Source organism: Burkholderia sp. MSMB1835 (assembly GCF_001526365.1).
GTDB lineage: Bacteria > Pseudomonadota > Gammaproteobacteria > Burkholderiales > Burkholderiaceae > Burkholderia.
The window spans coordinates 112,651-227,993 of record NZ_LOYP01000001.1 but is presented as its reverse complement, the minus strand read 5'-3'; the positions used below and the strand labels follow the sequence as shown (position 1 = coordinate 227,993).

Annotated in this window: 96 protein-coding genes, 1 tRNA gene and 3 riboswitches (2 of these 100 only partly in view); of the genes, 38 read left to right on the top strand and 59 right to left on the bottom strand. The window is 68.1% G+C overall.

All coding sequences use genetic code 11. From position 1 onward, the window contains the following. The 3 genes from WS96_RS01010 to WS96_RS01000 form a co-directional block, all read right to left on the bottom strand. Positions 1-71: the start of a cation diffusion facilitator family transporter gene (locus tag WS96_RS01010; protein WP_034209560.1), read on the bottom strand. Its footprint begins 1,087 nt before the window's first position; the window shows 71 of its 1,158 coding nt (coding positions 1-71); the start codon lies at positions 69-71; the stop codon falls past the left edge of the window. A gap of 245 nt (positions 72-316) precedes the next feature. Beyond that, positions 317-610 (bottom strand): H-NS histone family protein, encoded by a 294-nt coding sequence (locus WS96_RS01005; RefSeq protein WP_034209561.1) that lies wholly within the window; start codon positions 608-610, stop codon positions 317-319. Positions 611-970: 360 nt separating this feature from the next. Continuing rightward, positions 971-1,630, bottom strand: coding sequence for a HugZ family pyridoxamine 5'-phosphate oxidase (locus WS96_RS01000; RefSeq protein ID WP_059829977.1), 660 nt, complete (start codon positions 1,628-1,630; stop codon positions 971-973). Between the two features lie 251 nt (positions 1,631-1,881). Here WS96_RS01000 and WS96_RS00990 point away from each other — a divergent pair, with 251 nt between their 5' ends. After that, positions 1,882-3,099: an MFS transporter gene (locus WS96_RS00990; protein WP_059830039.1), complete on the top strand. Its 1,218-nt coding sequence runs from the start codon at positions 1,882-1,884 to the stop codon at positions 3,097-3,099. 89 nt (positions 3,100-3,188) lie between these two features. On the opposite strand, the gene WS96_RS00985 is transcribed toward WS96_RS00990, so the two are convergent. Next, positions 3,189-4,331, bottom strand: coding sequence for a branched-chain amino acid ABC transporter substrate-binding protein (locus tag WS96_RS00985; RefSeq protein WP_034209563.1), 1,143 nt, complete (start codon positions 4,329-4,331; stop codon positions 3,189-3,191). A gap of 438 nt (positions 4,332-4,769) precedes the next feature. Next, positions 4,770-5,852, bottom strand: coding sequence for an NAD(P)H-dependent flavin oxidoreductase (locus WS96_RS00980; RefSeq protein ID WP_059829973.1), 1,083 nt, complete (start codon positions 5,850-5,852; stop codon positions 4,770-4,772). A 224-nt stretch (positions 5,853-6,076) separates the two neighbouring features. On the opposite strand from WS96_RS00980, the gene WS96_RS00975 reads away from it, so the two are divergent. Continuing rightward, the gene (locus WS96_RS00975; RefSeq protein WP_059829971.1) at positions 6,077-6,769 is read left to right on the top strand and encodes a dienelactone hydrolase family protein; all 693 of its coding nucleotides are present in this window, start codon (positions 6,077-6,079) and stop codon (positions 6,767-6,769) included. 79 nt (positions 6,770-6,848) lie between these two features. After that, a complete protein-coding gene (locus WS96_RS00970) occupies positions 6,849-8,327 on the top strand; it encodes an amidase (protein WP_059780474.1) in 1,479 nt (492 codons plus the stop codon). Positions 8,328-8,439: 112 nt separating this feature from the next. Here the strand turns inward: WS96_RS00970 and metF are convergent, their stop codons facing one another. The 24 genes from metF to flhD form a co-directional block, all read right to left on the bottom strand. Further along, positions 8,440-9,270, bottom strand: a complete 831-nt coding sequence (gene metF / locus WS96_RS00965) for a methylenetetrahydrofolate reductase [NAD(P)H] (RefSeq protein ID WP_059790362.1) — start codon at positions 9,268-9,270, stop codon at positions 8,440-8,442. A 30-nt stretch (positions 9,271-9,300) separates the two neighbouring features. Continuing rightward, entirely contained in the window at positions 9,301-9,654 is a 354-nt protein-coding gene (locus WS96_RS00960; RefSeq protein WP_006477367.1) for a phage holin family protein, read from the bottom strand. Positions 9,655-9,747: 93 nt separating this feature from the next. Then, positions 9,748-11,166, bottom strand: a complete 1,419-nt coding sequence (gene ahcY, locus WS96_RS00955) for an adenosylhomocysteinase (protein WP_034209567.1) — start codon at positions 11,164-11,166, stop codon at positions 9,748-9,750. A gap of 32 nt (positions 11,167-11,198) precedes the next feature. Continuing rightward, a riboswitch (S-adenosyl-L-homocysteine riboswitch) is annotated at positions 11,199-11,317 on the bottom strand. Positions 11,318-11,414: 97 nt separating this feature from the next. Beyond that, the gene (locus WS96_RS00950) at positions 11,415-12,149 is read right to left on the bottom strand and encodes an RNA polymerase sigma factor FliA (RefSeq protein WP_006484033.1); all 735 of its coding nucleotides are present in this window, start codon (positions 12,147-12,149) and stop codon (positions 11,415-11,417) included. A gap of 22 nt (positions 12,150-12,171) precedes the next feature. Next, positions 12,172-12,990 (bottom strand): nucleotide-binding protein, encoded by an 819-nt coding sequence (locus tag WS96_RS00945; protein ID WP_059829969.1) that lies wholly within the window; start codon positions 12,988-12,990, stop codon positions 12,172-12,174. Further along, a complete protein-coding gene (gene flhF / locus WS96_RS00940; protein ID WP_059829967.1) occupies positions 12,983-14,824 on the bottom strand; it encodes a flagellar biosynthesis protein FlhF in 1,842 nt (613 codons plus the stop codon). Before flhF ends, WS96_RS00945 begins: the two co-directional genes overlap by 8 nt. Beyond that, positions 14,821-16,923: a flagellar biosynthesis protein FlhA gene (gene flhA, locus WS96_RS00935; RefSeq protein WP_059829965.1), complete on the bottom strand. Its 2,103-nt coding sequence runs from the start codon at positions 16,921-16,923 to the stop codon at positions 14,821-14,823. The genes flhF and flhA overlap by 4 nt, the downstream gene beginning before the upstream one ends. After that, entirely contained in the window at positions 16,920-18,119 is a 1,200-nt protein-coding gene (flhB, locus tag WS96_RS00930; RefSeq protein WP_059829963.1) for a flagellar biosynthesis protein FlhB, read from the bottom strand. Before flhB ends, flhA begins: the two co-directional genes overlap by 4 nt. Positions 18,120-18,593: 474 nt before the next feature. Then, the gene (locus WS96_RS00925; protein WP_059829961.1) at positions 18,594-19,100 is read right to left on the bottom strand and encodes a VOC family protein; all 507 of its coding nucleotides are present in this window, start codon (positions 19,098-19,100) and stop codon (positions 18,594-18,596) included. A 163-nt stretch (positions 19,101-19,263) separates the two neighbouring features. Continuing rightward, entirely contained in the window at positions 19,264-20,499 is a 1,236-nt protein-coding gene (locus WS96_RS00920; RefSeq protein WP_059829959.1) for a DUF3443 family protein, read from the bottom strand. Positions 20,500-20,515: 16 nt separating this feature from the next. Then, positions 20,516-21,019: a DUF2844 domain-containing protein gene (locus WS96_RS00915; protein WP_059829957.1), complete on the bottom strand. Its 504-nt coding sequence runs from the start codon at positions 21,017-21,019 to the stop codon at positions 20,516-20,518. A 258-nt stretch (positions 21,020-21,277) separates the two neighbouring features. Continuing rightward, complete coding sequence (cheZ, locus tag WS96_RS00910) at positions 21,278-22,009, bottom strand: protein phosphatase CheZ (protein ID WP_034209574.1); 732 nt, start codon at positions 22,007-22,009, stop codon at positions 21,278-21,280. 1 nt (position 22,010) lies between these two features. Further along, positions 22,011-22,406 (bottom strand): chemotaxis response regulator CheY, encoded by a 396-nt coding sequence (cheY, locus tag WS96_RS00905; RefSeq protein WP_006754880.1) that lies wholly within the window; start codon positions 22,404-22,406, stop codon positions 22,011-22,013. 67 nt (positions 22,407-22,473) lie between these two features. After that, a complete protein-coding gene (locus WS96_RS00900; RefSeq protein WP_034209575.1) occupies positions 22,474-23,565 on the bottom strand; it encodes a protein-glutamate methylesterase/protein-glutamine glutaminase in 1,092 nt (363 codons plus the stop codon). Beyond that, the gene (gene cheD, locus WS96_RS00895; RefSeq protein WP_059829955.1) at positions 23,562-24,335 is read right to left on the bottom strand and encodes a chemoreceptor glutamine deamidase CheD; all 774 of its coding nucleotides are present in this window, start codon (positions 24,333-24,335) and stop codon (positions 23,562-23,564) included. Before cheD ends, WS96_RS00900 begins: the two co-directional genes overlap by 4 nt. Continuing rightward, positions 24,332-25,318, bottom strand: a complete 987-nt coding sequence (locus tag WS96_RS00890; RefSeq protein ID WP_059829953.1) for a CheR family methyltransferase — start codon at positions 25,316-25,318, stop codon at positions 24,332-24,334. Before WS96_RS00890 ends, cheD begins: the two co-directional genes overlap by 4 nt. Before the next feature lie 3 nt (positions 25,319-25,321). Continuing rightward, entirely contained in the window at positions 25,322-27,280 is a 1,959-nt protein-coding gene (locus WS96_RS00885; RefSeq protein ID WP_059829951.1) for a methyl-accepting chemotaxis protein, read from the bottom strand. A 37-nt stretch (positions 27,281-27,317) separates the two neighbouring features. Then, the gene (gene cheW / locus WS96_RS00880; protein WP_059503277.1) at positions 27,318-27,833 is read right to left on the bottom strand and encodes a chemotaxis protein CheW; all 516 of its coding nucleotides are present in this window, start codon (positions 27,831-27,833) and stop codon (positions 27,318-27,320) included. Positions 27,834-27,880: 47 nt separating this feature from the next. Then, positions 27,881-30,151, bottom strand: coding sequence for a chemotaxis protein CheA (gene cheA, locus WS96_RS00875; RefSeq protein ID WP_059829949.1), 2,271 nt, complete (start codon positions 30,149-30,151; stop codon positions 27,881-27,883). A gap of 33 nt (positions 30,152-30,184) precedes the next feature. Then, complete coding sequence (locus WS96_RS00870; RefSeq protein ID WP_034209581.1) at positions 30,185-30,562, bottom strand: response regulator; 378 nt, start codon at positions 30,560-30,562, stop codon at positions 30,185-30,187. Positions 30,563-30,578: 16 nt separating this feature from the next. Further along, a complete protein-coding gene (gene motB / locus WS96_RS00865) occupies positions 30,579-31,598 on the bottom strand; it encodes a flagellar motor protein MotB (RefSeq protein ID WP_059503271.1) in 1,020 nt (339 codons plus the stop codon). A gap of 13 nt (positions 31,599-31,611) precedes the next feature. Beyond that, on the bottom strand, positions 31,612-32,472 hold the full coding sequence (gene motA, locus WS96_RS00860; RefSeq protein ID WP_034209583.1) for a flagellar motor stator protein MotA: 861 nt from the start codon (positions 32,470-32,472) through the stop codon (positions 31,612-31,614). 193 nt (positions 32,473-32,665) lie between these two features. Further along, a complete protein-coding gene (gene flhC / locus WS96_RS00855; protein ID WP_034209584.1) occupies positions 32,666-33,220 on the bottom strand; it encodes a flagellar transcriptional regulator FlhC in 555 nt (184 codons plus the stop codon). 92 nt (positions 33,221-33,312) lie between these two features. Then, entirely contained in the window at positions 33,313-33,633 is a 321-nt protein-coding gene (flhD, locus tag WS96_RS00850; RefSeq protein ID WP_034209585.1) for a flagellar transcriptional regulator FlhD, read from the bottom strand. A 664-nt stretch (positions 33,634-34,297) separates the two neighbouring features. On the opposite strand from flhD, the gene WS96_RS00845 reads away from it, so the two are divergent. Further along, the gene (locus WS96_RS00845; RefSeq protein WP_059780386.1) at positions 34,298-35,359 is read left to right on the top strand and encodes a glycosyltransferase family 4 protein; all 1,062 of its coding nucleotides are present in this window, start codon (positions 34,298-34,300) and stop codon (positions 35,357-35,359) included. A gap of 104 nt (positions 35,360-35,463) precedes the next feature. Here the strand turns inward: WS96_RS00845 and WS96_RS00840 are convergent, their stop codons facing one another. Further along, on the bottom strand, positions 35,464-35,760 hold the full coding sequence (locus WS96_RS00840; protein ID WP_034183894.1) for an H-NS histone family protein: 297 nt from the start codon (positions 35,758-35,760) through the stop codon (positions 35,464-35,466). A 299-nt stretch (positions 35,761-36,059) separates the two neighbouring features. Between WS96_RS00840 and aqpZ the strand changes: the two genes are divergently transcribed. Continuing rightward, on the top strand, positions 36,060-36,800 hold the full coding sequence (aqpZ, locus tag WS96_RS00835) for an aquaporin Z (RefSeq protein WP_059829948.1): 741 nt from the start codon (positions 36,060-36,062) through the stop codon (positions 36,798-36,800). 131 nt (positions 36,801-36,931) lie between these two features. On the opposite strand, the gene WS96_RS00830 is transcribed toward aqpZ, so the two are convergent. Together WS96_RS00830 and WS96_RS00825 are read right to left on the bottom strand one after the other, a co-directional pair. After that, positions 36,932-37,756, bottom strand: coding sequence for a Cof-type HAD-IIB family hydrolase (locus tag WS96_RS00830; RefSeq protein ID WP_034209588.1), 825 nt, complete (start codon positions 37,754-37,756; stop codon positions 36,932-36,934). 246 nt (positions 37,757-38,002) lie between these two features. Beyond that, on the bottom strand, positions 38,003-38,884 hold the full coding sequence (locus WS96_RS00825; protein WP_059829946.1) for a BadF/BadG/BcrA/BcrD ATPase family protein: 882 nt from the start codon (positions 38,882-38,884) through the stop codon (positions 38,003-38,005). 142 nt (positions 38,885-39,026) lie between these two features. Between WS96_RS00825 and WS96_RS00820 the strand changes: the two genes are divergently transcribed. After that, positions 39,027-39,629, top strand: a complete 603-nt coding sequence (locus WS96_RS00820; protein WP_059829944.1) for a DNA-3-methyladenine glycosylase I — start codon at positions 39,027-39,029, stop codon at positions 39,627-39,629. 105 nt (positions 39,630-39,734) lie between these two features. Here the strand turns inward: WS96_RS00820 and WS96_RS00815 are convergent, their stop codons facing one another. Further along, entirely contained in the window at positions 39,735-40,970 is a 1,236-nt protein-coding gene (locus WS96_RS00815) for a PepSY-associated TM helix domain-containing protein (RefSeq protein ID WP_059829942.1), read from the bottom strand. 229 nt (positions 40,971-41,199) lie between these two features. On the opposite strand from WS96_RS00815, the gene WS96_RS00810 reads away from it, so the two are divergent. Further along, positions 41,200-43,323 carry a TonB-dependent siderophore receptor gene (locus tag WS96_RS00810; protein ID WP_059829940.1) on the top strand — a complete coding sequence of 708 codons (2,124 nt, stop codon included), beginning with the start codon at positions 41,200-41,202 and terminating at the stop codon, positions 43,321-43,323. A 167-nt stretch (positions 43,324-43,490) separates the two neighbouring features. On the opposite strand, the gene rpsU is transcribed toward WS96_RS00810, so the two are convergent. After that, positions 43,491-43,703 carry a 30S ribosomal protein S21 gene (gene rpsU / locus WS96_RS00805; protein WP_006401410.1) on the bottom strand — a complete coding sequence of 71 codons (213 nt, stop codon included), beginning with the start codon at positions 43,701-43,703 and terminating at the stop codon, positions 43,491-43,493. Positions 43,704-44,234: 531 nt separating this feature from the next. Here rpsU and WS96_RS00800 point away from each other — a divergent pair. The 11 genes from WS96_RS00800 (at position 44,235) to WS96_RS00745 (ending at position 56,416) form a co-directional block, all read left to right on the top strand. Then, complete coding sequence (locus WS96_RS00800) at positions 44,235-45,389, top strand: flagellin (RefSeq protein WP_034209592.1); 1,155 nt, start codon at positions 44,235-44,237, stop codon at positions 45,387-45,389. A gap of 132 nt (positions 45,390-45,521) precedes the next feature. Continuing rightward, positions 45,522-47,030, top strand: coding sequence for a flagellar filament capping protein FliD (gene fliD / locus WS96_RS00795; protein ID WP_059829938.1), 1,509 nt, complete (start codon positions 45,522-45,524; stop codon positions 47,028-47,030). Positions 47,031-47,055: 25 nt separating this feature from the next. Continuing rightward, positions 47,056-47,355 (top strand): flagellar protein FliT, encoded by a 300-nt coding sequence (locus WS96_RS00790; RefSeq protein ID WP_034209594.1) that lies wholly within the window; start codon positions 47,056-47,058, stop codon positions 47,353-47,355. Between the two features lie 255 nt (positions 47,356-47,610). After that, positions 47,611-49,965, top strand: coding sequence for an O-linked N-acetylglucosamine transferase family protein (locus WS96_RS00785; protein WP_059829936.1), 2,355 nt, complete (start codon positions 47,611-47,613; stop codon positions 49,963-49,965). Between the two features lie 181 nt (positions 49,966-50,146). Next, on the top strand, positions 50,147-51,277 hold the full coding sequence (locus WS96_RS00780) for a DegT/DnrJ/EryC1/StrS family aminotransferase (RefSeq protein ID WP_059829935.1): 1,131 nt from the start codon (positions 50,147-50,149) through the stop codon (positions 51,275-51,277). Then, entirely contained in the window at positions 51,267-51,977 is a 711-nt protein-coding gene (locus WS96_RS00775; protein ID WP_059829933.1) for a WbqC family protein, read from the top strand. Before WS96_RS00780 ends, WS96_RS00775 begins: the two co-directional genes overlap by 11 nt. Beyond that, complete coding sequence (locus WS96_RS00770) at positions 51,974-52,609, top strand: class I SAM-dependent methyltransferase (RefSeq protein WP_059829931.1); 636 nt, start codon at positions 51,974-51,976, stop codon at positions 52,607-52,609. The genes WS96_RS00775 and WS96_RS00770 overlap by 4 nt, the downstream gene beginning before the upstream one ends. Next, the gene (locus tag WS96_RS00765; RefSeq protein WP_034209598.1) at positions 52,609-53,268 is read left to right on the top strand and encodes an acetyltransferase; all 660 of its coding nucleotides are present in this window, start codon (positions 52,609-52,611) and stop codon (positions 53,266-53,268) included. The genes WS96_RS00770 and WS96_RS00765 overlap by 1 nt, the downstream gene beginning before the upstream one ends. A gap of 8 nt (positions 53,269-53,276) precedes the next feature. Then, complete coding sequence (locus WS96_RS00760; RefSeq protein ID WP_059829929.1) at positions 53,277-54,254, top strand: hypothetical protein; 978 nt, start codon at positions 53,277-53,279, stop codon at positions 54,252-54,254. Then, complete coding sequence (locus tag WS96_RS00755; RefSeq protein WP_034209600.1) at positions 54,245-54,949, top strand: phytanoyl-CoA dioxygenase family protein; 705 nt, start codon at positions 54,245-54,247, stop codon at positions 54,947-54,949. Before WS96_RS00760 ends, WS96_RS00755 begins: the two co-directional genes overlap by 10 nt. Positions 54,950-56,014: 1,065 nt before the next feature. After that, entirely contained in the window at positions 56,015-56,416 is a 402-nt protein-coding gene (locus tag WS96_RS00745; protein WP_059829927.1) for a hypothetical protein, read from the top strand. Positions 56,417-56,626: 210 nt separating this feature from the next. On the opposite strand, the gene WS96_RS00740 is transcribed toward WS96_RS00745, so the two are convergent. The 4 genes from WS96_RS00740 to WS96_RS00725 form a co-directional block, all read right to left on the bottom strand. Beyond that, positions 56,627-58,570: a tetratricopeptide repeat protein gene (locus tag WS96_RS00740; protein ID WP_059830038.1), complete on the bottom strand. Its 1,944-nt coding sequence runs from the start codon at positions 58,568-58,570 to the stop codon at positions 56,627-56,629. 262 nt (positions 58,571-58,832) lie between these two features. Further along, the gene (locus WS96_RS00735; protein ID WP_059829925.1) at positions 58,833-59,573 is read right to left on the bottom strand and encodes an acetyltransferase; all 741 of its coding nucleotides are present in this window, start codon (positions 59,571-59,573) and stop codon (positions 58,833-58,835) included. Positions 59,574-59,838: 265 nt separating this feature from the next. Next, positions 59,839-61,452 carry a TIGR04222 domain-containing membrane protein gene (locus tag WS96_RS00730; RefSeq protein ID WP_059829924.1) on the bottom strand — a complete coding sequence of 538 codons (1,614 nt, stop codon included), beginning with the start codon at positions 61,450-61,452 and terminating at the stop codon, positions 59,839-59,841. Between the two features lie 200 nt (positions 61,453-61,652). After that, a tRNA-Arg gene (locus WS96_RS00725) sits at positions 61,653-61,728 on the bottom strand. Positions 61,729-61,979: 251 nt separating this feature from the next. Between WS96_RS00725 and WS96_RS00720 the strand changes: the two genes are divergently transcribed. Further along, positions 61,980-62,867: a c-type cytochrome gene (locus WS96_RS00720; RefSeq protein WP_059829922.1), complete on the top strand. Its 888-nt coding sequence runs from the start codon at positions 61,980-61,982 to the stop codon at positions 62,865-62,867. 106 nt (positions 62,868-62,973) lie between these two features. Here the strand turns inward: WS96_RS00720 and WS96_RS00715 are convergent, their stop codons facing one another. Beyond that, positions 62,974-65,061, bottom strand: coding sequence for a UvrD-helicase domain-containing protein (locus tag WS96_RS00715; protein WP_034209606.1), 2,088 nt, complete (start codon positions 65,059-65,061; stop codon positions 62,974-62,976). Between the two features lie 666 nt (positions 65,062-65,727). Between WS96_RS00715 and WS96_RS00710 the strand changes: the two genes are divergently transcribed. The 7 genes from WS96_RS00710 to WS96_RS00680 all read left to right on the top strand — a co-directional run bounded on the left by WS96_RS00710 (position 65,728) and on the right by WS96_RS00680 (position 75,327). Next, positions 65,728-66,780: an oxidoreductase gene (locus WS96_RS00710; protein ID WP_059829920.1), complete on the top strand. Its 1,053-nt coding sequence runs from the start codon at positions 65,728-65,730 to the stop codon at positions 66,778-66,780. Between the two features lie 396 nt (positions 66,781-67,176). Further along, entirely contained in the window at positions 67,177-67,539 is a 363-nt protein-coding gene (locus WS96_RS00705) for a hypothetical protein (protein ID WP_034209609.1), read from the top strand. Positions 67,540-67,652: 113 nt separating this feature from the next. Then, positions 67,653-67,754: riboswitch (glycine riboswitch) on the top strand. 34 nt (positions 67,755-67,788) lie between these two features. Continuing rightward, a riboswitch (glycine riboswitch) is annotated at positions 67,789-67,922 on the top strand. Between the two features lie 83 nt (positions 67,923-68,005). After that, positions 68,006-69,124, top strand: a complete 1,119-nt coding sequence (gene gcvT, locus WS96_RS00700) for a glycine cleavage system aminomethyltransferase GcvT (protein WP_059829918.1) — start codon at positions 68,006-68,008, stop codon at positions 69,122-69,124. Positions 69,125-69,248: 124 nt separating this feature from the next. Beyond that, on the top strand, positions 69,249-69,629 hold the full coding sequence (gene gcvH / locus WS96_RS00695; protein ID WP_059829916.1) for a glycine cleavage system protein GcvH: 381 nt from the start codon (positions 69,249-69,251) through the stop codon (positions 69,627-69,629). Positions 69,630-69,687: 58 nt separating this feature from the next. Then, positions 69,688-72,615, top strand: a complete 2,928-nt coding sequence (gcvP, locus tag WS96_RS00690) for an aminomethyl-transferring glycine dehydrogenase (RefSeq protein WP_059829914.1) — start codon at positions 69,688-69,690, stop codon at positions 72,613-72,615. 150 nt (positions 72,616-72,765) lie between these two features. Further along, positions 72,766-73,908, top strand: coding sequence for an alginate lyase family protein (locus WS96_RS00685; protein WP_034209613.1), 1,143 nt, complete (start codon positions 72,766-72,768; stop codon positions 73,906-73,908). A gap of 30 nt (positions 73,909-73,938) precedes the next feature. Beyond that, positions 73,939-75,327 carry an L-serine ammonia-lyase gene (locus tag WS96_RS00680; protein ID WP_059829912.1) on the top strand — a complete coding sequence of 463 codons (1,389 nt, stop codon included), beginning with the start codon at positions 73,939-73,941 and terminating at the stop codon, positions 75,325-75,327. Between the two features lie 66 nt (positions 75,328-75,393). Here the strand turns inward: WS96_RS00680 and WS96_RS00675 are convergent, their stop codons facing one another. Together WS96_RS00675 and vapB are read right to left on the bottom strand one after the other, a co-directional pair. Then, complete coding sequence (locus tag WS96_RS00675; RefSeq protein ID WP_034209615.1) at positions 75,394-75,795, bottom strand: type II toxin-antitoxin system VapC family toxin; 402 nt, start codon at positions 75,793-75,795, stop codon at positions 75,394-75,396. Further along, positions 75,795-76,031 carry a type II toxin-antitoxin system VapB family antitoxin gene (gene vapB / locus WS96_RS00670; protein WP_034209858.1) on the bottom strand — a complete coding sequence of 79 codons (237 nt, stop codon included), beginning with the start codon at positions 76,029-76,031 and terminating at the stop codon, positions 75,795-75,797. Before vapB ends, WS96_RS00675 begins: the two co-directional genes overlap by 1 nt. A gap of 341 nt (positions 76,032-76,372) precedes the next feature. Between vapB and WS96_RS00665 the strand changes: the two genes are divergently transcribed. After that, positions 76,373-78,076 (top strand): thiamine pyrophosphate-binding protein, encoded by a 1,704-nt coding sequence (locus tag WS96_RS00665; protein ID WP_059829910.1) that lies wholly within the window; start codon positions 76,373-76,375, stop codon positions 78,074-78,076. Next, a complete protein-coding gene (locus WS96_RS00660; RefSeq protein WP_059829908.1) occupies positions 78,073-79,167 on the top strand; it encodes a hypothetical protein in 1,095 nt (364 codons plus the stop codon). Before WS96_RS00665 ends, WS96_RS00660 begins: the two co-directional genes overlap by 4 nt. A 112-nt stretch (positions 79,168-79,279) precedes the next feature. On the opposite strand, the gene WS96_RS00655 is transcribed toward WS96_RS00660, so the two are convergent. From WS96_RS00655 to exaC, 3 genes are all read right to left on the bottom strand, one after another. After that, positions 79,280-80,296: a helix-turn-helix domain-containing protein gene (locus WS96_RS00655; protein ID WP_027783194.1), complete on the bottom strand. Its 1,017-nt coding sequence runs from the start codon at positions 80,294-80,296 to the stop codon at positions 79,280-79,282. Between the two features lie 217 nt (positions 80,297-80,513). Further along, positions 80,514-81,062, bottom strand: coding sequence for a hypothetical protein (locus WS96_RS00650; RefSeq protein WP_059829906.1), 549 nt, complete (start codon positions 81,060-81,062; stop codon positions 80,514-80,516). 174 nt (positions 81,063-81,236) lie between these two features. Then, positions 81,237-82,763, bottom strand: coding sequence for an acetaldehyde dehydrogenase ExaC (exaC, locus tag WS96_RS00645; RefSeq protein WP_059503208.1), 1,527 nt, complete (start codon positions 82,761-82,763; stop codon positions 81,237-81,239). A 319-nt stretch (positions 82,764-83,082) separates the two neighbouring features. Here exaC and WS96_RS00640 point away from each other — a divergent pair, with 319 nt between their 5' ends. After that, positions 83,083-83,511: a pyridoxamine 5'-phosphate oxidase family protein gene (locus WS96_RS00640; RefSeq protein WP_059829904.1), complete on the top strand. Its 429-nt coding sequence runs from the start codon at positions 83,083-83,085 to the stop codon at positions 83,509-83,511. A 232-nt stretch (positions 83,512-83,743) separates the two neighbouring features. Here the strand turns inward: WS96_RS00640 and WS96_RS00635 are convergent, their stop codons facing one another. Next, positions 83,744-85,396: an MFS transporter gene (locus WS96_RS00635; protein WP_059829902.1), complete on the bottom strand. Its 1,653-nt coding sequence runs from the start codon at positions 85,394-85,396 to the stop codon at positions 83,744-83,746. A 163-nt stretch (positions 85,397-85,559) separates the two neighbouring features. Between WS96_RS00635 and WS96_RS00630 the strand changes: the two genes are divergently transcribed. After that, a complete protein-coding gene (locus WS96_RS00630; RefSeq protein ID WP_059829900.1) occupies positions 85,560-86,444 on the top strand; it encodes a LysR family transcriptional regulator in 885 nt (294 codons plus the stop codon). Here WS96_RS00630 and eutC read toward each other — a convergent pair. From eutC to WS96_RS00610, 4 genes are all read right to left on the bottom strand, one after another. Further along, positions 86,437-87,234: an ethanolamine ammonia-lyase subunit EutC gene (gene eutC, locus WS96_RS00625; RefSeq protein WP_059829898.1), complete on the bottom strand. Its 798-nt coding sequence runs from the start codon at positions 87,232-87,234 to the stop codon at positions 86,437-86,439. The genes WS96_RS00630 and eutC overlap by 8 nt on opposite strands. After that, positions 87,231-88,628 (bottom strand): ethanolamine ammonia-lyase subunit EutB, encoded by a 1,398-nt coding sequence (locus WS96_RS00620; protein WP_059829896.1) that lies wholly within the window; start codon positions 88,626-88,628, stop codon positions 87,231-87,233. Before WS96_RS00620 ends, eutC begins: the two co-directional genes overlap by 4 nt. Before the next feature lie 110 nt (positions 88,629-88,738). Next, on the bottom strand, positions 88,739-90,151 hold the full coding sequence (gene eat, locus WS96_RS00615) for an ethanolamine permease (protein ID WP_059827128.1): 1,413 nt from the start codon (positions 90,149-90,151) through the stop codon (positions 88,739-88,741). A 187-nt stretch (positions 90,152-90,338) separates the two neighbouring features. Further along, positions 90,339-91,802 (bottom strand): mechanosensitive ion channel, encoded by a 1,464-nt coding sequence (locus tag WS96_RS00610; RefSeq protein WP_059829895.1) that lies wholly within the window; start codon positions 91,800-91,802, stop codon positions 90,339-90,341. Positions 91,803-92,078: 276 nt separating this feature from the next. Between WS96_RS00610 and WS96_RS00605 the strand changes: the two genes are divergently transcribed. Continuing rightward, positions 92,079-92,960, top strand: a complete 882-nt coding sequence (locus WS96_RS00605; protein ID WP_059830036.1) for an AraC family transcriptional regulator — start codon at positions 92,079-92,081, stop codon at positions 92,958-92,960. Between the two features lie 90 nt (positions 92,961-93,050). On the opposite strand, the gene WS96_RS31585 is transcribed toward WS96_RS00605, so the two are convergent. Both WS96_RS31585 and WS96_RS00600 read right to left on the bottom strand, forming a co-directional pair. Further along, a complete protein-coding gene (locus WS96_RS31585; RefSeq protein WP_082720141.1) occupies positions 93,051-93,425 on the bottom strand; it encodes a zinc ribbon domain-containing protein in 375 nt (124 codons plus the stop codon). Between the two features lie 10 nt (positions 93,426-93,435). Next, positions 93,436-95,721 carry a heavy metal translocating P-type ATPase gene (locus WS96_RS00600; RefSeq protein ID WP_257127906.1) on the bottom strand — a complete coding sequence of 762 codons (2,286 nt, stop codon included), beginning with the start codon at positions 95,719-95,721 and terminating at the stop codon, positions 93,436-93,438. Between WS96_RS00600 and WS96_RS34285 the strand changes: the two genes are divergently transcribed. The 3 genes from WS96_RS34285 to WS96_RS00590 all read left to right on the top strand — a co-directional run bounded on the left by WS96_RS34285 (position 95,722) and on the right by WS96_RS00590 (position 97,106). Further along, positions 95,722-95,982: a hypothetical protein gene (locus WS96_RS34285; protein ID WP_257127905.1), complete on the top strand. Its 261-nt coding sequence runs from the start codon at positions 95,722-95,724 to the stop codon at positions 95,980-95,982. 51 nt (positions 95,983-96,033) lie between these two features. Beyond that, positions 96,034-96,465, top strand: a complete 432-nt coding sequence (gene cadR, locus WS96_RS00595) for a Cd(II)/Pb(II)-responsive transcriptional regulator (protein WP_027783182.1) — start codon at positions 96,034-96,036, stop codon at positions 96,463-96,465. Between the two features lie 68 nt (positions 96,466-96,533). After that, entirely contained in the window at positions 96,534-97,106 is a 573-nt protein-coding gene (locus WS96_RS00590) for a PadR family transcriptional regulator (RefSeq protein WP_059829891.1), read from the top strand. Between the two features lie 45 nt (positions 97,107-97,151). On the opposite strand, the gene WS96_RS00585 is transcribed toward WS96_RS00590, so the two are convergent. The 4 genes from WS96_RS00585 to WS96_RS00570 form a co-directional block, all read right to left on the bottom strand. After that, positions 97,152-98,582: an FAD-binding oxidoreductase gene (locus WS96_RS00585; RefSeq protein ID WP_059829889.1), complete on the bottom strand. Its 1,431-nt coding sequence runs from the start codon at positions 98,580-98,582 to the stop codon at positions 97,152-97,154. Between the two features lie 15 nt (positions 98,583-98,597). Then, entirely contained in the window at positions 98,598-99,386 is a 789-nt protein-coding gene (locus tag WS96_RS00580) for an ABC transporter substrate-binding protein (protein WP_034209634.1), read from the bottom strand. Between the two features lie 74 nt (positions 99,387-99,460). Beyond that, on the bottom strand, positions 99,461-100,615 hold the full coding sequence (locus WS96_RS00575; protein WP_059829887.1) for a pyridoxal phosphate-dependent aminotransferase: 1,155 nt from the start codon (positions 100,613-100,615) through the stop codon (positions 99,461-99,463). Between the two features lie 208 nt (positions 100,616-100,823). Further along, positions 100,824-101,492 carry a TetR/AcrR family transcriptional regulator gene (locus WS96_RS00570; protein ID WP_059829885.1) on the bottom strand — a complete coding sequence of 223 codons (669 nt, stop codon included), beginning with the start codon at positions 101,490-101,492 and terminating at the stop codon, positions 100,824-100,826. A gap of 120 nt (positions 101,493-101,612) precedes the next feature. On the opposite strand from WS96_RS00570, the gene WS96_RS00565 reads away from it, so the two are divergent. The 3 genes from WS96_RS00565 to WS96_RS00555 all read left to right on the top strand — a co-directional run bounded on the left by WS96_RS00565 (position 101,613) and on the right by WS96_RS00555 (position 105,508). Then, complete coding sequence (locus tag WS96_RS00565; RefSeq protein ID WP_059829883.1) at positions 101,613-103,265, top strand: acyl-CoA dehydrogenase family protein; 1,653 nt, start codon at positions 101,613-101,615, stop codon at positions 103,263-103,265. 51 nt (positions 103,266-103,316) lie between these two features. Next, positions 103,317-104,825 (top strand): class I adenylate-forming enzyme family protein, encoded by a 1,509-nt coding sequence (locus tag WS96_RS00560; protein WP_059829881.1) that lies wholly within the window; start codon positions 103,317-103,319, stop codon positions 104,823-104,825. A 272-nt stretch (positions 104,826-105,097) separates the two neighbouring features. Next, positions 105,098-105,508: a hypothetical protein gene (locus WS96_RS00555; protein ID WP_059830035.1), complete on the top strand. Its 411-nt coding sequence runs from the start codon at positions 105,098-105,100 to the stop codon at positions 105,506-105,508. A gap of 195 nt (positions 105,509-105,703) precedes the next feature. On the opposite strand, the gene WS96_RS00550 is transcribed toward WS96_RS00555, so the two are convergent. The 4 genes from WS96_RS00550 to hemE all read right to left on the bottom strand — a co-directional run bounded on the left by WS96_RS00550 (position 105,704) and on the right by hemE (position 115,052). Then, positions 105,704-106,843, bottom strand: a complete 1,140-nt coding sequence (locus tag WS96_RS00550; protein WP_034209639.1) for a branched-chain amino acid ABC transporter substrate-binding protein — start codon at positions 106,841-106,843, stop codon at positions 105,704-105,706. A gap of 84 nt (positions 106,844-106,927) precedes the next feature. Continuing rightward, positions 106,928-110,860 carry a trifunctional transcriptional regulator/proline dehydrogenase/L-glutamate gamma-semialdehyde dehydrogenase gene (gene putA, locus WS96_RS00545; RefSeq protein WP_059829879.1) on the bottom strand — a complete coding sequence of 1,311 codons (3,933 nt, stop codon included), beginning with the start codon at positions 110,858-110,860 and terminating at the stop codon, positions 106,928-106,930. 384 nt (positions 110,861-111,244) lie between these two features. Beyond that, a complete protein-coding gene (locus WS96_RS00540; RefSeq protein WP_059829878.1) occupies positions 111,245-113,506 on the bottom strand; it encodes a primosomal protein N' in 2,262 nt (753 codons plus the stop codon). A 451-nt stretch (positions 113,507-113,957) separates the two neighbouring features. Continuing rightward, the gene (gene hemE, locus WS96_RS00535) at positions 113,958-115,052 is read right to left on the bottom strand and encodes a uroporphyrinogen decarboxylase (protein ID WP_306454021.1); all 1,095 of its coding nucleotides are present in this window, start codon (positions 115,050-115,052) and stop codon (positions 113,958-113,960) included. Positions 115,053-115,202: 150 nt separating this feature from the next. Here hemE and WS96_RS00530 point away from each other — a divergent pair, with 150 nt between their 5' ends. Continuing rightward, a protein-coding gene (locus tag WS96_RS00530) for a transporter substrate-binding domain-containing protein (RefSeq protein WP_059829874.1) crosses the window boundary here: on the top strand, positions 115,203-115,343 show its 5' portion. Its footprint extends 660 nt past the window's final position; only the first 141 of its 801 coding nucleotides appear in the window; the start codon lies at positions 115,203-115,205; the stop codon falls past the right edge of the window.

The window sequence follows — 115,343 nt, the reverse complement described above, 5'->3', positions numbered from 1 at the left end:
CTGACGAGCGTGCTCTTGCGCGCGACTGCGTGCTTATCCGCGCTCTGCGCGTCGCCGGAAAACGTGGACATGAAATATGAGATATCGGTGTGCGAGTCGTAATTCTATCAAAGGCGCCCCGCGAGCCCAGCCAATACCCACAAATTTCTCATTTAAATCAACCGCTTATACGAACGTGTCGCATTTTCATTCACGCGACACATGCTTACGTTTTCATGACGGCGCAGCGGGGCGCTGCCGGCGTCCGGAAACAAAAAAGCCGCGCTCCTCGACGGACACGCGGCTCTCTTGAAGAGCGGGCAACCTAAACGAACGTTTAAATCGCAAACTGATCGCGGTTCTTGCCGGCGATCCAGCGCGGCGGCTTGCCACGCCCCGACCACGTCGCGCCCGTTTCCGGATCGCGGTATTTGGCCGCCACGCCTGCGCGCGGACGACCGACCTTGCCGGCCTTCGCGCGGCTGAGACCGAGTTCGGCGAGCGAAAAGCCGTAGTCGGCAATTTTCTGCTTCACGTCATTCAGCACTTCAGCGTATTCACGCGACTTCGCTTCTTCGATTTGCTTCTCCAGCTTCTCCCGCTGGGCCAGCAGGTCCTTGTAAGAAGACATAGTTTCCCTTTCTATCTATCTGACCAATGGCGCCGGTCTGCAGCCAGCTCACCATTCATGAAATATATGTGCCTCGGATTTTCGAAGGCAGAGATTAGCACAAAAAAGATTTGATAGAAGCGAGATTCATGAAAATCCCGAGGCCAATTTGAATTCGCGCATGTCATTTTGACCGGCCGCGGCCTTTTCTCAAATTTTTACGCTCCTGCATAGAGATTAGGACATTAGCGATCGACTATTCGGTCTATCAACATACGCAATTACCCTGCATTCAAGAAAATCAAAGCTTTCATCGGACGACAGTTTTGCAAAAACCACATGACGCAGTTTGCTAAACGGACAAATCCCTGACCCGTGACGTCACGTCACATCCTTTGCGCAGGCGATCAGCCGCTCGTGCAGCGCACCGGTATCGGCCGAAGGCGACTCGAACGGCGTGCGCACGCGGCGCCCGTCGCATCGCCAGTCCGCGCCATGGCGATCGACGCCGAGCAGGTCGAGCCCGTCGCGGTGTGCGTCGCTCGCCTCGTAGGCACGCCACAGCGCCTGTTCGTCATCGAATGCGAGCGGCGGCAGCGCATCGAGAGGCGTGCCGTCGACCCAGCCCATCCGCCCGAACCCGCCGATATAGCGCAGCCGCTCGATCTCGAGCGCCCAGAACGCGAAATCGCCGAGCGCGAGATAGCGCGCGGCGTCCGGCTCGTAGCGCAGGTAACGCGCGGTGACGTGCGGATCGTCGCCGAGCGGCACGAACCGGCCCAGCAGCGTCGCGCGCTCGGCATTCAGGACCTCGCCGCCGCTCGCATCGACGACGAGGAAACCCGCACGCGGATCGGCGGCGAGATTGCGCGTGTGCTCGGCCAGGCCGCTCACCAGGATCACGGGCCGATGGCTTGCATCGGGTGCAAACGGCACGACCGTCGGGTACGGGAAGCCCTGCGGTTCGCGCGCATGGGTGGCGAGCGTGCCGAGCGCGCAGCGGTGCAGCAGATGCAAGGCGAAGGCGGGATCGATGTTCAAGGGGGAACTCCTGCGGTCGAAAGGCGGCGCGGCGGGCATCGCATCGATGTTACCCCGCGCTCGCCGTACGCTGCGCATCGGCCGAACGGCCAAAGAACGGCCGATGCGACACCGGGCCGCCGCAGGATGGCCCGATCGCCTGGGCATCGACCGAACGGCCATCGCCCGGCAAGAACGTAAGCGGTTCGATAGAATCGGACAGATCCGACGGGCGCCGTGTGCGCCCGCGCATTTTCCTGGCGAGCCTTCCCGTGTCCGAATCCTCCTCTCCCGAATCGTCGTCCCCGTTCGCCGCGCCGCCCGACGCGCATCGCGTGCTGCCGCTGCCGGCCCGCCAGCGAGCGCGCACGGCGTCGATGGCGCTATTCTTCGTCGCCGGCATGATGTACGCGTCGTGGGGCGTGCACGTGCCGACCGTGCGCGACAAGTTCGCGCTGAGCCCCGGGCTGCTGTCGATCGCGCTGTTCGCGGTCGCCGGCGGATCGATCGCCGCGATGCTGACCATCGCGCGCTGGATCGCGCGCGTCGGCTCGCGCACCGCGTGCCTCGCCGGCGGGCTGGTGATGTCCGCATGCGCGGCGCTGATCCTCGTCGTGCCCGACTACTGGATGCTGCTTCCGGTGCTCGCGCTGTTCGGCTTCTCGATGGCGACGCTCGACGTCGCGATGAACGCCGAGGCCAGCGCGGTCGAAATCGCGCTCGGCAAGCCGATCATGTCGTCGCTGCACGGGATGTTCAGCATCGGCGGGATGGCCGGCGCGGCGGCCGGCGGCGCGCTGCTGTCGGCCGGCATGGCGCCGGTCGCGCATCTCGCGCTCGCGGCGGCGGTGAGCGCCGCGGTGCTCGTGGCCGCGAGCCCGGCCGTGCTGCCGCACGTGCCGCATCACGAACAAGCGCACGGCGGCGGCAACCGCTGGCGCTCGCCCGCGCTGTGGATGCTCGGCGGCATCGCGCTGATCGCGCTGATCGCCGAAGGCGCGATGTACGACTGGGCGACGGTCTACATGCGCGACGTCGTCGCGGCGAGCCCCGCGCTCGCGAGCGCCGCGTACGCGGCATTCTCGGGCGGAATGGCCATCGCGCGCTTCGCGGGCGACGCCGTGCGCGCCCGCTTCGGCGCGCCGCAGCTCGTGTTCGCGAGTGCGTCGCTCGCGTGCGCGGGGATGATCGGCGCGCTGCTGCTGCCGAATCCGGTCGCGGTGCTGACGGGTTTCACGCTGATGGGTCTCGGGCTGGCCAACATGATGCCCGTGCTGTTCGCGGCCGCCGCGCGCGTGAAAGGCATCCACGCGGCCGAAGGGCTCGCGCACGTGGCCGGGCTCGCGTATTTCGGGCTGCTGTTCGGTCCGGTCGTGATCGGCGCGGTCGCGCAGGCCGCGAACCTGACGATCGGCCTGTCGGTCGTCGCACTGTGCGCGGCGCTCGTCGCGCTCGTCGCGCCAAGGGTGCTCGCGCACCTGAAGATCTGACGGCGCGGCGGCGCACGCCGGCCCAAAAAGAAAGCGCGCATGCGTGGCCGCATGCGCGCTTTCACCCCTGCTGTTGACCGCCGGTCGCGTTACATCTTCACTTCGTCGAGCAGCGACTTCTTGCCGCTCTTGTAGTTGTACAGCGAGATCACGCCGTGCTGCAGGTCGCCCTTCGAGTCGAAGGTCGTCGTGCCGATCACGCCCGTGTACTTCGTCGCCGGCATCGCCGCGAGGATCTTCGCCGGGTCCGTCGAGTCCGCGCGCTTCATCGCGTCGGCGATGATGTACACGGCGTCATACGTGAACGGTGCGTAGATCTGGATCGGCTGGCCGAAGCGCTTCTCGTACTTCGCCTTGAACGCGGCACCGCCCGGCATCTTCTCGAGCGACGCACCGGCCTCCGAGCACACGACGTTGTCGGTCGCGTCGCCGGCCAGGTCGGCCAGCTTCTCCGTGCACACGCCGTCGCCCGCGAAGATCTTCGCGCGCAGGCCGAGCTGCTTCGCCTGTTTCGCGAACGGGCCGCCGGTGGCGTCCATGCCGCCGTACATGATCGCGTCCGGGTTCTCGCCCTTGATCTTGGTCAGAATCGCGCGGAAGTCGACCGCCTTGTCGTTCGTCGCGTCGTGCGACATCACCTTCAGGCCGAGCGCCTTCGCCTTCTTCTCGAACTCGTTCGCGAGACCCTGGCCGTACGCGGTCGAATCGTCGACCACCGCCACGCTCTTGATCCCCTTCGAGTGCGCGTAGTTCGCCAGCGCCGGGCCCTGCTGCGCATCGGTCGCGACCACGCGGTAGGTGGTCTTGAAGCCTTGCTGCGTGTACGCCGGGTTGGTCGCCGACGGCGAGATCTGCACGATGCCCGCATCGCTGTAGATCTTCGAGGCCGGGATCGACGTGCCCGAGTTCAGGTGGCCGACCACCGCGACGACCTTGTCGTCGACGAGCTTCTGCGCAACCTGCGTCGCCTGCCGCGGGTCGGCGGCGTCATCCTGCGGATCGAGTTGCAGCGTGATCTTCTGGCCGCCGATCGTGAGACCCTTCGCGTTGATTTCCTCGACGGCGAGACGCGCGCCGTTTTCGTTGTCCTTGCCCAGGTGTGCAATGCCGCCCGTCAACGGCGCGACGTGGCCGATCTTGACGACTTGATCGGCGGACGCGTTGCTTGCAGCTGCAGCGCACAGCATCGCCGCTGCGGTGATCGGCAACAGCTTTTGCATCTTGATATTCATGTAAGTCTCCAGTTCGGTCCCAAAAAACGCCATCGCCCGGTGCCCCGCTGCCATCCCCGTGTTTGCCATCACTGGACGATTCGCCGGTTGCATCGTTCATGCACTTGGCCTCAAGCACGTGAAAACCGCCGCTTTTAGCGGCCGCCCGCCCGTACTTGCGCGCAAGTGTAGGTGATCAAATTAATTTGTGGGACTTTTTTGGGGTAGTGGTAACACTACCGATATGCGTGCTTTGGAAGGATGACTCGAATAACGCTGCAAGCCCCGACGGATAAGGGTTTCCGCTAAGTCGGGAGCGACTTTCGAAAGGTCGTTTCAACCTATTCGCGAGGGCATTTCGATTCGGTATTTTGTGCCCTGGATCGTTGAATGAAACGCGCGTGACACCACGCGCGTTTCGTCGTCCGGTATCGATCGTTCTGGCGGATGAAGCAGCGGTCAGGCGGCCGCTGCACGCCATTCGGCGTCGAGCGCGGCGACCAGTTGCGACGTCGTCAGCGCATCGCCGCGCCGCCGCGCGAGCGGCGCGCCCTGTCCGGCCCACAGCGACAGGTAGTCGCCGTCGTTCGCGCGCGCGGCGGCCTGGCGCAGCGGCTGGGTCAGCGCGTTCTGTATCGGATACGGTGCGGCGTCCGCCACGTGCTCGCCGAGCCGCGCCATCAACGCGTTGCGCAGCCCGCGTGCATGACGGCCGGTGATCGCGCGCGTGACCTGCGTCGACGTATCGGCGCTCGCGAGCAGCCGCGCCTTCCAGTCCGCCGCGATCGCGCTTTCCGCGCACGTGAGGAACGCGGTGCCAAGTTGCGCGCCCTGCGCGCCGAGCGCGAGCACGGCCGCGATGCCGCGGCCGTCCATGATCCCGCCCGCGGCGAGCACGGGCAGGCCCGTCGCGTCGACGAGCTGCGGCACGAGCGCGAGCGTGCCGATCAGCGCATCGTCGGCGGAACCGATGAAGGTGCCGCGATGGCCGCCCGCCTCGGCGCCTTGCGCGGAGATCGCGTCGGCGCCGGCCGCCTGCCACGCGAGCCCTTCGGCCACGTGCGTCGCGGTGCCGATCACATACGTGCCGGCGGCTTTCAGGCGTGCGACGTCGGCCGCGTCGAGCACGCCGAACGTGAAGCTCGCGACCGGCACGCGCAGCGCAACGAGCGCATCGAGCTGCGCGCGGAAATCGGGCGCGTAGCGCGCGGGCGCCGTGCCCGGCGGCAAGCCGAGCGTGGCGTTCAACGGATCGATTGCGGCCAGCGCGCGCGCGACGGTCGCCGCGTCGGGCGCAGCTTCATCGGGCAGCACGAACAGGTTGATCGCGAACGGGCGATCGGTCGCCCCGCGGATCGCGGCGACTTCGGCTTCGATACGTTCGGGCGCGAGCGCGCCGGCGCCGAGGCTGCCGAGCGCACCGGCATTCGACGCGGCCGCGACCATCGCGGTCGTGGTCGCGCCGACCATCGGCGCCTGCACGAGCGGCAGGCGCAGGCCGAAGCGTTCGGAAAAGGGCGTGGAAAACGAGCGGACAGACATGGCGAATCCTTCGAAGACGATGCGCGAAAGCGCTTTGTAAAGGCCGACACATCGACTGTATCGAAGCGGGCCGGCGCCGAAAAATGAATAATCGAGATCGAAACGATCGCTGCGCGAGAAGCGGCCGCGCGCGCTGCAGCACCGGACGATCGGTGGCACACTAGGCCGCCCTCTATTCATTCCCCGGGGCGCCTCGCGCACCCCGTACGCCAGGAGTTCAAAACGTGACTGCCCAATGGATCGACATCCCGACCGGTAACGACAGCTTCGGCGGCTATCTTGCACTGCCCAAGCGCGGCAAGGGCCCTGCCGTCATCATCATCCAGGAAATCTTCGGCGTGAACGCGCACATCCGTTCGGTCGCCGACCAGTACGCGGCCGACGGCTTCGTCGCGCTCGCGCCGGACGTGTTCTGGCGCACGCAGCCGCGCGTCGAGCTGACCTACGACGGCGCGGATCGCGACAAGGGCATCGAGCTGATGAAGAAGACCGACGTGGGTCTCGCGGTCGCGGACATCGGCGCGGCGGCCGACGCGTTGCGCGCACGCCCCGAAGTGGGCGGCAAGCTCGCCGCGATCGGCTACTGCTTCGGCGGCCAGCTCGCGTACCGCGCGGCGGCGACCGGCAAGCTCGACGCGGCGGTGTCCTATTACGGCGGCGGCATCCACAACGCGCTCGATCTCGCCGGTCAGATCAAGCAGCCGATCCTGTTCCATTACGCGGAAAACGACCACGGCATTCCGCTCACCGCCGTCGACCAGGTGAAGGCCGCGTTCGCCGGCCACGGCGATGCGTCGTTCCACGTGTACCCGGGCGCCGAGCACGGCTTCAACTGCACGGACCGCGCCTCGTACAACCAGCGCGCGGCGGCGCTCGCGCACGGCCGCACGTTGACCTTCCTCGCCGAGCACCTCTAAAAAGGCACGGCCGCGGGCCCGCCACGCCGGGCCCGCGTTATGCTCGCACCATCGCCACGCGTGTCAACGGGGGGCCGCGATGCACTCGGACTATCTCGCGCACGATGCAATCGGCCTCGCCGCGCTCGTGCGCGAACGCCGCGCAAGCCCGCGCGAGCTGCTCGACGCCGCGATCGGCCAGGCCGAAGCGGTCAACGGCGCGATCAACGCGATCGTGCTGCAGGACTACGAAGCCGCGCGCCAGCGTGCGGCGGCCGCGCCCGAGCCGGGCGCCGACGCGCCGTTCGCGGGCGTCCCGTATCTCGTCAAGGATCTCGGCGCGGCGGTCGCCGGGCTGCCGCTGTCGATGGGCAGCCGGCACTACCGTTACTTCGTGCCGGCCGACGATTCGCCGGTGATCGCGCGCAGCCGCGCGGCGGGCCTCAACGTATTCGGCAAAACCAACACGTCCGAGATCGGCCAGATGCCGTACACGGAACCGGAACTGTTCGGTGCGTGCCGCAACCCGTGGAACCTCGATCACACGCCCGGCGGTTCGAGCGGCGGCGCGGCGGCGGCCGTCGCGGCCGGCATCGTGCCGCTCGCGCATGCGTCCGACGGCGGCGGCTCGATCCGCATTCCGGCGTCGTGCTGCGGGCTGTTCGGCCTGAAGCCGAGCCGCAACCCGGTGCTCGTCGACCTGCCGTCGAACGGCGAACTCGTCGTCCAGCACGCGGTATCGCGCAGCGTGCGCGACAGTGCGCTGCTGCTCGACGTGACGACCGGCCAGACACTGCCGCCCGGCGCGCCCGGCACCTTCCTCGGCGCGCTCGATACGCCGCCCGGCCCGCTGCGGATCGGCCTCGTCGTCGATCCGATGCTCGCGCCGGCGCTCGCCGACGACACGCGCGCGGCGCTCGACGATGCGGCCGCGCTGCTCGAATCGCTCGGCCATCACGTCGAGCCGGCGACGCTGCCAATCGACTACGCGCGCGCGGCCGAAACCTTCCTGACGCTGTGGGCGACGATCGCCGAGGACATGGTGCTCGGCGCGCGCGAACTGACCGGCCGCACGCCGCGGCGCGGCGAGTTCGAGGCCGCGACCTGGGCGATGGCGGTGGTCGGCCGCCGCCTCGCGCGCACGCGGTTGCCCGACGTGCTCGAATGGCAGCGCCAGCTCACCGTGCAGGTCGCCGGCCTCGTGTCGCGCTACGACGCGATCCTGTGCGCGTCGCTCGCCGGGCCGCCGGTGAAAATCGGCGAATTGCAGCCGACGCCGTTCGAATCCGCGCAGATGAAGCTGCTCGCCGCGCTGCCGGTGAAACCGCTGCTGAAGGAAATGCTCGCGAAGTCGTCGGAGAAGGCGTTCGCGTGGGCCGGCTGCACCGAGCTGTTCAACCTGACCGGCCAGCCGGCGATGTCGGTGCCGCTGTACTGGAATGCGCGCGGGCTGCCGATCGGCGTGCAGTTCGCCGCGCGCCATGCCGACGACGCGTTGCTGCTCCGGCTCGCGCGGCAGCTCGAACAGGCGCGGCCGTGGTTCGACCGCCGCCCGCCGCTGATGCAGGCGCAGCGCTGACGCGCGCACGTTTGCGCCACGCGCCACGCGCCACGCGTCGCCCGTCACGATAAAAAAAGCCCCGCCGGCACGAACCGGCGGGGCCGTTGCGCATGCAACCGCGTGACGGCGCTTATACCGCGAGCCGTTCGCAGATCGTCCGCGTCGCGGCCGCCGCATTCAGCGTGTAGAAGTGCAGCCCCGGCACGCCCGCGTCGATCAGGCGCTGACACAGGCTCGTGACGACGTCCGCGCCGAACGCACGGATCGACTCGCGATCGTCGCCGAAGCTCTCGAGCCGGCGCGCGACCCAGCGCGGCACTTCGGCGCCGCACATCTCGGAGAAGCGCATCAGCTGCGAGAAGTTCGTGATCGGCATGATGCCCGGCACGATCGGCACGTCCACGCCCAGCTTGCGCGCATCGTCGACGAAGCGGAAATACGCGTCCGCGTTGAAGAAATACTGCGTGATCGCGGAATTCGCGCCGGCTTTCACCTTGCGCGCGAAGTTCTCGAGATCGGCCTTCGGCGACCGCGATTGCGGGTGGTACTCCGGGTAGCCGGCGACCTCGATGTGGAACCAGTCGCCATGCTCGGCGCGGATGAAGCTGACGAGCTCGGACGCATAGCGCAGCTCGCCGACCGCGCCCATCCCCGACGGCAGGTCGCCGCGCAGCGCGACGATGTGCCGGATGCCGTGCGAGCGGTACTGGTCGAGAATCGCGCGCAGGCTGTCGCGCGACGAGCCGATGCACGACAGGTGCGGCGCGGCCTCGAGGCCGTCCTTCTGCATGTCGAGCACGGTATCGAGCGTGCCCTGCTGCGTCGATCCGCCGGCGCCGAACGTCACGGAGACGAATTTCGGCTTCAGCGGCAGCAGCTGCGCGCGCGTGGCGCGCAGCTTCTCGACGCCGTCCGCCGTCTTCGGCGGGAAGAATTCAAACGAGAGTTCGATCGGTTTCATGATTCGATGGGGTTGGGCCCGTGCCCGCCCTCAGCCGATGTCGCGCTGGCCGAAGATCAGGGCGGACAGCAGCCACGACACGATGCTGTACAGGATCGAACCGAAGAACGCGGACCAGAACCCCGACACCTCGAAGCCCTTCAGCAGCGACGACGCGAACCAGAAGCACAGCGCGTTCACGACGAGGATGAAAACCCCGAGCGTGACGATCGTGACGGGCAGCGTCAGCAGGATCAGCACCGGCCGGATCACCGTGTTGATCAGCCCGAGCACGACCGCGATGATCAGCGCGGTGCCGAAGCTCTTGATGTGGATCGACGGCACGAGGTACGTGATGATCAGCAACGCGAGCGCGTTGATGACCCAGGTGAGGATGACGCTCATGGAGGGCTCCGGTTCGGTTGTCGATCGGTACGATCGGTGAGCGCCGCCGCGCCGTGCGCCCGCAACGGGCGCGCACGGCGCGGCGGCAGCGCATCAATAGCGGTAGTGGTTCGGCTTGAACGGGCCGTCCTTCTGCACGCCGATGTACGCGGCCTGCTCGTCCGACAGCACCGACAGGTTCGCGCCGATGCGCGCCAGGTGCAGGCGCGCGACCTTTTCATCGAGATGCTTCGGCAGCACGTACACCTTGTTCTCGTACTGCTCGCCGCGCGTGAACAGTTCGATCTGCGCGAGCGTCTGGTTCGCGAACGAGTTCGACATCACGAACGACGGGTGACCGGTCGCGCAGCCGAGGTTCACAAGGCGGCCTTCGGCCAGCAGGATCACGCGCTTGCCGTCCGGGAAGATGATGTGGTCGACCTGCGGCTTGATGTTTTCCCACTGGTACTGGCGCGTCGACGCGACGTCGATTTCCGAGTCGAAGTGGCCGATGTTGCAGACGATCGCGTTGTGACGCATCGCCTTCATGTGATCGTGGTTGATCACGTGGTAGTTGCCGGTCGCCGTCACGAAGATGTCGGCCTTGTCCGCCGCGTATTCCATCGTCACGACGCGGTAGCCTTCCATCGCCGCCTGCAGCGCGCAGATCGGATCGATTTCGGTGACCCACACGGTCGCGCCCAGGCCGCGCAGCGATTGCGCGCAACCCTTGCCCACGTCGCCGTAGCCCGCGACGACCGCGACCTTGCCCGCGATCATCACGTCGGTCGCGCGCTTGATGCCGTCGACGAGCGACTCGCGGCAGCCGTACAGGTTGTCGAACTTCGACTTCGTGACCGAATCGTTCACGTTGAACGCCGGGAACGGCAGGCGGCCGTCCTTTTCCATCTGGTACAGGCGATGCACGCCGGTCGTCGTTTCTTCGGTCACGCCCTTGATGTGCGCGAGGCGCTTCGAGTACCAGTTCGCGTCGACGTCGAGGTGCGCCGCGATCGACTTGTACAGCGCGACCTCTTCCTCGTTGGTCGGCTTCGCGATCACCGAACGGTCCTTCTCGGCCTTCGAGCCGAGGATCAGCAGCAGCGTGGCATCGCCGCCGTCGTCCAGGATCATGTTCGCGAATTCGCCGTTCGGCCATTCGAAGATGCGGTGCGAGAACTCCCAGTATTCGTCGAGCGATTCGCCCTTGAACGCGAACACCGGCGTGCCGGCTTCGACGATCGCGGCCGCCGCGTGATCCTGCGTCGAGAAGATGTTGCACGACGCCCAGCGCACGTCGGCGCCGAGCGCCTTCAGCGTCTCGATCAGCACGCCCGTCTGGATCGTCATGTGCAGCGAGCCGGCAATGCGCGCGCCCTTCAGCGGCTGCTGCGCCTTGTATTCGTCGCGGATCTGCACGAGGCCCGGCATTTCGGTCTCGGCGATGTTCAGTTCCTTGCGGCCCCAGCCGGCCAGCGCCATGTCGGCGACGACGTAATCGTGGGAAGCCTTGGAATCGATAATGGCGTTCATCACGCCCTCCTTTCTAAAAAGTTTCTAGATTGGTGACGTGAGCGCCGTTCAGGAAGCGGGGCCGGCGCGGAAAAATCGCTGCACGGCTGCTTGGTGAAGCCTTCCGAGCCTGGCGGACGCTGGATGGTCCGTCGCAACGCTCCTCGGAAAACGGAGGGGATTGTAGCAAATCGGCGCGCGAAATGCGCAAGCGCCGAGCAACCGCGGCACGGGCGCGCGGCGTCGGCGCGCGCGGCCGTTCCAAAGGGTCAGGACTCGGCGCCGACCCACGCCTGTTCGCGCAGCCGCGCACGCAGGCGCGCGACGGCCTGGCTGTGCAACTGGCACACGCGCGATTCGCTCACCTCGAGCACCGCACCGATCTCGCGCAGATTCAGACCCCGTTCGTAGTACAGCGACATCAGCAGCTTCTCGCGCTCCGGGAGCCGCTCGATCGCCTCGACGAGCGCCTCGCGCAGGTGCTCGTCGAGCAGCGCCGACAGCGGATCGGCGTGATCGACGCGATAGCGGTCGAGAAACGGCTCGTCGTCGGCCGCGCGGTCGAAATCCTCGTAGTAGATGAGCTGGCTGCCGTGCAGGTCCTGCAGCATCCCCTGGTATTCGTCGAGCGGCATGTTCAGGTGCTGCGCGATCTCGGTCTCGCTCGCCGAGCGGCCGAGGTGCTGCTCGACCTGGTGCACCGCGTGCTCGACCTCGCGCGACGTCTTGCGCAGGCTGCGCGGCAGCCAGTCGTTGCTGCGCAGCTCGTCGAGCATCGCGCCGCGGATGCGCTGCGTCGCGTAGGTCTCGAACTGCGCGCCCTGGTCTTCCTTGTAGCGGCCGGCCGCGTCCATCAGGCCGATCATGCCGGCCTGGATCAGATCGTCGAGATCGACGCTCGCCGGCATCTTCGCGACGAGCTGCAGCCCGAGGCGGCGCACGAGCGGCGCGTATTGCGCGAGCACGTCGGCCTGGGACATCTTTCCTTGAGCGTTGTACATCATGGCTCCCTCCTTCGGGTGGCGCTCACGCGGCGTGTGCCGCGCCCGCCTCGTACGACGGCTTGCCGCCGGCGTGGACCGCGCGGCCCGCGCCCGAACGCGGGCGCATCGGCCAGTACAACAGGTCGGCGGCAATCTGCCGGTAGTCGCGCGCGGCCGCCGACGACGGGAACGCGTCGACCACCGCATGCATCAGTTCGCGGGCGTGCTCGACGAGCGGATCGGCGCTCACGCAGCCCGCGTCGGCGATCGATACGGTCAGGTAGCGGCTCGCGACGCCCGCGAGGTTGTCGAAGGCCGTCTTCGCGTCCGCGTGGCTACCGACCTGATTGGTCAGCACGCGGAACTGCGCGAACGCGTGCGCGAAATGCAGCCGCTTCATGCACGCATACGCCTCGGTGATCGCCTGCGCGGCGACCCGCGTGACGACCAGCACGTCGTGGGCTTCGCGCGCGAGCGCCGAGAACGACCCGTCGGCGCCGAGCTGCGCGTCGACGAGGACGATGTCGGCCGGGCCGTCGATGAAGTCGCTCAGTTGCGCGTCGCCGTAGCCGGCGCGCGCGAGCCGCGCGGCGCCGCACAGGCCGAAGCCGGCCGCCACCCGCGTGCGTTCGCCGTCGCGCAGCCACGCGCCGGCGAGCGTCGCGCTGGCCGAATGCACGTCGGCGCGCTCGTCGACGACGAGCACGTCCTTGCCGAGCGACGCGAGCGCCGCCGCGAGGTTCACCACGGTGGACGTGCAGCCGACGCCCGCCGGGCCGCCCGTCACCGCGACGATGCGCGACGCGCGCCCGGCCAGCAGGCGCCGCAGCCCTTCTGCCTGGTCGATGATCCGTTTATCCAAATCGCACCTCGTGCAGCTCGGCGGTGGAACGTGCGGTCAGTGCGGAAAGCAGCGTCGGCATGTCCTCGTCTTGCGGCACGAAGGGCGAGCCGTCGCGCGGCACACAGAACGCGCTCTTCAGCAGGAATCGGGTCGATGCGACGTACAGGTTCTCCGGCACCTTCTGGCCGGTCGACACGTAGTGGACCGGCAGCTTGTAGCGGATCACCGTGTCGAGCACGCCGCCGAGGTGGGTCGCCTCGTCGAGCTTCGTGAGAATGCAGCCGGCCAGGTCCGGATGCTCGCCCGCGCTGCGGTACGCCTGCACGACTTCGTTCAGCGTGTCGCCGTGGCTCGTCGCGTTCAGCAGCAGCAGGCGCTGCACCGGCGCGTTCGCGCCGTGCAGCATCGCGATCTGGTCGGACACCGCGCGGTCGCGCTGGCTCATGCCGATCGTGTCGATCAGCACGATGTGCTTGTTGCGCAACTCGGACAGCGCGAGCGCGAGGTCGCCCGCATCCTTCACCGCGTGAACCGGCACGCCGAGAATCTTGCCGAAGATGCGCAGTTGCTCGTGGCCGCCGATCCGGTAGCTGTCGGTGGTCAGCAGCGCGACCTTGCTCGCGCCGAAGCGCATCACGCAGCGCGCCGCCAGCTTCGCGGTGGTGGTCGTCTTGCCGACGCCCGTCGGTCCCATCAGCGCGAACACGCCGCCGCGCTCCATCAGCGCGTCCTCGCTGTCGAGCACCGGCAGGTTCGACGCGAGCACCGACTGCGCCCAGTCGGCGGCCTGCTCGAAAGTCTGCGCGCCGTCGCCGGACGGCAGGTTGTCGACCAGCATCCGCACGAGCTGCGCGGAGAAGCCGGCCGCGAACAGGTGCTTCGTCAGCGCGCCGTGAACGGCGCTGCGACGCTGGCGGTCGTGCCACATCAGGCTGTCGAACTGCTCCGCCATCATCCCGCGCAACTCGCCGAGCTCGTGCATCACGGTGTCGTTGACGATCCGCTCGATGCGCGACTTCACCGCGTCGGCCACCGCGGCGGCCGTGTCCGCGGACAGGCGCGCGCGCTCCGTCGCCTTGCCGGCGTACGCGACGCCCGTGTCGGGGGCGCGCTTCGTGGCGGCCGGCGATCCGGCGGCCGGCGACCCGGCGGCCGGCGACCCGGCGGCCGGCGCTCCGGCGGCCGGCATCCGGCGTTCCGCGTCGCGCACGATGTCGCGCGCCCAGTCGTGCGGCGTCGCGCCGGCCGCGGCTTGCGGCGCGGGCGCGCTTGCCCGCGGCTCGGCCGGCGCCTGCGCGCGGGCCATCAGCGCGTCGCGCTGCTGCGTCAGGCGCTTCGCGTGCTCGACCAGCCACGGCGCGGGTTCGGAAGTGGCGGCCGGCGCTCCGGCGGCCGGCGTACCGGCAGCGGGCGTACCGGCAGCGGGCGCACCGGCAGTCGCCGCCGCGATCGAAGACGCTGCCGCCGGCTCGCCCGCATCGATCGACGAAGCGTGCACGTCGGCCTCCTGCGCGTCGGCGCTCGCGCCGAACACGGACGAGAACACGTCCGGCAGCCCGCCTGCGCCCGCCGCATACGGATTGACGGCCGGGCGCGGCGCGATGCCCGGGCGCGACACGATGCCCGGCACCGCGGCGGCCGGCACGGATTCCGGCTGGCGCGACGTCGCGAGACGCGGACGCGCGGCCGGCGGCGCCACCGCGGCGAGATCCGAATCGGCGAGTGCAACGATTTCGACACTGCCGTCATCGAGCGTGCGGTTCGACAGCACGACCGCGTCGGCGCCGAGCGCCTCGCGCACGAGACGAAGTGCGTCGCGGCTCGTTGCGCCGGTGAATTTGCGAATGTTCAAGCGGAACCCCCGATGACGTTAACGACTTTGATCGTGCGCGTGTCCGGCACTTCGGCATACGACAGCACTTTCAATTGCGGCAGGCTGCGGCGCAGGAAACGCGCGAGCATCGCGCGCAGCGCGTGCTGCACGAGCAGCACGGGCGGCAGCCCGAGATTCTGTTGACGCAGCATCGCCTGCTGCGTGCCGGTCAGAAGGTTGTGCGCGAGGCCGGGTTCGAGGCCCGGGTTCGCGCCGGTGGCGAGCGCCTGCGACAGCACGCGCTCCAGATTCGCGTCGAGGCCCATCACCTGCATTTCGCCGACGCCCGGATACCACTGCTGCGTGATCGCGCGGCCGAGCGAGAGCCGCACCGCGGCCGTGATCTCGTACGCGTCGCCGCGGCCCGCATGCTCGGACACGGCCTCGAGAATCGTGCGCATGTCGCGGATCGGCACGCCTTCCTCGAGCAGGTTCTGCAGCACCTTCTGCAGCGTCGTGAGCGAGATCGTCTTCGGCACGAGATCCTCGACGAGCGACGGTGCGTCCTTGCCGGTGCGCTCGACGAGCGCCTGCACTTCCTGGCGGCCGAGCAGCTCGGCCGCGTGCTGGACGACGAGATGGTTCAGATGCGTCGCGACGACCGTGCTCGCGTCGACCACCGTGTAGCCGTACACCTGCGCCTGCTCGCGCAGCGCGACGTCGATCCATACGGCCGGCAGCCCGAACGCGGGATCCTGCGTGACGGCGCCCGGCAGCGCGGCCGTCACCTGGCCCGGGTTGATCGCGAGCCACTGGCCCGGGAACACTTCGCCGACGCCGATCTCGACGCCCTTCAGCGCGATCCGGTACGCGTTCGGCCGCAGTTCGAGGTTGTCGCGGATATGGATCACCGGCGGCAGGAAGCCGATTTCCTGCGCGAATTTCTTGCGGATGCTCTTGATGCGCTTGAGCAGCTCGCCGTCGCTGTTCTTGTCGACGAGCGGAATCAGCCGGTAGCCGACTTCGAGGCCGAGCGGGTCGATCAGCTGCACGTCGTCCCAGGTCGCTTCGTGGCTGTCGGCCGGCAGCACGGCGGGCGGCGCGATGTCGGTCACGTCGCCGGCCGCCTTGCGGGCCGCCGCGCGCCTCGTCTGCGTGCGCGCCAGCCAGATCGCGCCGCCGCCGAGCGAGAGGAACGCGAAGTGCGGCATCCCGGGGATCAGCCCCATCAGCGCAATGATCGCGCCGGTGATGTTCAGCACGCGCGGGTTCGTGAACAACTGGCCGGTGATCTGCGTGCCGATGTCCTCGTCGGTCGCGACGCGCGACACGATCACGCCGGCCGCGGTCGAGATCACGAGCGACGGGATCTGCGCGACGAGGCCGTCGCCGATCGTCAGCAGCGTGTAGTTGGTGCCGGCCGCGGCGAACGACATGTCGTGCTGGACCATCCCGACGATCAGCCCGCCGATCACGTTGATCGCCATGATGATCAGACCGGCGATCGCGTCGCCGCGCACGAACTTCGACGCGCCGTCCATCGACCCGTAGAACTCGGCTTCCTGCGATACCGCGAGGCGCCGCTTGCGCGCCTGTTCCTCGTTGATGAGGCCCGCGTTCAGGTCGGCGTCGATCGCCATCTGCTTGCCGGGCATCGCGTCGAGCGTGAAGCGCGCGGACACTTCGGCGATCCGCCCCGCGCCCTTCGTGATCACCATGAAGTTGATGATCATCAGGATCACGAACACGACGATGCCGACCGCGAAGTTGCCGCCGACGAGGAAGTGGCCGAACGCCTCGATCACCTGGCCGGCCGCGTCCGGCCCGGTGTGCCCTTCGAGCAGCACCACGCGCGTCGACGCGACGTTCAGCGACAGGCGCAGGAGCGTCGAGAACAGCAGCACGCTCGGGAACGCCGCGAAGTCGAGCGGCTTCATCGTGTACATGCTGACGAGCAGCACCATCACGGACAGCGCGATGTTGAACGTGAACAGCAGATCCAGCAGCAGCGGCGGCAGCGGCAGGATCATCATCCCCAGGATCATGCAGATGAGGATCGGGCCCGCGAGCGCGCGCAGGTTCGTGCCCGCGAACGGGTTCGGGCGCTTCGCGAACAGGCCGGTGGTCGGGGTGCTCATGCTGCGTTCCCTTGCTTGCCGAGCGTGTCTTCGGCTTCGTCGCGCTCGTCGTCGGCGGACACCGACGCGCCCTTGTCGAGTTCGGCCGGCACGTCGAGATCGACCGGCACCGCCGGGAACGCGCCGCCTTCCGAACGGAAGCGCTTGAGCTGGTACACCCACGCGAGCACTTCGGCGACCGCCGAGTACAGCGAACCGGGGATCTCGCGCTCGAGTTCGACGTTGTGATACAGCGCACGCGCGAGCGGCGGCGCTTCGAGCAGCGGCACGTTGTGTTCGGCCGCGAGCTCGCGGATGCGCGCGGCGACGAGATTCACGCCCTTCGCGACGACCTTCGGCGCGCGCATCTCGCCGTCCGTGTATTGCAGCGCGACCGCGAAGTGCGTCGGGTTCGTGACGACCACGTCGGCCTTCGGCACGGCCGCCATCATCCGGCGGCGCGCGATCGCGCGCTGCTGCTGGCGGATCCGCCCCTTCACGTGCGGATCGCCTTCGTTCTCGCGATGCTCGCGCTTCACTTCTTCCTTCGTCATGCGCAACTTCTTGTTGTACTGCCAGAGTTGGTAAGGCACGTCGAGCCCGGCGACCACCAGCATTCCGGCGACCGTCGTGCCGCAGCACACGGCGACCAGATGCAGCGCATCGGGCAGCGCGGCGCCGAGCGGCTGCGTCGCGAGCCCGAGCAGTTCGTCCTTGCTGCGCCAGATCGCGATGCCGCCGATCCCGCCGACGACCAGCGTCTTCGCGATCGACATCCCGAGCTGGATCGGCCCCTGGATCGAGAAGATCCGGCCGAGGCCCGAGATCGGGTTCAGGCGGTCGAACTTCAGCTCGAACGTCTTTTGCGAAATCAGCCAGCCGCCGAGCGCCATCGGCGCGAGCAGCGCGGCGAAGCCGGTGAGCGCGAGCAGCGGCAGCAGCGCGGCGAAGCCTTCGAGGCTCGCGCTGCCGGCCGCCGACAGCATCCGGTTGGTGTCGAACGCGGTCGCGCGATCGAACGTGAACGCGCCGCGCAGCATCGCCTGCAGATGGCCGCCCGACGGGCCCGCGAGCAGCCATGCGCCGTAGAACCCCGCCGCGAGCAGCGCGAACGAAGCCAGTTCGCGCGAACGCGCGACCTGCCCCTCCTCGCGCGCCTTCTCGCGGCGCCTGGGAGTGGCGGCTTCGGTCTTGTCGAGATCGCTCTCGTCTGCCACGGGGCCTCCGGTCGGGTACGGCGGAATGCCGCTTTCCAGTGACACCGATTATTCATGGAGGCGTCAAACGCCGATCGGTCGAGCAAAGCCGGGAAAGGGGGGTATTTCGGGGAATCGGGCGAGCCGCCGCAAACGCTGTCGGATCGGGGGCGCAACGATGCGACGCGCAGCGGAAAACGGTCCGGCGGGCGTATGGCGAAGCGGCGGCCGCAAGCGGAGCGGCTGCGGCGTAATGCGAGGGGGAACGGTGAAACGACGAGCGGGAAAGACGGGGGAAACGGGGCCGGACGAAATGGGGCCGGGGCCGGGGCCGGGGCCGGGGCCGGGGCCGGGGCCGGGGCCGGGGCCGGGGCCGGGGCCGGGGTCTCGGGTCTCGGGTCTCGGGCGCCGTGCCTCGGGCGCCGGCTCTCGGGCGTCGGGCCTCACGACAGGCCGGCGGCCGCCGGCCCGAACGACCTGCAAGACCTCGGCGACCTAAGCGGATTCGCCTGCCGCCGCCCGCTGCAGCGCATCGAGATCGAGCTTCTTCATCGTCATCACCTGCGCCATCACGCGCTCGGCGCGGGCCGGGTCGCCCGTCATCAGTTCGGCCATCTGCACGGGCACGACCTGCCACGACACGCCGAAGCGGTCGCGCAGCCAGCCGCATTGCTGCGCGCGCTCGTCGCCGCCTTCGGACAGGCGCGTCCAGTAATGGTCGATCTCGGCCTGGTCGCGGCAGTTGACGACGAACGACACGGCCGGCGTCATCTGGAACACCGGGCCGCCGTTCAACGCGACGAACGCCTGCCCGTCGAGCTCGAACGCCACGGTCATCACCGCGCCCTCGGCGTTGCCGGACGCGTGCGCGCCGGCCTTGCCGTAGCGCGCGACGTGCACGATGCGCGCGTTGTCGAACACCGATACGTAGAAACCGGCCGCCGCCTCGGCGTCGCGGTCGAACCACAGGAACGGCGTGATGCGCTGGATACGCGAGTTCATGGCGTTGTCTCCTCGATGTCGTGCCGGCACCGGTGCCGGTCTTACATCGTAGGCGCTATGCCGGCGCCTGGCAGCGATCCGGTTCGTAGCGCCCGCCCGGCACACCGGAATAAAAAAGGGGGCGATCGCTCGCCCCCTCGTTCCTGCGTCCGGCCGTGCCGCATCAGAACGCGACGAACGGCTGCGCGCCGCCGCTCGCGGTCTTGTCCATCCCGAAGTAGATCGTCTTGCCGTAGAAGTGCGGCATGCCGATGTCGAGCCAGTTGGACGAGCCGAACGGGCCCGCGATGTCGTTGAACGCGAACGTCGACGGGTTCGAGAACAGCGAATCCGCGTTCGCGACCGTCATCGACACGGTGCCCGACGCGCCGTTCTGGCCGCTCAGCGTGGCCGAGTAGGCGGTCGTGGCCGACGGGCAGTAGAACTCCGTATTCCTCGAACAGACCGTTTGCGCCGAATCGTTGAAGAAATACGCGTTCGAGCCCGTATCGAAGAACGCGGTCACGTTGCGCCCCTGGAACGTCGCGCTGACGTCGCCGGTCGTGGTCGACGTCATCACCGTCTTGCCGCTCAGGTTCGGCAGGCCGAACGTCAGCGTGCCGGTCGCGCTCGCCTGCCCGCTGGGCGAGATGTCGGGCATCTGCACGCTCACGCCGTCGTTGTTCGCGAACCGATGCACCGGGTTGGCCACCTGCTGCGCGAGCGGCACGAGCGCGACCGTGCAGCTCGCGTTGTCGCCGTTCGGGCACGCGTAGTAGTTGTTGCTCGTCGACGTCGACGTCGCGCAGGTCGTGCCGCAGTCGTACGGCGCCGGCCCGATGCCGAGGATCCCGTTCGCGCCGAGCGCGCCGGTCGAGTTGGCCGACGCGCCGCCGTTCGTGCACGAGCTCGGCACGTTCGTCGTGCCGAGGTCGCCGATGATCTGCACGGGCAGCGCGCTCGCTTGCTCGGCGCCGATCGACAGGTCGACGGTGCGCACCGACCCCCACGTGTAGCTCGACACGAACTTGCCGCATTCGGCGACCGGCGCGCCGCCGCTCGTCACCTGCGGCAGGCTGTCGTGCACGCCCGCCACCGCGCTGCCGACGAGCCGCAGCCCGTAGGACGCGGTATCGACGAGCACGTTGTTGACGATCTGGCAGTTCGACGTGCCCGGCACGCAGACCTTCACGCTGATGGTCGGGATGTTGATCACGTTCGCGGCGCCCGCGCCGACCGTGATGACGGCCGTGTTGCCGCTGTTGCCGTCGGACCCGCCCGAACCGTTGCCGCCGGTGTTGCCGTTGTTGGCCGAACCGCCGCCGCCATCGCCGCCGCCGCATGCCGCCACGAGCACGGCCGTCGCGGCCAGGAGGCCCAGCACGCCGAGCCAGCGCTTGAATGTACGAGGAATGCTCAAGATCGCTCTCCCGCTGTCACTGGATATCGGTGCCGGCCACGCCGGCCGGCAGCGCCGACGGCAGCCATGCCTGGCCGGAGAAGGCGCCCATGTGGCCGCCCGTCCGGATCACGAGGCCGCTCGTCTCGACGGCCACCGGCGCGCGCCAGCCGCGCGCCCGGTGCGCCGCCTCGACGCCGGCGGTGTACTGCGGGAAATAGCTGCCGAGCAGCGACGCGAGATCCGGCATCGTCGGCCCTCGCCACGCGAGGCCGAACACGCTGCCGGCGGCCGACGTGTATTCGTGAATGACGGTGCCCGATCCGAGCGTGATCTCGCGGACGGTATAGGCGGCCGTGCTCGTCTGCACGCCGTCCGCCGAGCGCATCGCGCGCTGCAGCGCACGCACGGTGGCGGCCCGATCGTCCGCCGGCGGCGACATCGGCGCGCCGCCCAGTTCCGCGTGTGCGTGGACGGCCCACAGCACACCCATTGCAGCCGTCGCATGCGCGACGGTCCAGCCCAAGCGTTTCAGCTTCACGTTCCCCCCCACGGGACTGGCTTCGTTGCCGACGGCGCCGCCATCGGCCCACGCCGCCTGCCAACTTATGAATCTTACGGATGACGCTACGTTGCTGCTGACGCGTAGTATGCCTGCGGAGTGTGGCCAAGTGTCAATTCGACGCAGGATCACGCCGCGCCGCGCAGGGGCGGCGCGCACGGAAAAACGAGGCGGGGACGGGGAATGCACGCATCGGGCGGCCCGCGGAACGGGGCGCGCGGATGCGCGGCGGCAGGATCAGAAGCCGAGGCTCGCGAGCAGGTCGTCGACCTGCCCCTGGTCCTGGACGACGTCGGATTTGCCTTCCGGCGCGATCTGCGGGCCGTTCAGCAGCGATTCGGGGCTGCCGGTCGCGCTCATCTGCTCGGCCGCGAGCGCGGCCGCGGTGGCCGCGAACTGCTCGCGCCGCTCCGGCGCGATGTTCTCGACGAGCACGGTGAGGAGCTGCTGCTCGATCAGGTAGACCATGTCCATGATCTTCTTGATCACCTGCCCGGTCAGATCCTGGAAATCCTGCGCGAGCATGATCTCGAGCAGTTGCGCGCGGGTCGCCGACGTCGACTCGGGCAACGTGCGCAGGAACGCGCGCGTATCGTCCATCAGCTCGCGCACTTCCGCGTGCTCGATCGGCGCGGCGTACCACTGCGCCCAGCGTGCGTCAAGCGCCTCGGCCTCGTTCTGCACGCGCTCCTGCATCGGCTTCGCGATCTCGATCGCATTCAGCACGCGCACCGCGGCCTGCTCGGTCATCGTCGCGACGTAGCGCAGCCGGTCGCGCGCATCGGGCACGGCTTCCGCCGCACGCTCGACGTGCTTGTCGAGCCCGAGCTCGCGCATCGAATCGCGCAGCGTGCGCGTGACCTGGCCGATGCGCGCGAGAATGCGGTCGCTCGGGAAGTCGGCGCCTTCTGGATGGCTGTCGGCGCTGAACCCCGCGCCGGCGAGCGCCGCATGGATCGGCTCGTTCACGTCAGCTCCCGGCTTTCGCCATCTTGTCGATGATCTTGTTCAGCTTCTCGTCGAGCGTCGCGGCCGTGAACGGTTTCACGACGTAGCCGCTCGCGCCGGCCTGCGCGGCCGCGATGATGTTCTCCTTCTTCGACTCGGCCGTGACCATCAGCACCGGCAGGTGCGTGAGCGTCGCGTCGGCGCGGATTTCCTTCAGCATCGCGAGGCCGTCGAGGTTCGGCATGTTCCAGTCGGAGATCACGAAGTCGAAGCCGCCGCCGCGCAGCCGCGCGAGGCCGGCCGCGCCGTCCTCGGCTTCGTCGACGTTCGTGTAGCCCAGTTCCTTGAGCAGGTTGCGGACGATCCGGCGCATCGTCGGGAAATCGTCCACCACCAGGATTTTCATGCTCTTGTCCATCGTCGTTCCTTTCCAGATTCGTTTCCGTCGGGACGCGTATCGTGGCACGCGCCCCGTGACATTCCCTTCACACGCGCTGCACGCGGTCGCCCATCGTGGCCAGGCGCGCCATCACGCGGCGGCTCATGTCGGCGAGCGGCGCGACCTCGTCCGCGCCGCCGAGCGCGATCGCCTCGCGCGGCATCCCGAACACGATGCAGCTCGCTTCGTCCTGCGCGAACGTGTGAGCGCCCGCGCGTTTCATTTCCAGCAGGCCGGCCGCGCCGTCGCGGCCCATCCCGGTGAGGATCACGCCGATCGCGTTCTTGCCCGCGTGCGTCGCCGCCGAGCGGAACAGCACGTCGACCGACGGGCGGTGCCGGTTCACCGGCGGCTCGTCCGACAGCTGCGCAATATAGTTCGCGCCGCTTCGCGCGAGCAACAGGTGCGCGTGGCCCGGCGCGATGTAGGCATGGCCGGGCAGCACGCGCTCGCCGTGCTCGGCTTCCTTCACCGCGATCCGGCACAGGCCGTTCAGCCGCTGCGCGAACGACTTCGTGAAGCCCGGCGGCATGTGCTGCGCGATCAGCACGGCCGGTGCGTCGGGCGGCAGCGGCGTCAGCACTTCGCGGATCGCCTCGGTGCCGCCCGTCGACGCGCCGATGATGATCAGCTTCTCGGTACTGACGAGCGGGTTGTTGATCATCGGCGCGGCCGCGGCGCTGTCCGCCGTGCGGGCGGCGGCCTGCGGCTGCGGCGCCTGGCGCACGCGCGCGCGCGACGCCGCGCGGATCTTGTCGGCGAGCTTTTCCGCGTAGTCGAGCATCCCGTCGCGAATCCCGACGCGCGGCTTCGTGACGAAATCCACCGCGCCGAGTTCGAGCGCGCGCAGCGTGATTTCCGAGCCGCGCTCGGTCAGCGACGACACCATCACGACCGGCATCGGCCGCAGGCGCATCAGCTTCTCGAGGAAGTCGAGCCCGTCCATGCGCGGCATTTCGACGTCGAGCGTGAGCACGTCCGGGTTGTGCTGCTTGATGAGCTCGCGCGCGACGAGCGGATCGGGCGCGGTCGCGCACACCGTCATGTCGGGCTGGCTGTTGATGATCTCGGTCATCAGGCTGCGGATCAGCGCCGAATCGTCGACGCACAACACTTTGATCTTCTGCACTGCGGTCATGCCTCCTGCTTTCTTGATAGGGTCGCCGCGTACGGGGCGCCCGGGCTCCCGGCATGCGGGTTCGCCGTCCGCGCGCCGCCGCCGCTGCCGGCCGGTGCGGCGCCGCGCGCGCCGAACAGCTCGATGCGCGGGCGCGCCGGTTGCGGCGGCGCAGGCCGCTTCGCGGCGAACAGCTCGACGTGCGCGCGCGTACGCGCGGCGCGGGCGCGATCGGCCTCGCGCGCGAGCGCGGCTTCGCGCTCGGTCACGCCCGGCACCTGCAGCCGCAGCTTCTTCACCATCGCGCGCCCGCTGTGCGGCATGAACGCGACCTTGCGCGGATGCACGCCCTGCAGGTCTTCCGCGGTGATGCGGATGCGCTCGAGCGCGAGGTAGCGGCGCACGAAATCCGCGTTGCGATCGCCGATGTTGATCGTCGTCATCCCGGCCAGCACGGCCGCGCCGCCGAACACCTTCGCCTCGATGCGCTCGCGGCGCCCGCCGGCCTTGATCAGCTCGTTGATCAGCACTTCCATCGCATACGCGCCGTAGCGCATCGATTCCGACGCGGCCGCGCCCGGATCGGCGCCGTCGTCCGGCAGCATGAAGTGGTTCATCCCGCCGATGCCCGCGTACGGGTCGTGCAGGCACGCGGCGACGCACGAGCCGAGCACGGTCATCAGCACCATGTCCTCGGCCGTCGTGTAGAACTCGTTCGGCAACAGCTTCACGCCGGGGCGCTCGAAGTGATTGTCGAAGTAGCGATTGGTCGCGATCGGCAGTGCGCTCATCCGCGCTCTCCATAGGCGAGCGCACCGCCCGCGGCCCGCGCGCGCGACGGCATCGCGCTCGCCGCGCTCGCCGGCGCGCCGCGCGGCCGTGCGCCCTGCGCGGCGTCGCGCGTCAGTTCGTACACCGTCTGCCCGCGCAGCCGGAACGCCTGCGTCACGTACGTGAAGTTCTCCGAATGGCCGGCGAACAGCAGCCCGCCCGGCTTCACGAGCGGCTCGAAGCGCGACAGCACCTGCCCCTGCGTCGGCTTGTCGAAATAGATCATCACGTTGCGGCAGAAGATCGCGTCGAACGGCTTCGCGATCCCGTAGTCCGCATCGGTCAGGTTCAACTGTTCGAAGCGGATCATCGCGCGCAGCTCGGGGCGCACCTTCACGCGGCCGGCCTGCGCGCCCGTGCCCTTCAGGAAGAAGCGCTTCAGCCGCTCCGGCGACAGGTGCTTGACCTGGTCGTACGTGTAGATGCCGGCTTCGGCCTTCGCGAGCACCTGCGTGTCGAGATCGGTCGCGAGGATCGACGCGCTGCGCGCAGCCGTTTCGCCGAGCGCCTCGATCAGCGTGATCGCGATCGAGTACGGCTCCTCGCCGGTCGACGCCGCCGAGCACCAGACCGATACCGGCGCCGGCCGCGATTTCACGAACTCGGACAGGATCGGGAAATGGTGCGACTCGCGGAAAAACGCGGTCAGGTTGGTCGTCAGCGCGTTGGTGAACGCTTCCCACTCGAGCGGATCGTCTTCCTGCTCGAGCAGGTCGAGGTAGTCGCGAAACGTGTCGAGGCCGCGCGCGCGCAGCCGTCGCGCGAGACGGCTGTAGGCCATGTCGCGCTTGTGCTCCGACAGCGAGATGCCCGCGCGTTGGTGGATCAGCGCGCGGATCCGGGCGAAATCCGCACCGGTGAACGCGAAGTCGCGCCCCGGCTCGCCCGCGCGAGGCGAGGCATCCGGTGCATCGGGTCGAAACGGCGCGCGCGCGTGCGACATGGTTTAGAAGGTCTCCCAGTCGTCGTCGGACGCGCCGGCGGCCGCCAGCGCCGGCTTCTCGCCGTTCAGCGCCGGGCGCACGAGCGCGGGTTTCGCGGCCGGCTTGTCCGCCGGTGCGGCCGTCTTCGCGAGACGCGGGCCGTAGCCGCCCGCTGCGGCGGCGCCACGGGAAGCCGCTGCGTCCTTCTGCGTACGCGCGGCGGCATCGGCCTCGCGCTTCGGTTCGGGGGCGGCGCCTGCAGCCGCCGCGCGCGACGCCGGCGCGGCGCGGCGTGCCGCCGGTTGGGCCGCCGCCTGCGGCGCCGGCAGCGCGGCGACCGGTGCGTGGTCGCGCGAATCCGACGGCAGCGCGGCCGGTTGGTGCGCGAGCGGCCGCGCGACGCTGCGCGCCGGCGCGAGCGCGATGCCGCCCGCGACGCGCCAGCCCGACACGATCGCCTTCATCTGGCGCGTCTGCTCCTCGAGCGACGCGGCCGCGGCGGCCGCCTGCTCGACGAGCGCCGCGTTCTGCTGCGTGACCGCATCCATCTGGCCGACCGCGCGGTTGACCTGCTCGATGCCGGTCGACTGCTCGTCGGACGCGGCGCTGATCTCGCCCATGATGTCGGTCACGCGGCGCACGGCCTGCACGATCTCGTCCATCGTCGAACCGGCGCGTGCGACGAGCGCCGAGCCGCTGTCGACCTTCTCGGCCGAATCGCCGATCAACTGCTTGATTTCCTTCGCGGCGCTCGCGCTGCGCTGCGCGAGCGAGCGCACCTCGCCCGCGACCACCGCGAAGCCGCGGCCCTGCTCGCCCGCGCGCGCGGCTTCGACCGCCGCGTTCAGCGCGAGGATGTTGGTCTGGAACGCGATGCCTTCGATCGTGCCGATGATGTCGACGACCTTGCCCGAGCTCGCCGCGATGTCCTGCATCGTCGACACGACCTGGCCGACCACGTCGCCGCCCTGCATCGCGATGTCCGACGCATTCACCGCGAGCTGGCTGGCCTGCCGCGCGTTTTCCGCGTTCTGCCGCACGGTGCCCGTCAGTTGCTCCATGCTCGACGCGGTTTCCTGCAGCGATGCGGCCTGCTCCTCGGTGCGCTGCGACAGGTCGATGTTGCCGGTCGCGATCTCGCGCGCGCCGACGTCGATCGACTCGGTGCCGCGATGCACGGCCTGCACCATCGTCGTGACGGCGTCCTGCATCCGCTTGATGCCGCCGAACAGGCGGCCGATCTCGTTGGTGCTGAACACGCTCACCGGCTGCGTGAGATCGCCGCCGGCGATGCGCTCGAAGTGCGCGATCGCGTCTTCCAGCGGCTTGACGATCAGCCCGCGCAGCGCGAAGCGGATCGCGATCACGACGACGAACGCGATCGCGATGCCGGCCGCGATCAGCGCGATCATCATCGAGATCTGCGACTGCGTCTCGGCCTGACGTTCTTCCGCGCGCTTCTGCAGCGCCGCGATCACGGCCGCCGCCGTCTGGTCGAACGCGACGAACATCGGGCTGATCTTCGTGTCGGCGATCGCGTGATACGCCGCCATGTCGCCCGCGCGCGCCGCGGCGAATTCGGGCTCGACGCCTTCCTTCACGATCGTCGTATACCGTGCGGTGAGCTCGTCGACGAGCGCCTGCTCGATACCGGGCTTCGGCGTCGACTGGAACGCCTGCCAGTTCTGGTTCGACTTCGCATACAGCGCCTGCGCGCGCTCGAGCACCTTCGCGGCCTCGGCCGCATTGCCGGCTTCGGTCAGCGTACGGAAGCGGTCGAGCGCCACGCGCGAGCGCAGCAGGTGCGCGGCCGTGTCGTCGAGCGTGTGGATCGCCGGCAGGTCGACGTGCGCGATCTCGTCGAGCGAGCGGCTCGCGTGATTCAGCGCGTAGAGGCCGAGCCCGCCGACCGCGGCGGTCAGGCACACGAGGATGAGTCCGACCGCCGTGAGCGTCGTGCGGATCGACCAGTTATGCAACATTGCAGATTCTCCCGAAATTGCTGCGCGCGCGGCGCGCTTACCCGCCGAGCGTCTCGATCAACGCCATTTCCCGGCTCGACATCAGCTTCTCGATGTCCATCAGGATCAGCATCCGGCCGTCGACCGTGCCGAGGCCCGTCAGGTACTCGGTCGTCAGCGTCGCGCCGAACTCCGGCGCCGGCATGATCTGGTCGGTCTGCAGCGTCAGCACGTCCGACACGCCGTCGACCACCATCCCGACCACGCGGTTCGACACGTTCAGGATGATCACGACGGTCTGGTGGTCGTACTCGACCCGGCCGAGGTGGAACTTGATCCGCATGTCGACGATCGGCACGATGATCCCGCGCAGGTTGATCACGCCCTTGATGAACTCGGGCGCGTTCGCGATGCGCGTGACGCTGTCGTAGCCGCGGATTTCCTGCACTTTCAGGATGTCGATCCCGTATTCCTCGTCACCGAGCGTGAACACGAGGAATTCCTGGCCCGTCGCGTCGCCGTGTTCCGCGTCGCGGCGGCTCGTTACCGCGTTCGCCGCGGCCGGATTGATCATTTGGACTTCAGCAGACACGTTTGCCCCCAATCGGTTGATGGCGAGAATCAGAACATCGCGAGCTCGGCGCCGGCACGGGCGCCGTGCGTCGCACGGGTTTCGCGGTTCAGCGCCGCGACGTCGACGATCAGTGCGACGCTGCCGTCGCCGAGGATGGTCGCCGCCGAGATGCCGTGCACCTTGCGGTAGTTGGTTTCGAGGTTCTTCACGACCACCTGCTGCTGGCCGACCAGCTCGTCGATCAGCATCGCGAAGCGACGCCCCTCGGTTTCCATGATCGTGACGATCCCCTGCGTCGGGTCGGTGCGCGCGTCGTCGACCGAGAACACCTCGTGCAGCGCGACCAGCGGCAGGTATTCGCCGCGCACGCGCACCACGCGCTCGCCGTTGCCGACCGTGTAGATGTCGTCGTTCGACGGCTGCAGCGACTCCATCACGAAGTTCAGCGGCAGGATGAAGATCTCGCTGCCGACCTTCACCGACATCCCGTCGAGAATCGCGAGCGTGAGCGGCAGCACGATCCGCGTGGTCGTGCCGCGGCCGGCCTGCGACGAGATCTCGACGTGGCCGCCCATCGACTGGATGTTGCGCTTCACCACGTCCATCCCGACGCCGCGGCCCGACACGTCGGTCACCGTCTCGGCGGTCGAGAAGCCCGGCGCGAAGATCAGTTGCCACACTTCGTCGTCGCTGATGTTCTCGGAGATCTGCATGCCCTGCTTCGCGGCCTTCGCGAGGATCCGCTCGCGGTTCAGGCCCGCGCCGTCGTCGCTCACCTCGATCACGATGTTGCCGCCGTGATGCGCGGCCGACAGCACGAGCTGGCCGACCGCGTCCTTGCCGGCGGCGACGCGCCTGTCGACGGTTTCGATGCCGTGGTCGAGGCTGTTGCGCACCAGGTGCGTGAGCGGATCGATGATCCGTTCGATCAGGCTCTTGTCGAGCTCGGTCGCCTGGCCGAACGTGACCAGTTCGACCTGCTTGCCGAGCTTGCCGGCGAGGTCGCGCACGAGCCGCGGGAAGCGGCTGAACACGTAGTCCATCGGCATCATGCGGATCGACATCACCGCTTCCTGCAGGTCGCGCGCGTTGCGCTCGAGCTGCGCCATCCCGTTGAACAGGCGGTCGTGCAGCGCCGGATCGAACGCGCTCGCCGTCTCGGCCAGCATCGCCTGCGTGATCACCAGTTCGCCGACGAGGTTGATCAGTTGGTCGACCTTCTCGACGCCGACGCGAATCGAGCTGCCTTCGGCGCCGGCCGCGGCCGCGGCGGCCGGGCGGGCGCGCTTGTCGTCGTGATGCGCGGCGGCCGGCGCCGCGTGGTCGGCCGGTTGCGGTTGAGCGTGCTGTTGCGGCTGCGGTTGCGCTGCGACCGCGGGCGGCTCGGCCGGCGCCGGCGCCGGCGCCGGCGCGGCCGGCTGCGGTGCGGCAGCCTGCGGCGCGAATACCTCGACGCGCGCGGGCTGCGCGGCGGGGGCCGCTTCGACCGCTTCGGCGGCGTCCTGCGCGGCTGCCGGTGCCGGCTGCGCGGCCGGCGCCGTGCCGTGCGCGACGCGGATCTGGCTTTCGTCGATCACGAAACAGCACACCGCGACGATATCGTCGGACGGCACGTCCGATTCGACCCACAGCGACAGGTCGGCGCCCGCTTCCTCGCGACCGACGATCCGGCCGAGGTTGCCGAGTTCTTCGGTGAGCAGCGCCTGGTCCTTCGCGTCGACGCCGACCAGCGTGATCTTCAGGTGCGGGCCGCCGGCGCCGGCGTCGGCCGCCGGATGCGCGGCCGCGACGGCCTGCTCGACCACATGGTCGGGCGCGCAGTCGCCGCCGACGGCGGGCGCGGCGGCGGGTGCGGCCGCCGGCGCCACGGCTGCGGCAACCGGGGCAGCCGGCGCGGGCTCGGCTGCGGCAGCGGGCGCACCCGCTCCGCTTTCGGCCTGCAGCCGCTCGAGCTTCGCGCAGATCGTCGCGGCGGCCGCCGCGTCCGGTTCGGCGCTCGCGCGGTAGTCGACGAGCTGGTCGGACAGCACGTCCTTGGTCTCGAGGAACGCGTCGACCATGTCCTTGGTCAGCGTCAGCTCATGGTTGCGTGCGCGGTCGAGCAGCGATTCGAGGATGTGCGTCGTATCGGTCAGCGCGGAAAAGCCGAACGTCGCCGCGCCGCCCTTGATCGAATGCGCGGCGCGGAAGATCGCCGCCAGATCCTCGGGATCGGGCGAATCGACGTCGAGATTCAGCAGCAGCTGCTCCATCTGCGCGAGCAGCTCGTCCGCTTCGTCGAAAAAGGTCTGGTAGAACTGAGTGATGTCGAGAGTCATGCCCGGTCACCGGTTGAATTCGTCGCGTTCATGTCAGGAGGCAGCCGGCTCGGACAGCGTGGCGACCAGGTCGACCAGCACGCCCGGGTCGATCGGCTTTTCGATCCAGCCGGTCGCACCCGCGTCGCGTGCGGCGTCCTTGAACGCGTCGCTGCCCTCGGTCGTCAGCACGAGGATCGGCGTGTCCGCGTACGCGCTCAGCTTGCGCAGCGCGGCGATCACCTCGAGCCCGCTCTTGCGCGGCATGTTCTGGTCGGTCAGGACCAGGTCGTACGGCGCCGTCGCCGCCATGTCGAAGCCGGCTTCGCCGTCCGGCGCCACCGTCACGTCGTAGCCGGCCTGCGCAAGCGTGGCCTGCAGCAGCGCACGCATGGTCGCGGAGTCGTCGATGGCGAGAATGGTTCGGATCATGTCTGTCTCGGAAACGTCAGGGTTTCGGCGCCACGGCGACGGCGCTCGCCACGACCGGACGCACCGCCGGCGCCGGGCCGCCGAGCTGCTGCGCGAGCAGCTTCGAACCGGCCGCGTCGGCGGACAGCGTCGTCGTCGTCGCGTCGTCGCGCATCAGCGCTTCTTCGGATTTGCGATTCAGCACGATCACGCTGATCCGGCGGTTTTCCGGATCGAGCGGATCGGCCTTGTTCAGGTTCTGCGTCGACGCGAGGCCCAGCACGCGCAGCACTTTCGCCTCGTCCATGCCGCCGGAGATCAGCTCGCGGCGCGACGCGTTCGCGCGATCGGCCGACAGCTCCCAGTTGCTGTAGCCGCCCTCGCCGCCCGCGTACGGCACGGCGTCGGTATGACCCTGGACGATGATCCGGTTCGGCACGTCGTTCAGCGTCTTGCCGATCTCGCGCAGGATGTCGCGCATGTACGGCTCGACGTGGTCGCTCGACATCGCGAACATCGGCCGCTTCTGCGTATCGACGATCTCGATGCGCAGCCCCATCAGCGTCGAATCGATGCGGATCTGCTGCTTGAACTGGCGCAGCGTCGGGTTGGCCTCGATCGCGGCCATCAGCTTGATCTGCAGGTCGTGCAGGCGCGCCTGCTCGAGCCGTTCGAGCGCGCCCTGCGCCTGTGCTTGCGCATGCTCGTCGACCGGCTTCGCGACGCGCTCGGCGAGCGACGTCGTGCCGTCGGTGCGGCGCAGCGTGCCGGCGTCGACGCTCGACAGGTCGCGGCCGCCGCCGTTGATGATGCTCGCGTCCTGCGAGCTGCGGTCGCCGCTGCCGAGAATCGCGGCCTTCAGCGGCATGTTGAAGTATTCGGCGATCCCCTTCAGCTGCACCGGCGTGACCGAACTCAGCAGCCACATCAGCAGGAAGAACGCCATCATCGCGGTCATGAAGTCCGCGTACGCGAGCTTCCATGCGCCGCCGTGGTGGCCCTTCTTCGCCGGGGCCACCCGCTTGACGACGATCGCGCGATCCTTGCTCTTGCTCATCGGTCGCTCCGCGTCACTTCGCCTTCACGCGGCGCACATGTTCTTCGAGCTCGGAGAACGACGGACGCTCGGTGGAGAACAGCACCTTGCGGCCGAACTCCACCGCGATCGCCGGCGCATAGCCGTTCAGCGTCGCGAGGATCGTCACCTTGATGCACTGGAACATCTTGGTCGACTCGGCGACGCGCTGCTCCGCGAGGCTCGCGAGCGGCCCGATCAGCCCGTACGACAGCAGGATCCCGAGGAACGTGCCGACCAGCGCCTGCGCGATCATCGCGCCCAGCACCGCGGGCGGCTTGTCGGCCGACGCCATCGTGTGCACGACGCCCATCACGGCCGCGACGATGCCGAACGCCGGCATCGCGTCGCCGACGCGCATCAGCGCGTGCGCCGGGCCTTCGCCTTCCGCGTGGTGCGTCTCGATCTCCTCGTCCATCAGGCTTTCGATCTCGAACGCGTTCATGTTGCCGCCCACCATCAGGCGCAGGTAGTCGGTCAGGAATTCGACGATGTGGTGATCGGCGAGGATCTTCGGGTATTGCGTGAAGATCGGGCTCTTTTGCGGATCGTCGATGTCGGCCTCGAGCGTCAGCGTGCCTTCCTTGCGTGCCTTCGCGAGCAGCACGTAAAGAAGCGCCATCAGCTCCATGTAGACGTCCTTCGTGTATTTCGAGCCCTTGAAGAGCGTCGGCAGCACGCGCAGCGTGGCCTTGATGGTCTTGCCGCCGTTGCCGAGGATGAACGCACCGACGCCGGCGCCCACGATCATCAGGATCTCGACCGGCTGGATCAAGGCGCCCAGATGCCCGCCTGCCAGCGCATAACCGCCGAAGACGGACAACAGCGTCACGAGTGTTCCCACGATAATCAGCACTGCCTGTCCCTCATGAAAGACCGGCGGGGAGACCGCCGTTAAACAGGTTTACGGCAGTCGGCAGGAAAACTTTCGCGGCCGCCCGGCGGCGGCCCGACGGTGTTTACCAGAGCAATGCGCGGACGATTCGTGCGGCCCGCGGGCGTCGCCCGTGCGCCGCTCGCACCCCGTCCCGCCTTGCCCGGCCTGGCGCTCAGGCCGCGGCGGCGGCCAGTTCGGCGCGCGCGGCGGCGGCCTTGCGGGTCTTGCCGGCCCGCGACGGCGGCTGGCACAGGCCGCACACGAAACCTTGATGCGGATCATGCGCATGCGCGACGAAGTGGCCGCCGCAGCGCGTGCACGGGGTCATCTGCAGCATCCCCGAATCGAAGAAGCGCACCAGCGTCCATGCCCGCGTGAGGCTCAGCGCGGCCTCGTCGCCGGACAGGTTCACGTGCTCGAGATAGAGCCGGTACGCCTTCACGATCGACTGGATCGGCTCGCAGCGGCCGTGGTCCTGCATGAACCGGTAGATGTTGTAGAACAGCGACGAGTGGATGTTCGGCTGCCACGTCATGAACCAGTCGGTCGAAAACGGCAGCATCCCCTTCGGCGGCGACACGCCCTTCAGTTCCTTGTACAGCTTGATCAGACGGTCCCGCGACAGGCTCGTCTCCGCCTCCAGCAGCTGCAGCCGGGCGCCCAGTTCGATCAGTTCGATGGCGAGGGTGATTTCCTTCACCTCGATCACGACGCTTTTGCTTGCCATGGTGATAACCGTCCGCTTGACGTTGTGCGAATGAATGGCCGATACGCTGCCGGCCGGCGCGGCACGCCGGGACAGACGCTAGGCGGGATGGATCAGCGGACGCCTTCGACCTGCTGCCCGGCCATCAGGATGGCCGAGTGGGCGTGCGTGACGACGTCGCTGCGGCCCTTGTCGGCGAGCGACGACAGCAGCGCGTGATCATCGAAGCGGAAGCGGCACAGCATCTGGTTCGACGCGGCCAGCTTCACGGTCTGGGCGAGCGTGAGGTTGGCGAGCACGTCGGCGAGTTCCTGGGAAATGCCCATGCGGAACATGCCCATCGCCTTGTCTTCCCGCAGCAGGCGCTGCGCGAGGAGGAGGTACGACAGGTTGACCTCTTTGATCTCACTGAGCATTTCGCTGGTGGCGCTCATGATTCCCCCGTTAAAAAACTTTGCTTTGGCCGTTCATGTTATGAAAACGTTTGCTCGATCAGTGCGCACCGGGCGCTCAGTCGGCTCGTTTATAGTCTTACAGGGCGAATTTTGGCCAAACGGGATTTATGCCGGTATCAGCGAAGTGGCGTATGCCATGCAGGATTTGTCTGTAAACCGTGTAGGAATTTTTCCGACAAGGCGAATTGAAAGGGGCAGTCGGAAAAACGGGTTGCAACGCGGATTCGGTTGCGTGTGGCCCGATGGCCGCCGCGCACATGGCGCAAGGCTTGCCGGCAGGGCTGCCGACAATCGGATCGGTAAAAATTATAGTGCTTTTTCACGATAGCGCAACAATAGTTATGGCTGTCGCGATTCCCGATTCCGCGCCCTTTTTCTCGGGGTTTTCGCGTATTTCATCGTGTAACAAGCCTTAAGTGTTTGAAAAAACACTCGAACCCCGCAGGGCGATATCGATAATGAACTCCAATGGGCGGCGGCGCGAGCCGTGCCGGCCCGCCCCGCAGCTTGCCGACCGGCGCCCCGCGCACCCCGCCCACGGCCCGGCCACGTACCGCGAACCGCGTGCGTCGGCAAGTTCCGCCACCTTGTACGGATCCGCATCGGCGCCGTCGCGCCGTCGGATCGACACAGGAGAACACCCATGCGAATTGCCCAGATCGCGCCGCTTTACGAAGCCGTCCCGCCGAAACTCTACGGCGGCACCGAGCGCGTCGTGTCCTACCTCACCGAGGCGCTCGTCGAACTCGGCCACGACGTGACGCTGTTCGCCAGCGGCGACTCCGTCACGTCGGCCCGCCTCGAGGCGGCGTGGCCGCGCGCGCTGCGGCTCGACCCGTCGGTCCGCGATTCGATGGCGCCCCATATGCGGCTCCTCGAGCAGGTCGCCCGGGTCGCGCACGAATTCGACGTGCTGCACTTCCACCTCGACTATCTGCCGTTCCCGCTGATGTCGCGCCTCGACACGCCGTACGTGACGACGCTGCACGGCCGCCTCGACCTGCCGGAGCTGCAGCCGGTGTTCGACGCGTTTCCGGATTCGCCGGTCGTGTCGATCTCGAACAACCAGCGCAAGCCGCTGCCGCAGGCCGCGTGGGCCGGCACCGTGTACCACGGGCTGCCCGACACGCTGCTCACCCCGCAGGACGTGAAGCCCGAATATCTCGCGTTCCTCGGCCGGATCTGCCCCGAAAAGCGTGTCGACACCGCGATCCGGATCGCCGCGCAAAGCGGGCTGCCGCTGAAGATTGCCGCGAAGGTCGACAAGGCCGACGCGGACTACTTCAAGGAAGTGATCGAGCCGCTGCTCGACCAGGCGCATGTCGAATTCATCGGCGAGATCAACGAAGCGCAAAAGCCGGCGTTCCTGTCCGGCGCGAAGGCGCTGCTGTTCCCGATCGACTGGCCGGAGCCGTTCGGCCTGGTGATGATCGAGGCGATGGCCTGCGGCACGCCGGTCGTCGCGTTCAACCGCGGCTCGGTGCCGGAAGTAATCGAGGACGGCGTGACCGGCTTCATCGTCGAAGACGTGCAGGGCGCGGTCGGCGCGCTGCACCGGATCGACAGCCTGTCGCGCAGCGCGATCCGCGCGCGTTTCGACACGCGTTTCAGCGCGAAGGCCATGGCGCAGCGTTACGTCGAAACTTACGAATCGCTTTGCGCGGCAACCAAGCAACCGGCATTGCGCCGGGTCGCGGGCGCCTGACACGGAAATCCGCGCGGAAAATATTCCGGAAAATCCGCGCCGAAATCGGCGCGCAAAACAAAAGAGCCGCATCGTCGATGCGGCTCTTTCTATTCGGCTTGCGCTCACTCGATCAGGAAACGATCGCGGTTTTTGCCGGCGATCCAATTCGGCGGCTTGCCGCGCCCGCTCCAGGTTGCACCCGACTTCGGATCGCGGTATTTCGGCGGCAGCGGCGCCTTCTTCGGCGGACGCCCGCGCCGCGCCCGCTCCGCGAAGCCCAGGTCCTGGGCCGTCAGGCCATACTCGGCAATCATTCGCTGGACATCGGCAATCACCGCTGCCACTTCCTGGCGGCGCACGTCGTCCGCCTGGGCCTGCAGATCGGCGATCTGCGCCTTGAGTTTCGCGTATTGAGACATTTTTCGACTCCCCTTTTCGATGATGCGGCCCCGGCGAATCCGGCCGGGACACCAACATCCGTTACGTCGTCCGCACTGCCGCCCTGCCCTTCGAAATTAATGCTGCCATCTTTAACCGAATCGCCTATATCGAGAATGCGGACTTATTCTAATAAAAGGCATTCGTCAGCCATTCAAATTTAACAATCGTTTACCCTCCTGCGCCCGATTCATTTCCTATAATCCAGACCAATTCCGGACGACGGAATAAATTCGTTGCGTCGTCCGGGGTCTTCAACCCACTTGAACGAGGTCCTTAGATGAATCTTTCTCAGCGTCTCGCTGCAGAGGTATTCGGCACGTTCTGGCTGGTGCTCGGCGGGTGCGGAAGCGCCGTGCTGGCTGCCGCCTTTCCGGGCCTCGGCATCGGCTTTGCCGGCGTCGCACTCGCCTTCGGCCTGACCGTACTGACGATGGCATTCGCAATCGGCCACATCTCGGGGTGCCACCTGAATCCGGCGGTGAGCGTCGGCCTGACGGTCGCCGGCCGCTTCCCGGCACGCGATCTCGTGCCGTACATCGTCGCGCAGGTCGTCGGCGCCACGCTCGGCGCGTTCGTGCTGTACCTGATCGCAACCGGCAAGCCGGGTTTCGACGTCGTCGGCAGCGGCTTTGCGACGAACGGCTTCGGCGATCGCTCGCCCGGCCACTACTCGCTCGCCGCATCGTTCATCTGCGAAGTCGTAATGACGGGCTTCTTCCTGTTCGTGATCCTCGGCGCGACCGACAAGCGCGCGCCGGCCGGCTTCGCGCCGATCGCGATCGGGCTGTGCCTGACGCTGATTCACCTGATCTCGATCCCGGTCACCAATACGTCGGTGAACCCGGCGCGCTCGACCGGCCCGGCGCTGTTCGTGGGCGGCGACGCGATCGGCCAGCTCTGGCTGTTCTGGGTCGCGCCGCTGATCGGCGCGGCACTCGCAGGGATCATCTACCCGCTGGTCGCCGGGCGTGACGACGCCATCGACCTGCTGCCCGCATCAGCTCGCACAAGCGAATAAAACGTTACGGGGTCAAGCGAGCAGAGCAGCGAGCCTCACGCTGTCGAAGAACATCGAGGCAGGCAATTTCGACGGGCGCCCCTGGCGCCCGTTTTTCATTGCTGCACGGAAAACGCCGCCGGCGCGGGCGCTCAGGACGCGACGACGTCGTCTTCGAGCGAGAACAGCGTGCGCAGGTGGCGGGCGACGCCCGCGTCGAAGTTGTTGCCGATCCGCGGGATGTGCGGCAGCCGCGCCACCAGGTCGGGGTTCGCGTTGTTCATCATGAATGCGTGACCGGCGGTTTCGAGCAGGTCGATGTCGTTCATGTTGTCGCCGAACGCGATGCAGTGGCCGGCGTCGATGCCGAGCCGCGCGAGCACCGTGCGCAGCGCGCGCCCCTTCGACACGTTCGCGGTCATGACTTCGAGGCAGTCGGGCAGCGAGTACGTGACGTACAGCGTATCGCCGAACTGCACGCGCATCTGCTCGGCGACGACCGCCAGATCGGCCGGTTCGCCGATATACAGCACCTTCGCGATCGCCGCGCCGTCGTGCGCGGCCATGTCGATCACTTCGTACCGGAAGCCCGAATCCTGGTGGAATTCGAGCAAGTGCGGCGCTTCGCGGTCGATCAGCCAGCCGTCGTTGGTGAACAGGTTGACGATCACGCGGCCGTGCGCGCCGACGACTTCCGGCTGCACCAGGCTGCGCACGACCGCTGCGTCGATGTCCTGCGCGTGGATCGTCGTGTCGTCCGGCGCATGCACGCGCGCGCCGTTCGACGTGATCAGGTACGGCCGGATGCCGAGGACATCGCGAATGCCGGCGACGTCCGCATAATGGCGCCCCGTGGCGATCACGAACTGCACGCCGTCGCGGTCGAGCCGACGAACGGTGTCGATCGTGTACGGGTCGAGCTGGTGGTCGCTGTTCAGCAGCGTACCGTCGAGATCGGTGGCGATGACTTTGTACATGGGACGGGAGAGTGGCGCTCGCGGCACGGAGGAAGCGTCATTTTAACGTCGTGCCCGACAGCGCGCCGGACGGTTGCCGGGCCCGCGCCGCCTGACGCGCTGCTGCGGCGCGGCATCTGCCGCACGCGCCGCTCGCCTTAACCGCCCGCCGCGGCCTTGGCTGATCTGGCTGATCTGGCTGATCTGGCTGATCTGGCTTACCTGGCTTACCTGGCTTACCTGGCTTACCTAACCTACCTAGCCCACCTAGCCGCCCTCCGCCGTCCGCAACGCCTGCAGCGCGAGCCGCAGCGCACCATGCGCCGAATCGTCGAGCGGCGCGCGCAGCCGTGCGGCGTGCCGCGCCGGCACGGCCGGCGCGAGCGCGTCCGCCAGCCCACCGCACAGCGCGACCGGCAGCGCCTGCTGCGGATCGAGCGCGTCGATCATCTTGCCGATCTCGTCGCCGGCTTGCGCGATCAGCGCGCTTGCGACCGGATGCGCGCGGTGCGCGAACACGATCGGCGCAAGACGCGCGTAGGCCGTCTGGTTCGCGTCGCACGACCACTCGACGAGCGCGTCGCGGTTCTGCGCGCCCGTTTCCGCAAGGAGTGCCGCGGCGAACGCGTCGCGCGGCACGCGGCCGTCGAGCGCCTGTTGCGCATAGGCGAGCGCGCGCACGCCGAGCCACGCGCCGCTCGCCTCGTCCCCGGACGGAAAGCCGAAGCCGCCCGCGATCCGGCACGCGCCGGTCGCATCGAGCGCCGCCGCGATGCTGCCGGTGCCAAGCGCGACGATGAGCCCCGGCGCGCCGCCGTGCGCGCCGACGACGGTCGTGTACGCATCGCTCTCGATCGCGAGCGCGCCGAGCGGCGCCTTGGCGCGGAACGCGGCGAGCCACGCCGCGTTGTTGACGCCGGCGAGCCCGCAGCCGAGCGCGCACTGCGACCACTCGAACACGAGACCGGCCTGCGAGAACGCGTCCGCGCAGGCCGCGCCGATCGACGCCCAGGCGCGCTCGATACCGAGGCCGAGCCCCGACGGACCGCCGCGCCCCTGCGCCAGCTCGCGCCCGTGCCGGTCCGCCAGCACCGCGCGCGTGCCCGTGCCGCCGCCGTCGATGCCGATCGCAAAAAGTAATGCCGCCATGCCTTCATCCCGCTGATTCGAACAGGCGCCAAGCTTAACCGGATCGGCGCCGCGCGCCCATCTGCCGTTCGGCCGGCTATCCCGCCAAAAGGGCTTCCGCTATGCTGGCGCGATCGAATCGACACTGAAAACGAGGCAGACGATGTCGCAGCGGTGCAACTGGGTGAAGACGGAAGCGGACGCTCACTATCACGATACCGAGTGGGGCGTGCCGTCGCACGACGATCGCCACCTGTTCGAAATGCTGATCCTGGAAGGCGCGCAGGCCGGGCTGTCGTGGTCGACGATCCTGAACAAGCGCGCGGGCTATCGCGAAGCATTCGCCGATTTCGACGTCGACGCCGTCGCGCGCTTCACGCCCAGGCGCATCGAGAAGTTGCTGGAGAACCCGGGCATCGTGCGCAACCGCGCGAAGGTCGAAGCGGCGGTGACCAACGCGCGCGCGGTGCAGCGCATCCGGGAAGAGCACGGGTCGCTCGCCGCGTTCCTGTGGTCGTTCGTCGGCGACACGCCGGTTCAGAATGCGTGGCAGTCTTACCGCGACGCGCCCGCGTCCACCGAACAGTCCGACGCGCTCAGCAAGGCGCTGAAGGCGTACGGCTGCAAGTTCGTGGGCTCGACGATCTGCTATGCGCTGATGCAGGCGACCGGCATGGTCAACGATCACGAAGCCGGCTGTCCTTGCCACGCACGATGCGCGGCGCTCGGCGGCAAGCAGCCGGCACGCCGGCGCAAGGCGGGCTGACGGCCCAGGGGCAAACTCGCTACGGACGCCGCGCCGCTGCCCTGCGGCGGGGGCACCGTCCGCTTGCCGCTTGTTACTTGACGCTTGTTACTTGCCGTTCAGCCTTTACCGCGCCGCGCGCGACGACGCCGATACGACCGCCCGCGCGCTCCGCGCAGCTCGCACGCGTGCGCTGCGCTTCTTCACCCAGATGCAGATGCCCGTCACGCTCAGCATCGCGATCACGATGCCGAGCACGCTCACGGCGACACGTCCGGCGACACCGGCAATCCGCCCCGAGTGCAGCGGAAACTGCGCCTGCATGAACAGGTCGCCGGCCGAACCGCGGCCCGGTATCTGCGCGGCGACGGGCTTGCCGGTCACCGCGTTCCAGTACAGCCACGCGTTGCCGAGCCCGACGTCGCCATGGTCGTTGCCGGGCGTGAAGAACCCGACCGCATAGGCGTTCATCGCCGGGGCGAACAGCAGCGCACCCGGCGGCGCGGCGATTCCCGCGTCGCGGCCGGCCGAGCGCGCGATCTCGACGATCCGCTCGCGCGGCAATACCGGGCTGCCCGGCGGGGCCGGCGGGAAATGTTCGGGATTCGTGTACGGCGTTTCGGCGAGCGGCGACACCAGCGAGACCAGCGGGCGCACGACGGGCACGGCAAGGTTCATCGAAATCGACGTGACCGCGACGACGAGCAGCAGCCCCCACACCCACACGCCACCCGAGCGGTGCAGGTCGAACACGAGCGGATAGCCGCCGCGCCGCACGCGGAACGCGAACGACTTGCGCCAGCTTTTCAGGTTCGGAAACGCGAGCACGAGCGCGATCAGGCTGTCGATCGCCCACACGATGCCGACGACGCCCATCACCCAGAACCCGAAATTGATCCCGCCGTACACGGGCAGGAACAGCGAGTAGTGCAGCCGGTAGATGAACGGCATCAGGTCGAGCCGCGCGAGCGACGGCGCGCCCCATTCGCGGCGGCCCTGCACCGTGCCGGTCGCGGGATCGACGGCGATCTGGCTGAAACCGAGTGCGTACGGCTGGCCGGTCGCCGGATCGGTACGCGGCATCACGCCCGCCTGCAGTGTGTGCCCCGGTTCGATCGCGAGCGGCAGATAGGTCACCTGCACGCGCGGATCGGCGGCTTCGATGCGCGCCGCGAGCTCGAGCGGCGCAAGCGGCGCCGCGCCGCTGCGCGCGGTATAGAAATCCGGGTTCAGCGCCGCGTCGAGTTCGTGGTCCCACGCGATCAGCGCGCCGGTGAGCCCCGCGACGAACAGGAACAGCGCGATGGAGAGCCCGAACCAGCGGTGCAGGCGCACGAGAAACGGTCGCAGGAACGCGTTCATCGCGTGCGCGGCGAAAGGAAGGCGGGCCGGCACGAGCGGCGGCCCCGATTCGACGAAATGCAGTTCATTTGATGTAGGGCGCCGCGCAACGGTCATCCGGTCGGGCCCGGCGAGGCCGGATGCCCTTGTACGCGGCATGGAATTGTTGCGCGGTTGGCGGGTTTTGATACGATGCGCGACATTTTAACGCAATGCGAATGATTCTTACTCGCATTTTTACTCGCTCGCCATGACCGTCTGCCTCGCCCGCCCGCCTGTCCGTCCACGCCGCGTGGCCGCCGCCCTCGCCTGCCTTGCCGCGTCGCTCGCGCACGCGGACGATTCGCCCGGCGACGCCGCGGTACTGCCCGCCCTCAACATCACGGCCGCGCATGATTCGCCGCAACACTTGACCGACACGATCTCGACGGGTGCGCTCGGCACCCGCCGCCAGCTCGACACACCGTTCTCGACGACCATCGTCACGTCGGAAGAGCTTGAGGCCCGCCAGCCGTACAAGCTCGGCGACGTGTTCGCGAACGACGCGTCGGTGTCGGACAACAGCGGCGCCTACAGCGCCTGGGCCAGCTACATGACGGTGCGCGGCATGCAGCTCGACTGGCAGAACGGCTACAAGATCGACGGACTGCCGTTCGTCACGTACGGCATCACGATGCCGTACGAGCAGCTCGATCGCGTCGAACTGCTGAAGGGGCTCGGCGGCTTCCTGTATGGCTTCGTGACGCCGGGCGGCGTCGTCAACTACGTGACGAAGCAGCCGGGCGCCGAACCGGTGCGCAGCGTCGACATCGGTTACCGGAGCACCAACGTGTGGACCGAGCATGTCGATCTCGGCCAGCGCTTCGGGCCCGACCACATGTTCGGCGCGCGGCTGAATGCGACCCACGAGGAAGGCAAGACCTACAACGACGGCAACATCCGCCGCGACAGCGTGTCGCTCGCGCTGCAGGCGAACCTGACGCGCGACCTGTCCGTGTCGTTCGGCGCGCTGTACCAGGACCGCCGCACGACGGGCCAGACGCCGTCGATCTTCACCGGCAGCTATCCGGGCGGCGCGCTGCCCGCGACGATCAGCGGCGGATCGACGAACCTGGGCGGCAAGGACCAGTACCTGAACACGAACCTGCAGCTCTATACGACCGGGCTGCAATACCAGCTCGCGCCCGACTGGCAGCTCGACGTCACGTACAGCTACAGCAAGGCGACGCGCCGGCGTAACGAAAGCACGCTCTACCTGCAGGACGCGGCCGGCAACTACACCGACAGCCGCTACGTCGGCATGGAGGATCACCGCTTCAGCCAGTGGCGCGCGATGGTCGAGGGCAAGGTACGCACGGGCCCGTTCAGCCACCAGATCGTGCTCGGCGCGTCGTGGCAGAAGCAGGCGAACGACTATTCGGCGAACAGCGTGTTCGTGCCGCTCGGCGCCGGCAACCTCTATGCGCCGAATCCGTACCGCTACGAGAGTCCGCACGGTTTCATCCAGTACCGCACGAGCGAGATCGTGCAGAAATCGCTGTTCGCGAGCGACACCGTGCAGTTGACCGAGCGCTGGTCGGTGCTGGCCGGCGTGCGCTACATGAACTACGCGCAGCGCGCGTTCCAGGCGAGCGGCGCCGAGGACCCCAGCTATCGCCAGAACGGCGTAGTGACGCCGACCTTCGCGGTGATGTTCAAGCTCGCGCCGACGACCACCGCGTACGCGAGCTACGCCGAGTCGCTCGAGCCCGGCAGCCGCGTGAACGACGTCTACGCGAACGCGGGCCAGGTGCTCAAGCCGTTGCGCAGCAAGCAGTACGAGCTGGGGATCAAGAGCGAGCACGCGCGCTGGAGCGCGACGGCCGCGCTGTTCCGCATCGAGCGCAGCGCCGAATACGCGAACGCCGCGAACGTCTACGTGCAGGATGGCGAATCGATCATTCAGGGGATCGAGGTCGGCGCGCGCGCGAAATTCGGCGCGCACTGGAACGCGGGCGTCGACGCGATGCTGCTCGACGCGTGGTACGCGAACGGGATCGGCAACAATGGCAACCGCGTGGCCGGCGCGCCGCGCTTCGTGCTCGCCGGCGACCTCGGCTATGCGGTGCCGGGCGTGCCGGGGCTGACGCTCGGCGTCGACGCGAAATTCACCGGCGCGACGCCGCTGCGCGCGGCCGGCGGCCTCGACGCACCGGGCTTTCTCGTCGTCAACGCGGGCGCGCGTTACCTGACGCGGGTCGGACGGCACGACGTGACGCTGCGCGCATCGATCGACAACGTGTTGAACCGCCGTTACTGGGAATACCAGTACGCGGACTACGTGAAGCCGGGCGACCCGCGCACGGTGAGCCTGAGCGCGAAGATCGATTTCTGAACGCCGCGGCCGGCGGCCGCAACCCGCTGGCCGCAGGGTCTCGCCAGCCGGCGGGAACACCCGCGCCGCAATGGCATCGGGATTTTTCCCGGCCCGCAAAAGCAAAACGGCGGAGCGGCCTCTTTCGAGGCACACTCCGCCGTTTTGCGGCGAACCGGCAGACGCTCTTAGTGGAGCTTCTTCGGCAGCATCTGGCTGCGCAGACGCTTGTGCAGGCGCTTGACGGCTGCTGCCTTCTTGCGCTTGCGGACTGCGGTCGGCTTTTCGTAAGACTGGCGCTCACGCAGTTCAGCGATCAGGCCATTTTTTTCGATAGCGCGACGAAAGCGGCGAATCGCCACTTCGAACGGCTCGTTTTCTTTCAGAAGAATCGTCGTCATGTCGTTCCTAAATTGCTTAAACGGTCAAAAACGTAGCGGCCAAGCGCCACGCACCGGCCATCCGAGCGTCCCCACAACAGGCGAAACGAGCGGAAATACGGCCTCGGAGGCCGGAAAAGAGAGGCGGAAAGCACCGCGAGTACGCTTCACAACCGCGTGCAGCGCCGCGTTTGACTGCCAGCAGACATGCCGAAACCGGCAAAGGCGTGACAGAAAATCTCAATTCAGCCCGCCATCATAGCAGGGAATCACAGACAAAACCACCCTTTTGTCGGTCGTGTGTGCACAGCGTCGCGACTGAGTGCCGGAGCCGCATCGGGCCGGTTTCTGCCCCCCATTTAATCCGGCGCCGTGCCGAGCGGGTCCGAAATGACAAAGAAGGATAAAAAATCGGGCCGAATCTCCACGTGCCCCTCAAGTTTTGTTTTGGTACGCCGAAATCCTGCTCTGAGGCGGCCAGCAATGAACGAGTGCTTCCGCCGACGCCAAAACGGCTTTCCAGGGCTTTCGGCTTACACAGGAGATTTTTCCATGCTCGGAATTAACAGCAACATCAACTCGCTGGTTGCACAGCAGAACCTCAACGGCTCGCAAAACGCCCTGTCCCAGGCCATCACGCGCCTGTCGTCGGGCAAGCGCATCAACAGCGCAGCGGACGACGCAGCAGGCCTCGCGATCTCGACCCGGATGCAGACCCAGATCAACGGTCTGAACCAGGGCGTGTCGAACGCCAACGACGGCGTGTCGATGATTCAAACGGCTTCGAGCGCACTGTCGTCGCTGACGAACAGCCTGCAGCGTATCCGCCAGCTGGCCGTCCAGGCGTCGACGGGCACGATGTCCACGACCGACCAGGCAGCTCTGCAGCAGGAAGTTGCGCAGCAGATCCAGGAAGTGAACCGTATCGCGTCGCAAACGACGTACAACGGCACGAACATTCTCGACGGCTCGGCAGGCATCGTGTCGTTCCAGGTCGGCGCGAACGTCGGCCAGACGATTTCGCTGGACCTGAGCCAAAGCATGTCGGCTGCGAAGATCGGCGGCGGTCTGGTGCAGAAGGGCCAGACGGTGGGTACGGTGACGGGTCTGTCGCTCACGAGCGCCGGCGCATACACCGCTTCGGGCGCGACGATTACCGCGATCAACGTGATTTCGGACGGCCAGGGCGGCTACTCGTTTACGGACCAGAACGGCCAAGGCATCACGTCGGGCGCCGCAACGGCCGTCTTCGGTTCGAACGCAACGGCCGGCACGGGCACGGCAGTCGGCGCACTGTCGCTGCAATCGGGCGCAACGGGTGCGGGCACCACGGCTGCACAACTGACGGCAATCAACAACGCCATCGCCCAGATCAACGCCGTCAACACGCCGAAGACCGTGTCGAACCTCGACATCAGCACGGTCAGCGGTGCGAACGTCGCGATGGTGTCGATCGACAACGCGCTGCAGACGGTGAACAACGTGCAGGCGGCACTGGGCGCGGCACAAAACCGTTTCACGGCAATCGCCACGGCGCAACAGGCGGAATCGACCGACCTGTCGTCGGCACAATCGCAGATCACCGACGCGAACTTCGCGCAGGAAACCGCGAACATGTCGAAGAACCAGGTGCTGCAGCAAGCAGGCATCTCGGTGCTCGCACAGGCGAACTCGCTGCCGCAGCAGGTCCTGAAGCTCCTGCAGTAATCGCGTAGCAACTCACGGCCGGGCCCCGCGTAACGCGCGGCCCGGCCGCAGGCACTTGGCGCGCGGGGCGTTGCTCCGCCGCCAGGTCTTCATCCAGAACTTCCCGGATCACCCGCCGCACGGAGCAACACGATGTCGACGATCAATCCCGCCGTCACCGCCGCCAACAACTCGGCCAACAGCGCGCTGCAGCAAGCCGCCCAATCGATCATCAGCGGTTCGACCGGCAACTCGTCGATGGACGTCAACTCGCTCGTGACGGCACTCGTCAATGCGAAGACCGCCGGCCAGGCCGCCGCGCTCAACGCGCAGCAAAGCAGCGACAACACCCAGATTTCCGCGTACGGCGCGCTGTCGGCCGCGCTGAGCGCACTGCAGGCCAGCCTCACGACGCTGTCGAACGGCTCGCTGCAGAACACCTTCACCGCGACCGCGAGCGGCACCGGCCTCACCGCGACCGCGGGCGCCGGCGCAGTGGCCGGCAGCTATTCGGTCGGCGTCACGCAGATCGCGACGTCGCAGTCGCTGTCGTCGGCCGCGTTCGGCGCGTCGACCGCGCTGGGCACCGGCACGATGACGCTGTCACTCGGCAGCCAGTCGTTCACCGTCGACGTGAACAACACCAACAACACGCTGTCCGGCATCGCTGCCGCGATCAACTCCGCGACCGGCAACCCGGGCATCGTCGCGTCGGTCGTCAACGGCAGCGACGGCGCGCACCTCGTGCTCAGCTCGACGCCGACCGGCGCGGCGAGCACGATCGGCATCGCACTCAGCAACGTCGCGGGCGACAACGGCCTGTCCAGCCTCGGCGTCACGTCGACGGCCAGCACGACGGGCGGCCAGTCGACGATCACGTCCGCGAACGGTAGCGCCGCGTGGAAGCAGAGCACGGCCGCGCAGGACGCCGCGTTCACGATCAACGGGATCGCCGGCACGAGCGCGAGCAACACCGTGACGAGCGCGATCACCGGCGTCACGCTGAACCTGACCAGCGCCGCCGTCAGCGCCACGCAGCCGCAAACGTTGACGGTCGCGACCGACACGAAATCCCAGGCCGCCGCGATCAACAACTTCGCGACGCTCTACAACACGCTCGTCACGACGATGGGCTCGCTGTCGAGCTTCACGTCGGGCGCGTCGTCGCAAGGCCCGCTGCTCGGCGACTCGACGCTCAACACGATCAAGAATGCGCTCGCGTCGATCGTCGCGAGCGGCGTGAACAGCAACGGCTCGACGGTCAACCTCGCGTCGATCGGCGTCACGCTGCAGGCCGACGGCACGCTGAAGGTCGACAGCACCGCGCTCAACGGCGCGCTGCAGAACAATCCGACGGGCGTCGCGTCGCTGTTCAACTCGACGAACGGGATCGGCGAGCAGTTGACGACGAACATCACGAACTACACGAAAACGAACGGGCTGATCGCCGCGCGTACTACCGCGCTCAGCAACGATCTGAAGAACGTCGCTCAGCAGCAGACGACGCTGTCGAACTACGCGGCACAGCTGACCACCCAGTACCAGGCGCAGTTCACCGCGCTCAACACGCTGATGGCGACGATGAACACCAACTCGCAATACCTGACCCAGCTGTTCGGCGGCGCGAACAGCGGCGGCGCGCTGGCGACCAACAAGAGCTGACCGCTAGCCGGACAGGGGAGCCCCGATGGAACAGACCGAACTGATCGCCCGGATCGACGCGCTGACCGACTCGATCGAACACGCGGCCACGATGGCCGACTGGGCCGAGGCCGTGCGCCTCGCCGATGCGCGCTGGCAGCTCGTCGCGCTGCTCTCGACCGATCAGCCGCCCGTCGGCATCGCCGCGATCCGCCGCATGCAGGTCAGCAACGACCGCATCTTCGCCGACGCGCAACGCGCGCAGCAGGAGCTGACCGACGAATACCAGGCGGCGATGAGCCGCGTGCAGGCCGTCGGCCAGTACCAGAGCATCGCGAGCCGTTAAGACGCGCCGCGCGGCGTGCTCGACACGCGCGCGCCGCCCACCCGACAACAAGAACTACACGCTGATGTGAGGGCGTGCTCGTTCGCCTCCCCGCCCGCCTCGTGCGGGCGTTTTTTTGGGTGCCGTCAGGCCGTCACGCCTGCGTCTACGCGACCCAATCGGCGGAATTGGCCGCGCTTTTGACACCATCTCGCCGGTTCGGTGCGGCCACTCGTTACAGATAATGGCAAACACCGAACAACCGCGCCCCTTGCCATGCTCCCACTCGACTCATCCGACCGCGCCACACTCAGCCCGGAGCAGCAGTTCGAGCAAGATATCGCGCTCGTCATGCAGAACGCCATCAAGCACCATCACGACGGCGCATTGAGCGATGCGGAAGCCTTGTATGGCGCGATCCTCGACGCCATGCCGGAACATGCAGACGCGAACCACAACCTCGCAGTACTGCTGGTCGACACCGATCGGCCCGCCGACGCAATTCCGCACTTCGAAATCGCACTGGGAGCGAACCCGGGCAACGGCCAATGCTGGGTCAGCTACATCAACGCGTTGTTCCGGGCAAACCAGACGCCGGCGGCATGGGTCGCCGTCGAAATGGCACAGCAGCGCGGCGTGCACGGCCCCGCCCTGGACGGCCTGATCTCGCAAATGGCCACGCCCACCGTGACGTTCCCGACGGCAGCCGCCGCAGGTCCGGCCGCTCCGGCCAGCATCACGCTGACCATTTCGTCAACGCGGCAACTCGACGAAAGCAAGAAGGAGAACGTGCCCGCGGAGCATGTGCGCAAGGCACCGCTGTCCAGCCTGCGCAAGCACGCCGCCCTCTTCGACAAGCGGCGCTCGGCGGAGGCGCTCGCGCTTGCACGGCGGCTCGTCGCGGACTATCCCGATGACGGCGCGTGCTGGCGCACGCTGGCGGTCTCGCTGTACAAGGAACGGCAATACGTGGAGATGGCGGACGTCGCCTATCGCGCACTCGAAACCCTGCCCGGCGACCTCCTGTTACGCACGCTGCTCGCCGACACGCTGCGCCTCATGACGCGGCACCAGGAAGCGGAAGTCCAGTGCCGCGCGATCATTGCGGCGCAGCCGACGCACATGGAGGCGCACCGCATTCTCGGCATCGCGCTGCACGGGCTGCGACGCCAGCAGGAAGCCGTCGCGGCATGTCGACGCGCCGTGGAACTGGCGCCGCACATGGCACCACCAAACGGCGCACTCGGCTTCGTGCTGCTCGATCAGGGCGCTGCGCGGGAGGCGGTCCCCTGGCTGCGACGCACCATCGAAATCGATCCGAACGACAGCGTGTCGCACAGTTCGCTGCTGTTCAGCCTGATTCACGACGACGCCAACACGCCCGAAATGCTGCTCGACGCGCATCGCGCGTTCGGCAAGCAGCATGAAAGACATGCGTTGCCGAAAAAATACGCCAATTCCCGCGACCCCGAACGCCCGTTGCGGATCGGCTTCGTGTCCGGCGACTTGCTGAACCATGCGGTCGCGCACTATCTGCTGCCCGTCGTCGAACACCTGAGCCGCGACCCGAACCTGTCGCTGCACTTCTACTACAACTTCGTGATCGACGATCACGTCACGGCGAAACTGCGCGCGTACTCCACCACGTGGCGAACCGTAACAGCGCTGAGCGATGCCGCGCTCGCGGAACAGATCCGCGACGATCGTATCGATATCGTAATCGATCTCTCCGGTCACACTGGTCGCAACCGCCTGGTTGCGCTTGCGCGCAAACCCGCACCGTTGCAGGCATCGTGGATCGGCTACCCGGGCACGACGGGCATGCGCACGATCGACTACTACCTGAGCGACGGCGTCGTCACGCCGGCCGGCGAACTGGACGAACAGTTCGTCGAGAAGATCGTGCGCATGCCCGCACTGGCGCCATACGCGCCACCCGCGAACTGCCCGCCCGTCAACGGCTTGCCAGCGCTCCACAATGGCTACGTCACCTTCGGCAGCTTCAACCGGCTCAACAAGTTGCGCCAAGACGTGGTTGCACTGTGGGCCGCAGTGCTGCGCGCGAAGCCTGACGCGCGGATGGTGATCGGCGCGATCGAGCAGGATCTCGATCGCGAGATGATCGCCGGTTGGTTCGCAGCCGAAGGCATCGATCCGGCACGCCTGACCTTCCAGTCGCGCGCGACCATCGCCGTCTATCTGCAGCAGCATCACCATGTCGACATCTGCCTTGACACGTTCCCGTATGCCGGCTCGACGACGACGCTCAACGCGCTGTGGATGGGGGTACCGACCGTGACGATCGCCGGACGATCGATCCCGACCCGAGGCTCATCGAGCTGGCTCAAGCGGGTCGATCTCGATGCCTTCGTCGCATACGACAAAGACGAATTCGTCCGCAAGGCCGTCGCGCTGGCCGGCGACCTCGACACGCTGCAGGCGCTGCGCAGCAGCCTCCGCGATCGCTGCCTTGCATCGGCGCCGTTTCATCCGGACGTCGTCGCGCAGGGGCTGTCGGTCGCGTTGCGAATGATGTGGCGGCGATGGTGCGCGGGCGAAGCACCGGTCTCGTTCGATGCCGTCCTGCCCGACCAGCCACTATCGGCGCACATCGAACAAGCGACCGGCTGAACGGCCTGACAGCCCACGATGCTCGACCGGCCGGCCCGGGGCGGACCATGGCATTCCCGTGAATTGGCTCGCAAACCGCCCCCTGCTCGGTCGATCGCCCGGGCAACACGCGCGCTAGAGTGCACTCACGATCAACGGTGTGCGAATTTGCGCTCGAGACGTACGACTTCGGGAACGCATCATGGACAAGCTCATACCCGTTACACAGCCCTACATGCCCCCACTGGACGAGTTTCTCCCGTATCTGAACCAGATCTGGGAGAGCAAGATCGTCACCAACGGCGGGCGCTTCCATGCGGAGCTCGAGCGAGCGCTGTGCGAATTCCTCGGCGTCGAGCACATTTCGCTGTTTTCCAACGCGACGCTCGCGCTGATCACGGCACTCCAGGCGATGAAAATCACCGGCGAAGTCATCACGACGCCGTTCAGCTTCGTCGCCACGACGCATGCGCTGCACTGGAACGGCATTCGCCCCGTGTTCGCCGACATCGATCCGGTGTCAATGAACCTCGATCCCGGGCGCATCGAAGCGGCGATCACGCCGCAGACCACCGCGATCCTGCCCGTACATGTCTACGGCTATCCGTGCGACGTCGAGGCAATCGAGCGGATCGCCGACACCTACGGCTTGCGCGTGCTCTACGATGCCGCTCATGCGTTCGGCGTGCGGCGCCACGGCCGCTCGGTACTCGAATTCGGCGACATGTCCGTACTCAGTTTTCACGGCACCAAGATCTTCAATACGTTCGAGGGCGGCGCACTCATCTGCCGCGACGCGAAGACGAAGCGACGCATCGATCATCTGAAGAACTTCGGCTTCGTCGACGAAGTAACGGTGATCGGCCCCGGCATCAACGGCAAGATGAACGAGGTACAGGCGGCCTTCGGCCTGCTGCAACTCGAACACATGGACCGAATCGCCGACGGTCGCGCGCGCGTGGACGAGCGCTATCGGACTGCATTTAAAAACGTGCCGGGCCTTCTATTGCCACCGATTCCAGAGCACTGCACGCGCAACCACTCGTACTTTCCGGTGCGCATCACCCGCGACTTCCCGGTAACACGCGACGCGCTCTACGATGCGCTTCGCGCGCACAACGTCGCAGCGCGCCGGTATTTCTATCCACTGATCAGCGAATTCCCGACCTATCGCGGCCTGCCGTCGGCGGTGCGCTCGAATCTGCCCGTCGCCAGCGACCTCTCGCACCAGGTGCTGTGCCTGCCGATCTACCCGACGCTCACCGCGCGCGACCAGGATCGGATCATCGATATCGTGCTGGCCGAGGCAGGTCTGACGCAACATGCAAGCTGAACGCCGGCTGGCCGTCATGCAGCCGTACTTCTTCCCCTACATCGGCTATTTCCAGTTGATGGCCAGCGTCGACACGTTCGTCGTGTTCGACGACGTGAGCTTCATCAATCGCGGCTGGATCAATCGCAATCGCATCAACGTCAACGGTGCGGCACACATGATCACCATGCCGTTGCGGCAGGCCAGCCAGAACCGGCTCATCTGCGATATCGACGTGGCAGACGACGCAAACTGGCGGCCCCGGATCCTACGCACGATCCATCAAAGCTATGCACGCTCGCCGCATTTCTCGCGTGTGTTTCCGGTCATCGAGCGCATTCTGATGCACGACGCACCCAACCTGGCCGATTTCCTCGTGCACGGCCTCTTCGCGCTGCGCGACCACCTGCGGCTCGACACACACATCGTCGCGACGTCGCGACGCTACGAGAACGCATCGTTGAAGGCACAGGCGCGCATCATCGACATCGGTCGGCAGGAGCGCGCGTCTGTCTACGTGAATCCGGTCGGCGGGCAAGAACTGTACGATCCGCATGCGTTCGCCGCCGCCGGCCTGCAACTGAAGCTCCTGACACCCGGCCTCGCGCCGTACACGCCCGTTCGCGGCCCGTTCGTTCCCGCACTGTCGATCATCGACGTGTTGATGTGCAACGACGATGCAGCGATCGACCAATTGCTGGCAGGCGCCACACTGTCATGAAAGACCGTCTCCACACCGCCCTCATCCGTCACTACGAGTCGTGCCTCGAACGCCACGGCGATACGCATCGCGGCGTGGACTGGCCCAACGCCGAGGATGCCACCACACGCTATCGTGTGATGCTCGATCTGGTACGGCCCGGCTCGACGCCCGCCGCGCTGCTCGATTTCGGATGCGGTGCGTCGCATCTGTACCAGTACATGCTGGACCAAGGCATTGATGGGCTGAGCTACGCCGGACTCGATGCGTCTCCGGCGTTCTGCGACCTGTCCCGGCGCAAGTATCCGCACAACGACTACCAATGCGTCGATGTGCTCGCAGAACCCGACCGGCTCGGCGAATACGACTACATCGTGATGAATGGTGTCTTCACCGAGAAGCGCGAGCTCGGCTACGACGAGATGTTCGATTACTTCACGCGCCTGTTACGCGTCGTGTTCCCGAAAGCGCGCAAAGGCATCGCGTTCAACGTGATGTCGAAGGAAGTCGACTGGGAGCGCGACGACCTGTTCCACGTGCCGGTCACGCAGTTGACGCACTTCCTGTCGCGCGAGCTGTCGCGCCACTATGTGCTGCGCCACGACTACGGGCTTTACGAGTACACGACGTACGTGTACAGGGAGCACAACTGATGGCAAACGTCATTCTGTTCGGCCTGCAAGACTATGCAGAACTCGCGCACTACTACCTTCAGCACGATTCGCCGCACACGGTGGTCGCATTCTGCGTCAACCGGCAGTACTTGCCCGAGAGCCGGACGTTCAGGGGCCTCCCCGTGATCGCATTCGAGGACGTCGCCGAGTCCCATCCTCCGGGCGACTTCAGTTTCTTCGCGCCGATGTCGCCGAAGCGGATGAACCGCGAACGCGAGAAGATCTTCAACGACCTCAAGACACGCGGCTACCCACTGATCAGCTACGTGAGTTCGCGCGCCACTGTCTGCCACAACACGATCGGCGAGAACTGCTTCATCCTCGAAGACAATACCCTTCAGCCGTTCACGACCATCGGCAACAACGTCGTGCTGTGGAGCGGCAACCATATCGGCCATCACGGGCGCATCGCCGATCACGTGACGATGACCTCGCACGTCGTCATGTCCGGCCATTGCGATATCGGTGCGTACAGCTTCGTGGGTGTGAACGCCACGCTGCGTGACGGCGTGACGATCGGTGAAGGCACGTTCATCACGATGGCTGCCGCGATCACGAAGTCGACGGAACCGTGGTCGGTATACAAAGGCAATCCCGCGGTCAAACTGGCAATGGCCAGCACTGATCTGAAACTCTAGGAAAACCCATGGCAGGCATACGGTGGGACAAGCAGGGGCTGATCTATAAGCCCGATGCACGGCTGCCCTGGGCGAAATCGCACGCACAAATTCCGACGGTAGCAGGGGGCGACGGCGATACGCTGCAACTGCTGTTCAGCAGTCGCGACGCGGACAATCGCAGCGCGATCGCCAGCATGGCCGTGCGTACAAACGCACCCGCCGAGATCGTGTCGATTGGCCCCGATCCGGTACTGCCGCCGGGTGCGCTCGGCACGTTCGACGACTGCGGCACGATGCCGTCGTCGGTCGTGGAGCACGAAGGCGTCCGCTATCTGTATTACATCGGCTGGAACGTGCGCAATACGATTCCGTACCACAACGCGGTGGGCCTCGCGATCAGTGAGGACGGCGGTCATCATTATCGGAGACTGTTCGAGGGGCCGGTGATGGATCGCACGGCCGACGAACCGCACTTCTGTGGCACCACCTGCGTCCGGATCGAAAACGGCATCTGGCGCAACTGGTACCTGTCGTGCACCGGCTGGACCCTGGTCGACGGCAAGCCCGAAGCGCGCTATCACCTGAAATACGCGGAATCCCGCGACGGCATTCACTGGTCGCGCGGCGGCCGCGTCGCGATCGACTACCTGGACGATCACGAAGGCGGCCTGGCTCGCGCGTCGGTTCATTTCGACGGCACCCGTTACCGGATGTGGTTCTGCAAGCGCAGCCACGACGGGTACCGCGAGCGTTCGTCCGTCAGCTACCGGATCGGCTATGCCGAATCCACGGACGGTATCACCTGGCATCGTCGCGACGAGGAGGCGGGACTCGACGTATCACCGAGCGGGTGGGATGCGTTCATGGTCGCCTATCCCGAAGTCGTGCAGGTCGGCGAGCGCCTGTACATGTTCTACAACGGCGACGGTTTCGGTGCGAGCGGGTTCGGGTACGCGCAAGCGCGGATCGGTAGCGGAATTCAGGGCGAGACAACATGGACGTGATCGCAGGTAACTTTCGCGAACTAGGTTATGCGGTCGTTGCACACAGCACGCTGCAGTCGGCGATGAGCGCCGTGCGGACGAAATTCGAGCAGCACTTCATCCCGAGATTCGGCGACGACACGACGCGCAACCGCAACATCATCAAGCTGCTCGCTGAAGATATCGATGTGAAGCGCTTCTTCTGCTCGCCGGAGCTGGCTGCCGCGCTCGACCGTCACGTCGGCATCGTCATGCCGGTGCAGACGGGCCCGATCGTCACGCACTACACGGCGAACGATCGCATCGGCAACAACTACGGGCTGCCGTATCACCAGGACTGGCCGAGCATGGGGACATCCTCTCGCGGCGTGATCGCGTGGACGTCGCTCACGGACATCCGCCCCGGAGCGCCCGGACTACGCATCGTCCCGGGCAGCCATCGGCGCGGACTGTGGGCGGGAGAACAGACCGACCGCGGCTATGTACTCCACGATCAGGAGATCGATGGCGCCTGCGACCTGGAGATCGACGCTGGCCACGTGCTCTTCATGTCGCCCTATCTCGTGCATCGGACACTCACCAGCGACGCGGTCGACTGGAAACTGTCGCTGTCGTGCCGCTTCGACGATTTCGCGTGCGATCAATGGAGTCACCGCGGGTTCGTGAGCGCTTACCGCACCGCTGTCGACCGGCAAGCCTATCTGTCGGGGTTCTGAGCACGGCACGCGGTGCCGCGGGCCGTGGCGATCGGCGTACGAAGATACAGTTCCATAATCCCGCGTAGTTCTGCACCGGGTGCTTGCTCGCGATGGGCAGACCGAACTCGCCGAGACGGCGCGTAAGCAGATCCATCTTCGCGTCCTCGATCTCGATCCGCAGTTGCCTGCACGCACCCAGGCCCTGCGTCGCATCATCGATGAGCGGGACCTCATGCCCGTCGACGTCGATCGTGACGTACTCGAACCCCGCCGCCATCCGAGCAATCGCTTGCTCGGCGCGAGCCAGCGCAACATGAGTTCGCGCACCGTCGTCTCGATGACGTGCCGATCGAAACCGAACGCTTGCGCGCGAGTCAACGCTTCCTCGCTCACGAGACTTTCAACAGCGACAAACTTCCAGCCATTCATGACGGCCTTGTTCGATTTCATGCATGGCGGGAACGCGTGTCCGCTGCTCCCGATCGGACCTCCCCCGAGAACGCGTTGATTCTAGCGATGCGCGATCGATTCGAAGCGTTGAATCGATTCAGCAAACCCGGGGCAATTCGCGTCGTTCGCGCGAAGAGCCAGCCAGTGCGGGACGGCGAGCACGACCCGCGGCGTGCAACGATCGCTGCTGGGTTACGACATGCCGCGGATTCGAGCCATGCGTTCGGATCGCGGCGGATCGTACCGACGGGCCGTGAACTCGCAGACCGAGACCATCGCTGCGCACCCAATGCCGGCGTGTTCAGACATCGTCAAGATGCGTGCCCGGCCTAAATTCGGTGTCAGACCTGCCGTTATAGCTAAAGCAAGGAAGACGTCATGCAAGAGACAGGCATTCGTCAATTACGACCGCTTGCACATACGCCGGATCCTGCACGGTGGAACGGGGGGCAACGCTTGGCATGAAACGGTTTCATGCCGTACCCGCACGGCCACCGGAACGCATGCCGGGTGTCCGCCTTGCCCCGTCAAGGGTTCATTACAGCGTGCCCGACGCGGGCGAAACCGGCGCCCCGGTGCGTCTCCCACGTACCGGGCAAATATCAATCAACAAACACTGAGAGAACTCAATTCATGCGTAACAAACTGATCACACTTGCGGCCATGGTTCCCCTGATGTGCGACGCAGCGACGAGCGTCGTGATTGACGCGAAGGCCAATTGCCTTTCCAGCTACGTCGGGACCGTATCTGGCGGCACACCGGTCAAACTCACGCTCGCTGGCGGCCGGTATGCAGTTTCGCTCACGTCGAACTCGATGAGTTGCAGCGGCGGCGCGCTGGCGAACGGCTGCAACATCGACACGGCGTTCATGCAAGGTGGCTTCGGCAACATTCGGTGGGGCGGTACGGCCACGGTACGCCCCACCGTCATCGAGATGCCCTCGAGCCTCTCGAACGTCTACGTTTATGTGAGTGACGATTACTGCGGCGACAACTCGGGACAGGCAACGTTGCTGATTCAACCCGCAAACTAAGCAACCCTCGCACGGCTCCGGCGGCCGGGCAGCCTGCCTGGCATCACCGCGATACGAGATGACCCGACCCGTCGAGCCGTGCATGATTCCCACCGTTGTCGATCACCATTGCGCCCGGCTCATCACGTCGGGCGTCGTGCATCGAAGGGCACGTGGGTGGCTTGTACGTGACGATAGTCGGACAAGCGCGCGACCATTTCGGTCATCAGGTCAAGTGGTACGCAGTGTCGCATCCGCGATCACGCGCCCGGCCGCGATATATGCGGCAAACGTCTCCCGCAAGCGCTCAGCCATCTGAATCCAGCTGTCGCCACGCCCGCGCCGGAACAGCCGCACCGTGCCCGGATACCACGGCGAATCCTCACGGTCGTGCATCCACCGCCAGTCCACGTCCTGATTCGGCAGCAACACCCAGCAAGGCTTGCCGAGCGATGCGGCCAGATGCGCGGTCGACGTGTCGACGCACACCACGAGATCGAGTTGCGCGACGATCGCGGCCGTATCGGCGAAATCGTCGATCTCCGAGCCCAGGTGCAGCAACGGCAAGCCGCCCGGCGGATGCCGCGCCTCGTCCTCGCCCTGCCCCTTCTGCAAGCTCACGAAATTCACGCCCGGCACGCTCCACAGCGGCGTCAGCAACGCCAGCGACGGCAGCGAGCGGTGCGCGTCGTTGTGATGCTTCGGATTGCCTTTCCACACGAGGCCGACGCGCGGGCCGGCCGGCAGCGCATCGAGGCGCGCCCCCCAGCGGGCGACGCGCGCCGGCTCGGGAACGAACCGCACCGGCGGCGGGATCGTGTCGAGCGTCGTGCCGGCGTGCATCGGTGCGCTCAACAGGCTCGTCCAGTAATCGAATTGCGCGGCCTGCACGGTGGCCGTCTCGTGATCGAGCACCGCGTCGACGCCGTCGACCGTCTCCATCAGCCGATGCAGCGCCGGCTGGCACGCGAACACCACGCGCGCCGCCTGCCGCGCGCGAAACTCCGCGAAATAGCGGCTGAACTGCAGCATGTCGCCGAGGCCGTCCTCCTGCCAGACCAGCAACGTCTTGCCGGCCAGCGGCTCGCCTTGCCACTGCGCGCATCGCAGCACCTCGCGGGTCCGGCGATGCACGAACGTCGACTGCTCGTAACGGGATTCGTAGCGGTGCCACCCTTCCTCGAACCGTCCGCGGCCGAGCAGCAGCGTCGCCAGCCCGAAGCGCGCGTCGTCGTAGTCGGCGCGCAGCTCGAGCGCGCGGCGGTATGCGCGTTCGGCTTCGTCGAGGCGGCCCGCATGCGCGAACGTCGTGCCGAGGTTGTAGTGCGCTTCGGCCATCTGCGGCGCGAGCGCCAGCGCGTCGGCGAACGCGATGGCCGCTTCGTCGTGGCGGCCCTGCGCACGCAGGACGCAGCCGAGATTGTTGTGCGCCTGCGGCAGGTCCGGCCGGCAGCGGATGGCGTCGCGATAGGCCGCTTCCGCCTCGGGCAGGCGGTCGAGGTTCTGCAGCGCGATGCCGAGGTTGTAATGCGCTTCCGGATGATCCGGACACAGCGCAAGGGTCTGCCGGCTGGCCGCCTCCGCTTCCGGCAGCCGCTGCATGTCGACGAGGATCGCGCCGAGATTCGCGTGCGCGAGTACGTGATCGGCGCGAACGGCGATCGCGAGCCGATACGCGAGCTCCGCCTCCGCCGGCCGGGCCAGGACGCGGAGCAGGTTGCCGAGATCGGTCAGCACATCGGGCGAGCGCGGCTCGATCGACAGTGCCTGCCCGAATGCCTGTTCGGCCTCGTCGAGCCGGCCGAGCGCTTCGAGTACCTTGCCGAGCCGGTGATGGTGCGACGCGCGCAACGGCGTGACCGACGCCAATTGCCGGCGGGCGATCACCTCCGCCTCGGGTAGCCGCCCCTGCGACACAAGTAGCGCGCCAAGTCCTTCGTATGGCGGATCGAACGCCGGCATGGCATCGATCGCGCGTCGCCACCAGGCTTCCGCGTCGGCCATCCGGTTCAGGCCAAGCGCGCACACGGCCGCGACGTGCAGCGCCGCAATGGCCGGCGCGGGCGCATCGAGCAGCGGCGCGACGCGCGACAGCGCGTCGGCAAACCGTCCGTTCTGGCACAGGGCCGCGGCTTGCTGGGCAAGCGCAGATTCGTCGGGGGCTGGCTTCGTCATGAGCGGAGGCTGGGGCGGTTCGTCGCGTCCGGCGGCATCGCGGCGGTACGCCGTGCGCGGGAGTGCGACGCGCGGTTCGCCGTTTTGGCACGGACGGCTTCGCATCACAGGCTACCGAAGCAGATGCGGCTACGGTGCCGCGATTTGAGCTCGTTGCAGGCGGTTGTTCAACCGATTGACCACGTCGTGCAACGCCGGCCATCGCATTGCGGCGCCGCTGCAGGACACGCGAGGCGCGCCGTGAGTCCGGATGATCCGATGCTCAGGCGGGCGTCGTAGCGCTCGGGTCGCGGGACGCACTCATTGCACGATCCTTCGCCTCCTGTAGCGCTGCGAGCGTGTCGAGCGCCCGCCCTTCGTCGGCAGTCAGGTCGATAAGAAACGCATCGTTGTTCTCTTTGATCCAGCCGAGTGGCATATCCCACCACGCGAGTTGCAGCAGTTGTTCGCGCACTTTCTCCGAGAAACGGAAGCGAATCAGGCGCGCGGGCGATCCCGCGTAGATTCCATATGCCTCGGTACGGAAATTGGGCGGAATCACGGCTCGTGCACCGATGACGCAGCCGCTTTCGATTCGACTGCCACCAAGAAACAACGCTTCGTCGCCAATCCAGACGTCGTTTTGGATCACCGTGTCCTGGTATTGCGGCATCGGCACATTTTCAAGGCCATTACCGTAGATGCTGAACAGACTCGTGGAGATGGTTCGCATTTCGTGCTGGCCATTCAACAGGAATCGCAGACGCATTCCGCCGGCAACGTTCTTGCCGATCACAAGTTTCTGATGCCCTTGGTCATACTTAGCGATCGACCCCACACCGAGTCCTGAGCACCGGCCGATTTGAAAGGTGCCGCCCTGGGCCTCTTCATCAAGCCAGTCGCGGAAGAAATTGTTCGGAATGGTCGAAAAGGCACCATCGCGGTAGCCCAGTACGATGAAATGCTTCGCCCACGGATGGTCGGACAGTACACCAATGCAATCGTCGGAGGTCGTAACGTTCATACGCGGTCGCAGGTTTGCCGGCGCAGCGGCTCGATGCCGGGGCCGCCGGGAACAGGATGGGGTAGCCGCGCGGCACATCGGCCGCGATTATGGACGATGCAGTATAGAAAGCATGCGGAATCGATTGACGACGAATAAGAGTGGCGTTCTGACTTCTGTTCCGTCGATCGAGTCGGCGTGGTCGCGAGCCGGCGACGCGGCATCGCAGGCGCGGAAACAGGCACGGCGGAACGTTGTCGTTGCTACTTTGACGCACCGCTCTCGCTCAGCTCGACGAACACCCGCCGCAACTGCTCGAACTGCACGAACTGGAACTGCACGAACTCGACGAACTGCAGCTCGACGACGAGCAACTGCTGTCGGACGAATCGTACGACGTGCCGCCGCCCGCTTTCGCCGCGGCGCCCGGCGGCACCGGCGAGGCGGCCAGCACCGTGCCCGAATACGCCGACCACGCGGTACCGGCCAGCGCGCCTGCGCCGAACAGCGCGGCGGTCCACAACAGCGGGTCCGGATCGTCGCGTTCGGCGTCGCGTGTCTCGCGCGTTTCCTGCGCGTTGCTCGCATGCGACGCCTCGCGCGCAGCCCGCGGATCGTGCGCCGCCCGGCGCTCGAGCAGCGCGGCGCGCCCGGCCGCCGTGGCGCCGCCCCGCCCGAAGCCGGTCAGCCGCCGCGCGACGATCCGATACGCGATCGCGAACACCGCCATGCAGATGCCGAGCAGCAGCACGGGCCGCCCGCGACTCAACCCGACCGCCAGCTTCGCGGCGCCGGTGCCGAGCACGAGCAGCACGATCGCGCGCGCGGCCAGGCGCGACGCGCGCAACTCGCCGGCTACCCAGAACCAGCCCTGCGCCCGCATCCCGTCGACCACCTCCTGCGCATACCCGGCAAGCCGCTCGCGAAACGCGCCGTAGCGCACGGTGCCGGACGGTTGCTCCTTGAGCCACACGCAGTGATCGTCGTACCGGCCCGCGCGTTCCAGATCCGCGATCTTCACGTAACCGCCGTGCCGGGGAAGGGTCCACAGAACGACCGCGCCCGCATGCGCGAGCCACATCGTCACGACTTGCGCGACCCGCGCTTCGCCGCCGGTGAGATAGGCGACTTCGTCGGCGCTCAACCCGGACGAAGCCTTGCGCGTACGCCGCCCCCAGCGACGGACGCGAAATTCGAGGGCGTGGAGCGCGACGATCAGCAACAACGCAACGACACAGGCCGGCACGTAGAACGCGAGAAACTGCGGCCCCGTGTAATTCAGCACGTTGAAGTCCTGCGCCGATGCGCATGTGGCGGCGACGCTCGCCGCCGCCGCCGGCCACGCGAGTTTCGGCAGACGGTTGCGCCATGTGCGGCGCGGCGGCGCGGAGGCCGTGCCGTCAGGCTGCTGCGCCTCCGCCTTCGCATCGGCCGGCCGGTCGACGGGACGCGGCCAGATCGATGCCGGCGGCTCGCAACCGAACAGCCGGCGGTAGCTGTCGAGCGTGTCGCGATAGCGCTGCGCGTACACGGCGGCCTCGTCCGGCGCGCCGGTGCCGGGCATGTGGTGCAGCGGCGCGCGCAACACGCCGGCGCAGAACACGTCCCAGTATTCGAGCGTGTATTGCAGATGGAAATGCCACGCGGCATCGACCGCGACCGACGGCGTGACCGGATGCCCGGCCGCCTGTGCGAGGAACGCGAAGCGCTTGTATTCGTCGATCACGGCCAGCGCGTGGTCGCGCGACCAGCCTTCGGCTTCGGCGAGGCGCCGGCTGTACGGCAGCGGCGCGTGAGGATCGTCGGGGGAATACGCGTGCAGACGCGCAAGCAGCGCCTGCTGTGCCTCGGTCGGCGCGTACGCGGCGACGGCGGTCGAGGTAGACGGGATGGCAGCCATCGGGAAGTCGGCGCGATGCGCGGACGGCCGCCGCGATCGACGCTTGGAGTGGTCGTTGCGGGCGATTCTCGCACAACGGAAAGGCGGCGCAATAGCGCGGGAAATGACGACGCGATGGCGATACGGACGTGCGGTGACGCTACGCTCGAGCGACTTCGGAACAACGGATCGAGAAATTCGACGCCTGGAATCAGGCTATTTGGCGCGCCCGGCTGGGATCGAACCAGCAACCCCTGCCTTCGGAGGGCAGTACTCTATCCATTGAGCTACGGGCGCGTGAGACAGTGAAGCGACCCCATATACAGGCCGCCCACGATTGGCAAGACGGCAAGGATACCCGGTTTCCCATGACGCGTCCACCTCGCCCGCCGAATCGCCGTCGGGCGAGCCTGCGTGCGGGTAAACACGCGCCATCGCACCGCTCGCCGTGATGTAAACGTTCCGTCTATAATCGTCCGTGCTTCATTGGACTGCCATTTTGCCGTTGCACCGCGCTCACAATTCCTATTCACGGAGACGAGGCAAGCATGAGCGAAGCACCCCACGAATCTCCCGTCAAAACCCCCGGGCAGCTGATTGCCGTCATCATCGCGTCGTTCGCGATTCCGATCGTCCTGATCGTCCTGTTCGCCAATTACGCGAACCATGCGTTCCGTTCCGGCGCCGGCACGGACGCGCTGTCCGACGAGCAGGTCGCCGCACGTATCGCCCCGATCGCGAAGGTCGACGTGAAGGACGCCAACGCGCCCCGCACGTACAAGACGGGCGAGGAAGTCTACAAGGCCGTCTGCGTGACCTGCCACGGCACCGGCGCCGCCGGCGCGCCGAAGTTCGGCAACAAGGACGACTGGGCGCCGCGCATCTCGCAAGGCTTCGACACGCTGCTGAAGACGGCCCTCGCGGGCAAGGGCGCAATGCCGGCGCGCGGCGGCACGAGCCCCGACGACGTCAGCGACTATGAAATCGCGCGCGCGATCGTCTACATGGCGAACAACGACGGCGCGAACTTCCCCGAACCGGCCGCACCGGCCGCCAACGCGGCGCAGCCCGCCAGCGGCGCACCCGCGTCGGGCGCCGACGCGTCGAACGCGCAGGCCGCCGCCGCCATGGCGGCGATCGCCGCGATCCCGAAGGCCGGCGAAAAGCCCGCGGCCGCCCCGGCCGCCGCCGATGCGGCAACGGCCGGCAAGGCGCTGTACGCGTCGACCTGCCAGGCCTGCCACGCGGCCGGCGTGCTCGGCGCGCCGAAGTTCGGCAGCAAGGAAGACTGGGCGCCGCGCCTGAAGGATTCGATGGATACGGTCTACAACTACGCGCTGCACGGCAAGGGCGCGATGCCGCCGAAGGGCGGATCGAACGCGTCGGATGCCGACGTGAAGGCGGCCGTCGACTACATGGTCAACGCGGCGAAGTAACGCTCCCGCCCGGCCATCCGTAAAAAAACCCCCGCGACGCACGCGCATCGCGGGGGTTTCGTTTTGTGTTGCCGGTTCGTCGTGTCATCGTGCGCGCGCCGCCGCGTCACTTCTGCAGCAACGCCTTCAGGCTCGCGAGCCGGTCCTTCGGCGACATCGGCGCCTCTTCCGGCGTCGGCGGCGGCGCTTCGTCGAGCCCCATCTCGGGAATGAACCGCGACGGTTCGCACACGACCGTCTCGCGCGCCCGCTTGCGCTTCTTGCACCAGTTCAGGTGCAGGCTGCGCTGCGCGCGGGTGATCGCGACGTACATCAGCCGGCGCTCCTCCTCGATCCGTTCGTTGTCGATCGGGCCGTCGTCCTCGCTGCCGCCGCGGTGCGGCATGATGCCTTCCTCGACGCCGACCAGGAACACGTGCGGATACTCGAGCCCCTTCGACGCGTGGACGGTCGACAGCCGCACGGCGTCCGGATCCTCGTCCTTGCCTTCCAGCATCGACATCAGCGCGACGGTCTGAATCAGGCCGAGCAGGTTCTTGCCCGTATCGGCGAGCCCGTCCGCGTTGTGGAAACCGTCGGCCTCGCCGTCGACGGCATCCGTTTCAGGCTTCGTGCCCTTGCGCTTCAGCCATTCGAGGAATTCGAGCACGTTCTGCCACTTCGACTGCGCCTGCCGCTCGTCGAACGCGTCGTACAGGTACGCCTCGTAGTGGATCGCCTCCATCATGTCGTCGAGCACGACGGTCGCGGGCTCCTTGTCCGCGCGCTCGGTCAGGCGCTGGATGAAGTCGCAGAACATCCGCAGCGGCTCGACCTGGCGCGCCGACAGCCGCGCCTCGATCCCGCCCATGTACACGGCCTCGAACAGCGACACCTTCGCCTGCCCCGCGAACGACCCGAGCGCCTCGAGCGTCGTGTTGCCGATGCCGCGGCGCGGCGTCGTGACCGCGCGGATGAACGCGGGATCGTCGTCGGCGTTCGCGATCAGCCGCAGGTACGCGCACAGGTCCTTGATCTCGGCCTTGTCGAAGAACGACTGGCCGCCCGACAGCACGTACGGAATCCGCTCGCGCCGCAGCACCTGCTCGAAAATCCGCGCCTGGAAGTTGCCGCGGTACAGGATCGCGTAGTCGCGGAACTGCGCACGCCGCTCGAACTTGTGCGCGGACAGCCGGAACACGACCGATTCGGCCTCGTGTTCCTCGTCGTTGCACGCCGTGACGGTGATCGAATCGCCCATCCCGTGCTCGGACCACAGCTTCTTCTCGAACAGCTTCGGGTTGTTCGCGATCACGTTGTTCGCGGCGGTGAGGATCCGCACCGTCGACCGGTAGTTCTGCTCCAGCTTGATCACGTGCAGCTTCGGGAAATCCTTGCCGAGCTGCGCGAGGTTCTCCAGCGTCGCGCCGCGCCAGCCGTAGATCGCCTGGTCGTCGTCGCCGACCGCCGTGAACGCGGCGCGCGGGCCTGCGAGCTGCTTCAGCAGCTCGTACTGGCACGCATTGGTGTCCTGGTACTCGTCGATCAGCAGGTAGCGCAGCTTGTTCTGCCAGCGGTCGCGCACCTGCTCGTTCTTCGCGAACAGCTCGGCCGGCAGGCGGATCAGGTCGTCGAAATCGACCGCCTGGTACGCGTGCAGCGTCGCCACGTAGTTGCGGTAGACCAGTGCGGCCTGGTGTTCGTCCTCGTTGGCCGCGATCGCCATCGCCTCGTCGGGCATGATCAGGCCGTTCTTCCACAGCGAGATGATGCTCTGGATCTTGCGGATCAGCCCCTTGTCGGTCGTGCCGAGCTGCTCCTGGATCATCCCGAAGCAGTCGTCCGAATCCATGATCGAGAATTGCGGCTTCAGGCCGACGTGCTCGGCCTCCTGGCGCAGGATCTGCACGCCGAGCGAGTGGAACGTGCAGACGGTGAGCTGGTTGACGGGCACCTTGCGGCCTTCCTTGCCGGGCGTGGTGAGCGTCTTGCCTTCCAGCAGCTTGGACACGCGCTCGCGCATTTCGGCGGCAGCCTTGTTCGTGAACGTGACGGCGGCGATATGGCGCGGCTCGAAGCCTTTCGCTTCGATCAGGTGCGCGATCTTCTGCGTGATCACGCGGGTCTTGCCGCTGCCCGCGCCGGCGAGCACGAGGCAGGGACCGTCGAGGTAGCGCACCGCTTCATTCTGAGCGGGATTGAGGCCTGCGGACATGATGGCGGATGGTGTTGCTGGTTGACGGCGGAACGCCGGGAGGATGCCGTGCGCGGCAAGCCGGCAAAGCAGGCGCACACGCAGGCAGGACGCGCATGTTAACACGTCGGCGGCGTGTATTTCGGGCGCGCCGCAGGGCAGCGGCGCGCAGGCTTGCCGGGCGGGCGCCCCCTGTCCGTTCGCCGCGGTCGCGCCTGTCCGTTCGGCCAATCCGGCCCCGTCCGCGCGGCGATCGGACACAATATGCACTCCCCCGGCGCCACCCGCTGGCCCGCCTCAATTCACCTGAGCCGTCACCGGATCGATCTCATGGGATACCCGCTCGCCGCCGCCACCGTCGGCCCGCTGCTGTCCGTGCAGAGGCGTTACATGCGCCGGCGCCGCGTCAGCCCGAGGCGGCCGGCCCGCGCGACGGCGTGGCCGGCGACGGCCCGCTCCGGGGGCAGGCTAGCCGCCACGGCTCGCCGCACACCGCGCGCCAGTTGGTCATGCCGTACGGCGCCCATCCCGCGCAAAATGCCGGCGTTCCTTGCGCAAACGTCGCATCGCTTCGCGCGTGTCGCCCGGCGCGTCTGTGCAAGCGGCGGCGCCATGCCAAAATAGCCGGTCGTCTTCGTGCCGTTTCGGCGCGCCATCCTTTAATTTCCTTCGCAGCCAGGAATTGCCATGTCGTCATTGCTCAGGATTGGTTTGATGGGTTTCGGTTTCGCCGGCGCGACGTTCCACGCGCCCGTGATCGCCACGAGCGGCCGCACTGAAGTCGCCGCGATCGCGACGAGTCAGTCCGATCGCGCGCACGCCGCCTATCCGGGGGCGCGCATCGTCCCCGACCTCGACACGCTGCTCGGCCTCGACGACATCGAATGCGTGGTGATCGCCACGCCGAACGACACGCACTTCACGCTCGCGCGCCAGGTGCTCGAAGCCGGCCGCCACGTGGTCGTCGACAAGCCGGTCACGCTCACCGCCGACGAGGCGCTCGCGCTCGCGCGGCTCGCGAACGCACGCAGCCGGCTGTTCGCGCCGTTTCACAACCGCCGCTGGGATGGCGATTTCCTCACCGTGCGCCGGATCGTCGATTCGGGCGAGCTCGGCCGCGTCACCTGCTTCGCGTCGCACTTCGACCGCTTCCGGCCGACGCCGCGCACGCGCTGGCGCGAGGAGCCGGCCCGCGGCGGCGGCCTGCTGCTCGACCTCGGCCCGCACCTGATCGATCAGGCGCTCGCGCTGTTCGGCACGCCGGACACCGTGAGCGCCGCCGTCAAGACGCGCCGCGACAACGGTACGGCGCCCGATTTCGTGCACCTGCTGCTCGGCTATCCGGACAAGGACGTCGCGCTGCATGCGAGCGCGCTGTCGGCGATCGAGCCCGCGCGCTTCACGCTGCACGGCACGCGCGGCAGCTACCAGAAGTTCGGGCTCGACACGCAGGAAGATCAGCTCAAGGCCGGCCTCACCGCCGACGACGTCGAATTCGGCGGCGGCAATCCGCCCGGCCTGCTGCGCGTGCTCGACGGCGACGTCGAAGTCGAACGTCCGGTGCCGACGCTCGACGGCCAGTATGCGGAGTTCTACCGCGCGCTCGCCGCATCGATCCGCGACGGCGCGCCGTTCCCCGTCACCGCGCAGGACGCGGTCGACGTGATGACGATCATCGAGCTCGCCGCGCAGAGCGAGCACGACGGCCGCCGGCTGCCGTTCGTGCGTCGTATCGTCTAATCGTTGCCGGCCGGGTCGGCGCCCGCCCCGGCCGGCATCCCACGCCACGCGCCACGTACCACGCACCGTAGCGTCTGCCGCCCGCGGCCCCGTCGGCCCCGTCGGCCCCGTCGGCCCCGTCGGCCCCGTCGGCTCGTCGGCTCGGCGGCTCGGCGGCTCGGTCGGCTCGGTCGGCTCGGTCGGCTCGGTCGGCTCGGTCGGCTCGGTCAGCTCGGTCAGCTCGGTCGGCTAGGTCGGCTCGGTGACTCCGTGGCTCCGTGGCTCCGTGGCACGGCGGCATGGCGGCATGGCGTCTCAACATTCCGTTACAAATGGTGCGGGAACGAAAGTCAGCGGTCGCCCGGTCTGACGCGTTTCTCGAAAATCGAACCGACACCCATCCGTCAGGAGAATTTGATGCAACGGTTGATTCGCGCAGCGGCATGCTGCGTCCTGGTTTCCTCGCTCGCGGCCTGCATCGTGCAGCCGCAGCGGCCGGCCCGGCAGGCGCCCCCGCCCCGACCGAATCCGCAGGTCGTCGCGAACGACCGCATGCAGGAGGTCCAGGGCCGGATCGACAACCTGCACCGCCGCATCGACGCGCGCGTGAACGGCGGCTACTATCCGCCGCCGTATGGCGCGCAGTTGCACCACCGCCTCGACGTGATCCGCCAGGAAGCGAGCGACATGGCGGCCCAGCACAACGGCGGCCTGTCCGGCGACGAGCAGCGGGTGCTGAATCAGGAACTCGACACGGCCGCACGCGCGATCGGCGAGTAACGCGCCGGCGCCTGCCGGAGCGGATGACGCGGCGGCGCCCAGCGCCGCCGCTTGTCGCGAAGCGACATTCTTTTGCCCAAATTGACAATGCCCACCCGCTCGCGTACAGTCGCCCGCACGCGTCGGGAGAGCGTGCGACCGGGTGTTCCGACACCGGTTGCGCCGCCGAAGGGGCACACCCGCAAACTCTCAGGCAAAAGGACCGACCGCGTCGGGGAACCGCGTGCACGCACTGCGCGCGCAATACTTTCCCCGCACTCTGGAGAGCGGCAGTAGCCCGCAGCGCATTGGCTGCGCGGGCAAGCTGCCCACCGAAGGGGCGCGCGCTCGCCGGGCTTGGCCCGCAGCGCAATCTCTCAGGTATCGAGGACAGAGGGGCATGTACCGGATTGCTCGAGGCCATCGGCCGCGGCGGTCGGCACATGGCCGTTCTGATCCGCGCGCAAGCGCCTTGCCTGAGGCCTCGATGACTGCACTGAATCACACCCCGCTCAACGCCGCGCACCGCGCGCTCAATGCCCGCATGGTCGACTTCGGCGGCTGGGACATGCCCGTCAACTACGGCTCGCAGATCGAAGAACACGCCGCCGTGCGCACCGACGCCGGCATGTTCGACGTGTCGCACATGTGCGTCGTCGATTTCACCGGCAGCCGCGTGCGCGCGTTCTTCGAACACGCGATCGCGAACCACGTCGGCAAGCTCAAGACGCCCGGCAAGGCGCTCTACTCGTGCCTGCTCAATCCGGAAGGCGGCGTCATCGACGACCTGATCGTCTATTACTTCACCGAAGACTTCTTCCGCGTGGTGGTCAACGCCGGCACGGCCGAGAAGGACATCGCGTGGTTCAACCGGCTCAACGAACAAGGCGGCTACGGCCTGACCATCACGCCGCGCCGCGATTTCGCTATCGTCGCCGTCCAGGGTCCGAACGCCCGTGAAAAAGTCTGGGCGACGGTGCCGGCCGCGCGCGCCGCCACCGGCGAGCTCAAGCCGTTCAACGCCGCGCAGGTCGCCGGCACGCCGTTCGGCGATCTCACCGTCGCGCGCACCGGCTACACCGGCGAAGACGGCTTCGAAGTGATCGTCCCGGCCGTGCACGTCGTAGCGCTGTGGAATGCGCTGCAGCAAAACGGCGTGCGCCCGTGCGGGCTCGGCGCGCGCGACACGCTGCGCCTCGAGGCCGGCATGAACCTGTACGGCCAGGACATGGACGACACCGTCTCCCCGCTCGACGCGGGCCTCGCCTGGACGGTCGACCTCAGCGCGCCGCGCGACTTCGTCGGCCGCGCCGCACTGGAAGCCAACGGCACGCGCGCCGCGTTCGTCGGCCTGATCCTGCAAAAGGAAAACGGCAAGGCGGGCGGCGTGCTGCGCGCGCACCAGAAGGTCGTCACGCCGCACGGCGAAGGCGAGATCACGAGCGGCACGTTCTCGCCGTCGATGCAGGAATCGATCGCGTTCGCGCGCGTGCCGACGGCCGTCCAGATCGGCGACACCGTCCAGGTGCAAATTCGAGACAAGAATCTTCCCGCGCGCGTGGTAAAACTGCCGTTCGTGCGCAACGGCAAGGTCCTCGCTGCGTAACGACCGAGAAGCGGCCGGGGCCGCCTCCCGGCAAGCCGGGAGATGGCGCCCGGCGCAACCCCATCCGGCGCACCATGGCGGCGCGCCAGCAGAACGAACACACCTTTTTATCCAGGAGCATCCGATGAGCAACGTCCCGGCCGATCTGAAGTACACCGACGAACACGAGTGGATCCGCACCGAAGCCGACGGCACGCTGACGGTCGGCATCACCGATCACGCGCAGAGCACGCTCGGCGACATCGTCTTCCTCGAGCTGCCCGAAGTCGGCAAGTCGGTGACGGCGGGCGACGCCGTCGGCGTCGTCGAATCGGTGAAGGCGGCATCCGACATCTACTCGCCGGTGTCCGGCGAAATCGTCGAAGTCAATGGCGCGATCGTCGACGCGCCGGATCAGGTCAACAGCGACGCGTACGCAAGCTGGCTCTTCAAGATCAAGCTCGCGGCCGGCGCGTCGACCGACAAGCTGATCGACGCCGACGCGTACAGCAAGCTGATCGACTAATTTCCCTACCCGAACCGCGCGGCGCCGGCCTCGGCCCGCGCGGGACCAGAGTCACGCCATGAAGCTCGAACACCCGGACCGCCTGATGAACCGCACGCCCCTCTCGCTCGCCGCGCTCGAAACGCACGACGCGTTCGCCGAACGCCACATCGGCCCCGACGCCGCCAGCCAGCAGGCCATGCTCGACACGCTCGGCTTCGCGTCGCGCGCCGCGCTGATCGACGCCGTGATCCCGGCGTCGATCCGCCGCGCCGAAACGCTGCCGCTCGGGCCCTTCGCGCAGCCGAAGAGCGAGGCCGAAGCCCTCGCCGCGCTGCGTGCGCTCGCGGACAAGAACCAGGTGTTCCGCTCGTATATCGGCCAGGGCTACCACGACACGCACACGCCGGCCGTGATCCTGCGCAACGTGCTCGAAAACCCGGCGTGGTACACGGCCTACACGCCGTACCAGCCCGAAATTTCCCAGGGCCGCCTCGAGGCGCTCCTGAACTTCCAGCAGATGGTCGCCGACCTCACGGGTCTCGCGATCTCGAATGCCTCGCTGCTGGATGAAGCCACCGCCGCGGCCGAAGCGATGACGCTGCTGCAGCGCACCGGCAAGCCGACGTCGAACGTGTTCTACGTCGCCGACGACGTGCTGCCGCAAACCCTTGAAGTGATCCGCACGCGCGCGCTGCCGGTCGGCATCGAGGTCAAGACGGGCCCGGCCGCCGACGCCGCGCAGGCAAACGCGTTCGGCGTGCTGCTCCAGTACCCGGGCGTGAACGGCGACGTGCGCGACTACCGCGCGCTCACCGAAGCGATCCACGCGGCCGGCGGCCACGTGGTCGTCGCGGCCGACCTGCTCGCGCTCACCGTGCTGACGCCGCCCGGCGAATGGGGCGCGGACGTCGCGATCGGCAACACGCAGCGCTTCGGCGTGCCGATGGGCTTCGGCGGCCCGCACGCCGCGTATCTCGCGGTGCGCGACGAATTCAAGCGCCAGATGCCGGGCCGCCTCGTCGGCGTGACCGTCGACGCACAGGGCAAGCCCGCGCTGCGCCTCGCGCTGCAGACGCGCGAACAGCACATCCGCCGCGAGAAGGCCACGTCGAACGTGTGTACCGCGCAGGCGCTGCTCGCGATCATGGCGAGCATGTACGCGGTCTACCACGGCCCGCACGGCCTGAAGACGATCGCGCTGCGCGTGAACCGCATCGCGGCGCTGCTGGCCGCCGGCGTGAAACAGCTCGGCTTCGCGACCGTCAACGACACGTTCTTCGACACGCTGACGATCGATACCGGCGCGCGCACCGCGCAGGTCCACGAACTCGCGAAGGCCAAGCGCATCAACCTGCGCCGCGTGAGCGACACGCAAGTCGGCGTGTCGGTCGACGAAACGACGACCCGCGACGACCTCGCCGATCTGCTCGACGTGTTCGCGCAGGCCGCGGGCGGCACGGCACCGGCCGTCGATGCGCTGGACGCAGGTCTCGACGGCGTCGCCGCATTGCCGGCCGGCCTCGAGCGCACGAGCGCATACCTGACGCACCACGTGTTCAACCGCCACCATTCCGAAACCGAAATGCTGCGCTACCTGCGCAGCCTGTCGGACAAGGATCTCGCGCTCGACCGCTCGATGATCCCGCTCGGCTCGTGCACGATGAAGCTGAACGCGACGTCGGAAATGCTGCCCGTCACGTGGCCGGAATTCGGCCGGATCCACCCGTTCGCGCCGGCCGAGCAGACCGTCGGCTACCGCGAGATGATCGACCAGCTCGAACAGATGCTCGTCGCGGCCACCGGCTACGCGGCCGTGTCGCTGCAGCCGAACGCAGGCTCGCAGGGCGAGTACGCGGGCCTGCTGATCATCCACGCGTACCACGCATCGCGCGGCGAAGGCCATCGCGACGTGTGCCTGATCCCGGCGTCCGCGCACGGCACGAACCCGGCGTCCGCGCACATGGCCGGCATGAAGGTCGTGGTCGTCGCGTGCGACGCGCAGGGCAACGTCGACATCGCCGACCTGAAGGCGAAGGCCGAGCAGCACTCGAAGAACCTCGCGGCGATCATGATCACGTATCCGTCGACGCACGGCGTGTTCGAGCAGAACGTCCGCGAGATCTGCGAGATCGTCCACGCGCACGGCGGCCAGGTGTACGTCGACGGCGCGAACATGAACGCGATGGTCGGCCTGACCGCGCCGGGCCAGTTCGGCGGCGACGTGTCGCACCTGAACCTGCACAAGACCTTCTGCATCCCGCACGGCGGCGGCGGCCCGGGCGTCGGCCCGGTCGCGGTCGGTGCGCACCTCGCGAAGTTCCTGCCGAACCAGCGCTCGACCGGCTACGCACGCGGCGAGGAAGGCATCGGCGCGGTGTCGGCCGCGCCGTACGGCTCGGCGTCGATCCTGCCGATCTCGTGGATGTACATCGCGATGATGGGCGCGAAGAACCTGACCGCCGCGACCGAAACCGCGATCCTCAACGCGAACTACATCGCGAAGCGCCTCGCGCCGCACTACCCGGTGCTGTATTCGGGCCCGGGCGGGCTGGTCGCGCACGAGTGCATTCTCGACCTGCGGCCGATCAAGGAAACGAGCGGCATCAGCGTCGACGACGTCGCGAAGCGCCTGATGGACTACGGCTTCCACGCGCCGACGATGAGCTTCCCGGTGCCGGGCACGCTGATGGTCGAGCCGACCGAATCGGAATCGCAGGAAGAACTCGACCGCTTCATCGCCGCGATGATCGCGATCCGCGAGGAAATCCGCGCGGTCGAGGAAGGCCGCGCCGATCGCGAGGACAACCCGCTGCGTCACGCGCCGCACACGGCCGCCGTCGTCACCGCGAACGAATGGCCGCACGCGTACTCGCGCGAGCAGGCCGCGTACCCGGTCGCATCGCTCGGCACGAACAAGTACTGGCCGCCGGTCGGCCGCGCGGACAACGCGTACGGCGACCGCAACCTGTTCTGCTCGTGCGTGCCGGTGTCGGACTACGCATAACGCGCGTCACGCCTGGAGCCGGCCGATGGTGACCGCACCGCACGCAACCCCGGTTGCGTGCGGTTTTTGCGTTCGTCGGGCCGACCGGTTCACGTTCATCCGCCAATCCGGCTAACATCACACGCGATCCAGCCAATGAAGGAGTTCCGCATGGTGCGTCCGATGTTTCCGGGCCATGGTGCAACAGAGCGGCGGCCGCGCACGCGCGCAGGCCGTTCCGTGCCGATGCTCGTCGCGTCGCTGTCGCTGGCCGCCGCCGGCCTCGGCATGTCCGGCCGTGCGCACGCGGCGATGAATTTCTGCGCGGCGCCGGCGCTGCAGGCGAGCGAGACGACGCAGGCCGAGCCAGGCGTGCAGGCGCTGATCCGCAGCGTCGACGCACGCATCGGCGAGCAGCCGAAGGCGATGGCGCGCGTGCACACCGAAGGCACGCTGCCGCACGAAGGCATCTACGACCAGAGTGCCGCCGCGCTCAAGGACATGGACCTGATGCGCGATGCGGCGCTCGCGTGGCGCGTGACGAACGCGCCGCGCTACCTGCAACTCGTCGACCGCTTCCTGTCCGCATGGGTCTCGACCTATCAGCCGAGCTTCAACCCGATCGACGAGACGCGCTTCGAGAGCCTGATCGTCGCGTACGACATGACCGCGAGCGCGCTGCCGGTGAAGACGCGCAACGCGGCGGCCGCGTTCATCGCCAAGCTCGGCGCCGGCTATGTCGCGCAGGTCGACGCGCAGAAGCGCCCGCTCACCGGCACCTGGCGCAACAACTGGCAGAGCCACCGGATCAAGCTGATCGCGCTGTCCGCGTTCACGCTCGGCGACCGCAAGATGATGAACGCCGCGCAGCGGCTGTTCGTCGAACATCTCGCCGACAACATCGGCCCGGACGGCAAGACCTGGGATTTCGAGGAACGCGATGCGCTGCATTACGCGGTCTACGATTTGCAGCCGCTGGTGACGGCCGCGCTCGCCGCGCGCCGCTTCAACCGCAACTGGCTGCGCGAGCGCGGCGCGAACGGCGCGACGCTCGCGGCCGCGCTCGACTGGCTCGTGCCGTATGCGCTCGGCGAGAAAACGCACGAGGAATTCGTGAATTCGCCGGTGCCGTTCGACGCGAAGCGCCGCGAGGCCGGCCTGCCGGGTTACACGGGGCAGTGGGACCCGAAAAACGCCACCGAACTCTTTCATCTGGCCGCGCGGCTCGACGGGCGCTATGCCCGCGTCGCGCAGCAGCTTTCCCCAACGCCGCCCGCATGGCTCGCCGCGTGCCTGCCATTGCAGGCGCGCTAGCTTCATTCTTATCGCAAGGCAGGTATCGAAATGGCAGTCAGCGTGTTTGACCTCTTCAAGATCGGCATCGGTCCGTCCAGTTCGCACACGGTCGGACCGATGCGCGCGGCGCTGATGTTCGTCCAGGGCCTCGAGCGCGACGGGCTGCTCGACGCGACGGCCCACGTGAAGGTCGAGCTGTACGGCTCGCTCGGCGCCACCGGCAAGGGCCACGGCACCGACCGCGGCGTGATGCTCGGCCTGCTCGGCGACGCGCCCGACACCGTGGATCCCGACACGATCGACGCGCGGCTGGAAGACATCCGGAAAACGAAGCAGCTCGCGCTGCTCGGCACGCATCCGGTGCCGTTCGTGCTGAAAGACAACATCGCGTTCTACCGTCAGGCGCTGCCCGAACATCCGAACGGGATGAAGCTGCGCGCGAGCGACGCGAACGGCGCGGTGCTGGTCGAGCGCACTTACCTGTCGGTCGGCGGCGGCTTCGTCGTGACGGCCGGCGCGCCGAACACCAAGGTACTGAGCGCGGCCGAGCAGATGACGCACCCGTTTCGCACCGGCGCGGAACTGCTCGCGCTGACCGCATCGACCGGCAAGTCGATCGCGCAACTGATGTGGGAAAACGAGCGCGCATGGCACACCGAGGAAGAAACGCGCGACGGGCTGCTGAAGATCTGGGCCGTGATGCAGTCGTGCGTGTCGCGCGGCTGCGGGATCGGCCATCCCGATGCCGACGGCAACCTGCCCGGCCCGTTCCAGGTCAAGCGCCGCGCGCCGCAGCTGTACCGCACGCTGACCGGCAGCCCGGAGCGCGCGCTGCAGGACCCGCTGTCGATGATCGACTGGATCAACCTGTACGCGATCGCGGTCAACGAGGAAAACGCGGCCGGCGGCCGCGTCGTCACCGCGCCGACCAACGGCGCGGCCGGCATCATCCCGGCCGTGCTGCATTACTACACGCGTTTCACGCCCGGCGCGAACGAACAGGGCGTGATCGACTTCCTGCTGACGGCCGCCGCGATCGGCATCCTCTACAAGCTCAACGCGTCGATCTCGGGCGCGGAAGTCGGGTGCCAGGGCGAAGTCGGCGTCGCGTGCTCGATGGCCGCCGGCGCGCTCGCGGCCGTGCTCGGCGGCACGCCGCAGCAGGTCGAGAACGCGGCCGAGATCGGGATGGAACACAACCTCGGCCTGACCTGCGACCCGGTGGGCGGGATGGTGCAGATCCCGTGCATCGAGCGCAACGCGATGGCGTCGGTGAAGGCCGTCAACGCGGCGCGCATGGCGCTGCGCGGCGACGGCTCGCATTACGTGTCGCTCGACTCGGTGATCAAGACGATGCGCGAGACGGGCGCCGACATGAAGACGAAGTACAAGGAAACGTCGCGCGGCGGGCTCGCGGTGAATATCGTCGAATGCTGATGCCGGCCCCGGCGGCGACGCGGGATGGACCGATATCCCGCATTGCCGCCAGCACGGCGCCCGACGCTAGTCGTTCAGCCAGTTCTCCAGTCGCAGCCCCGGATAACTGACGAAATCCCGCTCGTTGTTGGTCACGAGGACGACATCGAGCGACACCGCATGCGCGGCGATCAGTTTGTCGAGGTGATCCTTCTTCCGCTCGCGGGTGGCGTCGCGGATCGGGCCATACGCTTGCGCGGCCGCGGCGTCGAACGGCGCGACGGGAATATCCTCGATCAATGCGGCGAGATGGCGGCGCTCCCGGGCCGGACTCGCACATGCGGTCACGCCGTACTCGAGCTCCGCATAGGTGATCGCCGACATGACGACGTCGCCCGTGTAGCACTGCGCGAATCGTTTCGCGACCTGCTCCGGCTGATGCTTCATCAGATAGATGCACATGTTGGTGTCGAGCATGAAGCGCGGCATCACAAACCCTCGCGTTCGGCCTGCTCCTGATCGCCGCGCCCTTCGGCCATGAAGTCCGGCCCGAATTTCGCGAATTTCTGCAGTACCTGCGTCAGAGGCCGCCGCATCGGCCGAATCCGGATTTCGTCACCGACGCGCTCGATTTCCAGTTCGATGTCGCTGCGTTCATAGGCGAGGTCCGCCGGAATTCGCACGGCCTGCGAGTTGCCGTTCCTGAATACCCTCGTGGTATGCATGTCGATCTCCGCTCGGATGTACATTGTATGTACATTATCCGATGCGGGCGAAGATGTAAATCCATGTGTGTACATAAGCCTCCCGATGGCGTTCCGCTCGATACGTCAGCGTCAACGCCCCCGCTGAACGCCGACATGCCGATTCGGCGCCGGGCTCAACATCCATGGCACTCACTTTCCGCCGTCGCACGAACGCGCACAAGCTGGCCGGAAGGCCAATCGAAGCCGCCGCGCACGGGCCGCCCCGCCCAGCGTTCCGACACTTTTCAGCGGCCGGCGTACCGGCGCCCGGCCAACCGGCGTAAGCTGTACGTCCCGCTACCCAAGGGAGACGGCTGCCCATGTCGCATTCCAAGGATCTCGAGCCGCGCGCCACCACCGGTGCGCGACTGCTCGTCGATGCGTTGCTCGCCAATCACGTCGAACGCGTGTTCTGCGTGCCGGGCGAGAGCTTCCTCGCCGTGCTCGATGCGCTGGCGGACGACACCGCCCGCATCCAGACGGTCGTCTGCCGCCACGAGGCGGCCGCCGCGAACATGGCCGAAGCGGTCGGCAAGCTGACCGGCCGCCCCGGCATCGCGTTCGTCACGCGCGGGCCGGGCGCGACGCATGCGTCGATCGGCGTGCACACCGCGTTCCAGGATTCGACGCCGATGATCCTGTTCGTCGGTCAATGCGCACGCGAGCACCTCGACCGCGAAGCCTTCCAGGAAATCGACTACCGCCGGATGTTCGGCCAGATGGCGAAATGGGTCGCGCAGATCGACGATCCGCGCCGCATCCCCGAATACCTGAGCCACGCGTTCCACGTCGCGACGTCCGGCCGGCCCGGCCCGGTCGTGCTCGCGTTGCCGGAGGACGTGCTGTCCGACGCGTGCGCACCGCAGCCCGTCGTGCCGGCCGCGAAACGCATCGCGGCGGCGCCGTCGGCCGCGCAGATCGACGAGCTGCGCGAACGGCTCGCGCGCGCGGAACGGCCGTTCGCGATCGTCGGCGGCAGCGGCTGGACGCCCGACGCCTGCGCGAACCTGCGCACCTTCGTCGAACGCTGGCAATTGCCGGTCGCGTGCGCGTTCCGCTATCAGGACACGATCGACAACGCACACCCGAACTACGCAGGCGACGTCGGGCTCGGGATCAACCCTGCGCTCGCGAAACGCATCCGCGACGCCGACCTGCTGCTCGTGATCGGGCCGCGCCTCGGCGAAGCGACGACCGGCGGCTACACGCTGCTCGACATCCCGAAAACGCGCCAGACGCTGATCCACGTGCATCAGGGCGCGGACGAACTCGGCCGCGTGTACGCCGCCGACCTGCCGATCGTGTCCGGCATGCCCGAGATCGCCGCGCCGCTGGCCGCGCTCGAGCCGCCCGAGCGGCCCGCGTGGGCCGGCGCGGCCGCCGACGCGCACCGCGCGTACCGCGAATGGCATGCGCCGCTGCCGATGCCCGGCGACGTGCAACTCGGCGACGTGATGGTGCAGTTGCGCGAGCGCCTGCCGCACGACGCGATCCTGACCAACGGCGCGGGCAACTATGCGATCTGGCTGCATCGCCACTTCGCGTACCGGCACTTCCGTTCGCAGCTCGCGCCGACGAGCGGCGCGATGGGCTACGGACTGCCGGCCGCGCTCGCCGCGAAGTCGCTGTATCCGCAGCGCGCCGTCGTCGCGCTCGCCGGCGACGGCTGCTTCATGATGGCCGGCAACGAGCTCGCGACCGCGATGCAATACGGGCTGAACATCGTGGCGATCGTCGTCAACAACGGCCATTTCGGCACGATCCGCATGCATCAGGAGCGCAACTACCCGGGGCGTGTGCATGGCACGGGACTCACGAACCCGGATTTCGCCGCGTATGCACGTGCGTTCGGCGCGCATGGCGAGACGGTCGAGCACACCGCCGATTTCGCGCCCGCGCTCGAGCGCGCGCTGACCTGCGGGTTGCCCGCGGTGATCGAGATCCGCATCCCGCAGGACGCCAGCACGCCGGCCGCGACGCTCGAGCAGATCCGCGAGCAGGGTCGGCGCGCGCGTAGCGCATGACGATGGACATGCGCACCGCGCCGCCCGTCGCCGCGCTATCGCCCGACGACGCGCTGGCCTGCCCCGGCACGCTGCTCGCGCCCGACGGCATGCTCGTCGCGCCGTACGACCTCGAGCATGGCGACACGCGCGCCGAAGGCTACGTGCCGGCCGCGCCGGCGCTCGGCCTGCTGCACGCCGCCCACCGGCCGTTCCGCGTCGATTACGGCGACGCGCGGCACGTGCACGTGATCAACGGGATGGGCGTCACGCTCGGCGATTCGGTGATCGGGCTGACGGCCCTCGCCGCGCTGCGCGCGGCCCATGCGGGCCTGCGCTTCACGCTGTACCGGCCGGCGCGCGCGCCGCGCTATGTCGATGCGCTGTACGCGCTCGCGGCCGACGTCGTCGCGCCGTCACGCACGCTGCCGTGCGCGGCCGACGCGCTGCCCGCCGACGCGCAGTGCATCGACGTCGGCAATCACCTGTACTGGCCCGCATTCGCGCGGCTGCCCATGATCGATTTCTTCCTCGACGCGCTCGGCGTCGATCCGGCCGCGGTGCCCGCCGCCGCGAAGCGCAACCGCTGGCTCGCGCGGCTGCCGCTGCCCGCGCTGCCGGCCGCGTGGCAGCGGCCGTACGTGCTGTTCTGCCCGAATGCGAGCACCGCGGTGCGCAGCGTGCCGCCCGCGCTGTGCGTCGCGTTCGTGGAACGGCTCGCGCAGCGTTACGGGCTGCCGGTGGTCAGCTTCGGCCCGCTCGCGCATCCCGCTTACGTGGACGTGAGCCGCGACGCGACCGACACCGCGCGCTTCATCGCCTGGATCAAGGGCGCGAGCCTGCTGTTCGCGCCGGACACGGCGGCCGTGCATCTCGCCGACGGTTTCGACGTGCCGACGCTCGCGTGCTTCACGACGATCGGGCCGGCATGGCGCGTGCGCGACTATCCGCACTGCGTGCCGGTCACGCTCGACGTGCCGGCCGAATTGCGCGGGCTGCATCGCAGCGAGCGGCCGGACGATCTGGCGGCGGTCGAAGCCGCTTACCGCGCAATCGACTGGGACGCGCTGGCGTGGCCCGCGCCGCGCGGCGCGGCGGCGACGGCCATCTGAGCGAAGCCGGCGCGGCGGCGAGCGGAACACGATCGAATCGGCAGCGCGCGCCCGGCGCCAGCCCGCCGCCGCGCGCGCCGCACCGGCCGCCCGGCACCCCGTGCCGAGCGTCTCACGCGCGATCGCGCAGCGTCTCCGACGGCCGCTTGCCGAACAGGCGCCGGTAATCGGTCGCGAACTGGCTGAGATGCCAGAAGCCCCATGCCTCCGCGACGTCCTGCACCGAGCCGGCCGCGCGCCCGCACAGGTCGCGCCGCGCGCCGTTCAGCCGCAGCGTGCGCAGGTAGGTCGCGGGCGCCATCCCGAGTACGTCCTGGAAGCAGTACTGCAGCGTGCGCCGGCTCACGTGCAACTGCTCGCACAGCTCGGGCACGCCGACCGGGCGCGTGCGGTGCGCGAGCACGTAGTCGCGCGCCTGGTCGACGAGCCAGCGGCGCGTCGACGGCGCACTGCCGCTGCCGTCGTCGGCCGGCTGCGCGCACGCGTCGAACAGCGCGGCCAGCACTTCGGCCTGCAGGTCGTCGCGCTGCGCATCGGGCAGCGGGCCGGCCATCGCCACCGCACCGTCGAGCCGGCGGCCGAGCAGCGCGCACAGGCGCGCGAGCCGCGCGTCGCCGACCTGCATCACGCGCTGCGTGAACAGCCGCTCGTCGAGCGCGCGACGCTCCACTTCCTCCGCATAGCGGCGCAGCACGTCGCCGCGCACGACGACGCCGTAGATCGAGAACTGCGCGGGCGTCACGAGTTCGAATTCGACGTTGCCGGGCCGGAATGCGAGTGCGCCGGGGCCGATGCGGCACGCATCGACGCGCGCCGAGCCGTCGCACACGAGCGGGATGCCGAACCAGTACGCATCGCCGCGCACTTCGCACGCCTGGCGCAGCAGGTGGCTGGTCGATTCGCGAAACAGCTTCATCGTGTCGAGCGGCAGCTCGGTCAGCGTGCCGACGAAGCGGCCGGCCGCGAGCTGGTCGTAGGTCTGCCGCCAGCCGATCAGGTTGCGCGCCTGCTCGTCCGCATCGTGCGCGACGCTGACGACGGCCTGCCCGGCGAACGCGTCGTCGCCCTGCGCGCTGCGCCGCGTGTCTTCGGCGGTCGGTTCTTCCGTACACGCCACGTGTTGATCCATCGTGTCCTCCCTCACCTGCGCGGAACCCTGCGTATCACGCAAGTCCCGTGCCGAACCGCACGGCCCGGCGCGCCCCCGCCATTCCACGCTGTCCGGCCAATGCGCGCCATGCGGGCGCACCCGAAGGCGGCACGTCGCGCACGCCGCCGGTGCGATCCGCGCGGCGACCGCGCATGCGTGCCGCCGCGCGCGCCGGATGCCGACGCCCGGACGCCGGCTACCGGGCCGGCTTCAGCCGCACGACCCGCATGCCGCAATTGCCGTATGCCTGCGCGATCGCCAGTTCGACGATCGCGCTGCCCGCCGCCCACGGCGCCGCGTCCGCTTCCGGCAAAGCGGCGCGCAGCGTGGCGCGACCGTTGATCCGGTAGCGCAGGCCGCGCACGAAATCGACGAACAGCAACCCGACCCCGCTGCCGTCGCAGGCGGCCGCGTCGATCCAGCCGCCGTCGCCGTCATGCGCGGCGGGCAACGCGAACCGCAGCGTCTTCGTATCGATCACGCGCACCACCGGCAGCAGATCGCCGTGCTCGCTGCGCCGGCTCTGCACGATGTCGCAGGTCATCGCCGCACCCGCGCCGGACGCCGTGCCGACGAACATGAACGGTTGCGATTCGACGAACTGCCGTACGCCGATGCTCAGCCGCGTGGTCACGGCGTCGCTCATTCGCTCGGCTTCGTCGGCGACGCCGAAGCGGTGTTGCGCGTCGAGTTCGCCCGGATGGAATACCGGGTGACGCGGAAAGGATCGGGGCGGTTCTGCCATGCCGGGAATCGTCACATGCATCGGTGCACCGTGCCGTCGCGCATGCGCGACGGCCGGCAGCGTGGCCGGCGCCGGCCGCCGGAAACGCGACCGGCGCCGGCCGTCGAACAGGGAAATCGAACCGGGCGGCGTGCCGGGCCGACCGGCCCCGGCACGCCGCCGCGGCAGCGGCGATCAGAAGAACCCGAGCGCCTCGGCCTGGTAGCTGACCAGCAGGCACTTCGTCTGCTGATAGTTCGACAGCGCCATCTTGTGCGTCTCGCGGCCGATACCCGACTGCTTGTAGCCGCCGAACGCCGCATGCGCGGGGTACAGGTGGTAGCAGTTGGTCCACACGCGGCCGGCCTCGACCTCGCGGCCCATCCGGTACGCACGCGTGCCGTTGCGCGTCCACACGCCGGCGCCGAGCCCGTAGAACGTGTCGTTCGCGAGTTCGATCGCTTCCTGCTCGTCCTTGAACGTCATCACCGACGCGACCGGCCCGAAGATCTCTTCCTGGAACACGCGCATCTTGTTGTTGCCGAGCAGCATCGTCGGTTTCACGTAATAGCCGGTGCCGAGTTCGGCGGCCGGCGCCGTGCGCTCGCCGCCGGTCAGGCATTGCGCGCCCTCGCCGCGGCCGATGTCGATGTACGACAGGATCTTGTCGAGCTGCTGCTGCGACGCCTGCGCGCCGATCATCGTCTGCAGGTCGAGCGGGTGGCCGGCCTTGATGCGCTCGACGCGCGCGACGGCCTTCTCGATGAAGCGCTCGTAGATCGATTCCTGGATCAGGATCCGCGACGGGCACGTGCACACTTCGCCCTGGTTCAGCGCGAACATCGCGAGCCCTTCGAGCGCCTTGTCGAGGAACGCGTCGTCCTGGTCGAGCACGTCGGCGAAGAAGATGTTCGGGCTCTTGCCGCCCAGTTCGACCGTCGACGGGATCAGGCTGTCGGCCGCCGCGCGCAGGATGTGCTTGCCGACCGGGGTCGAGCCCGTGAACGCGATCTTCGCGATCCGCTTGCTGGTCGCGAGCGCTTCGCCCGCTTCCTTGCCGAAGCCGTTCACGATGTTGATCGCGCCGGCCGGGAACAGGTCGCCGATCAGTTCCATCAGCACGAGCACCGACGCGGGCGTCTGCTCGGCCGGCTTCATCACGACGCAGCAGCCGGCCGCGAGCGCCGGCGCGAGCTTCCACGCGGCCATCAGCAGCGGGAAGTTCCACGGGATGATCTGGCCGACCACGCCGAGCGGCTCGTGGAAGTGGTACGCGACGGTGTTGTCGTCGATTTCGGAGATGCCGCCTTCCTGCGCGCGGATGCAGCCCGCGAAATAGCGGAAGTGGTCGATCGCGAGCGGCAGGTCGGCCGCCATCGTCTCGCGCAGCGGCTTGCCGTTGTCGATCGTCTCGGCCACGGCCAGCAGCTTCAGGTTCTTTTCCATCCGGTCGGCGGCCGCGAGCAGCAGGTTCGCGCGCTCGGCGACCGACGTCTTGCCCCACTTGCGGCGCGCCGCATGCGCGGCGTCGAGCGCCAGCTCGATGTCGTCGGCGCCGGAGCGCGGCACGCGGCAGAACGGCTGGCCGTTGATCGGCGACACGTTCTCGAAATACTCGCCCTTCACGGGCGCCACCCACTTGCCGCCGATGTAGTTGTCGTATTGCTGGCGGTACGGGTATTCGACGTCGAGGCCCAGTTGCTTCAGGTCAAACGGGTTCATACATGTCTCCTGTTCATCGTGCTTGTGTGAGTACAGCGCCGGTTGGAATGCGCTGGTCCCGTTTACGCAACATGCGTGCCAAACGGAACGGGCGCACGTCGATCGCGGCCGGCGCGCGTTCGCTCCGTGCGGTGTTCACGCACGCAACACGGCAGGTGTACCGATTCTGAACACCGCGGTTGCGCAGCGAGGTGGCCGGTGTTCGGAATTTCCACAGTGGGCGGCGGCGCGTTGCCGCGAATGCGCGCCGCGCCGCGTGGCATGTCGCTTGCGTGCGAATCGCGGATCCCCACGCACGGCGCACACGCCGACCGACACCATGACCGATCGCGGCCCCCTGACCGACGACGCCATCGCCTTCATCCGCGAGCAGGCTTTCCTGATCGTCGCGACCGCCGACGCGGCCGGCAACGCCGACTGTTCTTACCGCGGCCGCCAGCCGCGCGCCGATGGTTCGTTCGCGCCGCTCGTCGATGTCCCGGACCGCCGCACGCTGGTGCTGCCCGACTTCGCCGGCAACAACCTGCTCAACACGATCGGCAACCTGCTCGTGAATCCGGCCATCGCGCTGCTGTTCGTCGATTTCGTGCGTCAGACGACCTGGCTCGTGCAGGGCTGCGCGGCGCTCGACGAGGATGCGCAACGGCACGCGCGACTGTGGCCGGACGCGTTGCGCTATCTGGTGATCGATGTGGCGTGCGCGCAGGCGCGCGCGGATGCGGCCCTGCCGCCGCTCGTGCTGGCGTGACGCGCAGCGGGTGACGCGCTGACCGACGGACCATGCGGGCGGCTGCGCCTACTGGAATGTCGAGGTGCCGAAGCGCCGATGACCCGAAGCATCGAAGCGCCGACGTGCCGACGTGCCGATGCGCCGATGGCCCGAAGCACCGATGCACGATGCACCGATGCACCGAAGTGCTGAAGTGCCGAAGTGCCGAAGTGCCGAAGTGCCGAAGTGCCGAAGCGCCACGATGCAACACTCACCGCCCGTGCGTCTCCGCACAGGCCGGTTCGATCCGGCTGCTGCGCGCCGACGCATCGGTGAACGTGCGGCCTCCCGCCTCGTCGCCCGCCTCGTCGCCCGTTTCGTCGCCCGCCTCGTCGCCCGCCTCGTCGGCGGCCGCCCGCCCGCCGAGAAACCCGAACACCACCGCCGCGCACAGCACCGTGACGACGGCCAGCCCCGTCAGCAGCCGGTCGAACGCGTGCGTGTAGCTCGCGATCAACGCCGCGCGACCGACGCCCGGCAACGCGGCAGCCGCGCCCGCGAGATCGCCGGTCGCGAGCCGCGCGGCGGCCCGCAGCGTCGTGTCCGGCGTGCCGGCCGCCCCTGCCGCGTGCGCCAGCCCCGCTTGCGCGAGCGCGGCCAGCACCGCGCCGACGATCGCCAGCGCGATCCCCTCGCCGGCCACGCGCGTCGTGCTGAAAATGCCCGTCGCCATCCCCGCGCGCTCTTTCGGCACGACGCTCACCGACAGCCCGTCCATCAGCCCCCACGGCATGCCGGCGCCGACGCCGATCGCGAGCATCGGCGCGATCGCCGCCGGCCCCGCGCCGCCGCGCAGCGCGATGCCGAGCCAGACGAGCCCGGCCGCCGCGATCAGCAGCCCGAGCCCGGAAATCACGCCGGCCGACAGCCAGCGCGTAAGCGTCGCCGCGCCGAGCGGCACCACCAGCATCGGCGCGGAGATCGCGAGCATCAGCCAGCCCGCGTCGATCTCGCTGAAGCCGTCGATACCGATGAAGCGCAGCGGCAGCACGACGAGCAGCACGATGTAGCAGCAGCAGGTCGACACCGGCAGCACCTGCACGCCGACGAAGCGCGCGATGCGGAACAGCGACAGGTCGAGCATCGGCCGCGCGACGCGCGTCTCGATCGTCACGAACGCGCACGCGCCGAGCGCCGCGCCGGCCAGCAGCGCGATCACGAGCGGGCTCGACCAGCCGCGCGCGGGCGCCTCGATCACGCCGAACGTGAACAGCGTCAGCGCGGCCGTGAACGCGGCCGTGCCGGGCCAGTCGAGCCCCGTCGCGTGCGGATCGCGCGACTCGTGCATGCGCGGCAGCCCGAACGCGAGCGACAGCACGCCGGCCACCGCGCTCGTCACGAAGATCGCGCGCCAGCCGTAATGCCCGATCAGCCCGCCGGCGAGCACGGGCCCGAATGCGAGGCCGATCCCGAACGTCGTGCCGAGCAGACTGAATGCACGCGTGCGCGCCGCGCCGTCGAACTCCTGCGCGAGCGCGGCCGTGCCGCCGGCCAGCGCCGCGGCCGCCGCGAGCCCTTGGGCGGCGCGCAGCAGATCGACCGCGAGCATCGACGGCGCGAACGCGAGCGCGACCGACATCAGCGTGAAGCCGCCGACGCCGATCGCGAACAGGCGCTTGCGGCCGAACTGGTCGGCGAGCGCGCCCGACGCCATCAGGAAGCTGCCGAACGCGAGCATGAACGCGTTGGTGATCCAGTTCATCGCGACCGGGCTGCCGTGCAGGTCGCGGCCGATCGCCGGCGTCGCGACCGCGCCGCCCGAAAACGACAGCGGCAACGCGACGGCGGCCATGCAGACGGCGGCCAGCACCCACGCGCGCCGGCGCGCCGCCAGCGCCGAATTGGCCGAAACAGGGTGATCCATCATCGCTCCTCGAAAAGCCGGCGCGGATGCGCCATCGGAGCGACAGACGATAAATCGGATTCAATCCGCGAAAAACCACGCAAAGCTCCGCATATAACGGACTAAAATTCCGCAATACACCTGCCAGCGTGCGTCGTCGCACATTCTTCGATTCGATGGAAAGATGGAAAACCTCACCGGCATCGTCGCGTTCGTGCGCACCGCCGAAGCGCTGAGCTTCGTCGCGGCCGGCCGCGCGCTCGGCATCTCGGCGTCGGCGGTCGGCAAGACCATCGCGAAAATGGAGCAGTCGCTCGGCGTACGGCTGTTCAACCGCACGACGCGGCGCGTGACGCTCACCGACGAGGGGCGGCATTTCTACGAGCGCTGCCAGCGCATTCTCGAGGATTTCCGCGACGCGGAGGCGACCGTGACGGCGTCCGCGCAGCGCCCGCGCGGCAAGTTGCGCGTGAGCCTGCCGGTGATCGGCTACCGCTTCCTGCTGCCGGTGCTGCCCGAATTCCGGCAGCGCTATCCGGACGTCGAACTCGATCTCGATTTCAACGACCGGATGGTCGACGTCGTCGAAGGCGGTTTCGACGCGGTGATCCGCAGCGGCCCGCTGTCCGATTCGAGCCTGATGTCGCGGCGGCTCGGCCCGTTCGCGTTCGTGCTGTGCGCGACGCCCGCGTATCTCGCGCAGGCCGGCACGCCGCGCACGCCGCGCGACCTCGACGCGCACGACTGCGTGCGCTACTGCTTCCCGACCACCGGCAAGCTGCAGGACTGGGCGCTCGCGGCCGACGACGGCACGCCGCTCGCGCTGCGCACCGCGATGACCTGCAACAACATGGAGGCACTGCGCGGCGCCGTGCTCGCGGGGCTCGGCATCGGCTACATGCCCGACTTCCTCGCGCGCGACGCGCTCGAACACGGTGCGCTCGTCACCGTGCTCGACGACTACCGGATCGCGCCGGGGCAGTTCTCGATCGTGTGGCCATCGAGCCGGCAGTTGTCGCCGAAGCTGCGCGTGTTCGTCGATTTCCTGTGCGAACGGCTGTTCAGGTAGTCGCGCCGATCCGCTCCGCTTCGGCCGGCGGCGGCAGCGCGTCGCTGTCGTCCTTCAGCCCGACGCCCGTCAGCCCGAGGCGGCGCGCATGCGTCATCAGGTAATGCAGCTTGTGCGCGGCGGCCGCGTGCGGCAGCCCTTCGGGCCGCACGTTCGAAATGCAGTTGCGCAGCGCGTCGTGACAGCCGACCTTCGGCGCCCACGTCAGGTACACGCCGAGGCTGTCCGGCGAGCTGAGCCCGGGGCGTTCGCCGATCAGCATCGCGACCACCTTCGCGCGCAGCAGCTCGCCGATCTCGTCGCCGAGCGCGACGCGCGCCTGCGTCGCGACCACCACCGGGCCGATCCGCCAGCCGTCCGCATCGAGCCGCGGCCGCACGGCCTGCAACAGCGGCAGCGCCTGCTTCGCGGCCGCGAACGCCGACAGCCCGTCGCCGACCACGAACACGACATCGGGCGCCTCGTCGAGCGCCGCCCCGTAGCCGGCCAGCAGCCCGCGGCTGTCGTCGGACAGCTTGCGGCCGAGATCGGGCCGGCGCAGGTAATGATCGCGGTCCGGCGCGGCGCTCTGCACGCCGAGCGTCGGCAGCAGGCCGGCCGCCTCGATCTCGCGCCGCAGCGCGTCCGCGTCGAGCGGCTGGTGCACCGCGTCGCGCGCCTGCGCATGCGACAGGTTGAAGGCCAGCAGCGGCGCGGTCGGCAGGCTGTTGCCCGCGCGGCCGAGCGCGATCCGCGCGTTCGTGAACGACTTCAGCTGCGCCCACGGGTTCTTCTCGACGGCGTCGCTCATGCGGACACCCCCATCCAGTCGTTCGCGCCCGCGAGCAGCGGCACGCGTGCCGTCGCCGCGCGCAGCGCGCCGTGCGCGTCGGCGATCTCCATCGTCTCCAGCCATTCCTCGAACTCGGGCGCGCGGCGCAGGCCGAGCACCTCGCGCACGTAGAGCTGGTCGTGGAACGACGTGCTCTGGTAATTCAGCATCACGTCGTCCGCGCCCGGAATCCCCATGATGAAGTTGATGCCGGCCGCGCCCAGCAGCGTCAGCAGCGTGTCCATGTCGTCCTGGTCGGCTTCCGCGTGGTTCGTGTAGCAGATGTCGCAGCCCATCGGCACGCCGAGCAGCTTGCCGCAGAAGTGATCCTCGAGCCCCGCGCGGATGATCTGCTTGCCGTCGTACAGGTATTCGGGCCCGATGAAGCCGACCACCGTGTTCACGAGGAACGGCTCGAACTTGCGCGCGACCGCATACGCCCGCACCTCGCAGGTCTGCTGGTCGACGCCGTGGTGCGCGTTCGCCGACAGCGCGCTGCCCTGGCCGGTCTCGAAGTACATGAGATTGTTGCCGACCGTGCCGCGCTTGAGCGACAGCGCGGCCTCGCGCGCCTCGCCGAGCAGCGCGAGCGAGATCCCGAAGCTCGCGTTCGCCTTCTCGGTGCCCGCGATCGACTGGAACACGAGATCGACCGGTGCGCCCTTCTCGATCGCCGCGATCGTGTTGGTCACGTGCGTGAGCACGCACGACTGGGTCGGCACGCCGTAGCGTTCGCGGAAACCGTCGATCATCGCGAGCAGCTTCACGATCGCCGCGAGGCTGTCGGTGGCCGGGTTGATGCCGATCATCGCGTCGCCGCAGCCGTACATCAGCCCGTCGAGCATCGATGCGGCGATGCCCTTCACGTCGTCGGTCGGGTGGTTCGGCTGCAGCCGCACCGACATCCGGCCGGCCAGCCCGACCGTGTTGCGAAAGCGCGTGACCACGCGGCGCTTGCGCGCGGCCGCGATCAGGTCCTGGTTGCGCATCAGCTTCGACACGGCCGCGACCATCTCGGGCGTGAGGCCCGGCGCGATCCGTTCGAGCGCGGCGCCGTCGGCCGCGGGCGACAGCAGCCAGTTGCGGAAATCGCCGACGGTGAGATGCGAGATGTCCGCGAACGCCTGCGCGTCGTGATCGTCGATGATGAGGCGCGTGACCTCGTCGTGTTCATACGGGATCACGGCTTCGTTCAGGAACGCCTTCAGCGGCACGCCCGCGAGCGCAATCTTCGCGGCGACACGCTCCTCCTCGCTCGCCGCCGCGACGCCGGCGAGCTGATCGCCGGAACGCAGCGGGCTCGCCTTCGCGAGCAGCGTCTTCAGGTCCGCGAAGCGGTACGTGCGCGGACCGATCGTCTCCATATAGGACATCGTTCGAATCTCCTTGCCAAAAGCCGACGGCGCGCCCGTTCGACGGGGCGCGCCGGATGCCGTCAGGTACGGCCTTTCACTTTCACCTTCGCCTGCACCGTCGGCATCGCTCACTCCTCCAGCAGCGCGTCGCCGGGCGCGCTCGCGCGCTGCGCGCGGGTCGCGAGGAAGTACGCGTAACCGACCGCGAGGAAGCCGACGAACACCAGCGCGACCAGCCCGTTGAAATACACCATCGTACCGAGGCAGACCAGCGCCGCGAGGATCGCGAATGCCGGGAAGATCGGATACAGCGGCGCGCGGAACGGCCGCTCCAGATTCGGCTGCGAGCGGCGCAGCTTGAACAGCGCCGCCATGCTGACGATATACATCACGATCGCGCCGAACACCGACATCGTCACGATATTCGCGGTGAGCGTCTGCCCGCCGAACTGGATCAGCTCGTCGCTGTAGATCGCGGCGATGCCGACCACGCCGCCCGCGAGGATCGCGCGATGCGGGGTCTTGAAGCGCGGATGCACCTTCCCGAGCCACTCCGGCAGATAGCCTTCGCGCGCCAGCGCGAAGATCTGGCGCGAATAGCCGAGGATGATCCCGTGGAACGACGCGACGAGCCCGAACAGCCCGAGCCACACGAGCATGTGCATCCAGCCGCTGTTCGCGCCGACGATGTACTTCATCGCCTGCGGCAGCGGGTCGTTGATGTTCGCGAGCTTGGTCCAGTCGCCCGCGCCGCCGGCGAACACCATCACGCCGATCGCGAGCGCCACGAGGGTCAGGATCCCGGCCACGTAGGCGATCGGAATCGAGCGCTTCGGATTCTTCGCTTCCTCGGCGGCCATCGCGACGCCTTCGATCGCGAGGAAGAACCAGATCGCGAACGGGATCGCCGCGAACATCCCGTGGAACGCGCCCACGCTGAAGTGATCGGCGCCCGACCAGCCGCCCTTCGTGAAATTGCTCCACGCGAAGCCCGGCGACACGACGCCCATGAACACCAGCAGCTCGAAGATCGCGAGCAGCGTGACGACGAGCTCGAAGGTCGCGGCGATCTGCACGCCGACGATGTTCAGCGCCATGAACACGAGATACGCGCCCATCGCCGCGTGTTTCGGTTCGAGCCCCGGAAACTGGACGTGCAGGTACGCGCCGATCGCGAGCGCGATCGCGGGCGGCGCGAACACGAACTCGACCAGCGTCGCCGCGCCGGCCAGATAGCCGCCGGTCGGGCCGAACGCGCGGCGCGCATACGCGAACGGGCCGCCCGCGTGCGGGATCGACGTCGTCAGCTCGGTGAAACTGAAGATGAAGGTGGTGTACATCGCCGCGACGAACAGCGCGGTGATCACGAAACCCAGCGTGCCGGCGCTCGCCCAGCCGTAGCTCCAGCCGAAGTATTCGCCGGAAATCACGAGGCCGACCGCGATGCCCCACAGTTGCCAGGTCCCGAGCGTCTGCTGCAGCGCGGGCTGGCCGGGCGACCTGGCGCCGGCGGCGGGCCGGCCATTCGACTCTGCTTTCATCGGACTCTCTCCTCAAGGGCGCCGGGCCTGCACGCCCGCGCGACTGAGAATCGATGCTAGAGAGTCATTAAACGACGTGTTATCGAAATTCGGCAAAGATCGCGGCTGACGTTTCGCTTGCGAAAACGCCGGCCGCGCGCGTGGCCGCGCCGATCCGGCCGCGCGGCGCGGGCCGGATCGGCCGTGCTTACTGGCCGCCGCCGCGCTGGTTGAACCAGCGGTCGAGCAGCTTGCCGGCCGCCTCGCGGCCGCCGAGGCCGAACGACAGCGCGACCGCCACCGCGATCGCGCCGAGCACGAGGCCGAACGCGAGCTGGACGATTTCGTTCGCGATGCCCATCGCGCGCAGCCCCATCGCGAACACGAGGCCGAGGATCGCGAATTGCGCGATGCGCGCGAACAGCACGCTGTGCTCGCGGTCGGCCTGCTCGATCACGCGGCGCGCGAGGCCCGCGAGCCACACGCCGATCACGAGGATCACGCCGCCCATCAGCACGTGGCCGCCGAACTCGATGAACAGCGTGACGACGTCGCGCACCTGCGAGAAGCCGAGCCGGTTCGCGGCCTCGACCGCCGCGAACAGCATCGCGAAGAACACGATCAGCCGCGCGACCAGCACCGACGGCTGCAGGATGCCCGAGAACACGCGCTCGACGCCGAGCACGGCCGGCAGCCCGTCCGCGCCGGCCGCTTCCAGCAGCTTCTGCGCGAGCGACGCGACGAAGCGCGCGAAGTAGAACGTGGCGAGCACGATCACGATCGCCGCGACGATGTCCGGCACCGCGCCGAGGAACTGGTTCAGCATGTTGGTCGCGGGAATCGAAATCGCGTCGATCTTCAGCGCGTCGAGCGCGGAGATCAGCGTCGGCACGAACACGAACACGTAGACGATCGTGCCGATCAGGCTCGACACGCGCACGGGCGTCGGGCTGTCGATTCCTTGCGTGAGGCGGTCGGCGCCGGCGGCGACCAGCAGGTTCGTCACGAGGCCGCGCAGCACGCGCGCGACGACCCAGCCGACGAAGCCGATCACCGCGGCCGCGAAAATGTTCGGCACGATCGCGAGCAGCTTGTCGACCATCCCCTGCACCGGCGACAGCAAGCCCGACAGCGCGAACGACGCGAGGATCGCCGGCAGGAACATCAGGATCACGAGCCAGAACAGCACGTCGCCGAGATAGCCGCTCATCGGCTGCATGCCGGCGCCTTCGGACAGCTTGTCGTCGATCTTGCTCGCCTTCAGCGCGCGGTTCGCGAGGCTGCGCAGCAGCGACGCGATCAGCCACGCGATCAGCGTCAGCGCCGCGCCGCCGATCAGGTTCGGCAGGTAGTTGACGATGTGCGTGACGAGCAGCGAGAACGGATTGGAGACCGCGTACAGGTTGAGCACGTTGAAGATGCCCACCGCGGTGACGAGCAGCACGAGCCAGAACAGGCCGCCGGCGATGATGCGTTCGACGCACGCGCCCTGGCCGGTACTTTCGTTGATCCGCTGATCGACCTTCAGTGCGTTGAGCAGGCGTAGTGCGCCGGCCCGCACCGCCACGGCGATCAGCCAGCCGATCACCAGGATGCCGATCGCGCCGGCGATCTTGGGCAGGTATCCGCCCAGCGTGGTCTGCAGCGACGTGATGAAGCTGGAAGCATCCATTTCTTCTTCTCCCGAAAACGTGGTGGTGCGATTGAACATCGACGAACGACCTGCGTACTTCGAAAAAGCGTGCTGCCCCGTCCGAGCAACTTACCCGAGAAAAATGACGCAATCACCCGATTTCACCGTCTTTAACTTTAGTTCTAGATTGCGGCGGGGCAAGACCCCATTTCGATGAAATAAAAAGGGGCGGATTTTGGACCACTACGCATTTCCGCAAGATTTATCCATTCGGGCCGTGCTACCGTGGCGTCGATTCTTGCCCCGGACACGCCGATGCCTGCATCCGAAACGAAGACCGAGCCGCCCGCGTGGGTCCGCTACGCAGCGAGCGTGGCGCGCGTTCACGCGTACATCGGCGCGCATCTCGACGGCCCGCTCGACCTGAACCGGCTCGCGGAAATCGCGTGCCTGTCGCCGTATCACTGGCAGCGCGTCTATCGCGCGCTGTACGGCGAGTCGATCGTGTCGACGGTGCGGCGGATGCGGATCGTGCGGGCGTCCGAGGATCTGGTCTGCACCGCGCGGCCGCTCGACGAGATCGCGCGGCGCGCGGGCTACGGTTCGACGCACGCGTTTGCGCGGGCGTTTCGCGACGCGTACGGCGTGCTGCCCGCGCAGCACCGGCGCACCGGCCGCCACCGGCCGATTTATCCCCTGCAGCGAGGAGAGGAAGACATGTTCAAGCACGAGGTCGAGATCCGGCGCCTGCCGGCACTGCGCGGCTACGCGGTGACGCACGCCGGCGCGTATATGAAAGTGGGCGACGCGTTCGGGCAGATCGGCGCGTGGGCCGGGCAGCACGGGCTGATCGGCCCGGGCGCGAAGATGATCGGGATTTTCTACGACGATCCGGACACGACGCCCGAAGCGCAGTTGCGCGCGAAAGCGTGCTGGATGCCGGCCGACGGCGCGCCGGACGTGGCGCCCGCGCCGCCGGTCGAGCGCGTGACGATCGCCGGCGGCGAATACGCGGTGCTGCTGCATACCGGGCCGTATGCGGACCTGAAGACGGCCTACCAGTGGCTCTACGGCGACTGGCTGCGCCACTCGGGCCGCGAAGCCGCCGATGCCCCGCCGTTCGAGCTGTACCTCAATACGCCGATGGACACGGCGCCGGCCGACCTGCTCACCGAAATTCACCTGCCGCTGCGCTGAGCGACGGGCCGGCACGCTTCGTTCGCCGGCCGTCGAACGAAACGCGCCGGCCGGTGCGTATGCCTGGCAGGCGCGAACTCGCGGAGAGGCTCAAGCGGCCTGCGTCCCGCAACCGGGACAGAACCGCGCGTCGGTCGCCAACGCCGCATGGCAGCGGCTGCAGGCCTTGCTGCGTTGCGCCGCGCCGCACTGTGCGCAGAAGCGTGCATCGGCTGCGTTGAGTGCGCCGCAGCCCGCGCACGCGAGCTGGCTCAGCGGCACGTTGCCACCCTGACCGCCTCGCCCGCCACTGGCATCGGCCGGCGCCTGCCAGCCCCAGCCGTGGCGATCGCGGCCGCGCGCATCGTGGCCGCCATGGCGTGTCCCGCCGTGATGCCCGCTTCCGGGGCCGCCGGGGCCGCGCTCACCCCGGTTTCCGCCGTTGCCGTTGCCGTGCCCACCGAGAATCCGTTTCAGAAAACCCATCGCCCGCTCCTCAACGCTCGGCCCGGGCGCCGCCGAACGCCCCGGAGGACGACAGCAGCCGCAAGCCGTTGGCTACGACGAGCAGGCTCGCGCCCGCGTCGGCGAAGACCGCCATCCACATCGTGCCGAGCCCCGCGACCGTCAGGCCGAGGAACACGACCTTCACGCCGAGCGCGAAGCCGATGTTCTGGACCAGCACGCGGTGCGTCGCGCGCGACAGCCGCACGAACGCGGGAATCTTGCGCAGGTCGTCGTCCATCAGCGCGACGTCGGCCGTCTCGATCGCCGTGTCGGTGCCCATCGCGCCCATCGCGAAGCCGATGTCGGCGCGCGCGAGCGCCGGCGCATCGTTGATCCCGTCGCCGACCATCCCGACCGCGCCCGCGCCGCCCGCCGACAGTTCCTCGACCGCCGCGAGCTTGTCTTCCGGCAACTGGTTGCCGCGCGCGTCGTCGATGCCGGCCTGCCGCGCGATCGCCTGCGCGGTATGCGGGTTGTCGCCCGTCAGCATCGCGGTGCGGATGCCGAGCGCATGCAGATCGGCGATCGCGTCGCGGCTCGTGTCCTTGATCGTGTCGGCCACCGCGAAGATGCCGAGCACGCGCGTGTCGTCGACCAGCACGACGACGCTCTTGCCCTGCCGCTCCAGCGCGTCGAGCTTCGCCTCCAGCGCCGCCGAGCAGCGCCCGAGCTCCTCGACGAGCCGGTGATTGCCGAGCCAGTAGCGCGCGCCATCGATCGTGCCGCGCACGCCGCGCCCGACGATCGCTTCGAAGTCCTGCACGTCGGCGAATGTCGTCGTGCCGGCGTCGCGGGCCGCGGCAGCGAGCGCCTGCGACACGGGGTGATCGGAGCGCGCGGCGAGGCTCGCGCCGAGGTGCCGCACGCGCGCCGCATCGGCGCCGTCCGCATGCACGTCGAAGTCGGTCTGCACCGGCTTGCCGTGCGTGATCGTGCCGGTCTTGTCGAGCGCGAGCCACGCAAGCTTGCGCCCTTCTTCCAGATAGACGCCGCCCTTCACGAGGATCCCGCGCCGCGCGGCGGCCGCGAGGCCCGACACGATCGTCACCGGCGTCGAGATCACCAGCGCGCACGGGCACGCGATCACGAGCAGCACGAGCGCGCGGTAGACCCAGTCGTGCCACGCGCCGCCCATCGCGAGCGGCGGCACCACCGCGACCAGCAGCGCGACCGCGAACACGATCGGCGTGTAGACGCGTGCGAACTGGTCGACGAAGCGCTGCGTCGGCGCCTTCGCGCCCTGCGCTTCCTCGACCGCGTGGATGATCCGCGCGAGCGTCGAGTTGGCCGCGACGGCCGTCACGCGATATTCGAACGAACCCGATTCGTTGATCGTGCCCGCGTACACCGCGTCGCCGGTCGTCTTTTCGACGGGCAGGCTCTCGCCGGTGATCGGCGCCTGGTTGACGGTCGAGCGGCCCGCGACGACTTCGCCGTCCAGTCCGATCCGCTCGCCCGGCTTCACGCGCACCACCGCGCCGAGCGCGACCTGCGCGGCCTCGATCGTGCGCCACGCGCCGTCGGCCTGCCGCACGGTCGCGGTATCCGGCGCGAGCCGCATCAAGCCCTGGATCGCATTGCGCGCACGGTCGAGCGACTTCGCCTCGATCAGCTCGGCGATCGTGAACAGCACCATCACCATCGCGGCTTCCGGCCACTGGCCGATCGCCATCGCGCCCGTCACCGCGATGCTCATCAGCGCGTTGATGTTCAGGTTGCCGTTGCGGATCGCGATCCAGCCCTTCTTGTACGTGGTGAGCCCGCACGCGAGCACCGCGGCGAGCGCGAGCGCCGCCGACAGCCACACCGGCAGCCCGGCCCAGGTCGCGCCTTCGGACGCGAGCGCGGCGACGCCGGCGAGCGCCAGCGGCCACCACGGCTTCGCGGGCGCGGCGGCAACGCGCGCCGCCGGGGCGCCGGCCGTGGCGGCCTCCGGCGTCATGCCGAGCGTGCGGATCGCGCTTTCGATCGCCGGCTGCGCGCCGGGCACGTGCTCGACGGTCAGCATCCGCTGCATCAGGTTGAATTCGAGCGCCGACACTTCGCGCATCCCGCCGAGCTTCTTGCGGATCAGCGTTTCCTCGGTCGGGCAGTCCATCTGCATGATCCGGAACGCGGAGCGCACGTGGCCCGACGCGGTCGCCTGCGCGACCGGCAGCGGCGCGAGCGTCAACGCGGCCGGCGCGCAGCATGCGCCGGCCGCGTGGTCGTGGTCGTGGTCGTGACCGGCATGATCGTGCGCGGCGTGGCCGTGCGAGCACGTGGCGCCGTGCACGTGCTCGTCGTCGCCGGCGTGGCCGGGACCATGGTCGTCACCCGCCTCGCCATGTGCCGCGTGAGCGTGCCCGTGGACGCGATCGTGGTCATGGCCGTGCGCGCGCTCGGCGGCCGCCGGCGCCGCGTCGGCAACGGTCGCCGTCTGCGTGTCGCACGAATCGGCGCAGCAGGCATCGGCGCCGTCGGCCTGACGGTGTCGTGGGTCGTGGGGACGCTGGGCGTCGGTCATGACAACCTCCTGTGTGGCTTGACGGTGTAGAGTTAACACCCTGAAGCCACTACAAGGTCAACCCTTACACGGGAGAAAGGCATGAAGATTGGCGAACTGGCCAAAGCGGCCCGCTGCACCCCCGAGACGATCCGTTTCTACGAGAAAGAGGGGCTGATGCCGGACGCGGAGCGCACCGATTCGAACTACCGCAACTACACCGACGTGCACGTCGAACGGCTGCGCTTCATCCGCAACTGCCGCGCGCTCGACATGGCGCACGACGAAATCCGTGCGCTGCTGCAACTCACCGACACGCCGGCCGATCGCTGCGATTCGATCAATTCGCTGCTCGACGATCACATCGGGCACGTCGATGCGCGCCTCGCGGAATTGACGCATCTGCGCGACCAGCTCACCGAACTGCGCCGCCGTTGCGTCGGCGAGCATTCGGTCGAGGATTGCGGAATAGTGCACGGCCTCGCGACGATGGAAACCGTCGCGCCCGCCGCGAAGCGCTCGCACCTCGGCTGAAACCCTTGCCAAACAACATAGTCCGGTCGAGAATAGTTATATTCTTACTAGACATATTTTAACTATTCATGTCTACGAGCCGCCCGTCCCCGCTCGCGCTGGCCGTCCTTGCGACGCTCACCGAAACGCCGATGCATCCGTACGGGATGCTGCAGCAACTGAAGGCCCGCGGATACGACGAAGTCGTCAACGTGCGGCAGCGTACGAGCCTGTACCAGACGATCGATCGGCTGCTGCGCGACGGGCTGATCGCCGTGCACGACACCGAGCGCGACGGCGCGTTTCCGGAGCGCACGCTGTATGCGCTGACCGAAGCCGGGCACACGGCCGGGCAGGCGTGGTTGCATGCGCTGCTCGCGGAGCCCGCGCGTGAATTCCCGGCGTTCGGCGCCGGCCTCGCGTTCCTGCCGCTGCTCGACGCGGAAGATGCGCGCCATCAGCTCGAACGGCGAATCGCACGGCTCGACGCCGAGCGCGAGCGGCTGGAAGCGCTGCGCGCCACCGCGCAGGCCGACCAGGTGCCGCGCCTGTTCCTGCTGCAAAACGAGCATGCGCTCGTGCTGCTCAATGCGGAGCTCGACTGGGCGCGCAGCGTGGTCGAACACCTGAAGATCGGCGCGCTGCGCTGGGTGGACGGCTGACGCGTCGCGCCGGCCGCTTCCCGTCGGCAACGGCAATCGCCCCCGTCAAAGCACCTTGCCGGGATTCAGGATCCCGCGCGGGTCCAGCGCGGCCTTCAGGCGCCGCATCAGCCCGATTTCCGCGTCGCTGCGCGTGTGCGCGAGATAAGGCCGCTTGAGCACGCCGATCCCGTGCTCGGCCGACACCGAGCCGCCCATGTCGCGCACCACCGCATACACGCAGCGATCGATCGCATCGGCGTGCGCGTCGGTCATCCCGGCCAGCGACACGCCGATATGCACGTTGCCGTCGCCGACATGGCCGAAGAACAGGCACGTGAGCGCCGGCCAGCGCGCCCGCAACGCCGCCTCGCAGCGTTCGGCGAACGCGCCGAGTTCGCCCGTCGGCAGACTCACGTCGAAGTTGACGAGATGGGGCAGCGCATCGATCGCCAGGCCTTCGCGCAGCGTCCACAAATCGCGCGCCTGCCGCTCGGCGCTCGCGAGTACCGCATCGTCGACGAGCGCCGCATCGAACCCGTCGGCCAGCGCCGTTTCGAGCGCATGGCGCGCATCGCCGCCCGGCGCGCTCGTCGCGCATTCGATCAGCACCGCGAAACAGCCGTCGCCGACGAACGGCGCCGACACGCCCGGCGTATGACGCGCGACGTAGTCGTAGAACGACGGCCACATCGCCTCGAAGCTGACGACCTCCGGCAGCGCGCGCACGCGGTTCCACAGCCCGACCACCGCATCGTAGTCGCGCACGCGGCAGAGCGCCGTGGCCGGCGCCGCGAGCAACGGATGCAGCCGCAGCACCGCGCGCGTGATGACACCGAGCGTCCCTTCGCTGCCGACGAACAGTTGCTTCAGGTCGTAGCCCGCGTTGTTCTTCAGCATCCGGTTCATCGACGACACGACCGTGCCGTCCGCGAGCACGACCTCGAGCCCGAGCACCTGCTCGCGCATCATCCCGTAGCGGATCGCGCGCGTGCCGCCCGCATTGGTCGCGAGCATGCCGCCGATCTGGCACGAGCCGCGCGCGCCGAGATCGACGCCGAACGTGAAGCCCGCCGCTTGCGCGGCGTCCTGTACCGTCTGCAGCGGCGTGCCCGCGCGCACGGTGATCGTGCCGGCCGCCGTGTCGAGCGCTTCGATGCCGGCGAAACGCTCCATCGACAGCACGATCTCGCCGCCCAGCGCGACCGCGCCGCGCGCGAGCCCCGTCAGCCCGCCTTGCGGCACGACCGGCTGGCCGAGCCGCGTGCACGCCGCGAGCGTGCGCGACACGTCGTCGACGCTGCGCGGGCGCACCAGCGCACGCGGCCGCACGCCGGGCGGCTCGTTGTACGCGGTGAAGTAACGCGGATCGATATCGGCCGCGCGCGTGACGAGCGCGTCGCCCAGTTCGGCGGCGAGCACGGCATCGACGGCGTCGTCCGGCCGCGGCATGCCGTCCGGTTCGCGGCCCGCGGCGCTCGGGTTCGGGGTCGGCATCGTGCGCGGCCCCGCTTACTTCGTCGAAATGTCGATATCGCCGAAATACTTCAGGCCGAGCGACTTCACCGTGCCGTCCGCCTTCAGCTTGTCGATCGCCGCGTCGAGCTTCGCCTTCAGCGCATCGTCGCCCTTGCGCAGGCCGAACGCGATGCCGCTGCCGAGAATCTTGTCGTCGTGCACCGGCTGCCCGACGAACGAGAAGCCCTTGCCGTCCGGGCGCGACAGGAAGCCGCGCTGGCCGGACGGCGCGAGCACGAGCGTCGCGTCGAGGCGGCCCGCGACCAGATCCGCATACGCCTGGTTCTGGTCCTGGTACGCGACGACCGCGACGCCGGCCGGCTCCCAGTGCGCCTTCGCGAAGGTTTCCTGGATCGACGCCTGCAGCACGCCCACGCGCTTGCCCTTCAGCGACTCCGGCGTCGGCAGCAGGCCGCTGCCGGTGCGCGCGATCAGCTGGGTCGGCACGCGATAGATGATCGTCGTGAAGTCGATCGCCTGGCGCCGTTGCTCGGTGGCGTTCATCGCCGAGTTGATCGCGTCGAACTTGCGGCCCTTCAGCGCCGGGATCAGCCCGTCGAACGAGGTCTCGACCCATTTGCACGACAGCTTCGCCGTCTGGCAGACGGCATTGCCGACGTCGATGTCGAAGCCCTGCAGGTCGCCGTTCGGCGCCTTCGATTCGAACGGCGGGTATTGCGCCTCGAGGCCGAAACGCAACGTCGGCGCATCGGCGAGCGCCGCGCCGGAGCCGATTGCGCACGCGAGTGCGAATGCGAGTTTCAGGGTGGTCGTGTGCTTCATCGTGATCTCCTGTGTCTGGTCGAGGCGAGGTGCCCGTCGCCGGATGCCCGTCGCCGGATGCCCGTCGCCATGCTTTACAGCGAACGCAGCCGCCGCGCGCCTTCGACCAGCGTCGCGTCGTCCTTCGAAAAACTGAGCCGGATCACGCCGGCATCGGTGCCGTCGGTATAGAACGCCGACAGCGGAATCGTCGCGACACGCGCGTCACGGATCAGGCGCAGCACGAAATCGCTGTCGCTTTCATCCGAGAAGTGACGAAAGCGCGCGAGCATGAAGAACGAGCCTTCGCTCGGCAGCAACTCGAAACGCGAATCGGCCAGCTCGCGCGCGAGCAGGTCGCGCTTGGCCTGGTAGAACGCCGACAGGCCGAGATAGCTGTCCGGCCGCGCGAGAATTTCCGCGAACGCGACCTGCATCGGCGTGTCGGCCGAGAACACCATGAACTGGTGCACCTTGCGGATCTCGTCCATCAGCTCGGCCGGCGCGAGGCAATGGCCGACGCGCCAGCCGGTCACGTGGAACGACTTGCCGAACGACGACACGATCACGCTGCGCTCGGCCAGCTCGCGGTGGCGCGCGACGCTCTGGTGCCGCACGCCGTCGAACACGACGTGCTCGTAGACTTCGTCGGACAGCACCACGATGCCCGTGTCGCGCGTGATCTGCGCGAGCCGCTCGAGATCGTCGGCGGAGAACACCGTCGCGGTCGGGTTGTGCGGCGTGTTGACGATGATCATCCGCGTGCGCGGCGTGACGGCCGCGGCCACCTCGTCCCAGTTCACGCGAAAATGCGCGGGCGACAGCTTGATCGCGACCGGCGTCGCCCCCTGCAACCGCACGATCGGCGCATAGCTGTCGAACGACGGCTCGAAATAGATGACCTCGTCGCCGGGATGCACGAGCGCGCTGATCGCCGCATAAAGCCCTTCGCTCGCGCTCGCGATCACCGTGATCTCGGTCGCCGGGTCGTAGCGCGCGCCGTACAGCGCCTCGGTCTTCTCGGCGAGCCGCTCGCGCAGCGCGATCACGCCGGCCATCGGCGCGTACTGGTTGTGCCCGTCGCGCATCGCGCGCGCGACGCCTTCGACGAGCGCCGGATCGGGCGCGAAATTGGGGGCGCCCTGCGACAGGTTCAACGCGTCGTGTCGAGCAGCCAGTTGGCCGATCACCGTGAAGATCGTCGTCCCGACGTCGGGCAGTTTCGAACGGGGCGCGGTCGCGCTTCGCATGACTCCTCCTCCTGATGTCCTTCGGGCGGGCCGCGCCATGTGCGGCCCGACATCCGCCGCATGATTTAGCCCCAGCCAATATCGATGGACAATCGAAAGTTCGTCATGGCGGCCATGCATTTTTCTCATGGCGCGCGGCGATAAGCCCTCGACGGCAAGGCCCGCCCGGGCGCCCGATATGCGAATCGGGCATTTCCCCTACGGAACGCTACGCGTCCGGCGCCGCGAGGTACGCGAGCAGCACGGCCCGCAGTTCGCGGCGTTGCGCGGCGAAATCGAGCGCCGGCCCGAGCGTCAGCAACGCCTGCGACAGCCCGCCGTAGCAGATCGTATGGGCCATCCGCGCGAGCCCGTCGAGCCGTTCGGCCGGCGGCGGGTCGGCCGCGTGGGCGAGCGCGTCGCGCCACAGCGCGACATAGGCGTCGTAATGCCGGCGATAGGCGGCCAGCGGCGACACCTGCCGCTCCAGCACGAACAGCGCGCTCCACAGCGCGGCATCGGCGGCGATCGTATCGACCTGGAGGTCGACGAGCGCGGCGGCGAGCTCGGCCCGCGGCGCGCCGCGCAACCGCTGCACCGTGTCGCGCAGCCGGTCGGCCAGCGCCAGCACGCGGCGGTGGATGCAGAGCGCCGCGAGGCTCTGCTTGTCGCCGAAATACTCGTAGAAGGTGCCGATGCTGACGCCCGCGACGGCCGCGATCTCGCGGATCGTCGCCTTCGCGTAGCCGCGTTCGAGCAAAAGCTGAACGAACGCCTGTTGCAGCGCGTCGGAGCTCGCCTGCGCACGCGACTGGCGCGGCCGGCGGCGCAACGCGGGCGCGGGTTGCGCCGCCGGCGAGCCGGGCGGCGCCGGAACCTGAACATGTCGCGGCGGCATATTTGCTACTCTGAATTCAGCAGGGAAGACGTTTCACCGGAAGCCGGAACCCGCGCCGACGCGCCCTCCGTGCGGCGCGACGCCGGCCGACCGCGAAGCATGAGACCGGAGACCATCGCGATGACCGACTCGACTCACGCCGTCACGAACCAGTTCGACGAACTCGTCGACTATAACCTCTTCGCGACGGATGTCGCGCTGCGCGACGCGCTCGCCCGGGCGGGCGCCGACTGGGTCGTGCCGCAGCTCGACGCGTACGGCGCGTGGCTCGGCAGCGCCGACACCGCGCGGCTCGCCGACGAAGCGAACCGCCATACGCCGGAACTGAACGCGTTCGACCGGCGCGGCCGGCGCGTCGACCGCGTCGATTTCCATCCCGCATGGCACGCACTGCTCGGCCGGTATCGTCACGAAGGCTTCGTGTCGCTCGCATTCCGCGACGCGCGCCGCGGCCGCTGGGCCGCGACCGCCGCCGGCTTCTACCTGCACGGCCAGATCGAGGCCGGCACGCTGTGCCCCGCGACGATGACGCAGGCCGCGATTCCCGTGCTGCAGAAGGAGCCGGCGCTGTGGGACCTGCTGCGCGACAAGCTCTACAGCGACGACTACGATCCGCGCGACGTGCCGGTCGCCGACAAGCGCGCGATCTGGTTCGGCATGGGCATGACCGAGAAACAGGGCGGCTCCGACGTGCGCGCGAACACGACGCTCGCCACGCCGGTCGGCGCGGGCGGGCGCGGCGGCGAATACCGGCTGCGCGGCCACAAGTGGTTCTTCTCCGCGCCGATGTGCGACGCGCACCTCGTCGTCGCGCGTACCGAAGGCGGCGGCCCGTCGTGCTTCTACGTACCGCGCTGGCGGCCGGACGGCACGAAGAACGCGGTCGAGATCCAGCGGCTGAAGAACAAGGTCGGCAACCGCAGCAACTCGAGCAGCGAGATCGAGCTGAACGACGCATGGGGGATCATGCTCGGCGACGAAGGCCGCGGCATTCCGACCATCATCGAGATGGCCACCTACACGCGGCTGAACTGCGTGCTCGGCAGCGCGGCGATGCTGCGCCAGGGCGTCGTGCAGGCGATCGCGTACACGCGCCGGCGCCACGCATTCGGCCGCGCGCTCGCCGAGCAGCCGCTGATGCGTACCGTGCTCGCCGATCTCGCGCTGGAGAGCGAAGCGGCGCTGTCGCTCGCGATGCGGCTCGCCGACGCGTTCGAACGCGACGATTCGCCGCGCGAACGCGCGTGGAAGCGGATCGTCACGCCCGCCGCGAAATTCTGGGTCTGCAAGCGCGCGGTCGAGCTGACCGGCGAAGTGATGGAAGTATTCGGCGGCAACGGCTACGTCGACGACGGCCCGATCGCGCGCCTCTTCCGCGAGGCGCCCGTCAACTCGATCTGGGAAGGCTCGGGTAACGTGATGTGCCTCGACGTGCTGCGCGCGGTGTCGCGCGAGCCCGACGCGGCCGCCGCGCTGTTCGACGAACTGGCCGGCCTCGGCGCGGGCGAACCGCGCATTCGCGCGGCGCTCGACGCGTTGCGCGCGATGCTCGCCGCCCCGGCCGACACGCTCGAAGCGTCGGGCCGCGTGTTCGCGCAGCGGCTCGCGACCGTCGCGCAGGCGTGCCTGCTGCGCCGCGATGCGCCGGCGGCCGTCGCCGACGCGTTCGTCGCGACGCGGCTCGCCGCCCCCGACTGGGGCCGCATCGCCGGCGGCTTCGATCCGCACGCGATCGACGTCGCCGCGCTGCTGCAGCGCGCGTACCCGGCCTGACGCCGGCCCGTTCACCCGAATCCGCAGTCGTTCGCCCGCCCCGGAGCCTCGATGAACCTCGTCGCCGCCCTCGACCGCGCCGCCCGCGCGACGCCCGACAAGCCCTTCCTCGTCAACGAATCCGCGACGATCACGTATGCGGCCGCACGCGAGCGTTCGCACCGCGCGGCGGCCGTGCTGAGCGCGCTCGGCGTCGCGGCCGGCGATCGCGTCGCCGCGATGTGCTTCAACACGCCGGCCTTCGTCGACCTGATGTTCGGCGCATGGCGCCTCGGCGCGGCATTCGTGCCGATCAACCACAAGCTGCAGGCGCCGGAAGTCGACTACGTGCTCGAACACAGCGGCAGCAAGACCTTGCTGTTCGACGTGGCGCTCGCGCCGGTGGTCGAGCGCATCGTGCATCCGGCGCGGCGCCTCGTGACCGAGGGCGAGCTCGACGGCGTGCCGAACTTCGACACGATGTGCGCGACGATGGACGGCCTCGCGGGCATCGAGCCGGCCGACGACGACATCGCGCAGATCCTCTACACGTCCGGCACGACCGGCCGCCCGAAGGGGTGCGTGCACAGTCATCGCACGGTGACGCTGGCGGCGATGCAGGCGGCGCTCGCGACCGGCATCGGCCGTCACGAGCGCACGCTGATGGCGATGCCGATCTGGCATTCGTCGCCGCTGAACAACTGGTTCGGCGGCACGCTGGTCGCGGGCGGCACCGTCGTGCTGCTGCGCGAATACCATCCGCTGCGCTTCCTGCAGACCGTCGAGCGCGAGCGCGTGACGCTGTATTTCGGCGCGCCGGTGTCGTACACGTTGCCGCTCGACACGATCGACGGCTTCGCGGCATTCGACCTGTCGAGCGTACGCGCGTGGCTGTATGGCGGCGGCCCGATCGGCGCCGCGCAGGCCGAACGGCTCGCCCATGCGTACCGCAGCCACGCGTTCTTCCATGTGTACGGGATGACGGAAACCGGACCGGCCGGCACGACGCTGTATCCGGACGAGCAGATCGCGAAGGCCGGCTCGATCGGCCGCGAGGGCGGCCCGGGCGTCGACCTGCGGGTCGTGCGGATGGACGGCGTCGATGCGCGGCCGGGCGAAACCGGCGAGATCTGGCTCAAGGCCGCCAGCACGATGCTCGGCTATCTCGACGACGCGGCCGCGACGCGCGCCGCGTTCACGCCGGACGGCTGGTATCGCACCGGCGACATCGCACGGATCGATCAGGATGGCTATCTGTTCATCGTCGACCGGCTGAAGGACATGATCGTCACCGGCGGCGAGAACGTCTATTCGAAGGAAGTGGAGGACGTGCTCGGCGCGCACCCGGACATCGCCGAGGCGGCCGTCGTCGGCGTCCCGCATCCGGACTGGGGCGAGACGGTCGTCGCGCACGTCGTGATGCGGGCGAACGCGGCGCCCGATGCGGACGCGCTGCGCACGTTCTGCGGCGAGCGGCTCGCCGCGTACAAGGTCCCGCGCGAGTTCGCGTTCGCGCAGGCGCTGCCGCGCACGCCGACCGGCAAGCTGCAGAAGTTCTTGCTGCGCGTGCGGAGGGACTGAGTATCCGCGGTTGAGCCGGCGCATTCGCGCTCGCGCGGTCAATGCAAAAAGCAGACCGGAACAAGTAATAGAAGTTACCAGCGCTGAATCATATTCGTCCGATTGATCGACGTTTCTTATCTGGAATAGCGTCTCAAGGCAGCCATTCCATTTACCGAGACAGGGAAGCCGGGATCACAGATATTTCATGGAGGAGTGTTTGACGTTTGGAGCCGAAAACCCGAATCAGGCAATCAACAATGCCGACAGCGTTACAGGATACGTCATTTACAATGCTTAAGTTTATTCTTTGCCTAAGCCTTCTCACCTCCAATTCGGTATTCGCATGCATCGCCAGCGAGAACTTCGACATCTACTTTTCGAGAGATAGCTCGCACATATCGAATGCCGAGATCGTCCGCATTGCAAAATGGACAGCCGACCAAAAGCTCAATTACGCAAATCACCTAACCAAAGAGACAACACTGATCAGCGGCCATGCCGAGGAAAGTGAACCGGAAGCACCGGCCCTTGCACAATCAAGATTGCAAACCGCGTATGCGCTGTTGGAGCAACTCGGTTTTTTACGCGGGACGATCAAGAAGAGCGCCCGCGTCTATTCGCATGGCGACGTGGACAATGGGCGGCGTGTGGAAATTTCCTTCCTCCCCGATTGCCCGAACAAGTGCTGCGACGGCAAGTAACGTCACACTGCCGCCGATCACGGCGATGCGGTATCGACGTACGCATGCGGCGCCCCTGCTGTACCACTGCCTGCAAGATCCCCATGCCCTATCGGCCGTGTTCCACCAAAGAAAAAGCCACCGGACCCGGTGGCTTTTTCGCATGAGGCGCGGGACGACGCGTTGCAACACCGCCCGCACGTCACATCAACCTGCTTACTTCCCGCCGATGCTCTTCAGCGGCTTCCAGTCGCCCTTTTCGACCTTGTACATCGTGATGCCGCCGTTCTTCAGGTCGCCCTTCGCGTCGTACGCGACGTGCGTCGACGTGACGCCGGCCATGTCGGTCTTCGCGAGCACCGGCAGGTACTTCGCCGGATCGGTCGAATCGGCCTTCTTCATCGCGTTCAGCATCGCCATCGCGCCGTCGTACGCGTACGGCGAGTACGTCTGCACGTCTTCGCCGAAGCGCTTCTTGTACTTGTCGGCGTAAGCCTTGCCGCCCGGCATTTCTTCCAGCGGCAGACCGGCCAGCGACGCGATCGTGCCTTCGGCCGCGGCGCCCGCGATCTTCAGGAACGTCGGCGTCTTCACCATTTCGCCGCTCATCAGCGGCGCGGTGATGCCGAGCGCCTTCATCTGCTTGACCATCGGCGCCGCCTGCGAATCCGCGCCGCCGTAGTAGACGAGGTCCGGCTTCGCCGCCTTCAGCTTCGTCAGAATCGCCTTGAAGTCGACTGCCTTGTCGTTCGTGAATTCACGGTCGACGATCGTCGCGCCGCCGGCCTTCGCGGCCTTCTCGAACTGGTCGGCGAGACCCTGGCCGTAGGCCGTGCGGTCGTCGACGATCGCGATCTTCTTCATGCCGAGATCCTTCGACGCGAACGTGCCGGCCACCGAGCCCTGCTGCGTGTCGGACGTCATCATGCGGAAGGTCGTCTTGTAGCCCTGCTGCGTGTATTCCGGCGCCGTCGCCATCGCGATTTCCGGAATGCCCGCGTTCGCGTAGATGCGCGACGCGGGAATCGTCGTGCCCGAGTTGAAGTGGCCGAGCATGCCCTTGATGCCGTCGTCGACCAGCTTCTGGGCGACCGTCGTACCCGTACGCGGGTCAGCCTGGTCGTCCTGCGTGTCGAGCACGAACTTCACGGCCTTGCCGCCGATCTTCGGGTTCGTCGCGTTGAAGTCTTCCAGCGCGAGCACGATCCCGTTCTGCATATCCTTGCCGTAGTGCGCCTGCGCGCCCGTCATCGGCCCTGCGTAACCGATCTTCACGTCATCCGCATGGGCCGTCCCCGCCAGCGACATGACCGCGACGAACGTCGCGCCTGCCACCTTTTTCATCGTGTGTTGCATAGCATCTCCTTGGTACCAGGGTAAATGGAGCGGCTTCGGGATCGCCTTGCCGCTTCCTTTGTTTGATCCGAACGGCAAGGATGATCAGCCGATCGTCATCAAATTCGCATTGCCGCCCGCCGCGGCCGTGTTCACGCTCACCGAACGCTCCGTCAGGAGCCGTTCGAGCGCGTAGTCCTCCGCGTCGCCGTTCTCGAACGCGCCCACCGACACGCCCTGCACCGACACGATCGGGCCCGGCCACTGCGCGACGTCCTTCACGAGCGTCTGCAGCTCGTCGCTGTCGCCTTCGAACAGCACCGCGTCGAACGGCGCGTCGGCCTGCTTGCGCACGGCCGCGTGCGCCTTCAGCGACGCCGGCAGCGCGGCGACCAGCGCCTCGCCCGCCGCGCCGGCGAACAGCGCGCGGTTGCCCGTCGCCAGCACCGCCGCGAACTGCGCACGCGCGCCGCCCGGCGTGGCCGCGACACACAGCACCGTGCCGCGCGGGCCGAGTGTATACGTGTTTCGCTCGCCCGTCGGGCCGGTCAGCACGGCGGTCGCGCCGGCCGGCACCTGCGCGAGATAGCCGTCGCAACGCGCGGCCAGCGCCGGCTCGCGCTGCTCGATCAGCCAGTCGCGCAGCGTCGTGAGCGCCGCCGCCGGGTTGCCGCGCGCATCGCTTTCGGTCGCACCGTCCGCCACCAGCGACTGCGCGAGCGCGCGCGGCAGGCCCGACGGACGCGTCGCGAGCAGACGCTGCAGGTACAGCGCGCCGCCGGCCTTCGGGCCCGTGCCCGACAGCCCCTCGCCGCCGAACGGCTGCACGCCGACCACCGCGCCGATCACGTTGCGGTTCACGTAGATGTTGCCCACGTGCGCATTCGAGATCACGTGCGCGATCGTCTCGTCGATCCGCGTGTGGATACCGAGCGTGAGCCCGTAGCCGGTCGCGCGGATCTGCTCGAGCAGCTTGTCGAGCTGGTTGCGGCGGTAGCGCACCACGTGCAGCACGGGGCCGAACACTTCACGCTTCAACTCGTCGATGCTGCCGATCTCGATCAGCGTCGGCGGCACGAACGTGCCGTGCGCGCAGGCATCGGGCATCGGCAGTTGCGTGACCGCGTGGCCCTTGTCCTGCATCGCCGCGACGTGCGCGTCGATCGTCTGCTTCGCTTCGGCGTCGATCACCGGGCCGACGTCGGTCGACAGCCGGTCGGGGTTGCCGAGCGCCAGCTCGTGCATCGCGCCCTTGAGCATCGTCAGCGTGCGGTCCGCGACGTCGTCCTGCAGACACAGAACGCGCAACGCCGAACACCGTTGACCGGCCGAGTCGAACGACGACTGCATCACGTCCGCGACGACCTGCTCCGCGAGCGCCGACGAATCGACGATCATCGCGTTCTGGCCGCCCGTTTCGGCGATCAGCGGGATCGGCTTGCCGTCCGGGTCGAGGCGCGCGGCGAGCGTCTTGTTGATCAGGCGCGCGACTTCGGTCGACCCCGTGAACATCACCGCCCGCGTGCGCGGGTCGGCGACCAGCGCCGCGCCGACGGTTTCGCCCGTGCCCGGCAGCAGTTGCACCGCACCGGCCGGCACGCCGGCCTCGCGCAGCAGCCGCACGGCTTGCGCGGCGATCAGCGGCGTCTGTTCGGCCGGCTTCGCGAGCACCGTGTTGCCGGCGGCGAGCGCCGCGGCCACCTGGCCCATGAAGATCGCGAGCGGGAAGTTCCACGGGCTGATGCAGACCACGGGGCCGAGCGGACGGTGCGTGTCGTTCGAGAATTCGCCGCGGATCTGCGCCGCGTAGTAGCGCAGGAAGTCGACCGCTTCGCGGATCTCGGCGATCGCGTTCGGCAGCGACTTGCCGGCTTCGCGCACGATCAGGCCCATCAGCGTATGCATCTGCGCTTCGAGCAGGTCGGCCGCGCGCACCAGGCAATCGGCGCGCGCGTCGACCGGCGTCGCCTGCCAGATCGGCGCGGCGGTCACCGCGTGCGCGAGCGCCGCGCTCACGTGTTCGGCCGTCGCTTCGCTGACCGTGCCGACCACGTCGCGCAGGTCGGCCGGGTTGCGCACGTCGCGCGCCGGCGCGTCGGCGAGCGCGTCGTCGGCGAGCATCGGCGCCGCGCGCCACGGATGGTGCGCGCTCGCGAGCAGCGCGGACGACAGCGACGCGAGACGGTGTTCGTTCGACAGGTCGAGGCCCATCGAGTTGGGGCGCTCGTCGCCATACAGGTTGCGCGGCAGCGGGATCTTCGCGTGCGGCGCGCCGAGCGGCACGACCTTCGATGCCTCGTCGACCGGATCGGCGACCAGTTCCTTCACCGATACCGTCTTGTCGGCGATGCGGTTCACGAACGACGTGTTCGCGCCGTTTTCCAGCAGACGGCGCACGAGGTACGCGAGCAGCGTTTCGTGCGTGCCCACCGGCGCATACACGCGGCACGGACGGTTCAGCTTGTCGCGGCCCGTGACTTCCTCGTACAGCGGCTCGCCCATCCCGTGCAGACACTGGAACTCGTACTGGCCCGGGTAATAGTTGTGGCCGGCGAGGTGATAGATCGCGGCGAGCGTGTACGCGTTGTGCGTCGCGAACTGCGGGTACACGGCGTCGGGCGCCGCGAGCAGTTTCTTCGCGCACGCGAGGTACGACACGTCGGTGTAGATCTTGCGCGTGTAGACCGGATAGCCTTCGAGGCCGTCGACCTGCGCCCGCTTGATTTCGGTATCCCAGTACGCGCCCTTCACGAGGCGGATCATCAGGCGGTGACGGCTGCGGCGCGCGAGATCGATCAGGTAGTCGATCACGAACGGGCAGCGCTTCTGGTAGCCCTGCACGACGAAGCCGATGCCGTTCCAGCCCGCGAGGTCCGGATCGAAGCACAGCGCCTCGAGCAGGTCGAGCGACAGTTCGAGGCGGTCGGCCTCTTCCGCGTCGATGTTCAGGCCGATGTCGTAGCGGCGCGCGAGCAGCGCGAGCGCGCGCACGCGCGGCAGCAGCTCGCTCATCGTGCGGTCCTGCTGCGAGCGCGAGTAGCGCGCGTGCAGCGCCGACAGCTTGATCGAGATGCCCGGGCCTTCGTAGATGCCGCTGCCGCCGGCCGCCTTGCCGATCGCGTGGATCGCCTGTTCGTACGACGCGTAGTAGCGCTGCGCATCCTCTTCGGTCGTCGCCGCTTCGCCGAGCATGTCGTACGAATAACGGAAGCCGCGCGCTTCGTACTTGCGGCTGTTCGCGAGCGCCTCGGAAATCGTTTCGCCGGTGACGAACTGCTCGCCCATCAGACGCATCGCCATGTCGACGCCCTTGCGGATCAGCGGCTCGCCGCCGCGGCCGATCAGGCGCGTGAGCGCCGACGACAGGCCCGCTTCGCTGTTGGTCGTCACGAGCTTGCCGGTGATCATCAGCCCCCAGGTCGCCGCGTTCACGAACAGCGACGGCGCGTGGCCGACGTGCGAACGCCAGTCGCCCTTGCTGATCTTGTCGCGGATCAGCGCATCGCGCGTCGCGCGATCGGGAATGCGCAGCAGCGCTTCGGCGAGGCACATCAGCGCGACGCCTTCCTGGCTCGACAGCGAGAACTCGTGGATCAGCCCTTCGACGCCGCCGCCCGAGCTCTTCTCGCGCAGCGCCTCGACCAGCTTCGTCGCGAGCGCCTGCACGTCCGCCTGCAGGTTCGCGGGCAGACGCGCCTGGCCGAGCAGGAACGGCACGCATTCCGGTTCCGGACGGCGGTAGGCGGCCGTGATCGCCGCACGCAGCACCGATTGCGGCTGCACGTTCTGCGCGAATTCGAGGAACGGATGCGGCGAGTTGTCGTCGTCGCCGTCCGCGGCCTGCCCGTCGGCGAGCTCCGTCACGCCGCTGTGGCCCGACAGCTCGGGCGGCAACTGGCCGTGCTCGATCCGCTCGAGATACGCGAAGATCGCCTGCTTGATCAGCCAGTGGGGAGTGCGCTCGAGACGCGCGGCGGCGTCCTTCAGGCGCGAGCGGAGAAGATCGTCGACTTTGACGCCGAGAGTCGTGCTTGCCATGGTGGGTTCGTGCGCCGGTGCGAGGCCGGCTGTGTGGTGTAAGAGGATGCGCGAAATCCTACGGCACGCAATAAAAAGGTGCAACCAAATTGAGAGATAGGTTGCACCCACAAGTTAGTCAATATAATCAGACACTTATGCAGTTGCAACCTAGGGGTTGCCCGTGGTCTTGGGATCGGTATTTTCCCTGATCGGGCCGGTTCGGCGAGCGTGTGCAACCGTCGGCCTGCGCGAGCGCGGCCGAAAACGGGTTGCACTGGGGTGACAGGAGGCGGTGCCGACCCGGCATCGGGGCAAGCGACGGGAAACGACGATTCGGGGCGCCCGGCGGCACGGGTTACCGGCATTCGGCGACGGCCCGCGCGACGGCCGCGCGGAGGCCGCTCAGATATCAAGCGGATCGACCTCGACGCTCCACCGCAGCACGCCCTTCAGCGCGCGCAGTTCCGGCTGCCACGCGCGCAGCGCATGCTGCAGCGCCGCCCGCGACGCGCTTTCGAGCAGCAACTGCGCGCGGTGGACGTTCGCGACCTTCACGATCGTCATCGGCACCGCGTCGTACACGGTCACGCGATCGGCGCCCGGCAGCCCCGGCAACGCGGCCGCGGCCTGCAGCAGGAACGCGAGCGCCGCGTCGAGCGTGCGCCCTTCGGCGCGCAGCAGCGCCTGGTAGACGAACGGCGGCAGGTGCGCGTCGCGACGCTCGCCCAGCGTCGAATTCGCGAAGCCCACGTAGTCCTGCCGCCCGAGCGCGTGGTACAGCGCGTGACGCGGATAGCGCGTCTGCACCAGTACCTCGCCCGGCAGCCCGGCGCGCCCCGCGCGGCCGCTCACCTGCATCAGCTGCGCGAACAGCCGCTCGCTCGCGCGGAAGTCGTGCGAGAACAGCGCGGTGTCGGCATTGAGCACGCCGACGAGCGACACGCGCCGGAAATCGTGCCCCTTCGCGATCATCTGCGTGCCGACCAGGATGTCGACCTCGCCCGCGTGCACGTCGGAAAAAAGCGCCTGCGCGCTGCCCTTGCGGCGCGTGCTGTCCGCGTCGATACGCAGAATCCGCGCGCCCGGCACGGCCTCGGCGAGCGCCTCCTCGATGCGCTGCGTGCCGCGCCCGAGCGGCGCGATGTCGACGTTCCCGCACTCGGGGCACGACCGCGGAATCCGCGCTTCCCAGCCGCAGTGATGGCAGCGCAGCGCGTGCTCGGGCTTGTGCAGCACGACGTACGCGCTGCAGCGCGGGCAGCCGGCCACCCAGCCGCATGCGTCGCACGCGAGCTGCGGCGCGTAACCGCGCCGGTTCAGAAACACGAGGCTCTGTTCGCCGCGTTCGAGCCGCGCCTTCAGCGCCGCGACGAGCGGCCCCGACAGGCCGCCCATCGACGCGCGCCCGCGCCGCCGCTCTTCTTCGAGATCGATCAGTCGCACGGTCGGCAGCGTCGCGTCGGCCACCGCGCGACGCGACAGCGTGAGCCGCGTGTAGCGCCCCTGCTCAGCCAGCCACCAGCTTTCGAGCGACGGCGTGGCCGAGCCGAGCACGACCGTGATGCCGAGCTGTTTCGCGCGCCACACGGCCAGATCGCGCGCCGAATAGCGCAGCCCTTCCTGCTGCTTGTATGCGGGCTCGTGCTCCTCGTCGACGACGATCAGCGCGAGCGTCGGCATCGACGCGAGCACCGCGAGGCGCGTGCCGAGCACGATCCGCGCGCGGCCCGTGTGGGCGGCCAGCCAGTTGCGCGCCCGCTCGCCTTCGGCGAGCCCGCTGTGCAGCGTGACGATCGCGTCGTCGGCGAGCGCGCCCGCGAAGCGCGCGCGAAACGCGGCCTCGAACTGCGGCGTCAGGTTGATTTCGGGCACGAGCACGAGCGCCTGCGCGTCCGGCCGCGCGTCGAGCAGCGACGCGAGCGCATGCAGATAAACCTCGGTCTTGCCGCTGCCCGTGACGCCGTGCAGCAGGAACGGCGCGAAGCCCTGCGCGGCGCGGATCGCGTCGAACGCCTCCGCCTGCTGGTCCGTCAGTGCCGGCGGCACAGCACGTCCACCGCTTGTCGACAGGTTATCCACAGGGTTGACCACAGGCGCATCGGCCCAACCGATCTCCTCGACGGCCACCCAGCCGCGCGCCGCCCAGTCGTCGAGCGTCGCGACCGCCTTCGGATGCAGCGCGCGCGCGTCGGGCAGCGTCAGCGAGCCGGTATCGACCAACGCCTGCGCGAGCCGGCGCAGCGCGGCGCCGCGCGCCGGCAACGCGTCGGGCAGCGCCGCGCGGCCGGCTTCGGTCGGTCGGTAGCGCACCTCCGGCGCGAGCAGCCGCCCCCAGCGGCCCGCGTCGCGCAGCGCCTGCGGCAGCGCCGGCAACGCGACTTCGCCGCGCCCGCGCTGATAGTAGTCGGCGGCGAACGACACGAGCGCGAGCCAGTCCGCCGACAACGGCGGCAGGTCGGTACAGATCGCCTCGACCGCGCGCAGCCGCGACGGCGGCACATCGGTGTGAGTGGTGACTTCGCAGACGAGCCCGACCGCCTGCCGCTTGCCGAACGGCACCTGCACGAGCGTGCCGGGCACGGGCGGCGGCTGCACGTCGCAGCGGTAGTCGAACAGGGTCGCGAGCGGATGGTCGAGCGCCACGCGCAGGTAGACGCCGCTCATCGACACGCTCCGGCAGCGGCGGCACGCAGCGCACGGACGGCTTGCACCCGCGTCCGCATCGCGACGGCGAACTTAAAGTAAAACTTCAGATTCGGCGCTAAGTTTTGGATTCGCATTAGGAATCGCCGTATACCCTGCCCAGCCTGTGGATAACTTTGTTGAGAACTCGCCGCTCAACGGCCGCAACGCGCGCGGGGCCGTGCTTTCCGCTGTTTTTCACCGTTTGTCGCCGGCCCCCGCGAAGCCTTATTCCATAAGGCTGCTATTCAAATTACCGAACAATAGCGAGACAAATTGACCGATACGGGGCTCTACCGCGGTGCAACGTGGAAAATGTGTATAAGTCAAGTCTTGACAAGCATCGAATCGGCGACCGGAGCGGGGTTGCGTCCTGTTTAGTTTCAACGACGAAACGCCGTCATTCTGCAGCGCAGCATGACGGCGCTTGCATTCAGCGCGCCGCTCCGCTACGGATCGCGCGGCTGTGGGTATGCACTTCGTCGACGAGTTCGGCGACGTGATCGGGCGACGTGAATTGCGAAATACCGTGCCCGAGATTGAACACGTGGCCCGGATGATTGCCGTAGCTGTCGAGCACCGCGCGCGCCTGTTCGCGCACCGTGGCCGGCGGCGCGAACAGGATCGTCGGGTCGAGGTTGCCCTGCAGCGCCACGCGCCCCGCGACGCGCTCGCGCGCGGCGCCGAGGTTGACCGTCCAGTCGAGCCCGACCGCGTCGACGCCGGTCGCCGCGATCTCCTCGAGCCACAGCCCGCCGCCCTTCGTGAACGTGATCACCGGCACGCGCTCGCCGTCGTGCTCGCGCTCGAGCTGCGACACCACGCGGCGGATGTAATCGAGCGAGAAGCGCTGGTACGCGCCGTCGGCCAGCGCGCCGCCCCACGTATCGAAGATCATCACGGCCTGCGCGCCCGCGTCGATCTGCGCGTTCAGGTACGCGGCCACCGCCTGCGCGTTCACGTCGAGGATCCGGTGCATCAGGTCGGGGCGCGAATACGCCATCGACTTCACCGTGCGGAAATCGTCCGAGCCGCCGCCTTCGACCATGTAGCACGCGAGCGTCCACGGGCTGCCCGAGAAACCGATCAGCGGCACGCGCTGACGGCCCTGGCCGTCGGTGAGCGCGCGGCGGATCTCGCGCACGGCGCCCGTCACGTAGCCGAGCGTTTCCTCGATGTCCGGCACCGCGAGCTTCGCGACGTCGGCCTCGGTGCGCACCGGATGCGCGAACTTCGGCCCTTCGCCGGCCTGGAAGTCGAGACCGAGCCCCATCGCGTCGGGAATCGTCAGGATGTCCGAGAACAGGATCGCGGCGTCGAGCGGGAAGCGCTCGAGCGGCTGCAACGTCACTTCCGTCGCGTAGTCGGGATTTTTTGCGAGGCCGAGGAAGCTGCCGGCGCGCGCACGCGTCGCGTTGTATTCGGGCAGGTAGCGGCCGGCCTGGCGCATCAGCCAGATCGGCGTGTAGTCGGTCGGCTCGCGCAGAAGCGCACGCAGGAAGGTGTCGTTGAGCAGGGTATGGGCCACGGTAGGAGCGACGATGCGAAGGCAAAGCGGCATTTTACCGGACAGCCGCGATCGGACTGCGCATGCCGGTGCGATGGCGGCCATATGACGCGCGCGATGGCTCCCGTTATGATCGGACGCTCATATCGAACCGAACCAAGGAGGAGACCGATGAAGACATTCGCCACGCTCGCCGCGGCCGCATGGCTGTGCTGCACCGCCGCACACGCGCAGACCGCGGCCGGCGCCGCCACGACTGCGCCGGCCGCCGGCACGCGGCTCGACGACGTGCTCGCGCGCGGCGCGCTGCGC

Coding starts and splice junctions, on each gene's coding strand:
- WS96_RS00665 (WP_059829910.1), top strand. CDS start 76,373: ATGTCGCATTCCAAGGATCTCGAGCCGCGCGCCACCACCGGTGCGCGA.
- WS96_RS00845 (WP_059780386.1), top strand. CDS start 34,298: ATGCGAATTGCCCAGATCGCGCCGCTTTACGAAGCCGTCCCGCCGAAA.
- flhC (WP_034209584.1), bottom strand. CDS start 33,220: ATGGCAAGCAAAAGCGTCGTGATCGAGGTGAAGGAAATCACCCTCGCC.
- WS96_RS00740 (WP_059830038.1), bottom strand. CDS start 58,570: ATGACGAAGCCAGCCCCCGACGAATCTGCGCTTGCCCAGCAAGCCGCG.
- WS96_RS00980 (WP_059829973.1), bottom strand. CDS start 5,852: ATGTCTGTCCGCTCGTTTTCCACGCCCTTTTCCGAACGCTTCGGCCTG.
- WS96_RS00780 (WP_059829935.1), top strand. CDS start 50,147: ATGGACAAGCTCATACCCGTTACACAGCCCTACATGCCCCCACTGGAC.
- WS96_RS00960 (WP_006477367.1), bottom strand. CDS start 9,654: ATGAGCGTCATCCTCACCTGGGTCATCAACGCGCTCGCGTTGCTGATC.
- WS96_RS00685 (WP_034209613.1), top strand. CDS start 72,766: ATGGTGCGTCCGATGTTTCCGGGCCATGGTGCAACAGAGCGGCGGCCG.
- gcvH (WP_059829916.1), top strand. CDS start 69,249: ATGAGCAACGTCCCGGCCGATCTGAAGTACACCGACGAACACGAGTGG.
- flhD (WP_034209585.1), bottom strand. CDS start 33,633: ATGAGCGCCACCAGCGAAATGCTCAGTGAGATCAAAGAGGTCAACCTG.
- WS96_RS00560 (WP_059829881.1), top strand. CDS start 103,317: ATGAACCTCGTCGCCGCCCTCGACCGCGCCGCCCGCGCGACGCCCGAC.
- WS96_RS00660 (WP_059829908.1), top strand. CDS start 78,073: ATGACGATGGACATGCGCACCGCGCCGCCCGTCGCCGCGCTATCGCCC.
- WS96_RS00785 (WP_059829936.1), top strand. CDS start 47,611: ATGCTCCCACTCGACTCATCCGACCGCGCCACACTCAGCCCGGAGCAG.
- putA (WP_059829879.1), bottom strand. CDS start 110,860: ATGGCAAGCACGACTCTCGGCGTCAAAGTCGACGATCTTCTCCGCTCG.
- WS96_RS00620 (WP_059829896.1), bottom strand. CDS start 88,628: ATGTCCTATATGGAGACGATCGGTCCGCGCACGTACCGCTTCGCGGAC.
- WS96_RS00680 (WP_059829912.1), top strand. CDS start 73,939: ATGGCAGTCAGCGTGTTTGACCTCTTCAAGATCGGCATCGGTCCGTCC.
- WS96_RS01005 (WP_034209561.1), bottom strand. CDS start 610: ATGTCTTCTTACAAGGACCTGCTGGCCCAGCGGGAGAAGCTGGAGAAG.
- WS96_RS00970 (WP_059780474.1), top strand. CDS start 6,849: ATGCACTCGGACTATCTCGCGCACGATGCAATCGGCCTCGCCGCGCTC.
- WS96_RS00585 (WP_059829889.1), bottom strand. CDS start 98,582: ATGCCGACCCCGAACCCGAGCGCCGCGGGCCGCGAACCGGACGGCATG.
- WS96_RS00870 (WP_034209581.1), bottom strand. CDS start 30,562: ATGATCCGAACCATTCTCGCCATCGACGACTCCGCGACCATGCGTGCG.
- WS96_RS00755 (WP_034209600.1), top strand. CDS start 54,245: ATGGACGTGATCGCAGGTAACTTTCGCGAACTAGGTTATGCGGTCGTT.
- WS96_RS00630 (WP_059829900.1), top strand. CDS start 85,560: ATGGAAAACCTCACCGGCATCGTCGCGTTCGTGCGCACCGCCGAAGCG.
- WS96_RS00565 (WP_059829883.1), top strand. CDS start 101,613: ATGACCGACTCGACTCACGCCGTCACGAACCAGTTCGACGAACTCGTC.
- WS96_RS00705 (WP_034209609.1), top strand. CDS start 67,177: ATGCAACGGTTGATTCGCGCAGCGGCATGCTGCGTCCTGGTTTCCTCG.
- WS96_RS00575 (WP_059829887.1), bottom strand. CDS start 100,615: ATGCGAAGCGCGACCGCGCCCCGTTCGAAACTGCCCGACGTCGGGACG.
- WS96_RS00635 (WP_059829902.1), bottom strand. CDS start 85,396: ATGGATCACCCTGTTTCGGCCAATTCGGCGCTGGCGGCGCGCCGGCGC.
- WS96_RS00540 (WP_059829878.1), bottom strand. CDS start 113,506: ATGAGCGGCGTCTACCTGCGCGTGGCGCTCGACCATCCGCTCGCGACC.
- WS96_RS00925 (WP_059829961.1), bottom strand. CDS start 19,100: ATGAACTCGCGTATCCAGCGCATCACGCCGTTCCTGTGGTTCGACCGC.
- WS96_RS00715 (WP_034209606.1), bottom strand. CDS start 65,061: ATGTCCGCAGGCCTCAATCCCGCTCAGAATGAAGCGGTGCGCTACCTC.
- metF (WP_059790362.1), bottom strand. CDS start 9,270: ATGAAACCGATCGAACTCTCGTTTGAATTCTTCCCGCCGAAGACGGCG.
- gcvT (WP_059829918.1), top strand. CDS start 68,006: ATGACTGCACTGAATCACACCCCGCTCAACGCCGCGCACCGCGCGCTC.
- aqpZ (WP_059829948.1), top strand. CDS start 36,060: ATGAATCTTTCTCAGCGTCTCGCTGCAGAGGTATTCGGCACGTTCTGG.
- exaC (WP_059503208.1), bottom strand. CDS start 82,763: ATGAACCCGTTTGACCTGAAGCAACTGGGCCTCGACGTCGAATACCCG.
- WS96_RS00810 (WP_059829940.1), top strand. CDS start 41,200: ATGACCGTCTGCCTCGCCCGCCCGCCTGTCCGTCCACGCCGCGTGGCC.
- WS96_RS00830 (WP_034209588.1), bottom strand. CDS start 37,756: ATGTACAAAGTCATCGCCACCGATCTCGACGGTACGCTGCTGAACAGC.
- WS96_RS00800 (WP_034209592.1), top strand. CDS start 44,235: ATGCTCGGAATTAACAGCAACATCAACTCGCTGGTTGCACAGCAGAAC.
- WS96_RS00790 (WP_034209594.1), top strand. CDS start 47,056: ATGGAACAGACCGAACTGATCGCCCGGATCGACGCGCTGACCGACTCG.
- motB (WP_059503271.1), bottom strand. CDS start 31,598: ATGAGCAAGAGCAAGGATCGCGCGATCGTCGTCAAGCGGGTGGCCCCG.
- WS96_RS00605 (WP_059830036.1), top strand. CDS start 92,079: ATGCCTGCATCCGAAACGAAGACCGAGCCGCCCGCGTGGGTCCGCTAC.
- WS96_RS00710 (WP_059829920.1), top strand. CDS start 65,728: ATGTCGTCATTGCTCAGGATTGGTTTGATGGGTTTCGGTTTCGCCGGC.
- cheD (WP_059829955.1), bottom strand. CDS start 24,335: ATGAGCGCACTGCCGATCGCGACCAATCGCTACTTCGACAATCACTTC.
- WS96_RS00610 (WP_059829895.1), bottom strand. CDS start 91,802: ATGGATGCTTCCAGCTTCATCACGTCGCTGCAGACCACGCTGGGCGGA.
- cheW (WP_059503277.1), bottom strand. CDS start 27,833: ATGATCAATCCGGCCGCGGCGAACGCGGTAACGAGCCGCCGCGACGCG.
- WS96_RS00655 (WP_027783194.1), bottom strand. CDS start 80,296: ATGGATCAACACGTGGCGTGTACGGAAGAACCGACCGCCGAAGACACG.
- cadR (WP_027783182.1), top strand. CDS start 96,034: ATGAAGATTGGCGAACTGGCCAAAGCGGCCCGCTGCACCCCCGAGACG.
- WS96_RS00675 (WP_034209615.1), bottom strand. CDS start 75,795: ATGCCGCGCTTCATGCTCGACACCAACATGTGCATCTATCTGATGAAG.
- WS96_RS00775 (WP_059829933.1), top strand. CDS start 51,267: ATGCAAGCTGAACGCCGGCTGGCCGTCATGCAGCCGTACTTCTTCCCC.
- WS96_RS00825 (WP_059829946.1), bottom strand. CDS start 38,884: ATGGCGGCATTACTTTTTGCGATCGGCATCGACGGCGGCGGCACGGGC.
- WS96_RS00590 (WP_059829891.1), top strand. CDS start 96,534: ATGTCTACGAGCCGCCCGTCCCCGCTCGCGCTGGCCGTCCTTGCGACG.
- WS96_RS00985 (WP_034209563.1), bottom strand. CDS start 4,331: ATGAATATCAAGATGCAAAAGCTGTTGCCGATCACCGCAGCGGCGATG.
- WS96_RS00550 (WP_034209639.1), bottom strand. CDS start 106,843: ATGCAACACACGATGAAAAAGGTGGCAGGCGCGACGTTCGTCGCGGTC.
- WS96_RS00735 (WP_059829925.1), bottom strand. CDS start 59,573: ATGAACGTTACGACCTCCGACGATTGCATTGGTGTACTGTCCGACCAT.
- vapB (WP_034209858.1), bottom strand. CDS start 76,031: ATGCATACCACGAGGGTATTCAGGAACGGCAACTCGCAGGCCGTGCGA.
- WS96_RS00815 (WP_059829942.1), bottom strand. CDS start 40,970: ATGAACGCGTTCCTGCGACCGTTTCTCGTGCGCCTGCACCGCTGGTTC.
- cheY (WP_006754880.1), bottom strand. CDS start 22,406: ATGGACAAGAGCATGAAAATCCTGGTGGTGGACGATTTCCCGACGATG.
- WS96_RS00900 (WP_034209575.1), bottom strand. CDS start 23,565: ATGACCGCAGTGCAGAAGATCAAAGTGTTGTGCGTCGACGATTCGGCG.
- WS96_RS00720 (WP_059829922.1), top strand. CDS start 61,980: ATGAGCGAAGCACCCCACGAATCTCCCGTCAAAACCCCCGGGCAGCTG.
- eutC (WP_059829898.1), bottom strand. CDS start 87,234: ATGAGCGACGCCGTCGAGAAGAACCCGTGGGCGCAGCTGAAGTCGTTC.
- fliD (WP_059829938.1), top strand. CDS start 45,522: ATGTCGACGATCAATCCCGCCGTCACCGCCGCCAACAACTCGGCCAAC.
- WS96_RS00840 (WP_034183894.1), bottom strand. CDS start 35,760: ATGTCTCAATACGCGAAACTCAAGGCGCAGATCGCCGATCTGCAGGCC.
- WS96_RS00885 (WP_059829951.1), bottom strand. CDS start 27,280: ATGTTGCATAACTGGTCGATCCGCACGACGCTCACGGCGGTCGGACTC.
- WS96_RS00820 (WP_059829944.1), top strand. CDS start 39,027: ATGTCGCAGCGGTGCAACTGGGTGAAGACGGAAGCGGACGCTCACTAT.
- cheA (WP_059829949.1), bottom strand. CDS start 30,151: ATGACTCTCGACATCACTCAGTTCTACCAGACCTTTTTCGACGAAGCG.
- WS96_RS00745 (WP_059829927.1), top strand. CDS start 56,015: ATGCGTAACAAACTGATCACACTTGCGGCCATGGTTCCCCTGATGTGC.
- WS96_RS00650 (WP_059829906.1), bottom strand. CDS start 81,062: ATGGCAGAACCGCCCCGATCCTTTCCGCGTCACCCGGTATTCCATCCG.
- flhA (WP_059829965.1), bottom strand. CDS start 16,923: ATGAGCACCCCGACCACCGGCCTGTTCGCGAAGCGCCCGAACCCGTTC.
- rpsU (WP_006401410.1), bottom strand. CDS start 43,703: ATGACGACGATTCTTCTGAAAGAAAACGAGCCGTTCGAAGTGGCGATT.
- WS96_RS00580 (WP_034209634.1), bottom strand. CDS start 99,386: ATGAAGCACACGACCACCCTGAAACTCGCATTCGCACTCGCGTGCGCA.
- gcvP (WP_059829914.1), top strand. CDS start 69,688: ATGAAGCTCGAACACCCGGACCGCCTGATGAACCGCACGCCCCTCTCG.
- WS96_RS00555 (WP_059830035.1), top strand. CDS start 105,098: ATGCTTAAGTTTATTCTTTGCCTAAGCCTTCTCACCTCCAATTCGGTA.
- ahcY (WP_034209567.1), bottom strand. CDS start 11,166: ATGAACGCCATTATCGATTCCAAGGCTTCCCACGATTACGTCGTCGCC.
- WS96_RS00770 (WP_059829931.1), top strand. CDS start 51,974: ATGAAAGACCGTCTCCACACCGCCCTCATCCGTCACTACGAGTCGTGC.
- WS96_RS00760 (WP_059829929.1), top strand. CDS start 53,277: ATGGCAGGCATACGGTGGGACAAGCAGGGGCTGATCTATAAGCCCGAT.
- WS96_RS31585 (WP_082720141.1), bottom strand. CDS start 93,425: ATGGGTTTTCTGAAACGGATTCTCGGTGGGCACGGCAACGGCAACGGC.
- WS96_RS00890 (WP_059829953.1), bottom strand. CDS start 25,318: ATGTCGCACGCGCGCGCGCCGTTTCGACCCGATGCACCGGATGCCTCG.
- eat (WP_059827128.1), bottom strand. CDS start 90,151: ATGAAAGCAGAGTCGAATGGCCGGCCCGCCGCCGGCGCCAGGTCGCCC.
- WS96_RS00765 (WP_034209598.1), top strand. CDS start 52,609: ATGGCAAACGTCATTCTGTTCGGCCTGCAAGACTATGCAGAACTCGCG.
- WS96_RS00640 (WP_059829904.1), top strand. CDS start 83,083: ATGACCGATCGCGGCCCCCTGACCGACGACGCCATCGCCTTCATCCGC.
- WS96_RS00570 (WP_059829885.1), bottom strand. CDS start 101,492: ATGCCGCCGCGACATGTTCAGGTTCCGGCGCCGCCCGGCTCGCCGGCG.
- WS96_RS00950 (WP_006484033.1), bottom strand. CDS start 12,149: ATGATGTACAACGCTCAAGGAAAGATGTCCCAGGCCGACGTGCTCGCG.
- WS96_RS00730 (WP_059829924.1), bottom strand. CDS start 61,452: ATGGCTGCCATCCCGTCTACCTCGACCGCCGTCGCCGCGTACGCGCCG.